A 109,537-nucleotide genomic window follows, 5' to 3' on the forward strand; every position below is an offset into this window, starting at 1 on the left:
TTCGTGCTGACCTGCCAGTGCCATCCGGTGAGCGAGCGCGTGGTTGTGAGCTTCGACGAGCGGTAAGCGACGTCCCGCCGGCATTCGATTCGCGTAAACTAGGATCGCTCACCCGAGCGGTCCTTTCGTCTTTCCGGCAGCCGACACCGATGAACACGATTCATGTCACGAATGGCGATAGCGCGGCCCAATCGCTCACCGAAGCCCTGCTGCGCGCGGAACGCGATGAGCGCGTCATTGCGCTGCGCGACGATCTCGCCGTCGGTCCGCTCAGGGACATCGACGAATCCGTGCTCGCGCGCGCCACGTTCTGGCGTCAGATCATAACGAGCGGCATCGACTTCGAAGACGAACTCGAACAGCAACAGGCGCTCTTCACCCGCCTCGCGCGCGGCGACGGACAGATCGTCGTGTGGCACGGTCAGAGCGCGGCGGATCAGCTCACGTTGCGACGCGTCGCCTATCATCTGCGCAATGCGCCGCAGCGCCTGAACGAAGCAAAACTCACGTACGACGATCTGTCGATCGGAACCGACGACAGCGAGCCGCAACGCGTCAGCCGCGAAGACCGCGCGACGGCCGTCGGCATGTTCTCGCCGAAGCAACTGGTCGCGAAGCTGCCGACCGCCGCGCCCATTTCCGTGCTGCGCATCAGCCGGCTCGCGCTCGAATGGCAGGAAGCGAAGTACGCCAACGCGGAAACGCGCCGGCTGCGCGACAACATGCTCGTATCGGGAACCTGGACCGACGTCGACGAAGCGCTGCTCGATCTCGCCAGTCCAGAATGGAAGCCGGCCGCCCGCATCGCCGGCGCGGCGATGGCACAGCGCTTCGATTTCCTGCTCTCCGATGCCGTCGCGTTCTGGCGTTGCCGCGAACTCGTGATGGCGGGACGGCTTAAAATCCGCGGCACGCCGTCCGAAATCAGTCAGGCCGAACTGCGCCGCTGAATCCATATTTATAAGAACGCATTCTTCGAACACATGGCCCGTACCAAAGCGCCCGATCACGAGACGCAACGCGAACAGATCCTCGAACTCGCCGCCGCGAAATTCGCGCAGACGAGCTATCCCAGTACCTCGATGGCCGATCTCGCCGCGGCGAGCGGCACGTCGAAAGCCCGCCTCTATCACTATTACGAGAGCAAGGAAGCGATCCTCTTCGATCTGCTCGATCGCTACACGAAGCGGCTGATGCTGATCATCGCGGAGGTCGAAGGCGCGAGCCAGCGGCGCGGACTGGGCGAGCGCGAGGCGTTCGCCGAGCTCGTGCGCGCGTTCCTCGCCGAATATGAGACGTCGCACAGCCGGCACGTTGCGCTGCTGAACGACGTGAAGTATCTCGAAGAGGCGCAGCGCGAAATCGTCCTCGATCGTCAGCGCGACATCGTGGCGGCGTTCGCGCGACAACTGGCGCGCGCGTATCCGAAACGCGCGACCAAGGACAATCAGACCGCCCTCACGATGATGGTGTTCGGCATGATCAACTGGACGTTCACCTGGCTCAAGCCGGGCGGAAAGCTCGGCTACAGCGAATTCGCCGAGCAGGTCGTCGACATGATCGAAAATGGGTTAAACGTCGACCGTTAGAAAATGCTGCGGCACAACAGACTCACCGGTCGGTGAACCGTTGCGTTCACGCCAATCTGTTAAGCGACTGATTTCATTGACCTAAATTGATTTCAGCGCTCGTTTAGAACGTCACGCCTAATCGGTTTTAAGGGTTTTCCCGTACTCGCTTCTCCCAGATCGGCTAGAATTCGTTTTGCTTTGCAGCACGCTGCATGACGAATCGAAGGAGAAACGACCGTGGAACTGACTATCAACCGCACTGCCGAGCAGATCGTCGCGCACGATCAGCCGCTCAAGGACGCGCGTATGCCGGTTCTCGTCCGCGAGTTGTCTTCGGCGGATCGCGAGCGTCTCCTCACGCACTTCCTCGCGCTCGATGAAGACGACCGTCTTCTGCGGTTCGGCCAGATCGTGCCGGACCACGTCATCGAGAACTACGTGCGCAACATCAATTTCGCGGACGACAAGGTGTTCGGTGTCTTCGGCAGCGCGCTGGAATTGATCGGCGTCGGCCATCTGGCCTATCTGCCCGCCGAAGGCGACAAGCGCACCGCCGAGTTCGGCGTGTCGGTGCTCGAAAGCGCCCGCGGCCGCGGCGTCGGCTCGAAGCTCTTCGAGCGCGCCGCCATGCGCAGCCGCAACACGCACGTGTCGGTGCTCTACATGCACTGCCTGTCGCGCAACTCGACCATGATGCACATCGCGAAGAAGTCGGGCATGAAGATCGAGTACGCGTACGGCGAAGCGGACGCCTATCTGTCGCTCGCGCCGGCCGATCAGACCAGCATCATGGCCGAAATGCTCCAGGAGCAAGCGGCCGTGTTCGACTACGCGATCAAGCGTCAGGCGCATCGTGCGTCGCAGGTTTTTCAGGCGTTCGTTCCGACGGCGGACGCAGCTTAACCATCATCGAGAACAGCGCGGGGTTTGCGCTGCGAGCGGGACCAGCAAGGGCGGCATCGACCGCCCTTTTTCATTTCAGCGCAACGGCAGAACCGTCGTCTCCTTGATGCGCTCCAGCGAGAAGCTCGAGCGTACGTCGATCACCGATGGATGATGCAGCAACTCGTCCTGCACGAAGCGCGAAAAGTCATCCATGTCGCGCACTTGCACGCGCAGCAGAAAGTCCATCTCGCCGGTCATCGCGTCGCACGCGACGACTTCCGGCCATGAACGCACGGCTTCGCGAAAGAGATCGCCGTGCGTCGGCGCCTTCGGCGTGCCCGCCGCGGCCTGCGTGCCGCCGCGCTTTTCCAGACGCACGTTGATATAGGCAAGCAAGCCGAGCCCGAGTTTTTTTGCGTCGAGCAACGCGACGTACCCGCGAATGACGCCGATCTCCTCCAGCCGACGGATGCGCCGCAAGCACGGACTCGGCGACAGATTCACGCGCTCGGCGATCTCCTGATTCGACAGCCGGCCATTTTCCTGAAGGATCGCAAGAATGCGGCGGTCTATCGTGTCCAATTCGGGTTCGGCCATTTCATAGCTCCGGAATGCACTCGATTAGCAGTATCGTGCGCAATCTTATGAATGCGCGATTTGTTTCGCAAGTTTTTGCCATCGCCATCTGACTAAACTGTCTTCACGTCGCGCACACGCGCCGCACGCCAATCAGGAGACATGCATGACCGCAACGACTTGGGACAATCCCGTCGGCACCGACGGCTTCGAGTTCATCGAATACACCGCGCCGGATCCCGTCGCGCTCGGGAAACTGTTCGAGCAGATGGGCTTCACGGCGATCGCGAAGCATCGTCACAAGGATGTGACGCTGTATCGGCAAGGGGAAATCAACTTCATCGTGAACGCGGAGCCGGATTCCTTCGCGCAGCGCTTTGCGCGTCTGCACGGGCCGTCGATCTGCGCGATCGCATTCCGCGTCGCCGATGCCGCCAAGGCGTATCAGCGCGCGCTCGAACTCGGCGCCTGGGGTTTCGACAACAAGACCGGTCCGATGGAGCTGAATATCCCGGCGATCAAGGGCATCGGCGATTCGCTGATCTATTTCGTGGATCGCTGGCGCGGCAAGAACGGCGCGCAGCCGGGCAGCATCGGCGATATCAGCATTTACGACGTCGATTTCGAGCCGATCCCGGGCGCGGAGCAGAATCCGGTCGGCCACGGCCTCACGTATATCGATCACCTGACGCACAACGTGCATCGCGGCCGCATGGTCGAATGGGCGGAGTTCTACGAGCGGCTCTTCAACTTCCGCGAAGTGCGTTACTTCGATATCGAAGGCAAGGTGACGGCGGTGAAGTCGAAAGCGATGACCTCGCCCTGCGGCAAGATCCGCATTCCGATCAACGAGGAAGGCTCGGAGAACGCCGGCCAGATTCAGGAATATCTCGACGCGTATCACGGCGAAGGCATTCAGCACATCGCGCTCGGCACGGGCGACATTTACGGCACCGTCGACGGACTGCGCGGCGCGAAGATCGCGCTGCTCGATACCATCGACACGTATTACGAACTCGTCGATCGTCGCGTGCCGGGGCATTGCGAATCCGTCGCGGAACTGAAAAAGCGCAAGATTCTGATCGACGGCACCAAGGACGAAATCCTGTTGCAGATCTTCACGGAGAACCAGATTGGGCCGATCTTCTTCGAGATCATTCAGCGCAAGGGCAATCAGGGCTTCGGCGAAGGCAACTTCAAGGCGCTGTTCGAATCGATCGAACTGGATCAAATGCGCCGTGGCGTGCTGAAGGACACCACCGCGAGTTAAGAAATACGAGCGGCACAAAAAAAGGGACATGAATTTCATGTCCCTTTTTCCATTCCGGCGGCCCGCTTTGTCGGCGCGGACCGCGACGATCGGGTCAGCCCGCCGTCTCGTCGTCGCTGCTTTCGGATTCGCGGCGCTGTTGGGCGCCAGCCTGAACCGACTGAACGCGCACTTGCGCGACCTGTGCAACCGACGACGCCCCGAACGGCGAGGCATTATTCGCCCGTGCGCCACCAACGGGCGCGCTGATGGCGAAAAAGGCTGCCGAAACCATCAAGAAATTCTGGATGTGGCGTTGTTTCATCGTTATCTCCTTCTAACTGCTTGCGTACAACTCGCTTTCGGAAGCCAAAACGTGCTTAAAAAGATGGCACGGGATTTCCGGAAGCGCCATTTTAGACAGGGATGAGTGGCAGGGTTCCGCAGATCGGTCGGTTTTACACGATGTAACAAAACCTTCCGCATCACGGTCAAATCGTCAAGGAATTGACGCAAAGCGCAACCAAGCGAGGAATTTTTAACGGGTTTGTCCCACTGTCTCGAAAACCCTTAGACCGGCAAACTGGAATCCCGGCCCGACCGTTCATAAGACGCGACGGCCCGAAACATGCTTTGGTGATCCCAAACCTCGGGTGGAGGAAGACACATAATGAACGCCCCGCTAGACGCAGAACAGAGAGCTTCGCTAGAAGCCGCGCTGAAGTCCGTCACGCTCGACGACAAATACACGCTCGAACGCGGCCGCGCCTACATGAGCGGCATCCAGGCGCTGGTGCGTCTGCCGATGCTCCAGCAAGAGCGCGACAAAGCCGCTGGTCTCAATACGGCCGGATTCATCTCCGGTTATCGCGGTTCTCCCCTCGGTGGTCTCGATCAGTCGCTCTGGAAGGCGAAGAAGCATCTCGCCGGGCATCAGATCGTGTTTCAGCCGGGCGTGAACGAAGATCTGGCCGCCACCGCCGTGTGGGGCTCGCAGCAAGTCAACCTGTACCCGAGCGCCAAATACGACGGCGTTTTCTCGATGTGGTACGGCAAAGGTCCGGGCGTCGATCGCTCGGGCGATGTCTTCAAGCACGGCAACTCCGCTGGCTCCGCGAAGCACGGCGGCGTTCTCGTGCTCGCCGGCGACGACCATGCCGCGAAATCGTCGACGCTCGCGCATCAGTCGGAGCATATTTTCAAGGCGTGCGGACTGCCGGTGCTGTTTCCGTCGAACGTGCAGGAATATCTCGATTTCGGCCTGCACGGCTGGGCGATGTCGCGCTACTCCGGCCTGTGGGTCGCGATGAAATGCGTGACAGATGTCGTCGAGTCGTCGGCTTCGGTCGATATCGATCCGCATCGCACGCAAATCGTGCTGCCCACCGATTTCGCGATGCCCGACGGCGGCCTGAACATCCGCTGGCCCGATCCGCCGCTCGTGCAGGAAGCGCGTCTGCTCGACTACAAGTGGTACGCGGCGCTGGCCTATGTGCGCGCGAACAAGCTCGACCGCGTGGAGATCGATTCGCCGCACGCGCGCTTCGGCATCATGACCGGCGGCAAGGCGTATCTCGACGTGCGTCAGGCGCTGACCGATCTCGGCCTCGATGACGCGACGTGTTCGCAAATCGGCATTCGTCTCTACAAGGTCGGCTGCGTGTGGCCGCTGGAAGCGCAAGGCGCGCAGGAATTCGCGCGCGGGCTGGAAGAGATTCTCGTCGTCGAAGAAAAGCGCCAGATTCTCGAATACGCGATCAAGGAAGAGCTGTACAACTGGCCGGATGCCCAACGTCCGCGCGTCTACGGCAAGTTCGACGAGAAAGACGGCGCCGGCGGCGAATGGTCCGTGCCGATGGGCAACTGGCTTCTACCCGCGCACTACGAGCTGTCGCCCGCGATCATCGCGAAGGCGATCGCCACGCGCCTCGAAAAGTTCGATCTCCCCGCCGACGTGCGTGCGCGCATCGCGACGCGCCTCGCCGTGATCGACGCGAAGGAGAAATCGCTCGCGCGGCCGCGCGTCGAGGCGGAGCGCAAGCCGTGGTTCTGCTCGGGCTGTCCGCACAATACGTCGACGAACGTGCCGGAAGGATCGCGCGCGATGGCCGGAATCGGCTGTCACTACATGACGGTCTGGATGGACCGCAACACGAGCACGTTCAGCCAGATGGGCGGCGAAGGCGTCGCGTGGGTCGGCCAGGCGCCGTTCTCGAACGACAAGCACGTCTTCGCGAATCTCGGCGACGGCACGTACTTCCATTCGGGCCTGCTCGCGATCCGCGCGGCGATCGCGGCGAAGGTGAACATCACCTACAAGATTCTTTACAACGATGCCGTCGCGATGACGGGCGGCCAGCCCGTCGACGGCGTGCTGACCGTGCCGCAGATCACGCATCAGCTCGCGGCGGAGGGCGCGGCGAAGATCGTCATCGTCACGGATGAGCCGGAGAAGTACACGGCGAATGTCGGACTCGCGCCGGGCATCGACGTGCATCATCGCGATGAACTCGACGATATCCAGCGCCAGTTGCGCGACATTCCGGGCACGTCGATCCTGATCTACGACCAGACCTGCGCCACCGAGAAACGGCGTCGCCGCAAACGCGGCGCGTTTCCCGATCCGGCGAAGCGCGTCGTCATCAACGAGGCCGTGTGCGAAGGTTGCGGCGATTGCTCGGTGAAGTCGAATTGCCTGTCGGTGGAACCGCTCGAAACCGAGTACGGCACGAAGCGGCAGATCAACCAGTCGACGTGCAACAAGGACTATTCGTGTCTGAACGGCTTCTGCCCGAGCTTCGTCACGGTGGAAGGCGGGCAGTTGAAGAAACCGAAGGCGACGAGCGTCGCGAGCGATGCGATGCCCGCCGTGCCCACGCCCGAGCTGCCGGAAATCGGGCGGCCGTATGGCGTGCTGGTTACGGGCGTCGGCGGAACGGGCGTCGTGACGATCGGCGCGCTGCTCGGCATGGCGGCGCATCTGGAGCAGAAAGGCGTCACCGTGCTCGACGTCACCGGTCTTGCGCAGAAAGGCGGCGCCGTGATGAGCCACGTGCAGATCGCGAATCGTCCTGCCGATATCCACGCGACGCGCATCGCGATGGGCGAGGCGGATCTCGTCATCGGCTGCGACGCGATCGTGACCGCGAGCAACGAATGCGGCTCGCGGATGCAGCCGGACCACACGCGTGTCGTCGTGAACAGCGCGCAAACGCCGACCGCCGAGTTCATCAAGAATCCGAACTGGAGCTTTCCGGGCGCGAGCGCCGAGGCGGATATCCGCGCGGCGGCGGGCGAGCACGTCGCGCTCGTCGATGCCAACCGCTTCGCCGTCGCGCTGATGGGCGACGCGATTTATACGAATCCGTTCGTGCTCGGGTTTGCGTGGCAGAAGGGCTGGGTGCCGCTGCGGCATGAATCGCTGGTGCGCGCGATCGAATTGAACGCGGTGCAGGTCGAGAAGAATCTCGCGGCGTTCGAATGGGGACGACGCGCGGCGCACGATCTTTCGTCGGTTACGCGGCTCGCTCACGGGACGCAAACGCAAGACGCGCCGGGCAAGATCATTGCGCTGCATACGCCGAAGGCGCTCGATACGCTCATCGACAAGCGGCTCGACTATCTCGCGAAGTATCAGAACACGGCTTATGCGGCGCGGTATGGGCGCCTGGTCGCGTCGGTGCGCGCGAAGGAAGCGGAACTCGGAACCGGTGATTATTCGTTGACGGAAGCTGTCGCGAAGAATCTTCACAAGCTCATGGCTTATAAGGACGAGTACGAAGTCGCGCGCCTGTATGCCGATCCGGTTTTCCTCGACAAGATTCGCGGGAGCTTCGAAGGCGACTGGAAGATCAAGGTGCATCTCGCGCCGCCTTCCTTGTCGAAGAAGGATTCGCATGGGCATCTGGTGAAGAAGCAGTACGGCCCGTGGATGATGTCCGCGATGCGTGTTCTCGCTCGTTTCAAGTTCCTGCGCGGAACGGCGCTCGACCCGTTCGGACGCACGGAGGAGCGGAAGATGGAGCGCGCGTTGATCGGCGAATACGAAGCGCTGGTGAAGGAGCTGATCGGCGGATTGACGGCAGAGAAGCTGCCGCTCGCGATCGAACTGGCGAATCTGCCGGATTCGATGCGCGGGTATGGGCACATCAAGGAAAACAACGTGAAGGCCGCGAAGCTGAAGTGGGAGAAGTTGCTGGGACGGTGGCGCGATCCGCAGGGTGACGAAAAGCGACAAGTAGCCTGACGCGCTGGCTCAAAAAAAACGGCGATCCTTTCCGGATCGCCGTTTTTCGTTCAGCGCAGCAAATAAACCTTACTTCGCCACGCGCGCATTCGCGCTCGCCACCGCCGTCATATTGATGATCCGACGCACGGTCGCCGCCGGCGTGAGGATATGAACCGGCTTCGCGGCACCCAACAAGAACGGCCCGACCGTCACGCCTTCGCCGCTCACCATCTTGAGCAGGTTATACGTGATGTTCGCCGCCTCGACGTTCGGCATGATGAGCAGATTCGCCTCGCCATGCAGCGTCGTGCCGGGGAACGAAGCCTTGCGCACGGCTTCCGACAAAGCCGCGTCGCCGTGCATTTCACCGTCGATTTCGAGATCCGGCGCGCGCTCGGCGATCAGCTTGCGCGCTTCGGCCATCCGGCTCGCCGATGCGCTCGGCACGCTGCCGAAGTTCGAATTCGACAGCAGCGCGACCTTCGGCTGCACGCCGAAACGCTCGATCTCGCGCGCGGCGAGAATCGTCATGTCGGCGAGTTGTTCGGCCGTCGGCGTCTCATTGACGTACGTGTCGCTGATGAACAGATTGCGCCCTTGCAGCATCAGCAAGTTCATCGCCGCGAAGTTGTTGGCGCCTTCGGCCTTGCCGAGCACCTGATCGATGAACTTCAGATGATCCTGATACGTGTCGATGAGACCGCAGATCATCCCGTCCGCGTCGCCGGTATGAACCAGAATCGCGCCGATCAGCGTGTTGAACTTGCGCAGCGCGGCCTTCGCGCTTTCGGGCGTCACGCCCTGACGCGCGGCGATCTCGTGATACGCCTGCCAGCTCTTCTGATAACGCGGATCGTCTTCCGGATTCACGATCTCGAAATCGACGCCTGGCTTCAGCTTCGAGCCCATCTTCTGCAGACGCATCTCGACAACCGCCGGACGCCCGATGATGATCGGCTTCGCGATCTTCTCCAGCAGCACGAACTGCGCGGCGCGCAGCACGCGCTCGTCCTCGCCTTCCGCGAACGCGATGCGCGCCGGCGCCGCCTTCGCCGCCGCGAACACCGGGCGCATCACCATGCCCGTGCGATACACCGTCGCGCCGAGCGTCTCGCGATACGCGTCCATGTCCTTGATCGGACGCGTCGCCACGCCCGAATCCATCGCGGCTTGCGCGACAGCCGGCGCGATCTTGATGATGAGGCGCGGATCGAACGGCTTCGGAATCAGATATTCCGGACCGAATTCCAGCGAATGACCTTCGTATGCCTTCGCGACTTCATCGCCCTGATCGGTCTCTTCGGCGAGTTCCGCGATCGCGCGCACGCACGCGAGCTTCATCTCTTCGGTGATCGTCGTCGCGCCGACATCCAGCGCGCCGCGGAAGATAAACGGAAAGCACAGCACGTTGTTTACCTGGTTCGGATAGTCCGAACGGCCCGTCGCGACGATACAGTCCGGACGCACGCGCTTCGCTTCTTCCGGGCGGATTTCCGGCTCGGGATTCGCGAGCGCGAGAATCAGCGGCTTGTCGGCCATCGTCTGGACCATCTCGGCCTTCAGCACGCCCGCGCTGGAACAGCCGAGGAACACGTCGCAGCCGTGCATCGCATCGGCGAGGGTGCGCGCGTCGGTCGACGCCTGATAGCGCTCCTTCGACGCATCCAGATTGCCGCGGCCTTCGTAGATCACGCCCTTCGAATCGATCACGAGCGTGTTCGACTTCTTCAAACCCAGATGCACGAGCAGATCCAGACACGCGATCGCCGCCGCGCCCGCGCCCGAGCAGACGAGCTTCACTTCCTCGAGCTTCTTGCCGACCACTTTCAGGCCATTGAGAATCGCCGCCGAAGCGATGATCGCCGTGCCGTGCTGATCGTCATGGAAAACGGGAATCTTCATGCGCTCGCGCAGCTTCTTCTCGATATAGAAGCATTCCGGCGCCTTGATGTCTTCGAGATTGATGCCGCCGAGCGTCGGTTCGAGCATCGCGATCGCATCGACGAGTTTGTCCGGATCGGTTTCAGCCAACTCGATGTCGAACACGTCGATGCCCGCGAACTTCTTGAACAGGCACCCTTTGCCTTCCATCACCGGCTTGGCCGCGAGCGGGCCGATGTTGCCGAGTCCCAGCACGGCCGTGCCGTTCGTCACGACGCCGACGAGATTCGCGCGCGACGTGTACTTCTGCGCGTCGAGCGGTTCGTCGTAGATCGCCATGCAAGCGGCCGCGACGCCCGGCGAATACGCGAGCGAGAGATCGAGCTGGTTGGATAGCGGCTTGGTCGGAGTAACCGAAATCTTGCCGGGGCGGGGATTCTGGTGATACGCGAGGGCGCTTTGCTTGAGTTGTTCGTCCATGATTGACCTGAGACGTTTGGGAATTATTTGAACAGGGTTCACACTGCCGTCGACCGTGCTGCAATGAATGCGGAAATGTGAATCGATGGACCAAGTATCACGGCTCGGCACGTCGGATAGACGCAACGTGCCGCTCGGAAGGATGTGACGAGCGGACGGAGCCTTGGTTTTTTTGGGACGTCCAGTGTACACCGCGCACTTGAAATGACGCGATGCAACGTTTCAGCGCAATTTCGTCCGATGAAGCACGCTCAGACGAGCTCGGCGCCGCGCTTTTCGGGGATCAGAAAGAGCGTCGCGATGACATCGAGCAGATAGATCGACGCGAGGAACGCGAGCGCGACCGCGAACGAATAGCGCGCCGCCAGCGCGCCGACCGCGACCGGTCCCAGACCGCCCACCGCGCGCCCGATGTTGAACAGCACGTTCTGCGCTGTCGCGCGCGCTTCGGTCGGATAGATTTCGGAGATCAGCGCGCCGTAGCCGCCGAGCATGCCGTTCACGAACACGCCCATCACCGCGCCGCCGATCAGCAACGCGGACGGGCTCGTCAGATTGGAGTAGACGAAGACCATCGCGACCGCGCCGATCTGATAGACGAGAAACGCGGGCTTGCGCCCGAAGCGATCCGCCGCGAGACCGAACAGCCAAATGCCGAGCGCCATGCCGAGCACGGTGGCCGCGGTCCAGAGACCGGATTTCGTAAGCGAGTAGCCGAACGTCTTCGACAGATAGCTCGGCAGCCAGATCATCAGCCCGTAATAGCCGAAGTTCTGCACCGAGCACAGAATGATGACGCCGATGCTCGCGCGCGCGGTGCGGGCGTCGTCGAAGAGACGTTTGAGCGGCAGCTTGCGGGCGCGGTTCGCTTTCGCGGCCGCGCGGCGTTCGGTGAAGAGCGCGGGTTCCTCCACATGCCGCCGCACGAAAAACGACGCCACCGCCGGCAGCAGCCCCACCGCGAACATGCCGCGCCAGCCGATCAGGGGGAGGAGCAACGGCGTGACGAGCGCGGCGGCGAGCACGCCCAGTTGCCAGCCGATTCCGACATACGACGACACGCGCGCCCGCAAACGCGCGGGCCACGCCTCGGCGACGAGCGCCATGCCGATGCCGAATTCCCCGCCCAGCCCGATCCCGGCGATGGTGCGGTAAATCAGCAGATCGCCATAGCCCTGCGCGAGCGCGCATAAACCGGTGAAGACGGCGAACACGAGAATCGTCCAGGTCAACATGCGGACGCGGCCGAAATAGTCGGACAGCATGCCGAACACGATGCCGCCCGCGACCGCGCCGGCGAGCGTCCACGTGACGAGCGCGCCGGATTGCGCGGGCGTGAGATGCAGGTCGGCGGCGATCGCGGGCAGCATGTAGCCGAGAATCAGCAGATCGAAGCCGTCCATCGCGTAGCCGAGAACCGACGCGATGAGCGCCTGCAGCGCGTGGCGCGTGGGCGCGACGCTGGAATCTTGTGTAGAGGGAACGGATGTCATCGGCGATGTGAAGTTGCGCAACGGCGCCGCGAGTTTACGCGCGAGCGGCGCGGCTTCACAACCTGCAAACAATTCGCCCGGCCTCGCCGCCTCGGGTAAAATGGCGGGCTAGCTGTGCATGGGACGGCCTTAAGGCGCCGAACTAACGCGCCGAACTAAGGCGCCGAAGCGCCAAGTCCCGTCGACACGCGCGCAGGAAACGCCAAAAGCCATCCGAAAGGAATGCTCTTTCCGCGTCGATCCATGCGCCAGGGCCCGCGCGGCCGCCTCCCGCTTTCCAAGCGCCACACAAGTCCAAGGATTCGCCCATGACAGGCTTCGATCGCCAGACGATCTCCGACACCACCGCCAAGATGTTGCTCGAAGTGCAGGCGGTGCACTTCAACGCGGAAAAACCGTACATCTTCACGTCCGGTTGGGCGAGCCCCGTGTATATCGATTGCCGCAAGCTGATCTCCTACCCGCGCGTTCGCCGCGGCCTGATGGAGATGGCCGAAGCGACCATTCTGCGCGACGTCGGCTACGAGCAGATCGACGCGGTCGCCGGCGGCGAGACCGCTGGCATCCCGTTCGCGGCGTGGATCGCCGATCGCCTGATGGTGCCGATGCAATATGTGCGCAAGAAGCCGAAGGGCTTCGGCCGCAACGCGCAGATCGAAGGTTTGCTGACCGAAGGCCAGCGCGTGCTGCTGGTCGAGGACCTGACCACCGACAGCCGCAGCAAGATCAACTTCATCAACGCGCTGCGCACCGCGGGCGCGACGGTGAATCACTGCTTCGTGCTCTTCCACTACAACATCTTCAAGGAAAGCGTGTCCGTGCTGAAGGACATCGACGTCGATCTGCACGCGCTCGCCACATGGTGGGACGTGCTGCGCGTCGCGAAGGAACAGGGCTATTTCGAGACGAAGACGCTCGATGAAGTCGAGAAATTCCTGCATGCGCCGGCGGAATGGTCGGCCGCGCACGGCGGTGCAACTGCGGCTCCGCAATAAATATTGACAGTCGCAAGGCAATGAAAATGCAAAAAACCGCTGATTAAACTCAGCGGTTTTTTTAATTCTGCAAGCGGACGAACTAAAGCGAGTTCGGATTGGAAAGCGAGGAATCGTCGAGCGAGCCGTCGCCGGAATACGCCGACAGGTTCATTAATCCGTTGCTTTGCGCGTACTGAAACAATTCCGAATCGCGCTCGATGCCGAGTTTGCGCATCGCCGTATTCTTTTGCGTGCTGATCGTCTTGATACTGCGCCGCAATTGAGCCGCAATTTCGGTGATCGTCATGCCCGAGACGAACAGGCGCACCACTTCGAGCTCGCGCTTGGACAGGATGACGCTGCGCTGCTGCCCGCTCGCGCCGAGGCCCATGCTGTCGAGCGCGACCTTCACCGACGGCCCGAGGTATTCCTGGCCGCGCATCACGTGCTGGATCGCCCAGCCGATGTGATTCATGTCGTCGGCCTTATTGATGATCGACATCACGCCGACCTCGCGCAAACGTTTGAGCAACGCCGGATTCTCGAGCATCGTCAGCACGACGAGTTTGACCCGCGGGAACTGCCGTCCGATGTAGCCGAGCAAGGGCATGCCGTCGCCGTACGAACCGCCGGGCATGGCGAGATCGGTGACAAGAACGTCGCAGGGAGACTTCTGAAGCAACTGGATGAGTTCGGTCGACTGACGCGCCTGCCCGACGACGTCAACCTCCGGAAACTTGTTGAGCGCCTGCGTCGCGCCGAAAAGGATCACCGGATGGTCGTCTGCGATAATGACTTTTATTCGCTGGCTCATTTAACTCTCCTGTATTTCAGTCGATTTGTTGCCGCGCGAATCTGCATCGAATTACTCATTTCTACATTCAATAGAGTCGGAAGTCGTCGCCGTCAAGGCGCTGCTTTCACTACGTCCAAACCTGCGAGCGCACAATGCGCCATCGGTTAAGTCCCAAGGAATCCAAGCTTTAATGCTTTGTTGCAATGTTAAACTGCAAGCTGGTTCGAAGCGCATCACTGAGACAAAAAACATCGTTGCGGCCAGCGAAACGCTGCTATAACGCGCGGCGATACTGACAGGAGTTCAGCCCATGCGCCTCACCGGCCGACGCGTGAGTTCGAGTGGCCATGTCGTATCAGTACTGTTCATCGCCTTGGCGGCGGCGGTTTTTCCCATTTCGCGCGACGCTGCGGCCGATCCCGTCTTCACCGTGACCAGTACGGATCTCGCGCCGGGCAAGACTATCGGGCGCGATCTGCTTTTCGATCAATCCGAGTGCAAGGGCGGCAACCGCTCGCCGCAAATTTCCTGGCATGGCGCGCCTTCGAACGCGCGCAGCTTCGCCGTGACGATCTTCGACCCCGACGCGCCGGGGCGCGGATGGTGGCACTGGGCCGTCGCCGGCATTCCCGCCGGCACGGATCGGCTGCCGAACAACGCGAGCGCTTCGGGCGCGCTGCGCAAGTTGGGCGCCATCGAAGCGCGCAACGACTGGGACACGGACGGCTACGGCGGCCCCTGCCCGCCGCCCGGCAAGCCGCATCGCTACATCGTGACCGTGTACGCGCTCAACAGCGCCGATCTGCGCTTGCGCCAGGGCACGCCCGCACTCATGTTCGAACACGAAATCCGCACAATGGCGATCGCCAGCGCGCGACTCACCTTCACATACGGGCGATAGTCGGACGTCGAGAACCGTGCGGTCGCGCCGGTCGGTCAGAAATTGTCTTTGCTAGACTGGCCCGAACCGTCCGCACGGCGCGCCTTCGGCGTGTGCCGCCGCGCACGGACCGACCTCGGGGACACCATGCCGAACATCGTCATCGTTTATCACAGCGGCTACGGCCACACGAAGAAGGTCGCGGACGCCGTGCTCGGCGGCGCAACGGACGCCGGCGCGAACGTGAAGCTGATCGCCGTCGGCGAGCTCGACGACGCCGGCTGGGCCGAACTCGACGCCGCCGACGCCATCGTTTTCGGCGCGCCGACCTACATGGGCGGGCCGTCCGCCGATTTCAAGAAATTCGCCGATGCAAGCTCGAAACCGTGGTTCGCGCAGAAATGGAAGGACAAGATCGCGGCCGGCTTCACGAATTCGGCGCACATGAACGGCGATAAATTCCTGACGATCTCGTATTTCGTGACGCTCGCCATGCAGCACGGGATGGTCTGGGTCGGCACGGGCATGATGCCGTCGAACACGAAGGCGGCCACGCGCAACGACCTGAATTTCGTCGGCGGATTCACCGGGCTGCTCACGCAATCGCCCGCGGATGCCTCGCCGGAGGAAGCGCCGCCGATCGGCGATCTGGAGACGGCGAAGGTTTTCGGCGCGCGCGTCGCGGCTGTGACGGCGCGTTGGATCGGCGATCGCGCCGCCGTCGACAACGACGGACATCAGCCCGCCTCGAATTCGCACTAAAATGTCCGTTTTGCGGCGAGCGCCCGCACGAACCAGCGAGATCGAGATGACCACGAAAGTATTTGTCGACGGACAGGAAGGCACCACCGGCCTGAAGATTTTCGAATATCTGTCGCAGCGCCGTGACATCGAAGTGTTGCGCATCGAGGATGCGAAGCGCAAGGACGTGGAGGAGCGCCGCCGCCTCATCAACGCATCGGACGTGACGTTCCTGTGCCTGCCGGATGTCGCGTCGCGCGAGTCGGTTTCGCTCGTCGCGCCGGACAACACGCGCACCGTGATGATCGACGCCAGCACGGCGTTCCGCACGCAGGACGACTGGGCGTACGGTCTGCCGGAGTTGTCGCGCGCGCAGCGTGAGCGCCTGCGCACGGCGAAGCGCATCGCGGTGCCGGGTTGCCACGCGTCGGCGTTCGTGCTGTCGGTGCAGCCGCTCGTCGCGGGCAGCCTCGTGCCCGCCGATTTCCACGCTCACGCCTATTCGATCACCGGCTACAGCGGCGGCGGCAAGAAGATGATCGCGGAGTACGAAGCAGGCGGCGACGACAAGCTGATGAGCCCGCGCCCGTATGCGCTCGGCCTGACGCACAAGCATCTGCCGGAAATGTCGGTGCGCACGGGTCTGAAACGCGCGCCGGTCTTCACGCCGATCGTCGGACCGTTCCTGAAAGGTCTCGCCGTGACGACGTATTTCTCGCCGGACCAGCTCGCGCGCCCGGCGAAGCCGCAGGACGTGCGCGACATGCTCGCCGAGTATTACAACAACGAGCCCTTCGTGCGCGTCATGCCGTTCGACGCTGAGAGTAACCTCGACGCCGGCTTCTTCGACGTTCAGGCGTGCAACGAAACGAATCGCGTCGATATTTTCGTGTTCGGCAACGACGAGCGCTTCGTGACCGTGGCGCGCCTCGACAATCTGGGCAAGGGCGCGTCGGGCGCGGCGATCCAGTGTATGAATCTCGCGATCGGCGCCGACGAAGAGACGGGGCTCGCCCGCTGATCGAGCTTCAGCCGAATCAAAAAAGGCCGATTCGCTACGGGGCGAATCGGCCTTTTTCGTATCAGTAGGTGCGGCGCAGCATCGGAAGGTACCGACGAAAAAAAGCCCGCCAAGGTTGACGGGCTGAATCCATATCAGTGGAGACATGGAGGAGACAGGAGTAAATATACCAAGAATATTGGTGCATCGCAACATGGCCGTTGCGGCGCGCTGACGCCCGACACGCCGACGAAACTCAGGGCTGCATCATCGAAAGGATGAACTGGAGCTGATCCGCGGAAATCGGCTTGACGAGATGCATGTCGAAACCTGCGTCGAGCGTCATTTCTCGATGCTGGGGCTGCCCCCAGCCGGTGAGCGCGACGAGCATCAACGCGTGGCCGTTCGGCAGCTTGCGCAACTGGCGCGCCGCCGCAAGTCCGTCGACGAGCGGCATGCCGAGATCGAGGATCACGACTTCGGGGTCGAACTGCGCGGCGACTTCCACAGCCTGCGCGCCGTTCGCCGCGAGCGCGACCTCGTGGCCCATGCCGGTCAGCAAGTTCGCGAGACCGGCGAGCGCATCGTCGTCGTCGTCGGCTATCAGGATGCGCTTGCTCATGATGGCCTCAGCGGGAACCGTAAATTTCGAGTGTCAGCTTGTTCGACCCGGCCTGCGCCGCCGTAATCTCGGTGCGCGCACCGCGTGCGCCCAGATAGAAGTGCTGGCGCGCGGGCGAATTCTGATCGTGCGTCGCGTCGGGCACGCACGAGGCGATGTCCGCCGCGACGCCCTGCAGCGAATCCGCGCTCGATCCGCCGCGCGGCGTCCATGTGCATCGATAGTTGGTTTGCGAAGCGGCGCACTTCGCGTCGTCGCCGTAGGGAAGCGCGATCGCGCGGCCGTCGAAAGCGGAAAGCGACGAGAAATTCGGCGCGGCGGACAGCACGCGTTTGAGCGCATCGCACGGATTCGGCGTGTCGTCGGCGCGCGCGCACGTCGTCGAAAGCATGCCGAAGCAGAGCGGCAAGAGCGCGGCGAAAACGGCGCGTCGGCCTGTCTCATCCATGAGCGCCTCCTTTTAGCTGTTCTTTTCGTTTCGCCGCGAACCGGCGAGCGCGACTATGCGCTGCCGATTCGCGTATGTCTGTTCGAAAGCGAATGAAGCACTGAAAACGGCAGCAAGTCACGCACCCGTTTTTGCAGACGTTTGGAAGCGCGTTAGTGACGCACGAGCGCCATCATCGCGCCGAAGCCGACGAACACGCCGCCCGTCAGCCGGTTGAACGCCTGCGCGACGCTCGCGCTTTTCAGTTTGTCGCCGATGCGCGCGCCGAGCCCCGCGTACACGGCGTACCAGCTCACCTCGATGACGGCGAACGTCGACACGAGCACCGCGAATTGCGGCAAGACCGGCCGGCTTGCATCGATGAACTGCGGCAGCAGCGCCGCCGCAAAGAGAATCGCCTTCGGATTGCTGCTCGCGACGAGAAAGCCGTTGCGAAAAAGCGTGAAGGGTCTGAAAGCATGCGCGCCGCCGGTTCCGTCGCGCACGTCGATCGCGCCCGCCTTGGCGCGCCCGCTTTTTACGCCGAGCCAGACGAGATACGCCGCGCCGATCAGACGCAGCGTGTCGAAGAGGCGCGGCCACGCTTCGAGAAACACGCCCAACCCCGCCGCCGACACCGACAACATGATGACGAGCGCCGTCAGACAGCCGGCCATGGTGGCGGTCGAGCGCTCGAGACCATGCCGTGCGCCGTGCGTCATGACGAGCAGCATGTTGGGGCCGGGAATCGCGGATACGACGAAGACGGTGGCGACGAACAGCCACCAGAGATGCAGGCTCATTGCGGCGTGGCAAGGACGGAAACGGGATTCGAATTATGCCGTTTGACCGCCTTCGCCACGACATCGATTTACGACTCGCGCCCCGCGCGGCGCGCGGCCACCTGACCGAGCACGGCGAAATCCTTCTCGCCGTCGCCGTGGGCGAGCGCATCGACGAGGTTGTCGCGCACGACGCTCGCCACCGGCAGCGGCACGTTGACGGCATCGCCCGCGGCGATCGCGAGACGCACGTCCTTTAGTCCGAGACGCGCCTTGAAGAGCGCGGGCTCGTAGCGCCGCTCGGCGATCATCTTCCCGTATCCCTGATAGACCGGACCCGGAAACAGCGAATTCGTGATGACGTCGAGCAGCGTCTGCGATTCGATGCCGTGGCCGCTCACGAGCGCCGCCGCCTCGCCGAAGCTCTCGATCGCCGACGCCAGCATGAAATTCGCGGCGAGCTTGAGCACGTTCGCGTGCTGCGGCTCGCTGCCGACGCGCCACGTTTTCTGGCCGAGCGCATCGAGGACGGGCTGCACACGGTCGATCGCTTCGCTCGCGCCCGCCGCGAGAATGTTGAGCTTGCCCGCCGCCGCGACGTCCGGCCGGCCGAGCACCGGCGCGGCGACATACGCGACGCCGTGCTGCGCGTGCAATTCGGCGAGCTCGGTGGCGAGCGCCGCCGAGATCGTCGCCATGTTGACGTGCACCAGGCCTTTCGGCGCGTGCTTGAGCAGGCCGCCATCGACGAGCACGGAGCGCAGCGCGGTATCGTCGGCGAGCATGGAGAACGCGGCGTCGCCGGCGAAAGCCTGCTCGGGCGTATCGACGACCGACGCGCCCTGATCCGCGAGCGCGCGCGTTTTGTCGCGCGAGCGATTCCAGACGCGCACGCTGTGCCCCGCCTTGAGCGCGCGCTCCGCCATCGCGCCGCCCATTTCCCCCAATCCGATGAATCCGATATCCATGCTCGTGTGCTCCTTTGCCTTGTCCGCTTGCCGCGCGCGCAATGCCGCGCGGACCGAGCGCCAGTAAAGCACATCGCCGGAAAGCGCGCAGAAGCGCGCAATGCCATACTGCTGCATGGTCAAGGCGCGCTTTCACTTCCATCGCGAACTGAACGATTTCCTCGCTCGATCCCTGCGCGGGCACACGTTCGCGTGCGCGTGCGCTAAGTCTTCGTCGATCAAGCACATGATCGAGGCGCTCGGCGTGCCGCATACCGAAGTCGATCTGATCGTGAAGGCCGGCCGCGCGGTTGGATTCGACGCCCCGATCGGGCCGGACGATCTCATCGAGGTTTATCCCGCGCGTCACGCGCCCGCCGGAATGGAGAACGGCGCGCTGCTGCTGCGCCCGCCGCTCGACGCCGCGGACCTGCGTTTCATCGCCGACGCACATCTCGGCGGACTCGCGCAATTGCTGCGACTGGCGGGCTTCGACACGCGCTACGACAACAACTTCCCCGACGATGAAATCGAGCAGCTCGCGCAGGACGAAGCGCGCATCGTGCTCACGCGCGATCGCGAATTGCTCAAGCGCCGCACCGTCTTGCGCGGATGCTACGTGCGGACGCTGCAAGCCGATGACCAGTTCCGCGAAGTCTCTGAGCGCTTCGATCTCGCGCCGCACGTCCGCGCGTTCCGTCTCTGCCTGATGTGCAACGCGCCATTGCGTCCGGCCGCGCCCGGCGAGATCGACGGCCGCGTGCCCGAGGGCGTACGTGAGCGGCATGCGCGCTTCGTGACCTGCGATGTGTGCCATCGCGTGTTCTGGGAAGGCTCGCACTGGCGGCGCATGCGGGCGCGCATCGATGCGCTGGCGGAGGCGGGTCGCTAGTTCCGTACAATGTCGGACTTGCAATCAATCGTCGCATCGGAGCATCGCGTGAACAAATTCGAACTGGAACAGAACAAGGCATTCAAACTCGCCAACGACCTCAAGCAGGGCGGCCGGGCACGCGTGGGCGCAGCGGATGCGCAGAAGCTCGATCGGCGTGAACAGCGCAAGCTCGATCAGGCGAAGGGGCTCGTGCCGTTCGCGTGCAAGCTCGATGAAAAGCTCGTCAAGCAGTTGAAGGAACGCGCCGAAGCGCATGAAGGCGGGATGACGGAAGTGCTGGCCGAGTTGCTGGCGAAGGCGGGCCTGGAGCGGTAAGCGCTGGTTGTCGCCGTGGTGGCCGCGGCAGCGAACGATGCGCGGCGACTACGCTTTGTCGTGCCTGAGCGGTTCCGGCTTGCCCGTTCCCTTGAACGGGCTGCGGCAGCACTCATCGATCAGGCTCGTCAGCTTCTCGAAGGTCTTCGCATCCGAACTGCGCCACTGGTGATAATCACACCAGCCCGGCATCAAGAACTTCACGCCGCGCCCCATCGTCCGGCCTGCTTCGTTCGTTTCGCGAACACGTTGCGAAACATATTGAGAAACGACGATTTCGGCGCCCGCGTCCTACGTATGCGCCGCGCTCGCAGAGGCTTCCCACCTTGCGACGCTTCCTCCTCCTCGAGATCTGCCGGCGTAAGAAAACTGACACCCTGCGCCTCCATCAACTCGAACGTCTCGTCGACTGTCCGCCGGCAAAGCTCGTTTTCGACCTCTTGAAGCCGCGCAATGTACAGCGCCAGCCTGTCCTTCGGAACCACGACGAGCTTCTCCGAATCCAGCAACGGCATCTCGCCCCATTCGCTCGACAACCGCCCCGCTGCCCGCGCCGCTTCATACTTACGCTCGATTAATTCAACGGTCCTAACCATTTTCCGCCCTCCCATTTGCACGACGATGGGCAGATTATGACCGCCAACGTTCGCCCCATGCCACCTGTCCGAACGGGTTAGGAAGAATCGCCTGCGCGCGCCCGGCCGTGTAGTCGGCTTGCGCCTAACGCGTGAGGTCGCGCGCTTCGTCGACATCCGCATGGCGCGTCGCCGGGATGCACGCCACCGCGATCAGCGAGAGCACGAGCCCGCCCATCACATAGAACGTGGGTGCGAGTTGCGATTCGGTCACGCGGATGAGCCACGTCACGATGAACTGTCCGAAGCCGCCGAAGATCATCACCGCGATGTTGTACGCGAGGGAAAGCCCTGTCGAGCGCACGTGCGCCGGAAATAGCTCCGCGATCAGCGCGCCGAACGGCCCGTAGTATCCCGACAGCGCGATCGACAGCAGCGCCTGCACGACAACGAGCCGCATCACGCTCGGTTCCGCCGCGAGCCACGCGAAAAGCGGATAGATGATGACGAGCGTGATCGCGAGCGACCACAGCGACAGCCCTTTGCGCCCGATGCGATCCGACCACGCGCCCGTGACCGGCGACAGCACCGTCAGCAGAAGATTGCCGACGATCAACGCCGTGAACGACTGACCGAACGGCAGCTTCAATTGCTTGACGGCGAACGTCGGCAGATAGGCGATCAGCACGTACACGCTCACCGTCAACGCGATCACCGAGCCGAGCCCGCACAGCACCTCGCGGCCATGCGTGCTGAACACTTCGCCGAGCGTCGCGCGGCGCGCGGTTTTCTTCGCGTGCAGGAACGCTTCGGTGTCGGCCATGTTGCGGCGAATGTACAGCCCGACCGGCCCGATCACGAGACCGAAGATGAACGGCACGCGCCATCCCCATGAATCGAGCGCTTCGGGCGACAGTCCGCGCGAAATCGCCGAGCCGACCATCGCGCCGAGCAGGAGCGACGCCGCCTGGCTCGCCATCTGGAAACTGCCGTAGAAGCCGCGCTTCGAAAACGGCGCCGCTTCGATCAGCAGCGCGGTCGAACTGCCGAACTCGCCGCCAGCGGAAAATCCCTGCAGCAGCCGCGCGAACACGATGACGAGCGGCGCGCCGATGCCGATCGCCGAGTAAGGCGGGGCTATCGCGAGCAGGAGAATGCCGAGCGTCATCAGTCCGATGACGAGCGTCAGCGCCGCCTTGCGCCCCGCGCGATCCGCATACAGGCCGAGAACGATGCCGCCCACGGGACGCATCACGAACGCGACGCCGAAGGTCGCGGTGGTCAGAAGAATCGACGAATAATCGCTGCTGCTCGGAAAGAACAAGCGGGCGATGACGACCGTCATGAAGCCGAACACGGTGAAGTCGTACCACTCCAGCGCGTTGCCGATGACCGCCGCCATCACGGCGCGCGCGTTCAATGCTCTTCCTGGCATGCGATCCCCCAAGGTCAGTGGGTGTCCGCGCTTTAAAGATGCGAACGCGCGGCTCTTTTTTCCTTGGCGAGTGTAAAGACGGTTTTTCTCCCGATCAAGCTAATTGCGAACGAAGAAAAGCGCGCCGTGCCTTTCGGCCGGGCGCGCTTCGGCTCGGGCGCGAGCCGCGCTTATGCCTTTTTCACATAGGCGCTGCACCAGCCCTTCGCCGCGACCTGCTTGTTGCTGAACATCGGGCACGGCGCGTAGGCGTCCGTCGGCTTGCCCTGATAGAACTGACAGTTGCCGCAGTCCTGCCCGGCGGCGTACTTCCCGAACTTGGCCTTGTCGACCTTGCTCGCGTCTTCCTTGTAGCCGAGTGCCTGCGCGGTGGGATCGCTTTCAGCGACTTTCGGGGCGTCGGCGGCGAAGGCCGCTTTCGAGCCGAGCGCGAACGTCGATGCGACGCCCACGCTGGTAATGAGAAACGTGCGACGTGATGTCTTCATGGTGACTCACTCCATGTTGTATTGGGGGATAGCGCCGTTCTTGGCGACGGCGATACCCGAGCATAGCAACCTGAAAGCGAGTCGACGACGCCAAATGTTAGAGATAAGGCATGGCGGAAAGTCGCATGACAGTCAGCGCGCCATGTCGGCGACGCGTTCGGCGATCGCGAGCGATGCCGTCAATCCCGGCGATTCGATGCCGAAGAGGTTCACGAGTCCCGGCACGCCGTGCGCCGATTTGCCCTGGATCACGAAATCCGCCGCCGCCTGGCCCGGACCGGACAGCTTCGGACGGATGCCCGCGTACGCGGGTTGAAGCGCGTCGTCGGGCAGACCCGGCCAATACGCGCGGATCGCGGCGTAGAAGGAATCGGCGCGACGCGGATCGACGTCGTAATTGAGCGCCTGCACCCATTCGACGTCCGGACCGAACTTCGCCTGCCCGCCGAGATCGATCGTCAGATGCACGCCGAGGCCGGCTTCGTTCGGCATCGGATAAATGAGCCGCTCGAACGGCGCGCGTCCGCTCACGCTGAAGTAGTTGCCCTTCGCGAAGTAGAGCGGCGGCACGTGACGATCGTCCAGTCCGCGAATGCGCCGCGCTATCTCGTTCGCATGCAAGCCCGCACTGTTGATGAGAAACGACGCCCGAAAGCGCGCCGGCGACTCGCCACCCGTCTCGACGATGAAGCAGCCTTCGCGCGCATCGATCGACGTGACCGGCGTATGGAACACGATATTCGCGCCGTGATTCTCCGCCTCGCCCTGCAGCGCGAGCATGTACTGATGACTGTCGACGATGCCCGTCAGCGGCGACCACACCGCCTCGACGCATTGAAGTTGCGGCTCCATCTCGGCCGCCTGTGCGCCGCTGATGCGCACGAGTCCCTTCACGCGATTCTCGATGCCCTTCTGTTCCAGCGCCGCGAGTTGCGGCACCTGATTGCGCGCCGTCGCGACGAGCAGCTTGCCGCATTGCCGATGCGGCACGCCGTGCTCCTGACAGAACGCGTAGAGCATGTCGCGCCCGCGCACGCACAGTTCGGCCTTCAGCGATCCGCGCGGATAGTAGATGCCTGCGTGAACGACTTCGCTGTTGCGCGAGCTCGTGCCGATGCCGATGCCCTCGCCCGCCTCCAGCACGATGACTTCGCGGCCACGCTTGGCCAGCGCGCGGGCGATCGCCAGTCCGACGACGCCCGCCCCGATTACTACGCAATCGATCCGATCCATGTCTTCTTCCGCGGCAGATTTGTCCCAACTATTTTACGTTCGGGACTATTGCGCGTTACACAACAAATGCACGCCGATTAGATCGTTTTCCGGTGCAATTCAGAAAAAGGCAAGAATCTGGCCGCCAGATGTCAAAAACGACAGGTTTTGGCGGCCTTTTCGGCAATTTCGCGAACGGCGCGCTTTCAGAAGCCGATCGCTTTTTTGCGCAAGTTGCGGTCGATCTGAATGTCGCGCGCTTCGACGTGATGCCGTCCGTCGATACGCGCGTTGCCGAACGCGTTCAGCATCGCGCGCCGCATGCCGCGCGGCGACGCCTGCGTGAGCGCGTCGAGCGGCGCGTCGCCGAGTGTTTCCGGAAAACGCGCGCCCCACGAATGAGCATTGCGGATTTCGGCGTAAATCGACTGCGCGATGCGCCGCGCGCCGTCGCGATCGGGCGGCGGAATTTCGTAGACGTTCATGCGATTCATCAGGGGCTCGGGAATCGCGCGCGCGTCGTTGGCCGTCGCGATCCACACGACGTTGCCCGCGTTGATCGGCACTTCGGCGAATTCGTCGACGAAAGTCTGCGCCGTGTCATGCTCCAGCAGCGCATAGAGCGCGCCGAGCGGATCGTATTGCGCGTCGCCGGTGGCCTTGTCGATTTCGTCGACGGTCATGACGGGATTCGCGTAGCTGCCGTTCACGAGCGCATCGAACACCTTGCCGGGCTTCGCATTGCGCCATTGCGACGACGCCCCCGACAGGATCCAGCCCGCCGTCAGCGAGCTCATCGCGACATAGTGATTCGACGTGCCGAGCAGCCGCGCGAGCTGCTTCGCGAAGTGCGTCTTGCCGATGCCCGGCTCGCCGAGCAGCAGCATCGGCATGAGTTCGAGGCGATCGTCGGTTTCGAGGCACAGCGCGATCTGCTTGCGGATATCGGCGAGCGGCTCCTCGAAATTCGGCAGGTCGGCGGCGAGATCGTCCACCGACGGCATGCGGTTCGGCTTCACGCAGAAACGCAGATTACCCACTTTGAGCATTTTTTCGTAAGTGGCGCGCAAGGCGTCGTTCGCGCCTTCGGAGAGATCGTTGAGCGCGGACTCCACATCGTCGAGACTGTAGACCTTGCTGAACGATGCCACTGCGAGTTCCTGTTTGACCACGGCCGTCGTCATGTCACACCCCGTCAATTTTTATGGTCGACGAGTCCAGTGTATCGACGCCAAAACCGCACGCAAGCGAGCAGTCGAACGCGTGTGCTGCTAATCGCGATGCGCGCAAAGCGTGCGAGTATCATCGTCGGACGACGCGGCGAGCGGGTTCGAAATCTGCTTCGCGTCAGGCCAGGTTGAGATTCGTTTCGTTCGTCCACAATTGTGTGTTGCGCGGTCTGGCTGAACCGTACCTGCGCCGCCGTGTCACAACGAATTCGCCGGAGAACCCGATCCAGCGACGCGCCAGCCGCGCCGCCAACCGAACAGTCCGCGCGCAGGAGTCGCTTTCAATGCATAAAACGATACGCACCGTCTTTCTGAATGCCGCGCTCATGACAGGCGCCGGTCTTGCCGCGCTTAACGCGCAGGCGCAGACCGCGCCATCGCAACCGGTGACCTGGGAGTTGCAGGTCGTGCGCGACGGACAACAGATCGACTCGTTTTCCGGCACGACGAACGTCGGACAGGCGCGCACCGACACGCATCACAACAAGGTGCAGAATCGCGTCGGCTGCGCGGATCAGCCTGCCGGCGACATCGATCTGCAACGCACCATCACCATTTCGCCGACGCGCGCGAACGCCGACGACATCACGCTCGCCATCGACGCGCAGGAAACCTTGCAGGACGACAGCTCGCGCGCATCGCCCTCGGGCTGCAAGCTGCCGCCGGTGCCGCGTCAGGTGAGCGGATCGCATCCGGGCTTGGCGCTCAAGCCAGGCGAATGGGCGCAGTGGCAGCTCATCGACAGCAATCCGTCGCTCGCCTACCGGGTACGCGCGAGCCTGGGGTCGCCGGCGGCGGCGCAATGACAACCGCGGTGACATAGACTCAAGAGGCCGCCGCTCGAGACAAAGAACGCATGCGAAACCCAGAACATCTTCCGCCAGGCCCGTCCGCTCATTCGGCCACGCCGGATTTCACGGCGGTCAGCTGGAATCTGCACAAGGGCCGCTCGCCCCTCGGCCTGCGCGCGTGGACCGCGATGCAACGGTGGGTTCAGACCACCAACGCCGACGTCTATTTTCTTCAGGAAGCGATGGCGCGGCGCATGCCGCAGCCCGTGCTCGCAAGCGGCTTCGGCAAGCCGTTCGACGCGCCGCTCGACGATGTCTGGCATTGCCAGGCGACCGAGATCGCCACCGCGCTCGAATTGCAGATCGCGCTCGGACCGAACGTGTTCAAGCCGTCGTGGCGGCATGGCAATGCGATTCTCTCGCCGCATCCGCTCGATCTTTCCGGGCGCTGGGACATCTCCGCGCATCGTTTCGAAAAGCGCGGATTGCTGGTCGCGCGCGCGACCTTCGCCGGTCAGGCCATCACATTGCTGTGCGCGCATCTCGCGTTGACGCGGCAGGCGCGGCTGCGTCAGATGAACTGGATCGCGCACTGGATCGCGAAGGAAGCGCCGGAAGGTCCGCTCATGCTGGCGGGCGATTTCAACGACTGGCGCAACGACTCCGTGCCGCTTTTCGGCGAACTCGGCATGAGCGAAGTCGCGACGATGCTCGGCGAATCGGGCCGCACGTTTCCGGCTTTCTCACCGGCGCTCGCGCTCGACAAGATGTTCGTGCGCGGCCTGAAGCCGGTCGAATGGCTCGTGCCGACGCAGGACACCGCGTGGCTGTCCGATCACCTTCCGTACATGGCGCGGCTGCGTGTGGAGTGAGCGCGCTCAGGGCTTCGTGAGCAGCGCTTCCAGATCGGCGATGGTGACGGGCTTCGTCAGATGATGATCGAAGCCCGCGTCGAGCGCGCTGCGACGATCGGCATCGCTGCCCCAGCCGGTCAATGCAAGCAGCAGCGCGCTTCGGGTCGCGTCGCGCTTTCTCATTTCGCGCGCGACGTCGAAGCCGCTCATGCCCGGCAATCCGATATCGAGCACGACAACATCCGGTTTGAAATCGTCGAGCGATGCGAGCGCGCGCGGGCCGTCATGCTCGGTGCGGACTTCATGGCCGAGCGCTTCGAGCAGCATCGACATGGCAAGCGCCGCATCGACGCTGTCGTCGACGAGCAGGATGCGGCGGCCCGGCACCGTGCCGCCGCTTGCTTGGGCGGTGGTGTTCATGCAGTTCCCCGTTGCCGTCGTCGCACGAAAAGGCCAAAGCGGATGTTCCGACCCTCGCACGACGTTATTGAGATGATTGGGGCAATGTAGCACAGCGGGTTGCCCAACATGCCGGCGCATCCGTTGGATACCCCTGCAAGAAAGCACTCTGAGTTCAGAAAAACCGTATTTCCCGGTCGGCCCGTCTTACTCCATTGTGTGGGTTCCACAAAATGACAAGCGTGCTGCCATGCCACTCCAAGGCAAATTTGTCGCCGACAATACGTCGCGGGCGACGTTAACGGTGCTCGGAGTCGGCGTTTTCCAGGCATTCTCGGGGGACGGCATATACAAGAACCGGGGCGGCTGCACGGCGGTGCCCGATGCAGGGCCGATACCCGAAGGAAAGTATTGGATCGTCGCACGGCCTACCGGAGGCGTGGCCTCGCAAGCGCAGGCCTGGATGAAAGACCTATGGAATGATTGGGTGCGAAACAGTCCAAGCAATCACGGTGAGTGGTTCGCGCTGTACCGGGATGACGGCTCCGTCGATGACTGGACGTGGATCAATGGCGTTCGCCGCGGCAACTTCCGGTTGCACCCTCGCGGCGGCGCAGGTATTTCGCTTGGCTGCATCACACTCGAGAGTTGGGCGGACTTTCAGAGGCTGCGGCATGCGCTGCTGCACACGCCGAAGATCTCCGTCAGAGCGGGCCGCATCGAGGCTTACGGTTGGATCGAGGTAACGACAATTGGGAAAACGTGTCCTTAGCGTAGTGCTCGTAATGCTTCTGTTCCTCGGTCTGTTTCGGCTTGCGGTGCGGTACGTCCACACCTATCCGCTGCCAATACCCGCAGATCAGCAGCAAATCCTGATCGGCGTTGCCAGGATGCTGAAGGTGCAGGACTACGAGTTTCTCTACATCGCGTCGATGCTCGCCATCGATGCGATCGTGGCCGGACTGGTCTCTTGGGGGGTGGTCCGGTTATGGCGGCGATGTACGGCTGCGGGCAGATAAGAGGCCGAACTGACCCTTCCAGGCTGAAAACGACTCCGCAATCACGCCGCCCGGCGGCTCTGCTATCGTGAACGTTCCTTCCGCCGCCGTCTCGCACCACAGTCATGTTCGATCTCTTCGACGACATTCCCAAGCCCGACATCGCGTGGCATCCGGACTGGATCGACGCCGACGCGGCTTCCGATCTGATGGGCGCCCTGATCGCGGAAGTCGCCTGGCAGCAGGACACGATGACCACGCCGGGCGGCCGCGTGCCGCTGCCGCGCCTGACCGCGTGGCAAGGCGAACCGGACGCGGTCTATGTCTATTCCGGCATCCGCAATGTGCCGCAGCCGTGGACGCCCGCCGTCGCGCAACTTCGCGAGCGCGCCGAGGCCGCCTGCGATGCGCGCTTCAACAGCGTGCTGCTCAACCGCTATCGCAGCGGCCTCGACAGCATGGGATGGCATGCCGACAAGGAACGCGAACTCGGGCCCGAGCCGGTGATCGCATCGGTGAGTCTCGGCGCGACGCGCACCTTCGAGTTTCGTCACGCGCGCACGCACGCGACGCACACGCTCGCGCTCACACACGGCAGCCTGCTCGTGATGCGCGGGCGCACGCAGCGCGAATGGGTGCATCGCGTGCCGAAAGAGCCGGGGGCGCGCGGCGAGCGCATCAATCTCACTTTCCGCTGGGTCGATGCGTCGAAACGGAAGTAATCGCGCTCAAGGACGTTTCGCGACGAAATCGATCTCCACGAGCGCATCGCGCGCAAGCCCCGTCACGCCGATGCACGTTCGCGCCGGCAGCGGCTTCGGCAGAAAGTACGAGCGATACACCGCGTTCATCGCGTCGTAGTCGCGCTTGAACTCGGTCAGAAAGATACGCACGCTGACCACATTGTCGAGCGTCAGCCCGACGCCGTTCAGCACGAGAATCAGGTTGTCCATCACGCGGCGCGTCTGCGCGGCGACGCCTTCGGGCAACGGCGCGCCGTCGTCGTTCGGATCGGTCGGCATCTGACCGGTGAGGAACACCCAGCCGTCGGCTTCGGCTGCGTGCGAGAAAGGGCCGACGGGCGTCGGCGCGGCATCGACCATCGTGAATTTCGGCATCTGAGTCACTTCGTCTCCCCGTTTTGCGTTCGATATAAAGCAGAACCGGCACGTTAGCGCGCCAAAATTGCGCGCGCGCCGGCGCCGCATGCGAAGATGGCCCGGCTTACGATTACCTTTTCACACGCGATGCTTCCCTATCCCATTCTCGCCGACGCCGTGTTGCGCATGCTGGCCGCGATGCTGATCGGCTGCATCATCGGCATCGATCGCGATCTGCACGGCAAGCCGACCGGCATGAAGACGCTCGGGCTCGTGTCGCTCGGCGCGTGCATCGCGACGATGTGCGCGCAAGGTTTCTCGATGACGCTCTCCAACGACGCTGACGTGTCGCGCGCCGTGCAGGGCATCGTGACGGGCGTCGGCTTTCTCGGCGCGGGCGTGATCCTGCAGAATCCGCGCGAGAATCGCGTGCGCGGGCTCACGACGGCGGCGTCGATCTGGGTGACGGCGGCGGTGGGCATCGTCTGCGGACTGGGCGTCTGGAGCCTCGCGTTCATCGCGATGATCCTGATGATCGCGCTGCTCACGATCGGGCGCGTCGTCGAGAAGCGTCTGTTGCGTCGCTGGATGAGCAAGCCGGAAGACGAACGCCAGAAATACGCGGACGTCGAAGAGGCTTAGGCGAACGCGTCGGCGGCGGGCGCTTTCACGCGATTGCGGCCCGCGACCTTCGCGGCATAGAGCAGGCCGTCGGCGCGCGCCATCAGCGATGCGAGCGGCTCGCGCCCGTCCCACATCGCGATGCCCGCGCTGAAGGTGTAATGCAGCAGGCCGCCGGGCGCGGCGCACGGCGTCGCCTCGACGGTCTTGCGCAGCCGCTCGACGAGCGCGGTGACATCGTCGATGCGCGCCGCCGTGCAGAAAAGACAAAACTCCTCGCCGCCGATACGCCCGAACGCATCGTCTTCGCGAATGCGCGCACGCACGATCGACGCGAAATGGCGCAAGACTTCGTCGCCCGCCGCGTGACCGTAGCGGTCGTTCACGCTCTTGAAGTGATCGATGTCGATGACCGCGACGAACTCGCGCTCGCCTTCCTGCCGCGCCCGCGCGAGACGCTCGCCCGCGCCGGCCAGCAATGCCTTGCGCGAAAGCGCGCCGGTGAGATCGTCGAAGCGCGCAAGCCGTTCGAGCCGCTGCGCGAGACGGTCGTGCGCCATCATCACGAGGCCGATGCACAGCGACGGCAGCACGAGAATGCCGAGCGCGAGAAACGTGATCTGCATCACGCCGGGCTGCAGCAGCGATGTCTGCGCGGGCGGCTCCACGACGTAGATCGCGCCGCGCACCGTATGGCCGAGCGCGCCGAGCGCCGCCGCGCCGGCGACGAACAAGTAGTTATAGCGCGGCCGTTCCCTCGGACGCTCGATCAGCACGCGTCCGGCGATCGCGAAATCGCACGCGGCATGAAACGCCGACACGATCACCACGCGCGCATTCACATCCGGCGTCACATACGTGAAGTAGACGATGCCCGCCATCACGCCGAGCCACATGATCCAGCCGGCCCAGCGCTGCGCGGGACGCATGCGAACGTCGAAGAAATCGTTGCAGCCTTCGTAGATGAGCAGGACCGTCGCGGCGAGCAACTGATTCGCGACGACGATGCCGAGCCACGCCGGCGCCACGTTCTGCACGGCGAAAAGCAAGAGCGAAACGATTGCGATGACGTTCGCCCCAAGCCAGCGCGGCACGCCCGCAATCGCGTGCGAGAGCAGCGAAATCAGCACCAGTATCGAGAGGATGCTCGACAGCGCCGTGACGACGAGAATGCTGACGGGACTGAACATCGCTGAAAGTGGACGGGATATCGCTCGTGCTTTGAGCAAACGACGCCGCACGCGCGGTGCGACGAAAAGATTCGCTAAAAGGGATTCGCGGCGAAAGAGCACGAGTATCCGACAACACCGACGTGTTTACGGCTCGAATCGGCGTGCCTTGAACAGGTCGACCCGCGTCATGGCGTCGCATGACGCATGTAAAAACGCGGCGCAGCCTTTCGGCGCGCCGCGTTCGAACGCGGATTCCCGCGCGCTTTTACCATTCATGACGCTCGCGCCAGCGTTGCTCGCGGCGCATCTCGTGATGCCAGCGGCGCTCGCGCCATTCGTGACGACGCCATTCGCGCTCGCGCCAGCGTTCGTCGCGATCGCCGTATCCATATCCGTAATAGCCGACCGGCACCGCGGGCTGCGCGTACACGGGCTGCGTGTAGACCGGCACGCCCACGCCCACCGCCACATCGACGTGCGCGTTCGCCGATGCCGATATCGCAAGTGCCGCGAGCCCCGCCAGCCCGATCGCCGTACCAAGAAGTTTCTTCTTCATGCCGCTTTCTCCTTGCACCGAGTGCCGTGTGAGTCAGTGCAGTCTAGAAAGCGATGACGGATACAGGTGCAACGGGTTTGCCAGAAAGGTAACGTCAGGTAACGGTCAGCGAAAACGAAGGTGTCCTAGCGCACACGCTTGCCGGAACCGTCGATGACGACTTCGCCGTCTTCCTTCGTGAACGGCCCCTTCTGCGCTTCGGGCAGGATATCGAGCACGAGCTCCGATGGCCGGCACAGCCGCGCGCCCTTCGGCGTATCGACGAACGGACGGTTGATGAGAATCGGATGCGCGAGCATCGCGTCGATGAGTTGTTCGTCGCTGAGGCTCGGATCGTCGAGGCCGAGTTCGGCGTATGGCGTGCCCTTCTCGCGCAGCGCTTCGCGCACCGACAGTCCCGCGCGCGCGATCAGCGCAACGAGCGTCTCGCGGCTCGGAGGATGCGTCAGATACTCGATCACCGCCGGCTCGATGCCCGCGTTGCGGATCAGTGCGAGCGTGTTGCGCGAAGTCCCGCACTTCGGGTTGTGATAGATGGTGACGGTCATGGCGGCGATGTCCCTGCGTTCGTGGATTAGCCATCGCATTCTAGGCGATGGCGCGATCGACAGCTTCGCGTCACGCACGCGACCGCGAGCGCCATGCGCGTTCAATTGCCCTGTTCAATCGCGGAGCGACGGCCTATAACGAAGAGTGCAGCGCGGCATGCGTCTTCTGCGGACCCGCGGGTCCCATTCGCCGGCAAGCGCACCGGCGCTCCGTCTGCATCACATTCGAACAAGTCCGGGAAACCCGCCGCGGCAGCCTCGCCGGGAACCGGCGCCAATATCCGCTCGCCAGCGCCATGCATGGCACATGCAGCACTCGTGGCACGTTCCGTGCGGATCAACGATTCGAATCAGCGAACAGCGTTGCGCGGCGTACACGCGAACGCGCCTTTCGATCAAGGAGTCGACATGAAATCACGTATCGCCATGGCGGCGCTCGCCGCCTCGTTACTCGCCACTGCCGGTCTCGCATCGGCTCAGCAGTCCTACTACCGCACCGCGCAGGTTCCGGGACAGGCCACCGCCGACACCTGGACCGATCCCGGCGCGCCCGCGCAAAGCGCCATGCAGGGCCAGTCGACCGACACGTCCTACGGCGGCTCGCCGATGACACGCGGCGCGGCCGGCGCAACCACGATGGGCACGATGGACAGTCCGGCCTCCAAGCCCTGCACGCGCGGGCCGCAATGCAATATCTTCTTCGGCCAGTGAATTTTTTAGACTGCGCCAGCATAGGTGCATGACCCGGCGCGTCCGTTCGGTGAGAACGGACCCGCTTCCCTTATCCACGGAATGGCCAGCATGCACTGCGACGAATCTCCCGCACCTCTCTTCGACGAAGGCTTCAACCAAGTCGTGACCGAGACGCGCGAGCCGGACGGTTCGCTCGATGCCGGCCGGAAGTAAGCGCGCGATGGCCACCTCGAAAAGCAAGACCGCGCGCATTCGCGTCGGCGTCGGCGGATGGACGTTCGAGCCGTGGCGCGGCACGTTCTATCCGGACGATCTGCCGCAAAAGCGCGAACTCGAATACGCGAGCCGTGCGCTGACGTCCATCGAAGTGAACGGCACGTTCTACGGCGCGCAAAAGCCCGCGACGTTCATCAAGTGGCGCGACGAAACGCCCGACGACTTCGTGTTCTCGCTGAAGGCGCCGCGCTACGCGACGAATCGCCGGGTGCTCGCCGAAGCGGGCGATACCATCGAGCGATTCTTCGGCAGCGGCGTGCTCGAACTGAAGGACAAGCTCGGCCCGATCAACTGGCAATTCGCGCCGACCAAGACGTTCGATCCGGAGGACTTCGAACGCTTTCTCGAACTGCTGCCCGCGAAAGTGGAAGGCCGCGCGATTCGTCACGCGGTCGAAGTTCGGCACGAGAGCTTTTGCGATGCGGCCTTCGTTGCGCTCGCGCGGAAGTATCGCGTCGCGGTGGTCATCGCGGGGGATTCGAAGTATCCGCAAATCGCGGATATCACCGCGCCGTTCGTCTATGCGCGCATCATGGGCACGACCGACAAGCAGGCGAAGGGCTATGCGAAAGCGGCGCTCGATCGCTGGGCCGAGCGCGCGAAGACGTGGTCGTCGGGCGGCTCGCCGGACGACTTGCAGACCTTCGGCAAGGCTGCGCCGAAAGCCGCATCGCGCGATGTGTTTCTCTACGTCATCAGCGGATTCAAGGAGCGCAATCCCGCGGCGGCGATCGCGCTCATCGAACGTCTGAAAGGCTAAAGAACCTCTAGCGGACGAGACACGGCTTCTTGTTGTCGAACTTCCAGTTCGGAATCAGATATTGCATCGCGACGCCGTCGTCGCGCGCGCCGAGTCCATGCTGCTTGTACAGTTCGTGCGCCCTCTCGACTTCGTCCATATCCAGTTCGACGCCCAGGCCCGGCGCTTCCGGCACCTTCACTTTCCCGCCGACGATCTGGAGCGGATCGCGCGTCAAACGCTGGCCGTCCTGCCAGATCCAGTGCGTGTCGATAGCGGTGATCTTGCCCGGCGCGGCAGCGGCGACGTGCGTGAACATCGCGAGCGACACGTCGAAGTGATTATTCGAATGCGAGCCCCACGTCAGGCCCCAGTCGTTGCACATCTGCGCGACGCGCACCGAGCCTTGCATCGTCCAGAAATGCGGATCGGCGAGCGGAATGTCGACCGATTGCAACTGGATCGCATGACCCATCTGACGCCAGTCCGTCGCGATCATGTTCGTCGCCGTCGGCAGGCCGGTCGCGCGGCGGAATTCCGCCATCACTTCGCGGCCGGAATAGCCGTTTTCCGCGCCGCACGGATCTTCCGCGTAGGCGAGCACGTCGTGCTTGTCGCGGCACAGGCGGATCGCTTCGGCCAATGACCACGCGCCGTTCGGATCGAGCGTCACGCGCGCATCCGGAAAACGCTCGGCGAGCGCCGTGACGGCTTCGATTTCCGCATCGCCCGCGAGCACGCCGCCCTTCAGCTTGAAATCGTTGAAGCCATAGCGCGCTTGTGCCGCTTCGGCCAGCCGCACGACCGCCTCAGGCGTCAGCGCGACTTCGGTACGCACGCGGTCCCAATCGTCCTTGCCGTCCGCGCCGGACGCATACGGCAGATCCGTCTTGTGGCGATCGCCGATGTAGAACAGATAGCCGAGCATTTCCACTTCATCGCGCTGCTGGCCTTCGCCGAGCAAGGCCGCGACGGGCACGCCGAGATGCTTGCCGAGCAGGTCGAGCAGCGCGGCTTCGAGCGCGGTGACGGCGTGGATCGTCGTGCGCAGATCGAAGGTTTGCAGGCCGCGGCCGCCCGCGTCGCGATCGGCGAACTTCGTGCGGACCTGATTCAGCACCGCATGCAGATTGCCGACCGATTGCCCGACGACGAGCGAGCGCGCATCGTCGATCGTCTGGCGGATGTTCTCGCCGCCCGGCACTTCGCCGACGCCCGTGTTGCCCGCGCTGTCCGTCAGGATCACGAGATTGCGCGTGAAGAACGGACCGTGCGCGCCGGACAGGTTCATGAGCATGCTGTCGCGGCCCGCGACCGGCACGACGCGCAATTCGGTGACTTTCGGAGTGTTCGTGGACATGAGCGTGATCCTTCCCAGAGAGGTTGAAGCGGGTTTCAGTGCGCGCCTTGATGCGCGACGTGGCCGTCCGGCGTGCGATCCGAGCGGCGGTTGCGCGTGAAGAAGACCGCGACCGCCGCGATCAGCGATGCGACGCCGAGGCCGTACAAGCCGCCCGACACCGAGCCCGTATGTTGTTGAAGATAGCCGAAGGTCGCAGGCGCGAAGAAACCGCCGAGATTGCCGACCGAGTTGATGAGCGCGAGCACGCCAGCCGCGACGCGCGCATCGAGATAGCCTTGCGGAATCGGCCAGAACAGCGACGACGCCGCCTTGAAGCCGATCGCGGAGAAGCAGATGGCGACGAACGACAGCACCGCGTTGCCGGTCGTCGATGCGAACAGGCCACATGCCGCGATCACGAGCGCCACGGCGACCCACGCCTGCTGGAAGCGCCAGCGCGCGGAGAGCAGCGCGAAGCAGTACATCGCGACGATCGCGATCATCCACGGAATCGTGTTGTAGAGGCCGACCTGGAAATCGGTGAGGCCGCCCATCTTGCGGATGATCGTCGGCAGCCAGAAGGTCGCGGCGTAAATCGTGAGCTGAATCGCGAAATACATGAAGCAGAACAGCACGATCTGCGGATCTTTCAGCAGCTTGATCGCGGGAATGTGGCCGCCGGTGGCCGCTTCGCGTTCCGCCTGTTCGGATGCGATCGCGTTTTGCAGCGCGCGTTGCTCGTCGACGGAAAGCCAGTGAGCATCGCTGATGCGCGATTTCAGCAGCATCCAGCTCACGCCGCACAGGATGACGGAGAACCCGCCTTCGATCAGAAACATCCACTGCCAGCCGTGCAGGCCGAGACCGCGAATCGACAGCAGACCGCCCGTGATCGGGCCGGACAGAATCGATGCGAACGCCGAGCCGCCGAGGAAAATCGCGATCGCCTTGCCGCGTTCCTTCTGCGGCAGCCATTGCGTGAAGTAATAGATGACGCCCGGAAAGAATCCCGCTTCCGCGACGCCCAGGAGAAAGCGCAGCACGTAGAACGACGTTTCGTTCTGCACGAAGGCCATCATCGCCGCGACGACGCCCCACGTACCCATGATGCGCGTGAGCCACGCGCGCGCGCCGTACTTCTGCATCAGCACGTTGGACGGCACTTCGAACAGCGCATAGCCGATGAAAAACAGACCGCTGCCGAGACCGTACGCCGCCGCGCCGATGCCGAGATCGGTCTGCAAATGCGAGCTCACGAAACCGACGTTCACGCGATCGATGTAGTTCGCGATGAACATGATGAGGAACAAGGGCAGGACATGGCGCTTGACCTTGGCGCTGGCCGATTCGAGCAGATCGGCGGCTGGCGTGGCGGGAATCGTGTTCAAGGGATGTCTCCGGATCGCGTCTCGTGGTACGTTGTCTGATGACATTGTATGGCGAGATGCTTTCGGGGCCAATCACGTGTTTACCCTTTCTCGGCTCTAGGCTTGTCGTGTATGGCTTACGCGCCGATGGACACGGAGCGCATCTTCGGACGCTGGCCCTTTAAACTAGGACGTCTGACAACTGCAGAAGCACGAAACCGGTTGCGAAAACGACACTGCCGGCGCGAGGCCGGCAGTGTTCAACGAAGACGGGAAAGGCTGACGCTTACTTCTTGTCCTGCCCGATCTCGTGATTCGCCATGATCTCGAGCGCGCGGACCATGCCCGAGTGATCCCACGCCTTGCCGCCGTGCGCGGCGCACGCATTGAACAACTGCATGCACGTCGACGTGTTCGGCAGCGCGACGCCGAGCGATTGCGCCGTCGCGAGCGCCAGATTCAAATCCTTCTGATGCAGCTCGATACGGAAGCCCGGATTGAACGTGCGCTTCGTCATGCGCTCGCCGTGCACTTCGAGAATGCGCGACGACGCGAAGCCGCCCATCAGCGCGGTGCGAACCTTTTCGGCATCGACGCCGGCCTTCGATGCGAGCAGCAGCGCTTCGCCGACCGCCTCGATGGTCGCCGCGACGATCACCTGATTCGCGACCTTGCAGACCTGTCCCGCGCCGACTTCGCCGATCAGCGAGATGTTCTTGCCCATCAGGTCGAAAAGCGGCTTGACCTTGTCGAACGTGGCTTGCGCGCCGCCGACCATGATCGTCAGCGACGCGGCCTTCGCGCCGACTTCGCCGCCGGAGACGGGCGCGTCGAGATAATCCGCGCCCTTCTCGCGCACTTTCGCCGCGAATTCGCGCGTGGCGATCGGCGAAATCGAGCTCATGTCGACGACGATCTGACCGCTCTTCAGCTTGCTCGCGACGCCGTTCTCGCCGAACAGCACGCGTTCGACGTCCGGCGTGTCCGGCACCATGATGAAGATGACGTCGGCCTGCTCCGCGACGGCCGCGGGCGAATCACAGGCCGTGGCGCCCGCGCCGGTCAGATCGGCGGGCACGCCGCTGCGCGTGAATGCCGCGAGCTGGACGCCGCCCTTGAGAAGATTGGCCGCCATGGGATTGCCCATGATGCCCAGTCCGATGAAGCCTGCCTTTTGCATGTATCGCTCCTTGATGTCGATTTTCGATGCCGGTTTGTCGAGCGCGACGCTCAGTCCGGGATGAAATGTTTGCGCACGCCCTGCGCCGCGTTTCTGAGCATCCCCAGATCCGCGCACACGGCGACGAATGTGCTGCCCATTGCCAGATAGCGCTCGGCGTCTTCCTGCACGGGCGCGAGAATGCCGCTCGGCTTGCCGGCCGCGTGCGCGCGCTCGAACACATGTGCGATGACCGCCTGCACGTCCGGATGGTTCGCTTGGCCGATGTGACCGTACGATGCCGCGAGATCCGACGGTCCGACGAACAGCGCGTCGACGCCTTCGACCGCGATGATCTCGTCGATCGCTTCGACCGCCGCGCGGCTCTCGATCTGCACCGCGACGCTGATATTGTCGTTCGCGACCTGGAAGTAGTTCGGAACCGTGCCGTAGCGATTGCCGCGATGCCCGACCGACACGCCGCGGATGCCCTGAGGAGGATAACGCGTCGCGGCGACGGCGCGCTCGGCATCGGCGGCGCTGTCGACGAACGGAATCAGGAAATTGACGACACCGCCGTCGAGCAGCTTCTTGATCGCGACGGGATCGTTGGCCTGCGGGCGCACGACAGGCGCGCTCGGGCTGTCTTTCAGCGCCATCAATTGCGGGATGAGCGTGAGCGCGTCGTTCGGCGCGTGCTCGGCGTCGAGCAGCATCCAGTCGAATCCGACCACGCCGACGAGTTCGGTGACGATCGGACTCGCCAGCGACATCCAGCATCCGATCAGCCGCTTGCGCTCGCGCAGCGACGTTCGGAATGTATTGGGCAGCGGTTGATATGGTGACGAAGACGGCATGATGCCTCCCTGTGACGACGGCGATCTGATTGGAAAGCGGCAAGTCCGAACTCACATAGTTATCGGACGTCTTAACACAGGGTACTGTGGAAACGCGGGAAAACGACAGCGGCGTAAACCCTGCATTCCTTTAATTTAAGAGATTTCTGCTAAGAATCGTCTAATTCTACTTATACGATGTCTTATATCAATTTGCAGGACATGCGGGCCGCGTCGAATTGACGAAGCGTTCCCCACGCAGGAAGATGCGTCGTCGGACGTCCCCACGCGCGAGGCTTATCGCGCCATGCGCGTCGACCGATCCTAAGCGAAGCCAAGACGTCCGACAACGGGCGTAAACGCCGCGCTTCCCAGAACAATATCCATCAGCAGCGAATCACCATGGCCAGTCTCACCGATAAAGTCGTCGCAACCCTGATCGAGGATATCGAACGCGGCGTTCTCCGTCCCGGCGACAAGATCCCGACCGAAGCCGCGCTGATGAAGCAACTGTCGGTGAGCCGGTCCGTGGTGCGCGAGGCGGTGTCGCGCTTGCAGGCGGCGAACGTCGTGGAAACGCGGCACGGCGTCGGCACGTTCATCCGCTCGCCCGAGGAACGCGAATCCGTGCGTCTCGCGGATGCCGACCTGTCGAACCTGCTCGACATCATGGCGATCATCGAATTTCGCATCGATCTCGAAGGCGCCGCCGCCGCGCTCGCCGCCGGCAGGCGCACCGACGCGCATCTGAAGCAGATCGCCGCCGCGCTCAAGCGCTTCGAGGAGCAACTCTCGAACGGAAGTACGGACGTGCTGCAACACGACGTCGAGTTTCACTTGCAGATCGCGCGGGCGAGCGGGAATCGCTATTTCCACGACGTGCTTAGTCAGATGGGACGCGGCGTCAGTCCGCGCACGCGGCTGGGCAAGGCCGAAATCGCGGAGCTGGATCAGATCGAACGTCTGCGCTGTGTGCTGAGCGAGCACAAGGCGATCTATCAGGCGATCGTGCGTCAGGACCCGGACGATGCCCGCGCCGCGATGCGCATGCATCTGAGCAACAGCCGCGAACGGTTGAGACACGCGCATGGCGTTGCCGCCTGAATGAGCGCCGATGTTTTGGGCAGTGCCGCCACGTTGTCTGAGTAAACGAAAGAGTTCGTATGTATACGTGGTAGTAGTTAACAAGCTCCCCGCAAATCGGTGGATAACTGGCAATGCGCTTTTTACGTCAGAGGTTTACCGCGCCGACAACTCCGGTATGGCGGGCGTGGTTTCGGCCTGAACTCGGGACAACTTTCGCGTCGTTTCGACGGACGTCGAGTTGTTCAGAAAGCGCCAACAGTTAACGCGACGATGTGCCAACAAGGTTGTCCACAGGACGATGGCTTTGCATGAACCGAAGTCCGCGCGCGGAACGCCGTTCGAAGTGTTCGCGACGTTTCTCAAACTCGGCCTGACATCGTTCGGCGGACCGGTCGCGCACATCGGCTACTTTCGCGCTGAATTCGTCGAACGCCGGAAATGGCTCGACGACACGAGCTTCACCGATCTCGTCGCGCTATGTCAGTTCCTTCCCGGGCCGGCGAGCAGCCAGGTCGGAATCGCGATCGGCTTCGCGCGCGCAGGATGGATCGGCGCGCTGGCGGCATGGACCGGCTTCACGTTGCCGTCCGCGATTGCGCTGATTCTCTTCGGCCTCGGCCTGGCGCACTCGGCGCAGCTGATTCACTCCGGGATCGTGCACGGTCTCAAGCTCGCGGCGGTCGCCATCGTCGCGCAAGCGGTGTGGGGCATGAAGACGTCGCTGTGTCCGGACCGGTTGCGGGCCGGCATCGCCGTGGCCGCCGCGTTGATCGCGCTGACCGTGCCGTCGGCCGCCGGGCAATTGGGCGCCATCGCGTTCGGCGGAATCATCGGCTGGCGGATGTTGACGCTGACGCATCTGGCGTCGGCGAAGCATCGGCGATATGGCATCGGCAGAACGCAGGGCGCGATGCTGCTCGCGGTTTTTTTCGTGCTGCTCGCTTTGCTGCCGGGCGTCGCCGGTTGGACCGGCGCGAACTGGCTCGCGATGGCGTCGGTGTTTTACCGGTCGGGCTCGCTCGTTTTCGGCGGCGGGCACGTCGTGTTGCCGCTGCTTCAGGCGAGCGTCGTGCCGAACGGATGGGTGCCCGACGATGTTTTTCTCGCCGGATATGGCGCGGCCCAAGCCGTGCCGGGGCCGCTCTTTACCTTCGCCGCGTTTCTGGGCGCGGTGATGCCCGCGCCGCTCGGCGGATGGATCGGCGGTTTCGCGATGCTCGTCGCCATGTTCCTGCCCGCGTTTCTGCTCGTGCTCGGCGCACTGCCGTTCTGGGAGACGTTGCGTCAGCGGGACGCGATACAGCGCGCGATGGGCGGCGTGAACGCGGCGGTCGTCGGCATTCTCGGCGCGGCGCTGTACGACCCGGTCTGGACGAGCGCCGTGCATTCGCGTGCGGATGTCGCGCTGGCGTTGGCCGCGTTCGGTTTGCTCGTCGTGGGGCGCGTGTCTCCGGTGATCGTCGTGGCGCTGACCGCGATCGGCGGATGGGTGATCGGCGCGTGAAAATGAAAAAGGTCCGCGACATGCGCGGACCTCTTTATTCTTTTTCAGCCGATCAACCGACCTTATTCCACCGTCACCGACTTAGCCAGATTGCGCGGCTTGTCGACATCCGTCCCGCGCGCACACGCCGTGTGATACGCGAGCAACTGCAGCGGCACGACGTGCAGGATCGGCGACAACGCGCCGTAATGCTCCGGCATGCGGATCACATGGATGCCGTCCTCGCTGACGATGCGCGTATCCGCATCCGCGAACACGTACAGTTCGCCGCCGCGCGCGCGCACTTCCTGCATGTTCGACTTCAGCTTTTCGAGCAGCGCGTCGTTCGGCGCGACGGTCACGACCGGCATCGCCTCGGTGACGAGCGCGAGCGGCCCGTGCTTCAGCTCGCCCGCCGGATACGCTTCAGCGTGGATGTACGAAATTTCCTTGAGCTTCAACGCGCCTTCGAGTGCGATCGGATAATGCAGGCCGCGGCCGAGGAACAGCGCATTCTCCTTGCGCGCGAACTCTTCCGACCACGCGATGATCTGCGGCTCCAGCGCGAGCACGCTGTTCAGCGCAGCCGGCAAGTGGCGCAGTTGCGTGAAGTACGCCGCTTCGCGCTTCGCGTCGACGTGACCGCGCATCTTCGCGAGCGTCACCGCGAGCACGAAGAGACCGACGAGCTGCGTCGTGAACGCCTTCGTCGATGCCACGCCGATTTCGGTGCCCGCGTGCGTCAGGAATGCGAGTTCGGTCTGGCGCACCATCGCGCTCGTCGCGACGTTGCACACGGCGAGCGTGTGCTTGTGGCCGAGCGACTGCGCGTGCTTGAGCGCGGCGAGCGTGTCGGCGGTTTCGCCCGATTGCGAAATCACGACGACCAGCGCCTTTGGATTCGGCACCGATTCGCGATAACGATATTCGCTCGCGATCTCGACCTGCGTCGGAATCTTCGCGATCGATTCGAGCCAGTATTTCGCCGTCACGCCCGAGTAGTAGCTCGTGCCGCACGCGAGAATGAGAATGCTGTCGACCTGCGAGAACGCGTCGCGCGCCGCTTCACCGAAGAGGCTCGGGCTGAACTCGTCGGCTTGCGGAATCGTGTCGGTGATCGCGCGCGGCTGCTCGAAGATTTCCTTTTGCATGAAATGGCGATACGGCCCGAGCTCGACCGCGCCGCCGTACGCCGTCACCACGCGCACTTCGCGCTCGGCGGGTACACCTTCGCGATCGACGATCTTCACGCCTTCGAGACCGATCTCGACAACATCGCCTTCTTCGAGGAACGCGAAGCGGTCCGTGCTGCCGGCGAGCGCGAGCGCATCGGAAGCCAGGAAGTTTTCGCCCTCGCCCACGCCGACGACGAGCGGCGAACCCTGACGCGCGCCGACGACCGTATGCGGCTGATTCCGGTGCATCACCGCGATCGCATACGCGCCGTGCAGTTGCTTCACGGCCTCGCGCACGGTTTGAAAGAGATCGCCGCGATACATGCTGTGAATCAGATGCGCGATGACTTCCGTGTCGGTCTGCGACACGAACTCGTAGCCCTTGCCCTTCAGCATTTCGCGCAGCGACTCGTAGTTCTCGATGATGCCGTTGTGCACGAGCGCGACGGTATCGCGCGAGAAGATCGGATGCGCGTTGTCGGTGACGGGCGCGCCGTGCGTGGCCCAGCGCGTGTGCGCGATGCCGGTCATGCCGCCGAGGTTCGTCTCGCGCACTTGCGCGTCGAGATCGGATACGCGCGCGACGCTGCGCGCGCGGCGCGGCTCGCCGTTGCTCAGAACGGCCACGCCGCACGAGTCGTAGCCGCGATATTCGAGCCGGCGCAGACCTTCGACCAGCACCGAGACGATGTTACGTTGCGCTACCGCGCCGACAATTCCGCACATGGACGTTCTTCCTCTGAGACTTGCATTCGAAAGCGCGATGCACGATGCGTCGCGCGCGTTGGGCTGAATCTGACGTACAGCCTTACGACTTCTTCTTGACCGGGCGCACGTAGCCCGTCTTGCTCACTTGCGACTTCTCATTGAGCACCAGCTCGCCTTCGCCAACGTCCTTCCATACTGTCGTGCCGGCCGCGATCGTCACGCCGCGGCCCACGCGCACCGGCGCGACCAGTTGCGTATCCGAGCCGACGAACACGTCGTCCTCGATCACCGTGCGATGCTTGTTCGCGCCGTCGTAATTACAGGTGATGGTGCCCGCGCCGATGTTCACGCGCGCGCCGACATCCGAATCGCCGATATAGCTGAGATGGTTCGCCTTCGAGCCGCGCCCGAACACCGCGTTCTTCACTTCGACGAAGTTGCCGACATGCGCTTCATCGCCGAGCGTCGCGCCCGGACGCAGCCGCGCGTACGGACCGAGCACGACGTTCGCGCCCGTCTTGCCGCCTTCGATGTGCGTGTACGCATCGATTCGCGTGCCCGCGCCGATGGTCGCGTCGCGGATCACGCAGTTCGGGCCGATCGTCACGTTGTCGGCGAGCGTCACGCGTCCTTCGAAGACGCAGTTCACGTCGATCGACACATCCGCGCCGCATTCGAGCGTGCCGCGCACGTCGATGCGCGCCGGGTCCATCAGCGTCACGCCCGCATCGAGCAGCGCGTTCGCGACGTTGCGCTGATGGATGCGCTCCAGCTCCGCGAGCTGGATCTTGCTGTTCACGCCGAGCGTTTCCCATTCGGCGTCCGGCTGCGCGGTGACGACTTCGACGCCCGCTTCGATCGCGCGCTCGACGACGTCCGTCAGATAGAACTCGCCCTGCGCGTTGTTGTTCTTCAGCGACGCGAGCCACGATTCGAGCGTGCGCGTCGGCGTGATGACGATGCCCGTATTGATTTCCGCGATGCGCCGTTCTTCCTCGCTCGCATCCTTTTGCTCGACGATCTTCTTCACCTTGCCCGCGGCGTCGCGCACGATGCGCCCGTAGCCCGTCGGATCGTCCACGTTCACGGTCAGGACGCCGTAGCGCTCCGCGCCCGCGGCGGCGATCAGACGTTCGAGCGTGCTCGCACGCGTGAGCGGCACGTCGCCGTACAGCACGAGCGTCGGAACCGATGGATCGAGCAGCGGCAGCGCCTGCTGCACGGCGTGTCCCGTGCCGAGTTGTTTGTCCTGCAGAGCGAACTGGACGTCCGGCGCGCCGACGGCCTCGCGAACCTTGTCCGCGCCATGTCCGACGACGACGACGAGCCGCGTCGGCGACAGCGTGCGCGCCGTATCGATGACGTGCGCGAGCAGCGGTTTGCCCGCCAATGGATGAAGCACTTTCGGCAGGGCGGAGCGCATGCGCTTGCCCATGCCGGCAGCCAGAATCACGATGTTCATCGCTGAAAGCCTTGCTGGTATGACGAGCCGCCAATTTATCACGCGGCTCTTTGGCGCAATGCGGCGAAACCCACGCTGCGCCTTATTGGATAAAGGTCACAGGTCGTCGAACTGCACAATTGAAACCGTGCCGGACGTTCCTGACGGTTCGGTCGCACACGGTTCCTCGTCGAACGCGATATCGCCTTGCGGATCGGCCTCGCCCGTCGCGCGCAATCCGGCGAACGGGAAAAGTTTGCTGTCCATCAGATGCGACGGCACCACGTTCGACAGCGCGTTGAACATGTTTTCCACGCGCCCCGGAAAACGCTTGTCCCATTCTCGGACCAGCGCCTTCATTTCCGCGCGCTTCAGATTCGGCTGGCTGCCGCACAGATTGCACGGAATGATCGGGAATTCGCGCAGTTCGGCGTATTTTTCGAGATCGACTTCCTTCACGTACGCGAGCGGACGAATGACGATGTTTTTGCCGTCATCGGATTGCAGCTTGGGCGGCATGCCCTTCAGCTTGCCGCCGTAGAACAGGTTGAGCAGCAGCGTCTGCAGGATGTCGTCGCGATGATGTCCGAGCGCGATCTTCGTCGCGCCGAGCTCGCCCGCGACTCGATACAAAATGCCCCGGCGCAGTCGCGAGCAGAGCGAACATGTCGTCTTGCCTTCCGGCACGAGCCGCTTGACGATGCTGTACGTGTCCTGATTCTCGATATGGAACGGAATGTCGAGCTTGCTCAGATATTCCGGCAGCACGTGTTCCGGAAAGCCCGGCTGCTTCTGATCGAGATTGACGGCGACGATCTCGAAGTTGATCGGCGCGCGCTCGCGCAGGCGCATGAGGATGTCGAGCATCGCGTAGCTGTCCTTGCCGCCGGACAGGCACACCATGACCTTGTCGCCTTCCTCGATCATGTTGAAGTCGCCGATCGCCTCGCCGACCTGGCGCGCGATGCGCTTGAACAGCTTGTTGTTCTCGTACGCTTCCTTTTGCTGGCGCTTCGTCAGCGCCTCGCGCACCGGCTTTTGCGCTTCTGCGGTTTCGGCTGCGGCTTCGATCGTGTCGCGCGCGTTCATGCTCGTTCCTCTTTGATGCGGAAGACTTCGACGCCGACCGCGTCGCAATCGGGATAGACGTCGGGCTTTTCCGTCGACACGGCCACGGCGCGCACGTTCGGATGCGCGAGCAGCGCGGCCGCGACGTCGTCGCACAGCGTTTCCTGCAAATGGATGTGTCCGCGCTTCACGCGCTCGGCGATGGTCGAGCGCATGAAATCGTAGTCGACGACTTCGGCGAGCTTGTCGGCGACGGGCGTCGACAGCGCGAGCGGCACGTACAGCTCGACGTTGATGACGACACGTTGCTCGCCGCGCTTTTCGAAGTCATGCACACCGATGTTGATGCGAACTTCGTAGTTACGCAGAAAAAGCCGCCGGCAATCGGTCAGCCGGGGATGCGAAAGTGCGGCAAGCATGTTGGTTCCAATATTCAGTGGCGCGTTTCAGGACTTTTGCGCGCCGATCATGTACATGACGTCGCGCGGACTCGGCACGAGATGCTGGCCGCCGTCGACGACGAGCGTCGTGCCGGTCACGCCGTGCGCGTTCGCGAGATAACACGCGGCCTGCGCGACGTCGTCGACCGTCGATGCGCGGTTGAGCGGCGTCACGCGATGCGCCGTCTCGAACGACGCGGGCGTCTGGCCGGCGGAAATCAGCGTCAGACCGGGCGCGAGGCCGACGACGCGCAGTTTCGGACCCAGCGCCTGCGCGAGCGCGATGGTGGCGTTTTCGAGCGCCGCCTTCGTCAGCGTGTACGACAGGTAGTCCGGGTTCATGTTGTACAGTTTCTGATCCAGCACGTTGATGACGACGCCGCGTTGCGCGTCATCGACGGTTGCGGCCTCGGGCGTGATCTCGTGCAGCATGCGCGCGAGCGTGAGCGGCGCCGCGACGTTGACGGCGGTCATCTCGAGCAGCTTCGCGTAGCCGAAGTCGATGGCCGTATCTTCGTCGAAACGCGACGCGCAGTTCACCACGCAGTTCAGACCGCCGAACGCTTCGGCGCACGCCGGCACGAGCCGTTCTACCTCGGCCTCGACGGCGAGATCCGCTTTCAGTGCAACCGCGCGGCGCCCGAGCGACTCGATATCCGCGACGGTTTCGCGCGCTTCATGCGCCGAGTGGCCGTAATGCACGGCCACATCCCAGCCTTGCCGCGCGAATTCGAGCGCGACGCCGCGCCCGATGCGTTTCGCCGCGCCGGTCACGAGCACGGCGCGCGCACGCGAAACGGAACCGGATGACGACGTGTTGACGGAAGAAAACGGCGTGGAAGCGCTCATTTACAATACTGGGATGAATCCGAATGCCAGACAATCCGATAGTTTACCTGCTCCGGGCGCCGACGCGCTCGCGCAGTCCGAAGCGCTCACCGACCTGATCCGCAGGCGCATTGCCGCGGCGGGCGGCTGGTTGCCGTTCGACCGCTATATGGGCCTCGCGCTGTACGCGCCCGGCCTCGGCTATTACGGCGGCGGAGCAATGAAATTCGGCCGCCGCGCGGAAGACGGCAGCGATTTCGTCACCGCGCCGGAACTGTCCCCGCTTTTCGCGACGACGCTCGCGCGGCCCGTCGCGCAGGCGTTGCAACAAAGCGACACGAAGCAATTGATGGAATTCGGCGCGGGCACCGGCAGGCTCGCGGCGGGCTTGCTGAACGCGCTCGCCGAACTCGATGTCGCCTTCGACAGCTACACGATCGTCGATCTTTCGGGCGAGTTGCGCGAACGTCAGCGCGAGACCATCGAGAAGGACGCGCCGGCGCTCGCCGCGAAGGTGAAATGGCTCGACGCGCTGCCCGATGCGTTCGAGGGCGTCGTGATCGGCAACGAAGTGCTCGACGCGATGCCTGTGCGTTTGGTCGTGCGCAAGCTCGGCGCGTGGCACGAGCGTGGCGTCGTGGCGCTGAACGACCGCTTTGCCTTCGATGACCGGCCGATCGCGCCGGACGCGCAGGTCGAACTGATCGATGCCGCCATCGATGAAGCCAACGACGAGCCTTTTGCCGAATATGTGACGGAGACGCACGAGGCCGCGCTCGCGTTCACGAAGACCGTCTGCACGATGCTTGTGCGCGGTGCGGCATTTTTCATCGACTATGGTTTTCCGCGACGCGAGTTCTATCACGCGCAGCGCGCGGCGGGCACGCTGATGTGTCACTACCGGCATCGCGCGCATTCGGATCCGTTTCTGTATCCGGGATTGCAGGACATCACGGCGCATGTCGAGTTTACGGGCATCGCGGAAGCAGGCGTCGAAGCGGGTGCGGATTTGCTCGGATTTACGTCGCAGGCGCGGTTTCTGATGAATGCCGGCATCACCGATGTGCTCAGCGATCTCGATCCCGCTGATGTGAAGCGCTTTTTGCCTGCTGCGAATGCCGTGCAGAAGCTGCTTTCGGAGGCGGAAATGGGCGAGTTGTTCAAGGTGATCGCGTTTTCGCGCGGCATTCCCGGAATGCTGGATGCGTTTTCGGCCGGCGATCGGTCTCATACGCTATGAGTAAGCGATCATGATCCGCTGGCTGCTCACTACGTTTATCGCGCTCGCGATTCTTTCGGGGTCGCTGCCGTGGCTCAAGAAGATCGGCATCGGGAGGCTTCCCGGAGATATCACGCTGCGGATATTTGGGCGGGAATATTCGTTTCCCTTTATGTCGACGCTGCTGTTGTCGGTTTTGTTGTCGTTGATTGCGCGGGCGCTTTGAGGGTTTTTTGCTTTTGCTTTTGCTTTCGCTTTCGTTTTCGCCGGATCCCGCTTTCGTGCCGGCTTATTAGCACTGCCCCTGTGCGGGGCGGCAGTCACTTTCTTTGCTGCTGCAAAGAAAGCAACCAAAGAAAGCAGCTACTGACACGCCCGCGGTCACACGCAATTTGGGTAGTCCTCTCGTCCTTCGTGGGCTGCCTAAAGAGTGCCCTCATAGGCCCCATCGGGCTTGGCTCGCGCACGGTCTGCCACATCGCACCACACACCAAACTGGTTCAGCACCAAACAGCTCCAGCCCGCTTCGCGGCCGACCGGTCAATCGGGTCCGCGCGTGCTTCGCTACTAACATCTTTATCGCACTGCGCGCGCAAACCGATGGCTTCCTTTGCAGACCCGGCGGCAGCGCGTAGCGCTGTGCCGAAGCTCTTTCGTGCTGAACCAGCGTTCTCAACGTTTTCGGGCGGCGGACCGTGCGCGATCCAAGCCCGATTAGTGTTTGAGGGCACTCTTTAGGCGAGTGCCGCATGTGACGAGAGGACTACCCAAATTGCGTGTGACCGCGGGCCTGAAAAGCTGCTTTCTTTGCTTACTTTCTTTGCAGCAGCAAAGAAAGTGAGTGCCGCCCCGCACAGGGGCAACGCTAATAGACCGACGCGAATACGGGATCCGGCGACCAACGCAAAACAAAAAACCAAAAACCAAAAACCAAATCAAACCGCAACGCCAACAGTCTCCGTCAACACATCTTCAAGAATACCGAGCGCCTCATCAAAAACCGCATCCTGAATGGTGAGCGGAAACAGGAACCGAACCACGTTCGAATAAACGCCACAAACCAACAGCAGCAACCCGCGCTCCAGCGCCCGCGTCTGCACGAGCTTTGCAAAAGCAGCATCCGCATCATGCGAACCGGGCTTGCAGAACTCGACCGCGATCATCCCCCCCGGCCCGCGCACGTCGGCGATCTGCGGCACATCGCCCTTCAGCGCTTCGAGTTTCGCCTTCAGCTTGTCGCCGAGCACAACCGCGCGCTCGCAGAGCTCTTCATCGTCGATGATGTCGAGCACCGCATGCGCCGCCGCCACCGCCAGCGGATTGCCCGCATACGTGCCGCCGAGCCCGCCCGGCGCCGCCGCATCCATGATCTCCGCGCGCCCGACGACGCCCGACAGCGGCATCCCGCCCGCCAGCGACTTCGCGATCGTCATCAGATCCGGCACGACGCCGTGATGCTCCATCGCGAACAGCTTGCCGGTGCGCGCAAAGCCCGTCTGCACTTCATCGGCGATCAGCAGAATGCCGTGGTCATCGCAAATCTTGCGCAGGCCGCGCACGAATTCCGTCGGCGCCGGAACGAAACCGCCTTCGCCCTGCACCGGCTCGAAGATGATCGCGGCAACACGCGTCGCTTCGATATCCGCCTTGAAAAGATGCTCGATCGCGCGCAGCGAATCCTCGACGGACACGCCATGCAGCGAATTCGGGAACGGCGCATGGAACACGTCCGACGGGAACGGCCCGAAGCCGATCTTGTACGGCGCGACTTTGCCCGTGAGCGCCATGCCCATCAGCGTGCGGCCGTGAAAGCCGCCCGTGAACGCGATCACGCCCGGCCTGCCCGTCGCGGCGCGCGCGATCTTCACCGCGTTCTCGACAGCCTCCGCGCCCGTCGTGAAAAACGCCGTCTTCTTCGCGTGCGAGCCCGGCGCGCGGGCGCTGATCTTCTCGGCGAGCGACACATACGACTCGTACGGCACGATCTGATACGCCGTGTGCGTGAAGCAGTCGAGCTGCGCGCGAATCGCCTCGACGATCTTCGGATGGCGATGCCCCGTATTGCACACCGCGATGCCCGCCGCGAAGTCGATGAAGCGGCGGCCCTCGACATCCCACAGTTCCGCGTTCTCGGCGCGCGCCGCGTAGAAATCGCACATCACGCCGACACCGCGCGGCGTCGCAGCGTTCTTGCGGGCGTGCAGATCGGCGTTCTTGAGGTTGGTGCTCACGGAAATCTCCTGGATCGTTGGTGGCCGCATCGGCCGACTGAATATAGAGACGACTATAGTAAGATTTGGCCCTCAAGTTCAGAGCCATTTCAATAAATCTATAGGAGCCAATTCGATGTCGACGCGCGCAAGCGTGCTGTCCGACTGGCTGGCGCAGCGCATCGATCGCACGAACGGCCAGCCGATCTACCGGCAATTGCATCGGCTGCTACAGCAGGCCATCCTCACGCGCGAGCTCGCGGCGGGCGCGAAAGTGCCGTCGTCGCGCTTGCTTGCCGCCGAGCTCGGCGTCGGGCGCAACACGGTGACGCAGGTCTACGAGCAACTCGCGCTCGAGGGCTACGTGTCGTCGGCGACGGGGCGCGGCACCTTCGTCGCGGACAGCACGCCCGACGACATCGTGTTCGACGACGCGCCGCCCGCGGCGATCGCGCCATCCGATGCACAATCGACGCTCTCCACGCGCGGCGCGCGGCTGATTTCGGGCGCGGGCGTGTCGAAGCGTCAGGGCGGCGCGTTCATGCCGGGCGTGCCGGACGTATCGCGGTTTCCGTCGCGCGTGTGGAACCGGCTGCACGCGAAATACTGGCGCAAGCCGCTGCCCGATCTGCTTACCTACGCGCCGGGCGGCGGCCACGCGGGACTGCGCCACGCGCTCGCGCACTATCTGCGCACGTCGCGCTCGGTGCGTTGCACGCCGGAGCAGATCGTCGTGACGACGGGCATCCATCAATCCATCGATCTCGCCGCGCGCCTGCTCGCCGATCCGGGCGACACGATCTGGACGGAGGATCCGTGCTACTGGGGCGTGCGCAGCGTTCTGCAGGTTTCGGGGCTCGATCTGAAGGCGATTCCCGTCGACGCGGAAGGCATCGCGCCGACATCCGCCGATCTCGCGTCGCCGCCGAAGCTGATGCTCGTCACGCCGTCGCATCAATATCCGCTCGGCATGGTGATGAGCCTCGCGCGCCGCCGCATGCTGCTCGAATATGCGCGCCAGCACCGCTGCTGGATCATCGAGGACGATTACGACAGCGAATTCCGCTACGGCAGCCGGCCGCTCGCGTCGCTGCAGGGCATGGACACGGCGGGGCAGGTGATTTACGTCGGCAGTTTCGGCAAGACGCTGTTTCCGGGGCTGCGCATCGGTTATGTGGTCGTGCCGGAAGCGCTCGCGGAGAGCTTCGCGATGGCGAGCGCCGAGCTGTATCGCGAAGGGCAGTTGCTGCAGCAGGCCGTGCTCGCGGAATTCATCGAGCAGGGGCATTTCACGTCTCATATCCGGCGGATGCGCGCGCTCTACGGCCAGCGCCGCGACGCGATGCTCGCGACCATCGCCGCGCGCTACGGCGACACGCTTTCGATCGCCGGGGGCGATGCCGGGCTGCATCTCGTGCTGAAACTGCCGCGCCACGTCGATGATCGCGCGCTCGCCGCCGCCGCGCTCGCGCAGAACATCGTCGTGCGGCCGCTGTCGGGGTATTACGCGCATCGGCCGGACGCGGAATCCGGCTTGCTGATCGGATATGCATGCGTGCCGGACGACGACATCGCGCCGGCTTTCGCCACGCTCGCCGACGTGATCGACCGGTTTCTGCGCTAAAAGCGGTCGAAATTTCACGATTCGCTTACGGTCAGCGAAAAAAACGCGCGCGGAACTGGCAAGCGCGGCGCATGTGGAGGATCATGTGCGCCGTTTTCCGATCAACCGCAAGGGCTTCTCCATGACGATCTCGTCCGACCACCACTTCACCGTCATCGCCGATCTCTCCGACGACGCGCCTTCGCTGCGCGAAATTCGCCACGATATCCATCGTCATCCGGAGTTGTCGTATGAGGAGACGCGCACTGCGGCGCTCGTCGCGGAGCGGCTCGAAGAGTGGGGCTGGACGGTGACGCGCGGCGTCGGCGGGACGGGCGTCGTCGGCACGTTGAAGGCGGGCGACGGCACGAAGAGCATCGGACTGCGCGCGGACATGGACGCGCTGCCGATCATCGAGCAGAGCGGCAAGCCCTGGGCGAGCGAGACGCACGGCAAGATGCACGCGTGCGGCCACGACGGCCACACGACGATGCTTCTCGGCGCGGCGCGCCATCTCGCGCGCACGCGCAATTTCAACGGCACGGTGCATCTGTATTTTCAGCCGGCGGAAGAGCACGGCGTGCCGAGCGGCGCGCAGAAGATGATCGAGGAAGGTCTTTTCGAGCGCTTTCATTGCGACGCCGTGTTCGGCGTGCACAACCATCCCGGCGCGCAGCCCGGCACGTTCCTGTTCCGCAAGGGGCCGTTCATGGCGGCGGGCGATCAGGTGTCGATCGTGGTCGAAGGCGTCGGCGGGCACGCGGCGCGGCCGCATCTGTCGGTCGATCCGGTCGTCGTGACGGCGAGCATCGTCATGGCGCTGCAGACGATCGTCGCGCGCAACGTCGATCCGGCGCAGCCGGCCGTCGTCACTGTCGGCTCGATGCACGCCGGGACGGTCAACAACGTCATCCCGAATCGCGCGACGCTCGAACTGTCCGTGCGCTCCTTCGACCCGCAAGTGCGCGAACTGCTCAGGCGCCGCATCAAGGAACTGGTGGAATCGCAGGCGGCGAGCTACGGCGCGAGCGCGACGGTGAAGTATCTGGAAGGCTATCCGGTCGTCGTGAATTCGGACGCGGAAACGGAGTTCGCTATGGAGGTCGCGCGCGAACTGGTCGGCGCAGAGAACGTTGTCGCGCACGCCGATCTGCTGATGGGCAGCGAGGACTTCGCGTTCATGCTGCAGCAGCGGCCGGGCTCGTTCCTGCGCCTCGGCAACGGTGCGGGCGAGGACGGCTGCATGGTCCACAACCCGCACTACGATTTCAACGACAAGAATCTGCCGGTCGGCGCGGCTTACTGGGCGCGCCTCGTCGAACGATTCCTGGCGTGACCGAAATCACGCCGGCAGCCTGAAACTTCCGATCGCCTCGCGCAGCACATCGACCTGATCCTTCAGCGAATGCGCGGCGGCGGCGGCTTCCTCGACGAGCGCGGCGTTCTGCTGCGTCACCTGATCCATCTCGACGACCGCGCGGTTCACCTGCTCGATGCCCGCGCTCTGCTCGCGCGACGCGTGGCTGATCTCGTCGAGAATCTCGTTCACGCGGCGCACCGATTGCACGATTTCCGTCATCGTCGCGCCCGCGTTCGTCACGAGCGACGCGCCTTGCTCGACCGTCTGCGTCGACGTTTCGATGAGCGCCTTGATTTCCTTCGCCGCCGTCGCCGAGCGCTGCGCGAGACTGCGCACTTCCGCCGCCACGACCGCGAAGCCGCGTCCCTGTTCGCCCGCGCGCGCCGCTTCGACCGCCGCATTCAGCGCGAGGATGTTCGTCTGGAACGCGATGCCGTCGATCACGCCGATGATGTCGCCGATCTGCTGCGAGCTCGCGGTGATGCGCGTCATCGTGTCGATGACGTCGTCGACCACGCCGCTGCCGCGCGTCGCCACGTCCGCCGCCTGCTCCGCGAGACGCGCCGCCTGCGCGGCGCTCTCCGCGTTGTTCTTCACGTTCGCGGTCATCTGGTCCATGCTCGACGCGGTCTGCACGAGCGCCGCGGCCTGTTCCTCGGTGCGCTGCGACAGATCGGTGTTGCCCGCCGCGATCTCCGACGCGCCCACGTTGATGTTGTCCGTGCCGCTGCGCACGCGCGACACGGTATCGACGAGACCGCTCTGCATCACGCTGAGCGCGTGCAACAGACTTGACGTGTCGTTCGGACGGACGTCGACGCTGCTCGTCAGATCGCCACGCGCGATGCGATGCGCCGCGTCGACCGCCAGTTCGAGCTCGCCGCCGAGATTGCGTTTGATGCTGCGCAGAACGATGAGCATCGCGGCCGTCGCGAAGCCGCCGAGCACGGCCGTGATCGCGAGCCAGCGCAGCGCGCTTGCCCAGAACGCGCTCTGCACGTCGTCCATGTACATGCCGGTGACGATGTACCAGTCCCACTGCCCGAAGCGCTGCGAGTAGGAGAGCTTGCCGACTGGCTTGTCGCTGCCGGGCTTCGGCCACAGATAGCTGATGAAGCCGCCGCCGGGCTGATCGCCCGCCTTGACGATATCGACGAACAGGCGAGTGCCCGCCGGATCGGCATAACTCGACAGATCCTGCCCGTTCATCGCGGACTTGATCGGGTGCATCACCATCCTCGGATGCGAGTCGTTGATCGAGAGATAGCCGTCCGTGCCGTAGCGGATCGCGCCGACCACTTCCAGCGCCCGCTTTTTCGCTTCGTCTTCGGTGAGCGTCTTGTTCGCGGCGAGCGCCGCGTAGTGCGCGGTGATCGAGTGCGCCTCGTTGACGAGCGTCTTCAACTGCTCCTTGCGGTCGTCGATCATCGACGTCCGGTTTTGCCATGCCCCGATGATCCCGATCGCGATCAAGCCGATCCACAGCACGGCGATCAACGAGCCGAGCTTCTTGTTCAACGTCATTCTGTTCATGTTGCGCCCGTCGCCTGTTTGCGTTGTATTCGCGTTGTCGTTTGCGATGGCGCACGCCGCCGCATGCCCGCTTTACGGCAGGCATGGGCGGCGAGTGTAGGGCGGGAATTCCCGTAGGGAAGCGTCGGATCAGAGACGCCGGATCGGATCCTTGTCGGGCGGCGCGTCGGGATGCTGCGGCTCCTCCGGCCGATGACCGGGCGAAGGCGGCGTGAGCGGATCGGCTTCCGGATCGCGGTTCGGGTCCGCGACGGGATCCGGAACGGGATTGGTCTGCATGTCGAATTTCATGATGTCCCCCGAAAGGTGGCTCTTCGTCTATGCCGATTCGTGCGCCGCCGGCATGTGCAGCGTGAACGGCTCGCCCGGATGCGCGCCGCCGGTGTGCGAGAGCGCGTCGCGGGCGTGTGCGGCGATCGCGTCGCTGCCGGTGTCGCGCGGATGTTCGTCGAGCACGATATGCGGCGTGCCGAGCGCGCGGGCGGCGGCGACGGGCGAGGACGCTTCGGCGTCGTCGGACAGGAGCAGCCGCGCATTGGCGATCAGGCGCGGCAGCGTCGCCGGCGCGACGGCGCCCGCGAGAAAGAGCGCGGCCGTCTGCATCGCGCCGAGCACGCCGGCGGTGCGCTCGGGATCGGGCGAATCGCCGACGATCGCGATCTGCCAGCCATCGGCGGCGAGCTGGTCGGCGACATCGGCATATCGTTCGGCGGGCCAGGCGGGCGCGGCGTGATGGCTGCCCGGATGGATCAGCACCAGGCGCTCGCGCTCGATGCCGTGGAACGCGGCGAGCGTGTCGTAATCGTCGCTCCCGTCACGCGCGGCGGCGGGCGGGGCGCTCGGCGCGTCGGGGACGAGCGTTGTCGTGAGGTCGTCGCTCAACGTGGAAAGGGGATTGGCTCGCATCTTGGCTCCTGCAAGTGGCGTGGCCTCGCTCGATTCGGCGCAACTCGCGGGGCCGCGCGCTTGGCAAGCACCCGCCATGCCCGGCGCGTTTGCGGCACGTTCCGCCTGAAAATGCCCGCGTTGGACACAGATTGCGTTCCGAAGCGTGACAGTTTGAGCGTCGATTGCGGCATCTGTCACGTATTGAAGGAGGCGCGGCGGCGCTCGTCAAGGCGCGAAGTTTTCAGCGTCGATGTAAAAAAGCCGCCACCTCGCGATGGCGAGGCGGCGGCTTGGATGCGGCGTCGAGCGGCGCTCAGGTTTCCGTGTTGCCGTCGGCGGCGGGCAGCGTCTTCGGCGTGAACGCTTCGGCGCGGCGGCGGATGCCGTCGACTTCGCCAGTCACGAACGTGCGCTTGTCCGCGGCGAGCGCTTCCTGATACGACACGCCTTCCGGCACGCGATGCAGCAGCGCGCGCAATTCGCCTTGCGTCGTCTGCTCGACGGGCTCGTAGTCGTAAAGACCGAGCTCCAGTTCGGCGCGCTCGTGCAGGATGAACAGGCACGACGCGAACACCGCGACGCCGAGCACTTCCTGCACGCCGAAGCGGAATGCGTGCGGCACAGGCGAGAACGGCAGCCACGCGATGAGCGCGACGCCCGCGAGCGCCACCGCGATGGTCACGTTGAGCAGCAATTGCAGACGCGCGACGATGCGCTCGCGTTCGGTCTTCAGTTGCCCGGCCGATTTTGGCACGAGCGCGCGTGTGTGCAAGCCCTGCGATTGTTGACGGCGGAGTTCTTCGAGCGGGAGAGCGGCCATTTGGGTGTGATGTGGACCATCGGTGAGCGCCAGTCGGCGCGACACCGGTATAACGCGCGGCTTACAGGAACGTTGACGACGCTTTCGTCTTGTTGCGTCCTGTTTCGTCCTGTTTCGTCCTGTTGCATCTGCGGCTCGTTCAGCGCGTCGGGTCCTTCACCGGCGTGCGGATGGTCGCGGTGCCGTCGGCGATCTGCTGCGCGAAAACGAGCGCCTCGACGATCGTCCCGAAGACTTCCGCGCGCACTTTGTCGTCGGCGAGGCGCATCAGATACGACGGGTGATACGTCGGCACGATGATGTGCCCCTTATGCTCGATGGTCTTGCCGAGATACTCGGACAACGCCGTGCGATGCCCCGTGAGCGCCTTGAGCGCCGTCGCCCCGAGCGCGACGACGACTTTCGGCCCGATGCGCTTCAGTTCTTCGTCGAGCCAGTAGCGGCAGGCTTCGCGTTCGCGCTGCGCGGGCGCGAGATGCGCGCGCTCCTCGCCTTGCGCTTCCCATTTGAAATGCTTCACCGCGTTGGTCAGATAGAGCGATTCGCGCGCGATCTGCGCCTCGGCGAGCGCTTCGTCGAGCAGCTTGCCCGCCTGACCGACGAACGGCTTGCCCTCGCGGTCTTCTTGATCGCCCGGCTGCTCGCCGACCAGCATCACGCGGGCGTCGCCGGGACCGACGCCCGGCACCGCCTGCGTCGCGTTGCGCCACAGCGCGCAGCGCCTGCATGCATCGAGCGACGGCGGCTCGATCAGCATCGTGCCCTTGATCGGCTCCAGATCCGTGTTGATGGCGACTTCCATGTCGGGCGGCACATTACGCGGATGACGGTCGCGCCGCGAATAGGGATCGGCGCGGGAGATCAGCGCGGGATCGGTGCGCGCGTTCTCCGGGCTTTTCCAGTAGCGCACCGGCATATGCGACGCCATTTCGGCGGCGTTTTCCTGCGCCGGCGCGAACGTGCTCTCGTAATACGCGAGCCAGAGCGCCTCGATGGCGTCGCCGCTGATGGCTTCGCCGCTCATCGCGGTGTCGCCGAAATCCATCGGCTTTTCTTCCGGCTCGCTCGTGCGGTCCACGCGCAGGAGCGCGCCGTCCCAGAACGCGGCGCCGTGCGGCGTGGCGATCATCCACGTGGCGCTGCCCATGCGCGTGGCGAAGTGCATCGCGGCGTGCTCCAGCACATCGTGCACCGGCTCGAACCAGCTGATGAACTCGGGCGGCCCGAGCGACGAATCGCGATGCCGGAAACGCAGCACTCTGCGCATTTCGCTTTCTTCGGCCTCGACCGATTCGATCATGCGCCGCAGCCGATGCCCGTCCGGATCTTCCGGCGAGGCGATCGCGCGGTCGCCCTGCGTCCAGCGCCACAGCGCCTTGTAGAGAAACCGCCAGCGGTCGGGCGCGCGAAAGCACGCCGCCGTTTCGAGCATGGCGAGGAATTCGCGCGCGATCTTGACCGGCTTCTTCGCATTCGGATCCGACGGGCCGCGCGACGCAACGATGGAGCCGAACACCGTTGCCGATGCATCGGTTTCGAGCCATTCCACGTCTTCCGGGCGCGCGTCTTCCATGAGGAGATTGCGCGCCTCGGTACGCCAGGCAGCGAACGACGGATCGATGGTGACGCTTTTCATCGGCGAACGGAATCATAAAAGCACTGTATATCCATACAGTAATTCTAGCGATTCCCGCCGCTTTTCAGCAACTATTTAGAGACGATCGCGCCCTTATACGGCGGAGCGGCCCGCCATTCACGGGAACGGCCATTGCTGAAATTCATCCATCGCGCCGTCCGATTGCCAACGGAAAAAAACTCACACACGGAGCCGCCAATGCTTGCCATCGTCATTCCTGCTCACAACGAAGCCGCGCATATCGGCGCGTGCGTCGCGGCTGCACGTCGCGCGGCGGATCATCATCAACTGCTTGGCGAGGCGGCGCGCGTGATCGTCGTCGCCGACAGTTGCAGCGATGACACCGCCGCCATCGCGCGGGCGCTGGGCGCGGAAGTGACGTGCACCGAAGCGTGCAATGTCGGCGTCGCGCGCGCGCATGGCGCACAGCGGGCGCTGGCGCTGGGCGCGCGCTGGCTCGCGTTCACCGATGCCGATACGACCGTCGCCGCAGACTGGCTCGTGCGCCAGCTCGACTGCTGCGCGGACGCGGTGTGCGGCGTGATCGGCGTGCACGACTGGTCGCCGCATATCGGCGCGGTGCGCGAGCACTTCGGGCGCACTTATACCGATGCGGACGGGCATCGGCATATTCACGGCGCGAACATGGGCGTGTCGGCGAGCGCGTACGTGAAGGCGGGCGGATTTGCGCCGCTGGAGACGAGCGAGGACGTGGCGCTCGTCGAAGCGCTGATGGCGACCGGCGCACGGATCGAGTGGAGTGCGTCGCCGCGCGTGGTGACGAGCGCGCGGACGGATTTCCGGGCGAAGAAGGGATTCGGCGCGACGCTGCTCGACGTCAGCCGGCGCTATCTGCCGATCGGCGCCGACGCCGAAGATTCCGCGGAAACGGCGGCGATCGCGGCTTAAGTCGCGCTCAAGTCTGCCCGAGGTCGCTCGGCAAATCCACGTCGCGCAGCACGTTCGCATCGTCCACTTCGACGATGAACGGCTTGTGCGTCGTGAAGATGGCGCGTGCGCCCGCGTCGCCGTCGAGCGTGGCGAGCATCTCGCGATGCGCGATGCCGAAGCCCACCGGATGCCCGCGCTTGCCACGATGGAACGGCGCGACGAGCGCTTCGCCGCCGTCGAGCGCACGCGCGACCGCTTCATACGACGACGCTTCGATCCACGGCATGTCGCCGAGCGCGACGAGCCAGCCATCGGCTTCGGACGTCGCGCGCACGGCCGCGGCGAGCGTCGCGCCCATGCCGCGCTCGGCGTCGACGCTGAAGATGACGTTGCAGCCTGCTTCGTTGAGCACGTCGGCGAGCTTTTCGGCGCCGGGACGCACGACCGCGATCACTTCGGCGCACACGGCGAGCAGCCTGCGCGCCGACTGGAACACGATGGGCGTTCCGTCGGGCAGGGTGGCGAGCAGCTTGTTGTGGAGTCCGGACGGGTCGAAACGGGTGCCGAGACCCGCCGCCAGCAGAATGCCGGTCGCGTTCGACGAATAGGTCATCGCGGGTGCTCGTGTGGGGATGAATCGCGATTGTGCGGCGCATCGAACGGCGTCGCAAGCATAAAAAAACACACGGCGGCCGGGCGGACCGCCGTGTGCGTCGTTTCACTTCACGCCATCGTCGGCGGCAGGATTTTGTCGAGCGTAATCGGCAGATCGCGCACACGCACCCCCGTCGCGTGATACACCGCGTTGCCCAGCGCGCCTGCCACGCCCGTAATGCCGATCTCGCCGATGCCCCGCGCGCCGTGCGGATTGATATGCGGGTCCGGCTCGCCGACGAACGCGATATCCAGCATGCCGATATCCGCGTTCACCGGGACGTGATATTCCGCGAGATTCGCGTTCGTATAGCGCCCGTAGCGCGAATCCATCTCGCTCTTTTCCAGCAGCGCCGAGCCGACGCCCCACACGATGCCGCCCATCAACTGGCTATGCGCGGTCTTTTCGTTGAAGAGCGTGCCGACGTCGTACACGCCGACGATGCGCGGCACGCGGATGATCCCGAGGTCCGCATCGACATGGACTTCCGCGAACACCGCGCCGAACGAGTGAAACGAATACTGCTTTTTCTCGTCGCCGGGCCGGGTCGTGGCGATCGCCTCGATCGGCTTGCCGCCGTTGCGCGCGATGATCGCCGCCGCGGGATCGCGCTTGTCAGGATTCGACAGGCTCACGACCCAGCCGTTGGACACGGTCACGTCCTCGCGCGCGAGACCGGCGACGGGCGATCCGCGATCCGCGAGCGCCATCGCGATGAGTTGATCGCGCGCCTCCATCGACGCCGCCCGCACCGCCGGCGACACGCTCGCCGCCGATTGCGAGCCGCCCGAGACCGGCGCCTTCGGCAAGGACGAATCGCCGAGCGCGAAGCGCACGTAATCGAGCGGAAAGCCGAGCGCGTCGGCGGCGACCTGCGTCATGATCGTGTACGTGCCGGTGCCGAGATCCTGCGTGCCGGACGCGACCATCGCTGTGCCGTCGGGCAGGATGCGCGCCACTGCCGACGCCTCGCTGCGATTCGCCGGATACGTCGCCGTCGCCACGCCCCAGCCGATGAGCGTATTGCCTTCGCGCATCGACTTCGGCGCGTGGTTGCGCTTGGACCAGCCGAAGGTATCCGCGCCGCGCCGATAGCATTCGAGCAGCGCCTTCTCCGACCACGGCTTCTTCTCCTGCGGCTCCATGTTCGCGTGATTCTTGATGCGAAACGCGAGCGGATCCATGTTCAGTCGATACGCCATTTCGTCCATCGCCGATTCGAGCGCGAACGAGCCGCTCGTCTCGCCGGGCGCGCGCATGAAGGTCGGCGTGCCGATGTCGAGCTTGACCAGCTTGTGCGACGTCGACTGGTTCGGCACCGCGTACAGCATGCGCGTGACGATCGCGGAGCTTTCGGTCCAGTCCTCGAACGTCGATGTCGTCGAAACGACGTCGTGACGCATGCCGGTCATGATGCCGTCGTCGCGCGCGCTCACCTGAAAGCGCTGCTCGGTGAATGGCCGGTTGCCGACCATGCCGAACATCTGCGGCCGTTCGAGCACGAGCTTGACGGGGCGGCCGGTCTGCTTCGACGCCATCGCCGCCAGCACGACGTGCGACCACACCGACCCCTTGCAGCCGAAGCCGCCGCCGACGAACGGGCAGATCACGCGCACGTTCTCATCGGAGATGCCGAAGAACTTCGCGACCGCGCTTTTCGCGCCGGACACGCCTTGCGTCGCGTCGTAGAGCGTGAGATTCGGGCCGTCCCAGCGCGCGACGGTCGCGTGCGGCTCCATCGGATTGTGATGTTCGTACGGCGTCGTGTAGACGGCGTCGAGGCGCGTCGGGCCTTGTTTCAAACCGGCGTCGACGTCGCCGCGTTTCGTCGTGATCGCGCGGCCCATCATCTTTTCCGGCTGATACGCCGAGGCCTTCGCGCGCGTGAAATCCGCGTTGGGCATCGCGGCTTCGTAGCGCACGTCGACGTAACGCGCCGCGCCTTGCGCGTGCTCCAGCGAGTCCGCGACGACGACCGCGACCGGCTCGTTGCTGTAGCGCACCTCGTTGGTCTGCAAGAGCGTCAGCTTGCGCACGGCGGGCGGCTGCGCGTCAGGGACGCCGTTGTTCGGCAGGCGCATCGCGTTCCGATACGTCATCACAAGAAGCACGCCAGGCATCGATTGCGCGCGGCTCGTGTCGATCGACGCGATACGGCCGTGCGCGACCGTGCTCGTGACGATGACCGCGTGCGCGAGCTTGGCGTCGGTGTTGTCGGCGGAATAGCGTGCCTGGCCGGTGACTTTCAGCACGCCGTCGGTGCGATCGAGCGGTTTTCCGATGACAGTCATGCGACACCTCCGGCCTGTTGAACCGCGCGCACGATCGCGCGCTGCGCGAGCACGATCTTGAACGCGTTGTCGCGCTGCGGCTGGGCGCCCTGTACGGCGAGCGCGGCGGCGTTCTGCAGCGTGGCTTTATCGAGCGATTGGCCGACGAGCGCGCGTTCGGTCGCGTTCGCGCGCCACGGCTTGTGGGCGACGCCGCCGAGCGCGATGCGCGCGCTCTTCACCGTGTTGCCGTCCATCTGCAACGCGGCCGCGACCGATACCAGCGCGAACGCATAACTCGCGCGGTCGCGCACTTTCAGATACTTCGAGTGCGCGGCGAAGAGCGGCGGCGGCAGATCGACCGACGTGATGAGCTCGCCTGGGTGCAAGGTCGTGTCGAGCTCGGGCCTGTCGCCCGGCAGCCGATGAAACTCCGCGAACGGAATCGTCCGCTCGCCGTTCGGGCCCGCGACGCGCACGACGGCATCGAGCGCCGCGAGCGCGACGCTCATGTCGGACGGATTCGTCGCGATGCACTGACGGCTCGCGCCGAGAATCGCGTGCATGCGATTGTTGCCGTCGATGGCCGCGCAGCCGCTGCCCGGCGAGCGCTTGTTGCATTGAGGAAAGCCGGTGTCGTAGAAGTACGCGCAACGCGTGCGCTGCATCAGATTGCCCCCGACGGTCGCCATGTTGCGCAGTTGCGCCGATGCGCCCGCGAGCAGCGCCTGCGACAGAAGCGGATAGCGTTCGCGCACCCACGCATGATTGGCGGCGTCGCTGTTGCGCACGAGCGCGCCCAGGCGCAGACCGCCATCGGGCAGGGCGATGATGCCATTCAGGCCGTCGATGTGCGTGATGTCGACGAGCCTCATCGGCCGCATGACGCCGCCTTTCATCAGGTCGAGCAGATTCGTGCCGCCGCCGATGAACATCGTGCCCGGCTGGCTCGCGGCCGCGAGCGCCGCGCCAATATCCGGCGCGCGCTGATAGGAGATCGCGTCCATGTGCGTCTCCTTATGCGTTGCCCGACGCGACGGCTTTTACCGCCGCGACGATGTTCGGATACGCGCCGCATCGACAGATGTTGCCGCTCATGCGCTCGCGAATTTCGTCGTCGGAGAGTTGCGCGGGGCGAAAGCGCACGTCGGCCGTGACCGCGCTCGCGTCGCCGTTGCGATATTCGGCGATGAGCGCCGTCGCCGAGCACAATTGCCCCGGCGTGCAGTAGCCGCACTGAAAGGCGTCCTTCTCGATGAACGCGCGCTGGATCGGCGCGAGCGTGTCGCCGTCGGGCGCGAGGCCTTCGACGGTCGTGACGGATTCGCCGTCGTGCATCACCGCGAGCGTCAGGCACGAGTTGATGCGCCGGCCCGACACGATCACCGTACACGCGCCGCACTGGCCGCGGTCGCAGCCTTTCTTCGTGCCGGTGAGGTTGGCGTATTCGCGCAGCGCGTCGAGGAGCGTCGTGCGCGCCTCGACCTGCAGTTCATACGGATGGCCGTTGATGGTGAGCTTCACGGGCAACATCGGCGTGGCGGCGGGCGGCGGCGCCAAGGCAGGCGTCGCAGCCGGTTGCTGCGCGTGCGCGTGCGGCGCGGCGGTCACTGCTGCGGCCGCGGCGGCGGATTGCAGGAAACGACGGCGCGACGGCTTTTGCGCCGCGTCGCTGGCGTCGTCGTGAGGATGGGTATCGGCTGGGGACATGGCGATCGGTTGCTCCTCGCTCGTTCGGAAGGGCGTCGACGGGCTCAAGTCTTCACGGGGATTCGCTCGCAGCCGATTGCGACGGATCGGGCGGAGCGCCGATGCTCGAGTCCTCGGGGCGGCGCAAGAGGCGCGGTTCGCGATCGTTCGGCAACTGTAAGGGAACCGAACGTTCGTCGAGCCGCAATCGCAGACTATAGCAAGTGGGGTGCCATGCGCTCGGGACGGACGCTGGCTGGCTTATGAGCGGGCCGTGCGGGTAAATGCTGCATGCGCGCGTAAAACTAACGGTCTGGTTCGAAACCCACGTCACTTGATAAGCGCAAGCACGTCCCGAAAGCGCGGATGCCGGCAACTGCCCATCCATCCGAAGATCGTCGTTTCGACCGTCGTGAGCCGCGCGCCGTCCTGCCGCGCCCGTTCGATCGCGACGGCGCGATCCGCGGCTCGCCGCGACGCGACCGCGTCCGCCACGAATTCCACGCGATAGCCGAGCCGCAACACTCCGAGCACCGTCAGCAGCACGCACACATGCGCCTCCGCGCCGGCGACCCACAGCGTCGCGGGCGCGGGCGGCAGCGCATCGACGAACGCGGGTTCGAGCGTCGCATCGAATGTGTGCTTTTCGACGACTTTCGCCGACCGGAGATCGACGGGCAGGCTTTCGACCGTCCCGCCGAGCCCGCGCGGATTCTGCTCCGTAAAAAGCACCGGCACGTCGAGCAGGTTCGCCGCGCGCAAGAGCGTGCCGGCGCGCTCCGTCAGACGTTGCGCGCCATCCAGATGCGGCAGGAGCCGCGCCTGCATGTCGACGATGACGAGCATCGCGTCAGGCCTCGCTCTCCATGATCCGGTCGATGAGCCGCGCGTTCTCGCCCGCGGAGCCGATGCCCGCATGCTTGGCCATCGGCACGAAGAAGTGCGTGGCGATCGGCAGCTTCGAGCGTTCGAGCCAGTTGGTCAGATGCGCGGCGAGGCGCTTCGCCGGCGTCTTCAGTTCCTCGCGCAGCACGCCGGGCAGCTTCTCGAAGTGCCGCATGTCGGTCTGATACGGCTCGGGCGCGACGCACAGCGCGTTCGGCCGGCCATCGACATCGACGGGAAGGCGTTCCAGCGCCTGATGCAGCAGCGCGACGCCGAGGCCCTCGCCGCGCCACGGCTTTCTCACTTCCCACAGGCTGATGTAAATCACGCGATGCGCGTTGTAGACCTCGCACAGCTTCTCCGGACCGAGCGCTTCCGTCGATGCGAGCGCGAGCGAGAGCATTTCGCCCGAGTAAGTGTCGAGCGTGTAGACGAGATCGGCGCTGCTCGTGAGCGGCGGCACCTTGACGAGTTTCAGCCGCACCGCCGCCGCGACGATATCGCTGCCCGCCTCGTGGAAGACGGCGAACGCGGTGCCGAGCCGCTCGTCGTCGACCTGCGGGTATTCGTGGCGATAGGTCATCGTGAAGAGAAACGGCCCGATCTTCTCGCGATACGCGAGCGGCCTGTCGACGTCGTAATCGTCGACGCCGTCGAGACCGTACGGATCGTAATCGCGCTTTTCTCGCCGCTCGCCGTTTTGCGCGGCGGCGAGCGCCGCGAGCGGACGGCGCGATTCCGGCACGAGATCCTCCGGCAAACCTTCCCAGCTCAGACGCAAAAACTCCCGTCCGCCGCGATAGTGCGTCTCGAAGAGCGAAAGAACCGGCTCGCCCGCGACCGGATCGAGAATGCGCTGGGCGCACTCGTAGGCGCGGTCGAGCAGCTGATCGGCTTCGGCGGGATCGGGCGCGAGATGCGGCTCGCTGCCTTGCGGCTCGGCGGGCAAGCCTTTTGCAACGCGTTCCTTGTGCGCGAGCTCGAGCCATTCGTCGGCCGCGCGTTCGGCGATGAAACCCGCCGCGATGCGATAGCCCGTCAGCACGATCGACTGGCCGGTGCGGCCGAGCGGGAACACGTACTCGTCGTTCATGACGTCGTCGACGGTGACGCCGCGGAACGTTTCGCGCGGCGCGTTCGCATTCGCGACCGCATCGAAGCGATCATGCGACAGCACGTGGGCGACGAGGTCGGATGCGGCCGGACCGAACTCCGATCCGGCGCCGGGAAGCAGCTTCAGCAGGGACAAGGTACTCGCGGTATACGTGGTGCCGGTCGTGCTTGGTGTGCTCATGAGTGCCATCTCCGATCGTGAAGGGTTATCGTAACAAACCATCGTATTTACGGGAGAGATCGATGAGCGTTGAAAAGGACGAAACGCGGGCGGCTACGGTTCATGAAGGCGGATGCGCGTGCGGCGCGTTCCGCTTTCGCGCGACGGGCAAGCCCATTCGCGTCTGCATCTGCCACTGCACGACGTGCCGGCAAGTGCATGGCTCCGCCTTCGGAGCTTATGCGATTTACGCGCGCGGCAACGTGATGATGAGCGGCAGCCTTTCGACGTGGAAGAGTTCCGACGATGGCCGGCGGCACTTCTGCCCGGCGTGCGGCTCGGTCGCGTACATGGAATTCACGACGCGCGACGAAGTCGATCTGCCCATCGGCGCATTCGACGAAACCGGCGTCTTCGAGCCGACTTACGAGCTCTGGTGCAAGCATCGCGAGCCGTGGCTGCCGCAGGGCGCGCGGGCGGAATACGACGAAGGCCGTCCGCACTAGGCGCGCGATGACCGGGCGCATCCGCATCGGCATTTCGGGCTGGCGCTATGCCGGCTGGCGCGGCGTGTTCTATCCGAAAAAGCTCGCGCAGGCCCGCGAGCTCGATTTCGCGTCGCGCGCGGTCCAGACGGTCGAGATCAACGGATCGCATTATTCGCTGCAAAGCGTGACGAGCTATCGCGCGTGGCGCGACGCGACGCCCGATGGCTTCGTCTTCAGCGTGAAGGGGCCGCGCTATCTGACGCACATGCTGCGTTTTCGCGACGAAACGGCGATTCCGGCGATCTCGAACTTCTTCGCGTCCGGCGTGCTCGCGCTCGGCGACAAGCTCGGTCCGTTCCTCTGGCAGTTTCCGCCGAACTTTTCCTTCCGTCCCGAAGCCTTCGAACGCTTTCTCGAATTGCTGCCGAAGGATACGGTCGCCGCCGCGCGGCTCGCACAGGACCACGACACGCGCGTGAAAGACCCGTGGTTCGAGCCCGGAAGAAAGCGCGCGCTGCGGCACGCGATCGAGATCCGTCATCCGAGTTTCTGCACCGATGAATTCGTGCGGCTGCTGCGCAAACACGGCGCGGCGCTGGTCGTGTCGGATTCGGTGGCCGGCTGGCCCTATGCCGAAGATCTCACGTCCGACTTCACTTATTTGCGGCTTCACGGCAGCGAAACGCTTTATGGCGGCAGCTATAAGGACGAGGCGCTCGACGAATGGGCGCGCCGCATCGAATGCTGGGCGTCGGGCGGACAGATCGCCGACGCGCGGCTGATTTCATCGGCGAAAGCGCGGCCGCGCGCGGGCCGCGACGTCTTCTGCTACTTCGACAACGATCAGAAAGTGCGCGCCCCGTTCGACGCGCGACGCCTGATGGAGCGCCTCGGCATCGCGCTCCCCGCCGAGCCGCACATCGAGACGAAACGTTGAAGACCGGGACAGCTTTTGTCTCGCTGGAACTGCATGCTCTCGTCAACGGTCCGAGCAATTGCATTCGCGCCCGGAAAATAAGACGATAAGCGCGGGCAGCGGCAGGATCGAGAAACTTTGATTTTCATGGCCAACGAGGAGCATCGATACCATGACGAAGCAACCGGTCAGCGGCAGCGACAAGATTCATCCCGAAGGCGCGCAATGCATCGGCGACTGCGATCCGTCCGAACAGATCGAAGTCATCGTGATGCTGCGGCGCAAGGACGAGGCGGGCTTCAAGCAGATGATGGCGCGCATCGATTCCGGCGAAGCGCCCGCGCAAGCCGTATCGCGCGAGGAATTCGACAAACGTTTCACCGCCTCGGACGACGACATCGCCAAAGTGAAGGCGTTCGCGCAGCAGTACGGCCTGACGGTCGTGCGCGCGGAAACCGAAACGCGCAGCGTCGTGCTGAAAGGGACCATCGAACAATTCCAGAAGGCTTTCGACGTCAAGCTCGAACGCTTTCAACATCACAACATCGGCGAATATCGCGGACGCTCGGGGCCGGTGAAGGTGCCCGACGAAGTGCACGACGCCGTCACCGCCGTTCTCGGCCTCGACAGCAAGCCGCAGGCGCGTCCGCACTTTCGTTTCCGTCCGCCGTTCAAGCCGGCGCGCGGCGCGGCGAGCGCGTCGTTCACGCCGGTCGATCTCGCGCGTCTCTACGATTTCCCCGATGGCGACGGCGCGGGCCAATGCATCGCCATCATCGAGCTGGGCGGCGGCTATCGCGATGCCGATCTTTCCGCGTACTTCTCGAAGCTCGGCGTGAAGTCGCCGCAAGTCGTGTCGGTCGGCGTCGATGGCGGCAAGAACGCGCCCACGGGCAATCCGAACGGCCCGGACGGCGAGGTGACGCTCGATATCGAGGTCGCGGGCGCGGTGGCACCGGGCGCGCGCATCGCCGTGTACTTCGCGCCGAACAGCGACGCCGGTTTCGTCGATGCCGTCAATCGCGCGCTGCACGATTCCACCAACAAGCCTTCGGTCATATCCATCAGTTGGGGCGGGCCGGAGGCGAACTGGTCGTCGCAATCGATCGGCGCGTTCAACGACGTGCTGCAAAGCGCGGCCGCGCTCGGCGTGACGGTGTGCGCGGCATCGGGCGACAGCGGCTCGTCCGACGGCGCGGGCGACGGCGCGGATCACGTCGACTTTCCGGCGTCGAGCCCGTATGTGCTCGGCTGCGGCGGCACGAGCCTGAAGGCGTCGGCGACGGGCATCGCGAAGGAAGTCGTCTGGAACGACGGCGATCAGGGCGGCTCGGGCGGCGGCGGCGTGTCCGGCGTGTTCGCGCTGCCGGCGTGGCAGAAGGGTTTGTCGGTGATGCGTAACGGCAAGCAGACGGTGCTCGCGAAGCGCGGCGTGCCGGACGTTGCGGGCGACGCATCGCCGCTGACCGGCTATGAGGTGCTGATCGACGGCGAGGATACGGTCGTCGGCGGCACGAGCGCGGTCGCGCCGTTGTGGGCGGCGCTGATCGCGCGCATCAACGCGATCAACGGTTCGCCATCGGGCTTCGTCAATCCGAAGCTCTACACGGCGAAGACGGCGTTTCGCGACATCACGGAAGGCAACAACGGAAGTTTTTCCGCGGCGGCCGGCTGGGACGCGTGCACCGGCATGGGCAGTCCCGACGGCGCGAAGATCGCGGCCGCGTTGAAACCCGCGAAGTCTTTGAGCAAGGCGTAAGACAGTGAACAACAACCACGACGACGATTCTGGAGCGATCACGATGAACTCCGATCCACTGGCAGCGAGCGACAAACCTGCGAACGCGGAAGAACCGGCCTTGACCGCCGCCGCGAAGAAAGCGCCGAAGAAGACCACGACGGCGAAGAAGGATCAGCCGTATTTCGATCCGGTCGCGTACGGCAACGGTCCCGACGACGCCATCGCGGCGACCGAGGCCGACGAGAACGCGGCGATCACGCATCACAGCGTGACGATCGGCGGCGCGAAGATCGCTTATACGGCGACGGTCGGCCATCTCGTCACGGTCGATCCGAGCAGTTCGAAGCCGAGCGCGAAGATGTTCTACGTCGCGTTCACGAAAGACGGCGCGAAGGAAGAGGCGCGTCCGCTGACGTTCTTCTATAACGGCGGGCCGGGGTCGTCGTCGGTGTTCGTGTTGCTCGGCTCGTTCGCGCCGCGCCGCATCAAGACGGCGATGCCGGGCTTCACGCCGCCCGCGCCGTATCAGATGGAAGACAACCCGGACAGCCTGCTCGACCGCAGCGATCTCATCTTCATCAATCCGGTCGGCACGGGCTATTCGGCGGCGATCGCGCCGAACAAGAATCGCGATTTCTGGGGCGTCGATCAGGATGCGGGGTCGATCGCGCAGTTCATCAAGCGTTATCTGACGAAGAACAATCGCTGGAATTCGCCGAAGTTTCTGTTCGGCGAGTCGTACGGCACGGCGCGCAGTTGCGTGCTCGCGTACAAGCTGCATGAGGACGGCATCGATTTGAACGGCGTCACGCTGCAATCGTCGATTCTCGATTACGCGCAGGCGGGCAATCCTGTCGGCGCGTTGCCGACCGCCGCCGCCGACGCGTGGTATCACAAGAAACTCGGCGTGCATCCGACGCCGACCAACTTGCTGACGTTCGTGGAGGAAGTCGCGGAGTTCTCGCGCACGGATTATCTGAACGCGCTGCGCAAATTTCCGCAGACGGACGATGAAGTGGTCGAGAAGCTCTCCGAATACACGGGCATCGACCGCGCGACGTTGCTGGCGTGGAGTCTCGATATCGCGGCTTACGACAGCCGGGGGAATTCGCTTTTTCTCACGACGCTCTTGAAGTCGAAGGGCGAATCGCTCGGCTCCTACGATGGCCGCGTGACGGCGATATCGACGGGCATCGCGGGCAAGATCGATCCGAATTCGGGCGGCAACGATCCGACGATGACCGCGGTGAGCGGCGTCTACACGACGATGTGGAACAGCTATCTGAACGAGCAGTTGAAGTTCACGTCGACGTCGTCGTTCACGGACCTGAACGATCAGGCGTTCCTCAACTGGGACTTCAAGCATACGGACCCGACGGGCGAACAGAAGGGCCTGGATTCGAAGGGCAACATCATTCTCTACACGGCGGGCGATCTCGCCGCGGTGATGGCGCTGAACGTCGATCTGAAGGTGCTGGCCGCCAACGGGATGTACGACTTCGTGACGCCGTTCTATCAGACGATCATCGACTTGCAGCAGATGCCGCTGATCGACAAGACGGTGCGGCAGAATCTTTCGGCGACGTTTTATCCTTCCGGACACATGGTCTATCTCGATGGCGGATCGAGGACGCAGCTCAAGGCGGATCTCGCGAAGATGTACGACGAAGCGACCACGAATCATGCGGCTATGAGCCGGATCATTACGTTGCAGAAGACTACGGCGGATAAGTTGGGGGCGTTGTCGCCGGTGGGGTGATGGTTTGCTTTTACCGCGAGGCGGTGGGGTTCGGGGGTTTTTTGTTTTGTTGTCGCCGGATCCCGTATTCGTGTCGGCTCCGGTTTTTCGCCGGATCCCGTATTCGTGTCGGCTCCGGTTTTTCGCCGGATCCCGTTTTCTTAGTGGTCTATTAGCACTGCCCCTGTGCGGGGCGGCACTTACTTTCTTTGCTGCTGCAAAGAAAGTAAGCAAAGAAAGCAGCTTCCGATACGCCCGCGGTCACACGCAATTTGGGTAGTCCTCTCGTCGTTCGTGGGCTGCCTAAAGAGTGCCCTCATAGGCCCCATCGGGCTTGGCTCGCGCACGGTCTGCCACATCGCACCACACAACAAACTGGTTCAGCACCAAATAGCTCCAGCCCGCTTCGCGGCGGACCGGTCAATCGGGAATGCGCGTGCTTCGCTACTAACATCTTTATCGCACTGCGCGCGCAAACCGATGGTTTCCCTTGCACACCCCGCGGCAGCGCGTAGCGCTGTGCCGATGCTGTTTCGTGCTGAACCAGCGCCCTCGAAGTTATTGGTTGGCAGACCGTGTGCGAGCCAAGCCCGATTAGGTGTTTGAGGGCACTCTTTAGGCGAGTGCCGCCTGGGACGAGAGGACTACCCAAATTGCGTGTGACCGCGGGCCTGAAAAGCTGCTTTCTTTGCTTACTTTCTTTGCAGCAGCAAAGAAAGTGAGTGCCGCCCCGCACAGGGGCAGTGCTAATAGACCGCTAAGAAAACGGGATCCGGCGACTACAGCAAGGAAAGTGACTGCCGCCCCGCACAGGGGCAATGCTAATAGACCACAAAGAAAACGGGATCCGGCGAAAACAACCACGGCGAAAAGCACCCCCGCCCGGGAACATCAATTGCGATAGAGGACCGCAAGTCCTCACCCAAACCCCGGAGTCCGCAAAAAAATGGCAATGGAGAAGCAACCGCCCGAAGGCGGCGTAGCCCGCACCCCCTCGCAGAGCAACACCAACAAAAAAGTCGAATCCCTCGAAACGTTCCGCTCCGACGCGACCAACCAGGCCCTGACGACAAACCAGGGCGTCAAGATCGCCGATAACCAGAACACCCTGCGCGCCGGCGAACGCGGCCCTTCGTTGCTCGAAGACTTCATCATGCGTGAAAAAATCACGCACTTCGACCACGAGCGCATTCCGGAACGCATCGTCCACGCCCGAGGCTCGGCCGCTCACGGCGTCTTCAAGGTGTACGAATCGCAGGCCGAACTGACGAAGGCCGCCTTCCTGCAAGACCCGTCGAAGGAAACGCCCGTCTACGTGCGCTTCTCGACCGTGCAAGGCTCGCGCGGCTCAGCCGATACCGTTCGCGACGTGCGCGGCTTCGCCGTCAAGTTCTACACCGAAGAAGGCAATTTCGATCTCGTCGGCAACAACATGCCGGTATTCTTCATTCAGGACGCGATCAAGTTCCCCGACTTCGTCCACGCGGTCAAACCCGAGCCGCACAACGAAATGCCGCAAGGCGCATCCGCGCACGACACCTTCTGGGACTTCGTCTCGCTCGTGCCCGAATCGGCGCACATGGTGCTCTGGACCATGTCCGATCGCGCGATTCCCCGCAGCCTGCGCACGATGGAAGGCTTCGGCATCCACACCTTCCGCTTCATCAACGCGCAAGGCAAAGGACGCTTCGTCAAGTTCCACTGGCGGCCGACGATCGGCTCCGCATCGTTGCTCTGGGACGAAGCGCAGAAACTCGCGGGCAAGGATTCGGACTTCCATCGGCGGGATCTGTGGGAAGCGATCGACAACGGCGACTATCCCGAATGGGAACTTGGCGTGCAGATCGTCGAAGAAGAGGATGAACACAAGTTCGACTTCGATCTGCTCGATCCGACCAAGATCATTCCCGAAGAGCTCGTGCCGCTCAAGATGATCGGCAAGCTCACGCTGAATCGCAATCCCGACAACTTCTTCGCCGAAACCGAGCAGGTCGCGTTCTGCCCCGGGCACATCGTGCCGGGCATCGATTTCACCAACGATCCGCTGCTGCAAGGGCGTCTGTTCTCCTACACCGACACGCAGATCAGCCGGCTCGGCGGCCCGAACTTCCACGAAATTCCGATCAACCGGCCACTCGCGCCACTCGCCAACGGTCAGCGCGACGCGATGCATCGCCAGACGATCGACAAGGGACAGGCGTCCTACGAGCCGAATTCCATCGACGGCGGATGGCCGAAGGAAACCCCGCCCGCCGCATCGGGCGGCGGCTTCGAAAGCTACACGGAGCGCGTCGAAGGCTCGAAGATCCGCGTGCGCAGCCCGTCGTTCAAGGACCATTATTCGCAAGCCACGCTCTTCTGGAACAGCATGACCGATCCGGAAAAGGATCACATCGTCGGCGCGTATTCGTTCGAGTTGTCGAAGGTCGAGCGCAAGCACATCCGCGAGCGCCAGCTCGGCATTCTCGCGAACATCGATGAGACGCTCGCCGCGCGCGTCGCCGAGAATCTCGGCTTGCCCGCGCCGAAGAAGAACGCGAATGCCGACGAGCTCGGCAAGTCTTCGGTGACGGAATCGCCGGCGCTGTCGATCGTCGCGAAAACGAAGCCGTCAATCAAGACGCGCAAAGTCGCCATTCTCGCCGCGCCTGGCGCCGATGCCGCGAGCATCAAGGCCGTCCAGGACGCGCTGAAAGCCGAGGGCGCGCACGCAAAGGTCATCTCGCCGACGCTCGGCTCGCCCGCGCAAGGCATCGAGGCCGATGCGACCATCCTCGGCATGCCGTCGATCATGTTCGACGGCGTGATCGTCGCGGGCGGCAAGGACAGCGCGAAGACGCTGTCGGAATCCGGCGACGCGCGTCACTTCGTGCTCGAAGCGTTCAAGCATCTGAAGGCCATCGGCGCGATCGGCGACGGCGAGGACCTGCTCGCGGCCGCGCATCTGCCGGGCGGCGAGGAAGGCGTCGCCGTGGGCAGCGACGCGAATGCCGTGCTGAAGAGCTTCATCGAAGCGATGAGCAAGCATCGCGTGTGGTCGCGCGCGCAAAAGGCGGAGTCGGTGCCCGCCTGACGCGCGTTTCGCGCCGCGCAACGAAGCGCGGCTTCATGCGTCACGCCGTCGATATACGCGCCCGGGTGTTTTTGAGACACTAGCCGCACTCGGGTCCATCGGGGCGTGACGTGTTCAATCTAGCGCAGCATCGCGCCGGCGCCGGGCAGGGCGCGTGCGCTGTTCTCGCGTGTGTGCTCTGCATCGCGTGCGGGTTTGCGCATGCGAAGGAGTCCATCGTGATCGGCGCGGTGCCGGGCATGGCGCCGCCGCTCGACATGGCCGATTCGGTGAATCATTGTTCGGCGCGGCCGGGCTTGCCGCGCGGCATCTCGGCCGATTTTGCGAACGCCGTCGCGAGTGCGCTCGGAATCGATCCGGACTGGCGCTTCTTTCCCGACAGGCCGGCGATGATCGCGGCGCTCAGGCTCGGCGACATCGACATGGCGACGGGCGCGACAGGCGAAGACGCCGGCGAACCGCTCGCGTTCAGCCGCCCGTATCTGCCGACGAAGCTGATCTACGTCGAGCCGCTCCATTCCCATCCGCCGACGCATCGGCTTGCTTACGTGGCCGCGCAGACGTCGCCGGCGCGTCTGCGCGCGGCGTATCCATCGCTCGAACCCGTGGCTTATCCCGATCTGACCGGCGCGCTGCTCGCGGTGTCGCTCGGCGACGCGGACGCCTTCGTCGGCGACATGACCGTGGCCTCGTACACGATCGATCATTTCGATTTGCCGAACCTGACGATCACCGGTTTCGCGACCTTCGACGAAGGCGGCTACAGTTTCGCGTTCGCGCCCGGACGCGCCGACGCCGATGCGCTGCGCAAGCGCGTCGACGATGCGCTCGCCGCATTGCCGCCGAGCTTCGCGCTCGTGACGCACGAGCGCTGGCAGCCGGCGGCGTCCGCGATCACGCGCAACACGCCGATCCCGCTCACGCGCGAGGAAGCAGCGTGGATCGCGGCGCATCCCGTCGTGCATTATTCGATGCTCGCGCAGGCCGCGCCGCTGATGTTCCGCGATCAGCGCGGCAACGCGGCGGGCATCGCCGTCGATATCCTCGACGCGATCGCGCGCGTGACCGGCTTGCGCTTCGAGCCGCGCATACGCACGTCGATGGCGCAGTTGCGCGCCGATCTGAAGAGCGGCGCGTCCGCGATCGTGCCGTTCAGTCTCGGCGCGTTGTCGCCGTTGCCCGGCGGCGAGGCGACCACGCCGACGGGCGAAAGCATTTTTGCGATCGTGACCGCCGTGGGCCGTCCGCCCTTGCGCGACGCCGCCGCGCTCGCCGGCAAGCGCATCGCGATTCCGCACGATTGGCCGATCCTGAGCTTCGTGCGCGAGGATGCGCCGCAAGCGCGCATCGTCGATTCGAAACCGTTCGACGGTCCGTTTCGCGCCGTGGCCAACGGCGACGCCGATGCGGCCGTCGCCGATCTGCCTTTCGCCAATTACGCCGTGGGCAATCCGTTTCGCGGCACGCTCACGATCAGCGGCGTGCTGTCGACGAAGCCGATTCCGCACGGACTCATCGTCAGTGCGGGCGAGCCGGTGCTGCTCGGCATCCTGAATCGCGCGATCGCGAGCCTGCCGCCGCCGGAACTCGAATCGATCCGCACGCGCTGGAAGCTCGCCGAGCATCCCGAAATGATGTGGGAGCGCCGCCGTCCGCAAGTCGAGCTGGGCGCGCTGCTCGGCATTGCGCTTTTGCTCGCGCTCGCGGGCTGGGCGTTGACGCTGCGCGTGCAGATCGCGCGACGGATCGCCGCCGAACGCGCCATGCGCGCCGCGAAGGAAGAGGCGGAAACGGCGAATCGCGCGAAATCGACGTTCCTCGCGACGATGAGCCACGAAATCCGCACGCCGATGAACGCCGTGCTCGGCCTGCTGGAAATGGAGCTGCGTGCGCCCGGCGAGCGCGCCGCGACCAAGCGCGCGCTGTCGACCGCGCATCACGCCGCGCGCGATCTGCTCGGCATGATCGACGATCTGCTCGACGTCGCGAAGATCGAGGCCGAGCGCCTCGTGCTCGCGCCCGCGCCGCTCGAGCTCGAATCGTGGATCGCGGGCGTCGCGGCGATCTACGAGCCGGCCGCCCGCGCTAAGGGCATCGCGCTCGTCGTGAAGCGGCTTTCCGGCGACGGTCCCGTCTGGATTCTTGCCGATGGTCAGCGTTTACGGCAGATCGTCGGCAATCTGCTCTCGAATGCGATCAAGTTCACCGATACCGGCGCGGTCACGCTCGAACACGACGTCGCGCCGGCGCTGGACGGCAGGCGCGCGGTGACGCTCGCGGTGTCCGATACGGGCATCGGCATCGCGCCCGGGAAGCAGGCGCTGCTGTTCACGCCGTTCGTGCAGACGCACGATGGCCGTGCGCGCAGCGTCGGTGGCACCGGCCTCGGCCTCACGATCAGCAAGCGGCTCGTCGAGATGATGGGCGGCGCGATCGAGCTGGCGAGCGAGCCGGGGCGCGGCACGCGCTTCACCGTGCGGCTCGATTTGCCCGAGGCGGATGCCGTCGCGTGCGCCGCCGATGCGCCGGCCGTGGAGACGGGCGTATCGGCGGTATCGCTTGCGGGCTTGCGCGTGCTCGTCGTCGACGATCATCCGGCGAACCGCATCGTGCTCGACGGACAAATCCGGCTGCTCGGCGGCGTCGCGCAACTGGCCGTAGACGGCAAGAGCGCGCTCGCACGCTGGCGCGCCGCGCCGCACGCCGTCGACGTGATTCTGACCGACTGCTCGATGCCCGAAATGAGCGGCGAGGAACTGGCCCGCACGATTCGCGAGGACGAAGCGAAGCATCCGGCGACGCGCGCCGTGCCGATCATCGGCCTGACAGCGAACGCGCAGCCCGAGGCGGCATTGCGCGCGGTCGCATCGGGCATGAACGCGTGCCTCGTGAAGCCGCTCGGCCTCGACGCGCTGCGCGAGGCCTTGCTCGCCGCGACGCGCGACGGCCGCGTGCCGGTTGCAGCGCCGGTCGCATCGGCGACGCGCGAATCCGGCGAGCCGGTTCTGAATGCGGCGTTGCTCGCCGGTTTCGGCGAGCAGGCCGGGACGCTCGTCGATACGCTGAAATCCGCGAACGCGAGCGATCTCGCCGGTGCGCACGCCGCGTTCGCCGACAACGACCACGCCTTGCTGCGCGACATCGCCCATCGCATGAAGGGCGCGGCGGCGGTGATCGGCGCGGCGTCGTTCATGCGCGCGTGCGTCACGTTGCAGCGCGACTGCGAACTGGCGGTCGACGACGATCGCAACGGCGAGGACGATGCGCGCATCGCGGCATCGTTCGCGGCGTTCGTCGCGGCGGCCGAGGCGCTCGATGCGGCGCTCGACGCGGCGTCGGCATCGGTTTGTCCGGCGTCCGGCGCGTCGACGTGACGCGGCTTCGCGGATCGCGAGCAACTCTTCGCGTGCGGCGCGCGTTTCGTGTGCTTTAATTGAACCTCCGATCATCTTGAAAACAAGCGGCGGACCGAGGCCGCGATCGATGGCGCACGAAACGCATGAGTCGAAGGGATACCGGGTTCACCGAGGAACCGAAACCGGGCGCGCGCCGCGCCCGCCGGGCCGCGCGCGCGGCGCTCGCGTGCTGCTGCGCGATGCTCGCATGCGTGCCCGGCACGCCGCGCGCCCAGCGCGCCGAATGGCTCGATGCGCGCGTCACGCAGGCGACCATCGTCGATACGATCTGCATTCCGGGTTACGTCGACCGCGTGCTGCCGTCGTTTGAAATCCAGATGCGTCAGAAGGAGCGGCTGCTCAAGCAGCGCAGCATCGATCCGTCGTTCGCGTCGGAATACGCGCTCGATCATCGTATGCCGGTGCTGCTCGGCGGCTCGCCCAACTCGCCCGCGAATCTCGATCTGCGCCGCTGGGAAGGGCGCGAGGGCCAGCGCCGAAAGGAACGGCTCGCGGTGTACCTGAAGCGCTGCGTCTGCACCGGCGACATGACGCTGAAAGAAGCGCAAACCGCAATGGCGGGCGACTGGCCGAATCGGTATCCGAATCTTTCCAGCATGACCTGTACGGGCCTGTAACGATGCGTTCGGCTTATCCGTCCGATTTAGAACATTTATTGAAATAGGCGGAATGTCGCATCACACGCGCCATTAACGGGATTAGTATGGAGCTATCTCGAAATTAGTCCTGGAGTCGCCATGATGCTCGCGTATGTGTCCCTCTTCGTTGTCGGTACGCTCGCGGCGCGGATGATCGCGAGGCAGAGCCGGCGGCCTGTTTTCGCACGCGCAAGAAGGTGACGGCGATGAACCTGCTCGTCTGGAATCTTCCTCAACGCTGCGCCGCGCGCGACGTGCGGCGATTTCTCGAGCACGAACTCGGGCAGTATGCGAGCGACATCGAAGTTCACGGCGCGGGCACCGCTCACGCCTACGCGACCGCCAGGCTCGCGACCGATGTGCCTTACATCGGCGAGGCGATCGCCCAGAAGCTGTGCCATCAGCGCTTTCACGACGAACCTTTGCGTGCCCGGGCTTCCGCGTCCGGCGACGCCTCCATCCGTCTGCATTGATGTTTCCGCTGCGCCGCGCATCGTCGCGCGTGCGGTCGGAACGAACTTTGCTGCGCTTCCGTTGACGAACCTCAAGTAGCGGCGAAGCCGGCGCGTCGTGCGCGCCGGCTTTTTTGTCGATGCGCGCAGTCTCGCGCATGGGCCGCTCGAACCGGGCGATCCGGTGGATCGTCCGTTGGCGAATGGCAGAGCGGATCAATCAAATCAATGCATCAGGCAGGAAAGAGCAGGACGAACAAGACGCCGATCGGCGCAAGGTTTCTCGTGTGCGCGGCGGCGGGCGCGCTTCTTTCGATCTCGACGGCGGCTCGCGCGCAGCCTCAGGCGGCCTCGGGCGCATCGGGAGCGGTCGCGCAGGGACGCGTGACGGCGTTGCCCGTCGCGCCCGTGGCCCGCTCTATCCCGGTGCCGCCGATGCCGCAGGGCGCAAGCATTCCGCAAGCCGCGAGCGCGCCCGAGCGCGCGCTTCCCGCCATGCCCGTGCCGATGCCCGCGCAACCGGCTCCGGAGGCGTCGGCTGCATCGGCTGCATCGGCGGCGAGCGCAGCCAGCGCGGCATCGGCGGCGAGCGCGGCATCGGAAGCGGCCGTGCCCGAAGTGCCCTTGCCGCCGGAAACACCCGAGCCGAATCTCGCCCAGCGCAGCGGCATGCAGCCGGCCGGCGCGTATGCGATGCGGCAGACCTTCGCGAAGGAAGTCGATCGGCGGCTCAATGTGCCCGTCGCGGATCAGCAGGGCTACGGCCGTCTGCTGCAACGTACGCTGGAAGAAGACGGTCACGGCGGCCTCGTCAACGAATTCGTCGTGATGGTCGATCGCAGCGCGAACGTGCAGGCGATCTTCGTCTATTTCCGCGCGAAGGCCGACGATGCGTGGTCGATGATCGGCGCATCGCCGGTATCGACGGGGCGTCCCGGCAGTTACGATCACTTCCTCACGCCGCTCGGCGTCTTCCAGCATGTGCCGGGCAACATGGACTTTCGCGCCGAGGGCACGCTCAACGAGTTCAAGATTCGCGGCTACGGCGCGCGCGACATGCGTATCTACGATTTCGGCTGGGCCGAAGGCGAGCGCGGCTGGGGCCACGGCGGCAAGTCGCCGATGCGCTTCCAGATGCACGCCACCGATCCCGAGAAACTGGAGCCGCTGCTCGGCATGCGGCATTCGAAGGGCTGCGTGCGGATTCCGTCGACGCTCAACACGTTCTTCGATCATCACGGCATTCTCGATGCGCAATACGAGGCGCGCGTATCCGAAGGCCAGTCGATGTGGGTGCTGAAGGCCACGCGCAAGACGACGCCCTGGGCGGGGCATTATCTCGTCGTCGTCGATACCGGAAGGAAGACGCGGCCCGCGTGGGCGCCGGGTCCGGGCAAGGCGGTGCGCGAGCACATCCCGGCGGGCGCGGACACGGTCGATTGAGGCGTGCCGGGCGTGCTATTTCGAGCGCGCGAGCAGCACGCCCGCGAGCGCGACGCCGAAGCCCGCGAGCTGCATCGCGTCGAGCGTCTCGCCGAATGCGAGATAGCTTTCGAGCGCGGCGAGCGGCGGCGCGAGAAAGAGCAGGGCGGTCGCGCGCGATGCGTCGCCGCGACGGACCATCCATACGAGCAGCGTCGTCGCGACGCCCGAGAGCATCACGATGCCCCACGCGAGCGCGAGCCACGTCGTCGTGGAGACGATGAAGCGATGCTCGCCTAGCGCGATCACGAGCACGAGCGCGACGATCGTCGCGCCCGCGTTCTGCAACGCGCTGGCGCTGCGGATATCGGCGCGCGCGAGCGAAGTCTTCTGATACAGCGTGCCCGCGGTGATCGCGACGACGGCGAGCACGGCGATCGTCGCGACGAGCCATTGCGGCGCGTGTCCGGACGATGCGTGCGTGACGGGCGCGCCGCTCGCCGCGATCTTCGGCGCGAGCACGAGCGCGACGCCGAAGAGGCCGAGCACGAGCCCGCTCCATGCGCGCGGCGAGAGCCGTTCAGCGAAGAGCCGCGCGGCGACGGCGGCGGTCAGAAGCGGTTGCAGCGCGCCGAGCAGCGCCATGATGCCCGCACCCATGCCTTGCGCGACGGCCCAGTAGCCCGCGCCGAGATAGACGCCTTGCAGCAGCGCGCCGGCGAACAGATGCCGGCCGATGTCCCCGCCTTTCGGCCATGGCGCGCGCGTGACGACGGCGATTGCGAGAAACAGCAGCGTCGTGCCGCCGAAGCGCGCGAGCAAATAGAGATTCGGATCGACGTAGGGCGTGATCGCCCTTGCGACGATGAAACCCGTCGACCAGAGAAACACGAAGACGGGCGCGGCGAGAATCGAGACCATGTGAGGCAAGCGGCGAAACGAAATGCCGCAGTATCGGCCGGAACGCTTGCGCGCGTCTTGTCTAACCGTGCACTTCGGCGCGGCGCGTCATTCGATGGTGAACGTATCGAGCGGCTGATTGGCGCGCGCTTCGCCCTCGAAACGCCGCGATAGTTGCGCATGCAAGCGCTTTGCCTCGTCGAGTGTGAGGTCGATCCAGTAGGGATCGCCAGCCGCGTCGTTCAGACGTTCGGGAGGGAACTGGATTTCGATCACCACGCCTTTCTTGTACATCGTGTTGCCTCGTTCAAAGCTCGTGCATAAGGCACTAAGTCTAGCGGAGGCGTGCTTGTCGATTGCGTACCCGGGGGAAAGAATTCATTGCGCGTCGTGGCTTGACGAATCGCGCTTGCCAGAGAAATGCCACATAGGGCCGCTAAGCTCCACACGCCGCCTTGCCTTTCTTCATCGAACGATGCTCGCCGAACAACGTCACCAGTACATCCTCTCCGAATTGGACAAGCATGGCGCGCTCGCGGTGGCGGATCTCGTGCGTGCGTTGTCGGTGTCGCGCGAGACGGTGCGGCGCGATCTTAACGCGCTCGCCGGACGCGGGCTCGTGACGACGACGCATGGCGGCGCGTTATCGGTCGACCGGCGCGAGCCGCACGTCGATGTGCGCGAAGCCGAGAACGCGGCGGCGAAACATGCGATCGGCGTGCGCGCGGCGGCGTTCGTGCCGGACGGGGCGTCGCTCGTCATCGATTCGGGAAGCACGACGCAGGCGGTGGCGCGTGCGTTGGGGCAGCGGCATCGGCTGACGGTGTATACGAACGACTGGCGTATCGCGATGTTGCTGGCGCGGCGCAATGGCAATCGCGTGACTTTGCTGGGTGGCGAGATCGCCGATCTCGAAGATGCGACGTTCGGGCTCGATACCATTCAGCAGCTTGCGCAGTATCACGCGGATTTTGCTTTCGTCGGGGCGGGGGGGATTACGAATGACGCGCATCTGACGGATTATTCGCGGCTCGCCGCTGAGGTGCGCGGGAGCATGATCGCGTCTGCTGCGTGTCCGGTCGTGGTTGCTGATTGCTCGAAGTTCGGCCTGGTTTTGCCAGTTAGGATCGCCGGGTTCGAGGCGGTTCGGTTTCTGGTGTGTGAAGCTCTGCCTGAGCGGGGGGTCCGAAGGGCGCTGGCCGCGCGGGGGCTTGAGGTCGTTGTTGCTTGATTTTTGTTGTTCGCTTTCGCTGGGTCTCGTTTTCGTGTCGGCTCCGGTTTTTCGCCGGATCCCGTTTTCTTAGTGGTCTATTAGCGTTGCCCCTGTGCGGGGCGGCACTTACTTTCTTTGCTGCTGCAAAGAAAGTAAGCAAAGAAAGCAGCTTCTGATACGCCCGCGGTCACACGCAATTTGGGTAGTCCTCTCGTCGATCGTGGGCTGCCTAAAGAGTGCCCTCAAACACCTAATCGGGCTTGGCTCGCGCACGGTCTGTGTCATCGCACCACACAACAAACGGGTTCAGCACCAAATAGCTCCGGCCCGCTTCGCGGCCGACCGGTCAAGCGGGGATGCATGTGCTTCTCTACTAACGTCTCCATCTCACGGCACTCGCCGCTCGCCGGTTTCCCTTGCGGACCCGGCGGCAGCGCGTAGCGCTGTGCCGAAGCTATTTCGTGCTGAACCAGCGCGCTTAACGTTTTCGGGCGGCAGACCGTGCGCGAGCCAAGCCCGACTGGGTGTTTGAGGGCACTCGTTAGGCGAGTGCCGCCTGTGACGAGAGAACTACCCAAATTGCGTGTGACCGCGGGCCGTGACGAGCTGCTTTCTTTGCTTACTTTCTTTGCAGCAGCAAAGAAAGTGAGTGCCGCCCCGCACAGGGGCAGTGCTAATAGACCGACACCATAACGGGATCCGGCAAAAAGCACAGAGCTAAAAGCAGAGAGCTAAAAGCAGAGAGCTAAAAGCAGAGAGCTAAAAACAAACCACAAGCCCCTTGGCGAAATATGCAAATACGTGGCAACCCGTGGCGCCTTCACGTCGATGTCACACATCTCTGCAATATTCCGGGTCGAAGGTCGCCCCCGACCTTCATCGATCCCCGACACGAGAGACCACCATGACCCGCGATTCCCGCTTCGCGCGCACTGTGCTGCCGGCGTTCGCCGCCGCGTTTGCTCTGCTTGCCGCGATGCCCGCTCACGCCGCCGACGCCGTCGTCCTCTACACCGCCGATGGCCTCGAGAATCTCTACAAGGACGTGCTTCCCGCATTCGAAAAGAAGGAAGGCGTGAAGGTCAACATCGTCACGGCGGGCAGCGGCGAAGTGGTGAACCGCGCGACCGTCGAAAAGGATTCGCCGAAAGCAGACGTCCTCGTCACGCTGCCGCCGTTCATCCAGCAAGCGCAACAAGGCGGCCTGCTGCAGCCGTATCAGAGCGTGAACTACAAGAACGTGCCCGCCATCGCGAAGGAAAAAGACGGCGCATGGGCCACCTTCGTGAACAACTATTTCTCGTTCGCGATCAATCCCGAAGTCACGAAAACCGCGCCCAAGACCTTCGCCGATCTCCTGCATCCGAACTACTCCGGCAAGATCGCATACTCGAATCCAGCCACGGCAGGCGACGGCATGGCCGTCATCATCCTGACGTCCGCGCTGATGGGCGAAGACCAGGCTTTCAATTACCTGAAGGATCTCGAACAACACGCGAAGTTCCATACGAAGGGCACGGGCTATCTCGACGTGCTGCTCTCGCGTAACGAGATCGCATTCGCGAACGGCGATCTGCAAATGGACCTCGACGATGCCGCGAACGGCGGTCTCTCCATCAAGCCGCTCTTCCTGTCGCACAAGGCAGGCGAAGCGCCGAGCACATTCCAGCTTCCGTATGCAATCGGCCTCATCAAGAGCGGACCGAATCAGGCGGCGGGCAAGAAGCTCATCGACTATCTGATGTCGTCGGATGTGCAGTCGAAAGTGCCCGATATCTACGGCATCCCCGGCCGCACCGACGTGCCGCTCGCCGGCAAGAACGGCGAAGCCGTCAAGCAGGCGATCTCCGGCGTGAAGCTCATTCCCGTCGACTGGAACGAAGTCATGCAGAAGAAGGCGGGCTGGACCGAGCGCTGGAAGACCGAAGTGATCGGCAACACCGGCAAGCAGACCGACGTCGTCAAGCCGAAGTCCTGATGCGCGCCGTCCCCAAGGAAGCGTTCGGCGTCGATCAAACGCCGGGCGTGCACATCGATCGTCTGACGGTGCGCTTCGGCACGCGTACCGTGCTCGACGATCTCTCGCTTCGGATCGAACGCGGCGAATTCCTCACCGTGCTCGGCCGAAGCGGATGCGGCAAGACCACGCTGCTGCGCTTCATCGCCGGCTTCGTGAAGGCCGATGCGCTCGCGGGCACGCTCGCCGTCGCGGGCCGCGATCTCACGCACGTGCCGCCGCATCAGCGCAATCTCGGGCTGCTGTTCCAAAGCTATGCGCTGTTCCCGCATTTCTCGGTGTTCGACAACGTCGCGTTCGGCTTGCGCGCACGCAAGCTGAAGACGGGCGAGATCGCGCGACGCGTCGCCGATGCGCTCAAGCTCGTGCAGCTTTCCGATGCCGGTCACGTCATGCCCGCGCAGCTTTCCGGCGGCATGCAGCAGCGCGTGGCGCTGGCGCGCGCGCTCGTCATCGAGCCGGACGTGCTGCTGCTCGACGAGCCGCTCTCGGCGCTCGATGCGAATCTGCGCGCTTCGGTGCGCAGCGAGCTGAAGGCGTTGCATGAGCGCTTGCCGAATCTGACGATCGTCTGCGTGACGCACGATCAGGACGATGCGCTCGTGCTCTCCGACCGCACGCTGCTGATGCGCGATGGCCGCATCGCGCAACTCGGTGCGCCGCGCGAGCTGTACGACGCGCCCAACGATGCGTTCGTCGCGCGCTATCTCGGTGCCGCGAATTTGCTGCCGCCGCGCGTGGTGTATCCCGTCGGCGATGCGCGGCACGACGAGCGCGAACGTCTCGCGTGCATTCGTCCCGAACGATTCGCGATCGCGCCGTTGGGAGAAGGCCATCTGCATGGCACGATCGCGTCCGTCGAATGGTATGGCGCGGCGCTTTCCATTTCCGTCGCGCTCGATGCGTTGCCCGGCGAGCCCGTGCTCGTGACGACGCAGCGCGGCCATTCGCGCATGCCGGACAAAGGCGCGCGCGTTTCCCTTCGCTTCGAGGCTGACGATGTCGTCCTTGTTCGTCCCTGACAGCGTCGCGCGCGACGAACGCGGCATCTGCGACGCCTATCTCTCCGCGCAATTCGCAGCGCACGCCAAAGAAGCGCAACGCCGCGAGCGCAAGGCGCAGTGGCATCTGCTCTTCATTCTCGTCGTCGTGCTCGGGCCGCTCGTGGTGTATCCGCTCGCGCGCCTCGTCATGTCGAGTGTGACCGGGCCGCACGGTTTCTCGCTGCACGCGTACAGCGCGTTCTTCAGCAACCCCGAAACGCGCGGGATGATCGGCACGACGCTCGGTATTCTCTTCGCGAGCGCGAGCATCGCTTCGTTGCTCGGCGTCGCGCTCGCATCGATGCTGTTCTTCAGGCCGTTCGCGCTCGCGCGCCTGCTCACGCGTTTTCTGGAATTGTTCGTCGCGTTTCCGTCGTTTCTGGTCGCGTTCACGCTGATCTTTCTATACGGCTCGCAAGGTTCGGTGAGCATCGGTCTGCAGCGGATCTTTTCGCTCGATGCGCCGCCGCTCGATTTCCTTTTCGGCATCGGCGGCGTGATTCTCGCGGAGGTCGTGTTCTATGCGCCGTTCGTCGTGCGTCCGACGCTCGCATCGTATGCGACGCTCGACATGCGGCTCGTCGAAGCCGCAAAGAGCCTCGGCGCCGATGGCTGGATGGTCGCGACGAAAGTCGTCTTGCCGCTCGCGTGGCCGGGCATCGCGGCAGGCACGATCCTCTGCTTTCTGCTGACGTTGAACGAGTTCGGCATTCTGCTCGTGCTCGGCAGCGCACATCTGATCACCTTGCCGATCGCGATCTACAGCGCCGCGACCGTCGACCTCGATCTGGCCACCGCGGCCGCGGGTTCGGTCGTGATGCTGTTGATGTCGCTATCGCTCTATGCGTTGTATCGACGCGTGAATCGGCAAACGAGTCGCCGTTCGGGAGAGCGCTGACATGCAACTCATCGCTGCTGCGTTCAGACCTCGCGCGCTCCTGCGTCATGCGTTCACGGGCCTCTTCGCGTTGCTGTGCTTCTGGCTCTTCGTGCTGCCGGTGATCGTCGTCGCGTTGTCGAGCGTCGCGTCGCACTGGTCCGGCACGATCCTGCCCGATGGTTTTTCCACGCGCTGGTTCGCGCGTCTTTCATCGAGCGATCTCGATGCGGTCGCGACGAGTCTCGAAGTCGGCCTGGGCGTCGCGTTTCTCGGCACCGCGCTGGGACTCTGGCTCGCGCTCGCGCTGGAAGGACGCGACCGGCGCGGTCTCGGCGCACTCGTCGATGCCGTCGCGATGATGGGCAGCGGCGTGCCGAGCGTCGTCCTCGGGCTCGCCGTGTTGATCGCGTATCACAAGCGTCCGCTCGATCTGTCGGGATCGGCCGCAATCGTCGTGCTCGTGCAACTCGCGCTCGTGTTGCCGTTCTGTTATCGATGCGCCGCCGCGGCGCTGCGCCCCGAGCTCACGACGCTGCGCGAAGCCGCCGCGAGTCTCGGCGCGCCGCCGCGCATGGTGCTCGCGCGCGTGGTATTGCCGCAACTCGTGCCCGCGATCCGCGCGAGCCTCGCGCTCGGTTTCGCGCTCTCGCTCGGCGAACTTGGCGCGACGCTCACCGTGTATCCGCCCGGATTCGCGACGGTGCCGATCGTCGTCGTCGGGCAGGTGAATCGCGGTTACTATCTGCCTGCGTCCGCGCTCTCGCTGATTCTGCTGGGCGTATCGCTCGCGGCGCTTCTGCTGATCGCCGCACGCGCGCCACGCCGCTCCATCGCATGACAAACATACGGAATCCGAACTAAATATCGATGCCATCATCTGTCCGCAAGCTCTTCGTTAGCAATTTGCGGGCCGCTCTCCGTTTCCGCCTTGTCATACCAAAAAAAATAAAACTGGCGTAACCTGCACGTTCAGGCACGTCCGCACCCGCCAGACCGGGGCAGGGCGCCAATTCGGTGCGTCCGGATTGAACTCCCGTCAGGCTTTCGCGGTCGTTGCATATGTTGCAAACACCGGAGGTTTCGATGACATCCGTCGATCTGGAATTCGACCAGCTCAACAGTACCGTCGATGCGCTCAGGCGCTCCATCTCGAACCGCCTGATGTACGGCGTCGGCAAGGATGCAGTCACCGCGCAGCCGCGGGACTGGCTTCACGCCGCTGAACTGGCCGTGCGGGATCGTCTCGTCGCGCGCTGGATGCGCACCACGCGGCTCCAATACGAACAGGACGTGAAACGCGTCTACTATCTGTCGATGGAATTTCTCATCGGCAGAACTTTCAGCAATGCGCTGCTCGCGCTAGGCATCTACGACGAAGTGCGCGATGCGCTCGCCGGCTTGGGCGTCGATCTCGCGGCGCTCGAGGAACTCGAGCCGGACGCCGCGCTCGGCAATGGCGGCCTCGGACGCCTTGCGGCCTGTTTCCTCGATTCGATGGCGACGGTCGGCGTGCCGGGCTTCGGCTATGGCATCCGTTACGAATACGGGATGTTCCGTCAGACGATCGTCGACGGCAATCAGGTCGAGATGCCCGATTACTGGCTGCGCGCGGGCAATCCGTGGGAGTTTCCGCGGCCCGAAGTCGTGTACACCGTGCATTTCGGCGGGCGCACGGTGCAACATGACGATCGCACCGACTGGATCGACACCGAGCACGTCAACGCGATGGCCTACGACACGGTCATTCCCGGCTTCGCGACAACGGCCACCAACACGCTGCGCCTGTGGTCCGCGCGCGCAACCGACGAGTTCGATCTCTCCGCGTTCAATCAGGGCGACTATCGGCGCGCGGTGGAGGCGAAGAACACATCGGAACATGTGTCGCGTCTCTTGTATCCCGACGACTCGACTCAGGCCGGACGCGAGTTGCGTCTGCGTCAGGAATACTTCTTCGTCTCCGCGACGATGCAGGATCTGATACGCCGCTATCAGCGCACGCATACGCACTTCGGTCGGCTCGCGGAAAAGGTCGCCGTGCATCTGAACGACACGCATCCGGTGCTCGCGATTCCGGAGCTGATGCGCCTGCTCGTCGATCGGCATCATCTGCCGTGGGACAAGGCGTGGAAGCTCGTGCAGCAGATGTTCTCCTACACGAATCACACGCTGATGCCCGAAGCGCTCGAAACATGGGACGTCGAGATGCTCGCACGCTTGCTGCCGCGGCATCTGGAGATCATCTTCGAGATCAACGCGCAGTTCCTGAAGCAAGTCACCGAGAAGTTCGGGCGCGATGTCGAACTGATTCGGCGCATCTCGCTCGTCGATGAATTCGGCCAGCGGCGCGTGCGCATGGCGCATCTCGCGATCGTCGCGAGTCACAAGGTGAACGGCGTATCGAAGCTGCACTCGCAACTGATGGTGCAGAACATCTTCTCCGACTTCGCGCGCATGTATCCGGAGCGCTTCACGAACGTGACGAACGGCATCACGCCGCGCCGATGGCTCGCGCAGGCGAGTCCGTCGCTGTCATCGCTGATCGACAAGCGGCTCGGGCCGCGCTGGCGCACCGATCTCTTCGAGCTTGGCAGGCTGCGCGAATGGCGTGACGATCCGGAGTTCTGCAAGGCCTTTCACGATGCGAAGTTCGCCAACAAGCTGCGGCTCGTGGAACGCGCGAAACGGGACGCCAACGCGATCATCAATCCGGAAGCGCTGTTCGATCTGCAGGTGAAGCGCATCCACGAATACAAGCGGCAATTGCTCAACATCCTGTATGTGATCGTGCGCTATAACCGCATCCGCGAAAATCCGGAGCAGGACTGGACGCCGCGCGTCGTGATGTTCGCGGGCAAGGCGGCGTCCGCGTACAAGATGGCGAAGAACATCATCAAGCTCATCAACGATGTGTCCCGCAAGATCAACACGGACCCGCTCATCGGCGATCGGCTGAAGGTCGGCTTTATTCCGAACTACGGCGTTTCCGTGGCCGAGCTCATCATTCCGGCGGCGGATCTGTCGGAGCAGATTTCGATGGCGGGCACCGAAGCATCGGGCACCGGCAACATGAAGCTTGCGTTGAACGGCGCACTGACAATCGGCACGCTCGATGGCGCGAACATCGAGATCTGCGATGCCGTGGGGCGCGAGAATATTTTCATCTTCGGCAACACGACCGACGAGATCGAATCGTTGCGCGCGGCGGGTTATCGGCCACGGCAGATTTACGAGGAAAACGCGGAGCTGAAAGTCGCGCTCGACCAGATTCGACTCGGGCACTTCTCGCCGGAAGAGCCGCACCGTTTCTACGACATCTTCCATACGCTCGTGGACTGGGGCGATCACTACATGGTGCTCGCCGATTTCGACAGCTTCGACAAGACGCAGACCGAAGTCGATCTCAAGTACCGCGACAAGGATGCGTGGACGCGGAGCGCGATCGAGAACGTCGCGGGCATGGGCATTTTTTCGTCGGACCGCACGATCGCGGAGTATGCGCGCGACATCTGGCACGTCGAGCCGTTGCAGATCACCTGACGACGCGTTCAGCGCCGTGTGATGCGCGTAATGCGCGTCACGCGGCCGAGCGTTGCGTTGGGAAAATGCGCGGTGAGCGTGCCGATGACATCGTCGATGTCATCGCGATCGGTCTCGACATGGAGCGTGGTGCAATCGCGGAGGCGGCTCGTCTCCACGATATAAGCCTGCGTGCCCGCGCCGAACGCATACGCGAGCATGTCGCGTGCGGCCGACGAATCCAGTCCCGGAACGGTGAGATCGAACGCGACGCAGTGGCGTGCTTCGCGGCGGCGCGGCGAGCCGCCGTTGACCACGCGCGAAAGAGCGATCGAGTCGAATGTGCGGATATCCATCGATGGAAGCCGTCCGGCGACGGCTCGTTGTGGCGATGCCCGCACTCTAGCGCCGCGCGCCTAAAGGCCGGGCTAAAGAAGCGCGCCGCCGTGTAAACGGCGCATCAAGATCAGGCTTGCGATGACTTCGCGCCTGCGCTCGCCGCATGTTTCGCGACCGCCTCGCCGACGAGCGCCGCGACCTTGTCCGCGAATTCCTGATCCTTCGTGATGAGCACTTCGCGCTCGCCGTCGGGCGTCGCGACCATCAACTGATAGATCACGTCCTGCGTGATCCAGGTGAGATAACCCACGACGACGATCATCACGCCGAGCACGAGCGCCGCGCCCGAGCCGGTGAAGATGCCCGCGCCGAGCACGATCAGCCCGATCAGCGCGATGATGATCGGCAAAGGCTTCTGGCGCGGGATCATCACGACGCGCGCCGCGCGCAGATCGCGCAGCGGAATCATCTGACCGGACGCCGAGAGTCCGGCGCGCGAAAGCGTCACGCCACGTTCATTGAAAGGAGTATCCATAAGGGTTGTGCAGTCTTCTTGCAGCCGATGAAACCGGGGAGCGTACCAGACGGCGCGGCGCGGCGGCATGTCGCACATCGACGCATTCGGCGGGGTTTGCATATCGTAAATTTACGATATATACTTCGCAGCAAGACGATTCGGAACAGGCTGCACGTTCCGTCCGTCAGACGCACGAGCAACGAAATGGACATCGACGCAATTCACAAGGCCCTCGCCAACCCCCTTCGCCGCGAGATTCTGGAATGGCTGAAGGAACCCGAGCTGCATTTCCCTGATCAGGAATTGCCGCACGTGCACGGCGTTTGCGCGGGTCAGATCGATGGGCGCTGCGGCATGTCGCAGTCCACCGTTTCGGCGCATCTCGCGACCTTGCACAAAGCCGGACTCGTCACCACGAAGCGCGTTGGACAGTGGGTGTTCTTCAAGCGCGACGAAGCGGTCATTCAAGCGTTTCGCGATTCCATCGGGAATCTCTGAGCTTGCTTGCCATTCGGTGAAAGTCTGCTTTCAATTTCATTAGGAATCCAATTCATGTCGACTCTTTTCGATCCGCTTAAAGTTGGCGCACTCACGTTGAAGAACCGCATCATCATGGCGCCGCTCACGCGTCAGCGCGCGGGCGTCGAACGCGTGCCGAACGCGTTGATGGCGCAGTACTACGCAGACCGCGCATCGGCGGGGCTGATTCTGAGCGAAGCGACGTCGGTGACGCCGCAAGGCGTCGGCTATGCCGACACGCCGGGCATCTGGTCCGACGAGCAAGTGGAAGGCTGGAAGCTCGTCACGAAGGCCGTGCACGAAGCGGGCGGCAAGATCTTCCTGCAACTGTGGCACGTCGGCCGCATTTCCGATCCGATCTTTTTGAATGGCGAACTGCCGGTCGCGCCGAGCGCGATCGCGGCGGGAGGACACGTGAGCCTCGTGCGTCCGCAGCGTCCGTACGTGACGCCGCGCGCGCTCGAACTGGATGAAATCGCCGGTGTCGTCGCGGCGTACCGCAAGGGCGCGGAAAACGCGAAGCGCGCGGGCTTCGACGGCGTCGAAGTGCACGGCGCGAACGGCTATCTGCTCGACCAGTTCCTGCAGGACAGCACGAACAAGCGTACCGACGCCTACGGCGGCCCGATCGAAAATCGTGCGCGCCTGCTGCTCGAAGTCGTCGATCAGGCTATCGAAGTTTGGGGCGCGGATCGCGTCGGCGTGCATCTTGCACCGCGCGCGGATTCGCACACGATGGGCGACAGCGATCGCGCCGCGACCTTCGGTTACGTCGCGCGTGAACTGGGCCGCCGCAAGATCGCGTTCATCGCGGCACGCGAGCATGAAGCCGCCGACAGCCTCGGGCCGCAATTGAAGAAGGCGTTCGGCGGCGTGTATATCGCCAACGAAGGCTTCACGAAGGCCAGCGCCGAAGCGATCATCGCCCGCGGCGACGCCGATGCCGTCGCGTGGGGCAAGCCCTTCATCGCGAATGCGGATCTGGTGCGCCGCTTCGAAGTCGATGCCGATCTCAACAACTGGGACACGTCGACGTTCTATGCGCCGGGCGCGAAGGGCTATACGGATTACCCGTTGCTCGAAACGGCGGAATAAGACGCGTCGAAGTTAGCGTCTCGATGAAAACAGCGGCTCCGGCCGCTGTTTTCATTGATGGTTTCAAAGCTGCACCAAATAGTGTATTGCTGGCGTTCGGATCATTCATTCCCTTCATCGCTGATGTGCGAGCGGCTCATACCGCAAAGGAGTGCCTATGTCCTGGCTTACGGCAACACTGCGCAGTTATCCTGAAATCGCCATCTTTCTGTCGCTCGGCGTCGGCTATTGGGTCGGCGGAAAAAGCTTTCGCGGCTTCAGCCTCGGCGCCGTGACGGCGACCTTGCTCGCGGCCATCGCCATCGGGCAACTAGGCATCACCATTTCGTCGAACGTCAAATCGGTCTTCTTTCTGATGTTCCTGTTCGCCGTCGGTTACGGCGTCGGTCCGCAGTTCGTGCGCGGCATCGCGAAAGACGGCTTGCCGCAGGCGATCTTCTCCGTCATCCAGTGCGTGCTGTGCCTCGCGGCGCCTTACGCGGCGGCGAAGATCGCGGGTTATGACGTCGGCTCGGCGGCGGGCCTGTTCGCGGGCTCGCAGACGATTTCCGCTTCGATGGGCCTTGCCACCGACGCCATCAACCGGCTCGGCCTGCCGCCGGATCAGGCGAAGGCGCTGCTCGACGCGATGCCGACCGCCTACGCCGTGACCTATATCTTCGGGACGATCGGCTCCGCGCTGATTCTCGCGATGCTCGGGCCGAAGCTGCTCAACATCGACCTCGTCGCGGCCTGCAAGGAATACGAGGCGACGCTCGGCGGCGGCGGCGATCTCGGCGGCGCGGGGCAGGCGTGGCACAAGTTCGAACTGCGCGCGTATCGCGTGGCCGAGCACGGGCGCGCGGCGGGCATGTCGGTCGCGCAGGCCGAAGCGCTGGAGCCGGAAGGCGCGCGGCTCTTCATCGAGCGGATACGGCGGGGCGGAACCATTCAGGAAGCGAAGATCGACGACGTGCTGCAACCGGGCGATGTCGTCGCGGTCTCCGGGCGGCGCGAGCTGCTCGTCGATCTGCTCGGCGGCGTCGCGACCGAAGTGGACGACGCCGAACTGCTCGCCGTGCCGATCGAAGGCGTCGATATCTACGTGACGAGCAAGGCCGTCGACGGCAAGACGCTGCAGGAGCTCGCGCATATGCCCGCGTCGCGCGGCGTGTTTCTGCGCAAGATCAAGCGCGGCGCGACCGAAACGCAGATACCGATTCTGCCGAGCACGAAGCTGCATCGGGGCGACACGATCACGCTCGTCGGCCGCACGCAGGACACGTCGGCGGCGGCGAAGGCGATCGGCGTGCTCGACCGTCCGACCGACGCCGCCGACATGGCGTTCGTCGGCCTCGCGATCACGCTCGGCGCGTTGATCGGCGCGCTCGTGCTGCATGTCGGCGCGATTCCGCTCACGCTGTCGACGGCGGGCGGCGCGCTCATCGCGGGCATCGTGTTCGGCTGGCTGCGCGCGATCCATCCGACGTTCGGCCGCATTCCGTCGCCGACGATCTGGTTCATGAACTCAGTCGGCCTGAACGTCTTTATCGCGGTCGTGGGGATTTCGGCGGGGCCGGGCTTCGTCGCGGGCTTGCAGAAGCTCGGCGTGAGTCTCTTTCTGTGGGGCATTTTTGCGTCGGCGGTGCCGCTCATCATCGGTATGTACATCGCGAAGTACGTGCGATCTCCCGCCAACCCTTGTCGCGCCTACGCCTGTTCAACGAGTGTTCAAAACTTGTTCAGAACTCTTTTGTGCGATCGTTACCTTGATCGGTGCAATGCCGCGGCTGTCGGCGTACATCTCAGCCATCTGATCGGTCATATGGCCAAGCAACGCCTTGGTGTCCACGCCTCCCTGCGCCTCGTATAAGCGCTTGGCCAAACTTCGGATCTCGTGAAAGGTTGGCGCTTTGTCGTCGTCCGGGATGCCAGCCAAAGTGCGAGCGCTGGCGAAAGCGTTGGAGATGGTGCCGAGCTTGACTGGCGATCCAACTTCGACTCGGCTGCGCTTCCGAATATGGTGGATGAGGTACTTGCTGACGACGTGCGTGGACTTGCATCTCGCAATTACGTCGGCAAGCGACATGTCGATCGCATCCAGCCGAAGCGCCAGTGGAATCTCGATCTTGACCGACGTCTTCGAGCGCTGCAGCAGCACGACATCGCCTTTGCTAAACGAGCGCTCCCAGCGCGCGACCGTCGATCGATCCTGCCCCGACACCAATGCAAGCAGCATCGCGTTCTGAAGCCAGTCCGCGACTTCGGGCGCCTTCGCGTAGATCGCTTGGAAAGTCTCAAGCGTCAGTCGCTGCCGCTTTGTCTTGGGCCGTGGCCGTTCGGTTTCCGCCGCGACGTTCGACGACATCCACCCGAGCGCCAATCCTCTCCTGCAAACACTCACCAGCCGATTCCGAACGACCTGCGCCCACCGGCGCTTATCCGATTCGATCAGCGGCTCGATCAAGTCCGCAACGTGCTTCGTAGTCAACTCGGCGCACGGCACGTCGCCTAGAGCCTTAACGATAGCCGCGTCGATATAGCTGCGTGTCTTTATCGTCTCTGGCTTCTGACCGGCCGTCGGCATGCGTTTCACGAGGTCGGATACGGTCATGGTCGTTTCGGTGAGACGGTCGGCAAGCGTACGAGTGCGCTTCGCGTCTTCGACGATCATGTTCGCTTCCTGCGATTCGTGGATGGCCTGCGCGAGAGGCATGCGGCCAAGCACATGCGTCTTGCCGTCGCGCGGGTCGCGCCAGGTGTAATACCCGGGGCGCGGTTCGTGCATGTTGTCCGGCCAGTTGGCGCGGCGTCGGATTCTAGGGCGTGCGGCCATGTTTAGCGTGCAATGCGTTGAGCGAGACTCGGGCGGATGCTTCTGTCCTGGTACGTCGCGTTGTCTTCGACATAGTACGAACGACCTACCTTGATGGGCGGCGGGTATATTTTCCCGTCTCGGATCCAGAGGCGCGCGGTTCGTATAGCCGGCGCTGGCTCGAAGTGACGCTTGATCCATTCATCCAGTCTGACTTTCATTAGATCCCCCATGCTTCGCGCGTGACGCGCAACAATTCTTCAGTTCTGTTCCAGATCACAGCTAGGCCCGCTCGTTGCTCAAGTGTTGTCACCGTCGAAGGAGGCATCCATGTGCTACGGAAACCCTCACGATCTGCTCGAGCTCGTTGCGAGCGCGCTACCGCTGCGTAACGAACTAGGGCACACAGGGCAAGAGGATTTCGAATACTTCTGTGCATACACCGGGCTTCGAGAGGAGAACGTCGGCGCCGACGCGTTTGCATGGGCGAAACTTGCCTTCCTGTCTGCGTGGAGACGCCGAACCGATGCCCGTGCCGAACATTCGATCGAGTGGCTACCGCCGCCGAGAGGCGCTCGGATGGCTCTAGAGCTAGGCGCGTTACGCGCATGGATTGATCAGTTCGCTGCTTCATTTCAATGCCTAAAGTTTTGTCTGTTGCTGCCGATAACGCGGGCATGAACAAAATCCAAGCCCAAACCCTTCTCGAGTCCGCCGACGCTGTTGCGATGGCAGACGTTCTCAAACAATTTGGCCACTACGATGACGACAGCAAAGAGCACGGCGACGTGTACTGGCGTGCCTTCGTTCACAAGCTGGCTGAAAAGGCGCCGAACTGGAAGCTGCCCGATCTGATGGCGCTGGCGCATTCCTGATCAACCTTCGGTGACGGGCACACGTGCGGCAATCTCCAAGCGTTTGCGTTTGAGGATTGCCGCAACGCCTTGGCGATCGATCTCGAGCGCGCCCGCGGCAACTGCGAGCGCACGCTTCGACAGCGCAATGTCGAAGTGCTCGTGATACGTGCCCGCTTTCTGAATCCACTTCCGCGCGACGCCGATTCTGTCGGCCATTGCCATAAGCTCGGCGCTGGAATCCGCCAGCATGTGGCACATCACCATGCGGCCGTACGCGGCTTTCATGTCGTCGACGTAGACCGCCATCAGGCGCCTCCCTCTTTGCTCGCCACGCTCGACGCGCGCTTAGCCATGTCCTCGTGCATCGCTTTCCATGCGGCGAGTACGACGTCCTCGGTGAATGTTCCGTCGAGTTCCATGCGGATGCCGCGCGCGGTTCGAATCGAGAACACGACGCGCGTATCGCCGGCTTTCGGCACGTCGCGGCCGATGCTTGCTTTGAACTGGCTCATCCCTGTTTCTCCTTCCCGTCTGCGCATCTCTGCGCGGCGATGGCGCGATCAATGGCGGTGTTGAGCGTGTCCGCGCTTTCGCCAACGAGTCCAAACGCCTTTACCTGAACAAGCGATTCGCCATCGGCATCACAGGCATAGACATCCTCGAAGTGATCGCGAAGCCACCGATAGCGCTCGGCGTCGCGCGCATCTTTCATCGCCCGCTGCGCCCAACTATGGCGGCTCTTCGACAGGCAAGGAATGCACTCTTTCGGGCATCCGACTTCGAGATAGTGCGGCGGCTTTCCCGCTTCAGGATGCGGATTCACGCTTATTGGGAGGCCGCACTTGTGGCACGCCTGCCGTTCCGCATCCCGGCTGTCAGCGCTCGGGGCGACATAACCGCTGTGCTTGTCCGCGTCGTAGTCGAGAATCCATGGCTCCTTGTCCAACTCGCCAATCATCCAGCGCATACGGTCGGCTTCGTATCGAACGCGGTCGGGATACTCGGACCTGTCGATCGTGATGCCTTCGCTGATGTCACCACGATGCAGAATGGCCGTCCAATTCGTCTTGCCGTTGCTCTCCGGCATCGAGCCATACCAGACGGTAAGCGCCTCGCTCGATGTGTCAGCGCTCGGGGCGATGGGAGCGGCGTTTAGCACTTCCTCTGCAAAGTCCAGATAGAAGAATGTCGAACGTGATCCCTTGTGCTTTTCCCATGCGGCCTCAACGATTGCGCAGAGGGCTGGGTTGCTGTCGTCAACTCGCCACGCCACCGGCTTCGCCTGCCCTTCACTCGCGCCTGCTGCAAGTCGGTAGTCGTGCGTGAGTCGCTCTTTCAGCGCGTCGATGACTTCAGGCATTCCGCGCACGACCATGTGCTCGTTGCTGCCTACCGGCATGAATTCCATCGTGGCACTCGCCCCCGCCGCATCGGCTACCGAAGGCGCGGGAGGGGCGGCGTATCGATTGACGATATGCCGGATGCTCAATTCGACGGCGCTCTTGTAGCTGTCGAGCGACTCGTAAAGCGTGCCGCTATCGCGATATGCCGCTTCCCACTGGCGCGCTTCTTGGACAAGGCTCCACAGGTCTTTCTGCATGTCGGTCGCCTTCGCCCCCGCTGTGTCGGCGATGCTCGCGGAGGGTGGGATGTCGCATTGCGTGAACAGTGCGTCGTGCCATGCAATCTGCCAAGTGAACCAGTCGACGTTCATCCCGGCTTTGCGCTGCTGCTCGAAGCCTTCGCGCATCGGATTTTGATTGGTCATGATGTGTCTCAATATGGCGGGTGGGCGGCGTCGAACGCTTCAGCCTGTCGAAGCTGCGCGGCGATGCGCAGCATCTCGTCGTGGTCGCGCTTCGCTTCGCGGCAGTCGTCCCAGCGTCCGAACGTGCCGTGCGCGGCGCGGATCCCTTCAGCTTCGCGCTCAAGGATCGCTGCGGCGCGGTCGAGCAGGGCGCGCGGCTTCATTTGATCTGGTGGCGACGAATGCCGGTGATGCCGCTCGGGAGTTGCGGCTGCTTTTCCTCATCGTCGGGCAGCATGAAATCCGAGCCGGTTGCGCCGGACGCCTTGATGAAATCGACCTCGACCTTCGCGCTGTCGACCAGGACGCGCGCGACATCGGCGACTGCGCGGGCGCGCTCGACTTCCATGGGGTTTTCGCGATTTCGCAGATCCGCGAGGGTGTCCAGCAGGTGCTGACGGACTGTGCTGATGTTGTTGCTCATGACTGTTTCTCCTTCGCCTCGCGGGCGATGCGGTTGATCTGACGAGTGATTGCGCCTTTCAGTTGAACCAGCTTGGCCAGCTCGGGATCTCGCGTTACAGGATGGTTGCGCCGCGCGAGCTCGGCGCGGCTGACGAGTTCGAGTGCGTCGAGCGTGATGTACTCCGCATCGGCGGTGCGACGACCGGGCAGAAAGCAGACGACGTGGCCTGGAGGAATTGGGCCGTGCGCGGCTTCCCAGACAAGACAGTGCACGCCGACCCAGCGCCGCGCCGGCACCGGATGATCGTCGGTCACCTTTCGTTCGAGGTAGCCGTCCTTGCTGAGGCGCTCGGATCCGATCGGTACATAGTTGTGCTGCGCTGCGCCGCTCATCGAGCCTTTCTTGAACTGCGTGCGGCGGCAGTTCTCATGCGTGCCGCAGATGCCCTTGACTCCCTTGTTCCATGACTGCCGCCCCTTTTTGAACTGCGTCGCAACCATTCGCGCATCCGTGCGGCCGCGCGCGATACGCCCGCTCAGATCTGAAGCCATGTAGGCGGGCGACTTCTTCAGGCCCAGCTCGGCAGCTTTGCGATACACAGATTCGAGTGGCCGGCCGATCTCGCGCGCGAGTGCCGAGGTTTCCCTGTCGGGATAGCCATTCGTCAACTGCGCGATTTGTTCACCTGTCCAAAAGCGTCGCTGCATGGCGACCTCCAAATAACTGCGTTGCCAATCCTGATCTCGACGCGCATACCGACGATCTCCGCGACCATCTCCACGAATCGCTCGCAGAGCCTTTGGATTTGCTGTGTCGTCGGCTTCCGAGCGAGCCCGATCGATTCGAGTGCGTCCAGCAGCGCGCGGAAGGTGGGGAGTAGGCGGGTCATTAGGGCGTCCAAGCGATTTAACGACGGGAATCTCATATAGCGCGTATAGTGGTCTGGCATGCCGCTCCTGGTGTGTAGGAGCAAGCATGGAAAACCTATCGTGTGTGCCATATCGCGGGTACACCATCGACGTTCGCGTCGTCACAAGCAAATCACCGTCACTGGATGGCCAACAGGTTCGATACGCTGTCTCGTGGTCGATCCTTTCCTCGAACCCTCTCGCAACGCCTGTCATAAGCCTGCCCGAGCAACTTAATTTCCTTACGCCCGAAGCGGGATTCAAATATGCCGAACGGCAAGCGAAGAGGTACATCGATGGTTGCGTCAACGATGGAAGTGCCGATGCAGCACCAGATGAATCATCTTTCCGGAGTTGAGCATGTCGCGACTGTTGAGAATCGGAACACTGGACTTTCACGTGTTGGTTGAACCGCTGGTGGGCGGAGGATTCAGCTACGCTTGCGTTGAAATCGATCGAACGAGGCCTCAGGTTGATCGGATCCACTTCGAAAGCTCCCTTCGATATGAAAGTGAAGATGCTGCATACGCTGGCGGCTCGGCCTACGCTCGGAAGCAGGGGCGACGAGTGCTGAAATAGAGAGCCGCTTATTACGGCTTTCCCGTTTCCGCCGCAAATTTCAGGTACTCCGCATAGTCCGGCCAGTAGCGCTTCCTATTCGACGCGTGCTGCTTCGGCGTGCTGTCCCATTCGACGACGGCCGCGGTGACGGTCGGCCAGTGGTCGGGATTCTTGCCTTCGGCGACGGACTGCGCGCGTTGCTTCGTCAGATAGTCGCCCCAGAACTTATTGAACGCCGCCGCCACTTTGTCGGCTTCCTCTTTGGACGGTGCCGCGATGATGTCGTCTGGGCCTTGGATGCGGAGCATCCACAAGTTTTTTTCGCTCACGCTTGCCTCATTTTCGGTTTTCGACTCCTAAATGCCACTCGGCTCTGCAATCTCTCGGCTTCCGCCTCTTAAGAAGCGCACAATCAGTTTTCCGTTGTCATACCTACTGCTGGAATCGCCATGACACGCTTGATCAAGGTCGGAAATCATGAGTACCACGTCGTGGTACATCCGCTGCTGGCGGGCGGCTTCGCCTTTACAGTCGTTGACATCGACCTGACCGGTCCTAAAGTCACCGAGGCTCGTCATGACAGTGAGATCAGATTTCCTACCGAACAGGATGCCTATGAACGGGGCTCCGTCTACGCTCGTCGGCGCGCTAGATTGTTCAGACGGTAACCGGCACAAGGCGATTTTCTGTTCTGCGCTCTCGAATCCGTCGGTCTCTCCGCATAGCAGGGCTTGATGACTGCTCGAACGTTTTGCGTAAGTTTCGTGCACAGTCTGCATAACTAACCTAGGACGTTCCTTTCATGAACGGAAAACCTCAGCTACCCGTGTTGCGCTTGGACGGCGATCTCTTCTTCAATCAACGACTTGCCAACAAGACATATCGAATCCAAGTGACAAGCGAATGCCTCGCTGATATTTTCGGTTCTGACGGTTCGTTAGAAGCCGACGTCCGAGCTTTGCAAGGCAACATTCAATTGATCGTTACAATCGCGACCCACAAAATAATGGCCGGCACGAATTCGACAATTAGAATTCGGTGCGCCGACTTTAGGCGCTTCGCCTCGCTAGGCGCCGATGCCGATGGTCGCTCTCGGTGAAGATCACTTAGTCGTCCGCCCCGCCAATAAGCCGGCAGCCGGATTACGCGCCGGCACGCGGTTCGTGGAAAATCAGTCTTCGTCGTCGGACGGATTCCAGCCCTTGACGTCGCATGCGAACGCACGCCACTTCGCCTTCTGCTCGTCGGTCATGTCGCGCCACGACGGTGCGATGTCCGAGCTGATGACGGATCCAGCCTTCAAGGTGAACGTGCCGCAGTTGCTGCCGATGTCCTCGTCGGCGAAAGTGACCTCGATCTGGTCGTCAGGGAATTGGCTCGAAAGCTTCGTCAGAACAGGTTCAGGGCAGCTCCACGCGGTGTCGAACTGCGCCGTGCCCGCCGCGACGTCGACAACGCATTCGTAGGCATTCCACTTCGTGCCCCATTGCTGGCGGGCGAAGGCCATGCCGTGGAAGACGCCGCACTTGCGGAAATTGCGAAGCATCTGCACGAACTGCTCGAACGACTCGTCACTCAGGTTTTGAACCTTCGTCTCGGCTCGATTTGCGGCTTCCAGTGAAGCGAGCAACGGGTGATCGCTGAGCGGCTTTCCCGTGACGACTTCGGCGAGATTTTCAGCGGCCATGTTCACGCCGTCCCACGGAAACTCTCCGGTGAAGGCGATGACGCGCCCGAAGTCGACGTTTCCCTTCTCATTGACGAGCGCAGCGATGACATGGCTCGGAGCTTTGATCTTGTTCGTTACGTGGTTCGGCATGGTGTCTTCTCTTTTCACTTTTGGCCCTAAGGCCTTCAGAATGCCCGTTCAACCGCTGGGCGAGGTATTCAGTGCGTGGACGGCCAGTTGATGCGCTTCTTTTGCTGCTCAAGCTCTGCGAGTCGGCGTTTTGCGCTGGCATCGGCACCGCTCACAAGCGCGATCGCCGCAACCATCGTCACGACAAACAGAAGGACTACTATCTGATACGTGTTCATGGTGAGCCTTTACGGGATCGCGTTATGCGCAGTGGACGACTGTGCAGCGTTCGATGCGAGCGGCGCGGTCGTCGATCTCCGCACAGATCGCGAGATAAGCCGCTGCGACCAGAAACGTGATGCCCCAGATCTGCCAGAGCTTCACGCCAACACCCCGGCGCGGAAGGCGACGCACAGGAACCACACTGCGCCGATCGCGACACCGTACAGACCGGCAACGCCGACCGCTTTGTAGATCTTCTCGACGTCCTGCAGCCGCGTGATGTCGCGGAGCATCGCGTTGTCGTTGAGAACGCGTTCCATCTTCCTGTCCTTATCCGCCGGCCCGAACGTCGGCGACGCCCGGGGCGATGATGTTGAGTGCGTATTCACGCAGGAGATGTTCGATGAGCGCGCCGGCGCCACCTTGCGCAAGACGCTTCAGTTCGAGTAGATCGCTTGCCAGCCAGCTCACGTGCTATCTCCTGTCCACTTGCCGGACAGGAAGCCCTGAGTACAAGACACTGATCGCTTCCCAGTGCCCTGAGATCAGGGCTCCCGGTTTATCCCCGGAGCGCTTCGTTGAGCGCATGGGATGAAGCATAAACATACGTTTAGCCAATGTCAAAACAAATGTTTATGCGGAGCCAAAGAAATTTGTAACAACGCGGTTCAGCGCTTTCTGAGTGTCGCGGGCGTCCCGATACAATCAGACGAAACACGGGAGGGGGATATGTGGACAGCTATCTGGATCGCCGTCGGCGTCGGGCTATTCGCTGTGCTGCTCTTGGCGCTTCGGGAGTTCTTGCTCTGGGTGCGCGAGGGCGTTCTGTGGTATTGGAGGATCCCGGATCGAATCGAACTCATGGAAGAGATCCGAGACGAGCAGCGTGCACTGAATGCTAAACGCGTGGCGGCCGACGAGCCGGCGGTGTTTTCTTGGCGGCGCGATAGCTGAAAAGGAAAGACCCGCCGAAGCGGGTCAGCGGATGCCGCATTTCGATTGCTTAATGCACAGTCGGACGTCCCGCTGCCTGAACCAGACTCGTAAAGAGCATGGCGCTCGCCATGGAGCCAATGATCTGCTTCTCAGTCTCGGCTCGTTCAAAGTCGTGACGATCATCGATGACCACGCGAATCTTTGGAGGTTCGCCCGGCGCGCTCAATACATCGCCTAACTTACGCATCAGACTTCCTGTTGCCTGATGACTCGGTGTAACAACGTCGACAAGTTCGTCTCCCCACAGGAACGCGAAAGTGTAGTCGTGTGCGGAAATACCCTTGACCTTAGGATGCCGGACGATCGTTGCCGCTGGCCGCCATGCACGCAGGTATTGCTCGACGTCATCAGCAAAATTGTTGACAGTTTCCGGCACCCCCCGCCAAGCCAGTTCCTGCGCTGCAATCGCGAGAAGTCCTGCGATGTACGATGCGATCTTGTGTTGTGCCTCACCAGCCCCGGCCAACGCTCGGATTTCGCCATTTGCCTCGAGCGACATCCCGTACGGGGCAATGGTGTTCCTGATAAGGGACGCTCGCCTCCAGTTGAACGGGTCAAGCCCGACGGTACTCAGGTGATATAGGGTGTCACCGTTGTCGCTCAGCACCGAGTGGGCACCATGTTCAACGACGTAGAAGACAATTGCCGAGCCGTCCGAGAAGCTGAACGGTGTGCCGATCTCAAGCGCGGCGTCGCCATTCACCGTTTTCACGGGGCGGCAGTCGTACGAGAAGGTTTGGCGTAGCCAGCTGCAATCGATAGTCATGGCAGAATAATGCGTCCGCTGAAACAGATATTCGAACGCTCACAGAGTATCGCAAAAAGGTCACTTAGGCTTGTGTCGCATGACACGTTGTACCCTTGCAAACCCTGTGCCTTGTCGCCCCGATGTTCGTGGGGGCCGTAGATGGTGTTCCCGGGTTCATTGTGCGTTCGTTTGCCGACCGGTTGAATTTCAATCTGGTGAACGCGCCACTTAACCGCTTTTCGCAAGACGAAAACAGAGACAGTGTTCCGACACGCGTCTATAAGCAGCGGAGCTTTGGCTTCAAGTTCCACGGTCATCCCGGGAATCGTTGCGCCAAATTCGTCTTCGACACGTGCAGAGGCTATGAGATAGCCGACGTGGTTTTTCCTCGGAGTCAACTCGAGGTTGCCATTTAACACTTTTGCGATGGCGATCAACTTCTCAGCTTCCGCAGCGGCTAGGTCTGGCATCTCTTTTAGTTTTTCTACTGCTGACGGAAGCGACGCGTCAGCAATCGATTCGATCCGGGCAGCGCTCACGATGTTGATTTGACGGCTGAAGCGGTCGCGAACGTCGTCATTCCCCCTCAACGACCTGCCGCTCGGTACGGCAGCCCACGAAGAGGCTGTCAGTCGGGGCGCCACATTGCACGTTTCGCGATGCCGGCCACGTAATGCATCTTCTCGATTTCTTCGTCCGTGAAGGCCACTGGAGGGTGGGCGTCATTTGTGGAGATGAGGTGCGTCCGCCCTGAGCGGCGATACAGGAACTCCTTGACCATCACTCGACCGTCGATGGACTTTACGAGCACCTCGTCGCCAGGCTCGATCTCATGGTTAGGCTCAACGACGACGAACTCCCCAGCCTTGATGCGAGGGCGCATCGAGTCGCCTTCACAGCGAAGCGCGTAGGCGTCGGGGTCGTTCGTCGGGAAATTAACGTAACCTTCCCCGTGACCGACCGGATATTCCAGGTCGGCCCAGTAGCCGTTATCTCCAAGTTGTGCCATGCCAACCACAGGTATTGCCTTCCAATTCGTTATGGGGATCGGCTGATACTCGTCCGCGAACCGAACAGTAACACCCGGATCTCCCTTTCCCTTCGTCAGCCAGACAGCGTTGATTCCGAACTTGTTCTGGAGGGCAACCGCCTGCTCCAAGGTTGGCGGATCACCTTCGCCTCGCAGCCACCTCTCGGCGACCGCTAGATCGACGTTCGCGGCCTTGGCTATCTCCGTCGCGGAAAGTCTGAGGGAATTGCCCGCAGCCTGCACGCGTTGAAGAGCTTCTGTCCGCCCAAGTTCTGTTCGGGAATGATCCGCCCGGGCTTGTGTCGGCGATTGCTCGATCTGGGCTGGATTCTGCCCGTTATTCGGCGGATTGGAATGATGATATGCGCTGCGGATCGCCAGCCACTCGTCGCGCGTTAGGTGGGTCAGGTCTTCCGAGAGGAGGCGCTCGACTGGGAGGCCGAAGAATCTGGCGAGGTCGGAGGCAATGTCCGACTTGCGGCTCTCGCGTTTTTCGAGCGCATAAATTTTTTGGCGGCCGGCAGCGCGCTCCAAGCCCAGGGCTTCCGCCAAGGGCTCCAGTGCGATGTCAGCTAAGGCCCTAAGGTGCTTGACGTTCTTTCCCAGACTCATGGGGCACATCGTATAAACAATTGTGTTCATGCGCCATAAACAAGAGTTTGCAAATCTTTAAACAAAGGTTTATGATGGCGGCTATGGATACCGCCGCCCAAAACCTCGCCCTCGACACCCTGAAGCTCGCCGTTTCTCTGTGCGACAGCCAGGCTGATTTTGCGCGCCGTATCGGCAGCAGCACGCAGGCCGTCTGGCAGTGGATAAACCGGGACAAGCGTGCTCCGGTCGAGGCCTGTCCGTTCATAGAGGACGCGCTGAAAGACGAACGCATCACATGCGAGAAGCTTCGCCCGGACTATCGAGGGTTCGAGATATTGCGTGTTTCTCGGACAGCCGAAATCTAGGTTGTGGAAAAGGAGGTTGGTCTCACCCGCGGTAAAGATGGTCATCGTTCAACTTTTTCTTTTTGTTAGGGAGGTTCTATGTCGCGTCGCGCCGAGTTTCGAAATGAAGTAAAGACCCGCCTCGAAGACCCCGTCTACGAGGGATTGCAGGCCTACAAGGCTCTGCATGGGATCGATCACGATTCCGCTGCGCTTGCTCGAATTGCCAAGCTTTTTCTGTTCGGCACGATTGGCACTTTGCCAGCGAATCTTTTGGGCGTCAGTGTCGCGGCGTCCCAGGTTGGGAGTGCTGTAACGGCATGAATGAAGCAAAAACCGGCCTTCTCGTTGAACTTCCGATTCCTGAAGCTGGGGAGTTGGCTGCTTTGGCGGCGAGTCTGGGCGTTTCAACTCAGAAATACCTCGGGTATCACGTCCTGCGCTCTGCATATGGACCGATGCACCCGGAAGTAGCCGCGTTTGAAGTGGCCCACGTTGGGCGGCGCGGGGAATAAAACGTCAGACAACTGACGGAGTTCGTCGGCTACGAGGCCGACACCTGCATGGATGAGTCGATACACAAGCAGCTTGGGCGCCAGGCTTCTTCTGTTCCGATTTAGTACTACTGACCGGCATGCCGGCGGGAGATCCCATGCAAAACAACTCGAATCCGGTTCTCTTTGCGCCGGAGCTGCCGCCGGAACTGCCGGCTGCGCAGCAGAAGCAGATCCGCGACGCCATGTGTGCGGTTGCGGCGCGCGGCGAGCGCTTTCCCGGCGAACTCGCTGCCGTTCGCGTCGGTCTTTCGCGCGAATTCGCAACCTTCAACGCTGACTGTTCCCGGGCGGCCAAGGCTTCGAAGGTGAAGCCATGAGCGCGCGCGATCTTCAGCCGTCGCTCGGCGGCGTGGATCTGCTTCATACCGGCCGCTTCTTCATCGGCCCGATGACGACCGATCAATCGACCACGTTGAATGCCGCGCCGAAGATCTGCATCGGCTGCGGTGCTCGCCAATTGGCTGACGGCAGCTTGCCGTGTGGCCACGACAACGACCTGTGAGTCATCCATGAACGATCTGACGACGCCCGGCGCTCCGACGATGTCGAGCCGCGAAATTGCCGAGTTGGTCGAGTCACGCCACGACAAGGTCAAGCAGTCGATCGAGCGGCTTGCCGCGCGCGGCGTGATCGCTCTTCCCCCGTTGGGGGAATACCTCGACAGCCTCGGTCGGCGCGCGGCAGAGTACCGAGTCGGCAAGCGCGATAGCTATGTGATCGTCGCCCAGCTCTCGCCGGAGTTCACCGCGCGCCTCGTCGATCGTTGGCAAGAGCTCGAATCGCGCGCGGCGCAACCGGCCGTCAATCTGGATGACCCGGCATTCCTGCGCGGCGCGCTGCTTCAGTACACGGAGCGCGTCATCGCGCTCGAGCAGAAGGTTGCGGAACAAGCGCCGGCTGTCGAATTCGCGCATGCCATCCGCGACACGAACGACGCGATCTCGATTGCGCATATGTCGGCGGTTCTCGGCATCGGCCGGAATCGCTTCTTCGCGCGCCTTCGCGCCGACCACATCCTGATGGCGGACAACCTGCCGTATCAGATCTACAAAGATCGCGGCTATTTCCGCGTCATCGAAAGCGTGTGGATCGATGAGGCAAAGGAGCCGCACCCGACGTTCAAGACGCTCGTGACGGGCCGCGGTCAAGTGTTCCTGCAGCGTAAATACGGCGCCGAGGCTGCGTGAAATGGCACTCGCTGACGTCATCCACATGCCGGAGTACCGCTCGCCGCAGCTCGAGCAAGGCTACACGCGCATCGCAAACGAACTGCTCGAGGCAATCACGCTCGCGCCGTTCAGCCAGAACCAGTACAAGGTCATCCTGACCGTCTGGCGCATGACGTACGGTTTCAACAAGCAGTCCGATCAGCTCGCGCTCAGCCAAATCATGGCGCGCACGGGTATGAAGAAGCCGCAGGCCTCCCTGGCCGTCTCGCAGCTCGTCGAGATGCGCGTGCTGCTTGCGGATGAGGGACGGCACGCTCGCGTGCTCTCGCTGAACAAGGTCTATTCGAAGTGGGCGCAGGATGTCCGGGTCATTCTTCCGTCGTGGGGTTCTGAAAACCAGAACCCTAAGGTTATGGAATCCGTAACGGAAGGTTCTGAAAGTCAGAACTCTACGGTTATGGAATCCAGAACCACAAAAGACAACTCCAAAAGAAAAGACCAAAAGACAACTCCAAAAGAAACCCTTTCGCGCTCGCTTCGCGAACGCTTTGAGATTTTCTGGGCGGCATACCCGCGTAAGCGATCGAAGAAAGCAGCAGAGAAGGCCTTTGCCAAGGTCAATCCGGACGAGCAGCTCTTCAACGACCTGATGAAAGGTCTGGAGCGGGCCAAGACTTCGGAGCAGTGGCGAACCCCGCAGTACCAGCCGCACGCGGCCACGTGGCTGAACGACGGCGGATGGATGGACGAGATCCAGAGCGCTTACAGCGATGCCGAACTTGCCGTGATCCGAGCCTTCAACGAGGCGCTCGGGGAGCGAGTCGGCACAGTGGACGAGGCTGCATTCGTCGAGGCGCGGGCCGGCGCAATCCGCGCGTTCCTTGGAAAGCTCGCCGCGGATCCGGAGGCGTGGAAGCGCTACTTCCCGGCCGTGCGCGACAAGGTCGAACTGCCGCCGCACGCGGGCTTCGACTACCTCATCAGCCCGAAAGGCTACGGCGACGTGCGCGGCCGCATGGCGATCAAGCGCAATCCGGACGGAACGCGCGTGCATGTGGGCGACTGGGATAAGTCCGCGAGCGGTATCAAGGCCAAGGCGAAGGAAATGGGCATCGCATTCGACGACGAAGAGCCGGTGCCTGCGATCGCCGTGCGCGTGCGTGCCGCAATTGCGAAGCAGGAGGAACAGTGAAGCGCTCCGCAGCCCTCCATTACCCGGAAGGAACGACGCATGTCGGCACGGCGCGCGTGCGCGAGGACCGCACGGTCGGGCCGGACTTCGCACGGCGCGAGCTGATGCGACGCACAGGCCAGCAGCCGACGAGTGAGTTCGACGACATTGCTTCCGGCTATGACCCGTTCGCGATGGCGCCGAAGGTTCCGGCCTCGAAGAAGAAGCCAGCGAAGTACCGCAACGAGAAGTGTGAGAGCGGCGGCATCAAGTTCGACAGCAAACGCGAGATGAAGCGCTGGCACGAGTTGATGCAGATGCAGGTGCGAGGCGAGATCAGCGAGTTGGAGCTACAGGTGCCGTTCGTCCTGGCTGAGCCTGTGGTGATCGCTGGACGAAAGCGGCCGGCGCTGCGGTACGTGGCGGATTTTGTGTACGAGAAGGGCGGCGAGACGGTCATTGAAGACGTGAAAGGCCGCGTAACCGAGGGATACCGCATCAAGCGCCATCTGATGGCGGCGCGCGGGCTGACGATCGTGGAGGTTAAGTGATGCGATGCAACGAGAACTACGCGAGGCAGGACCTGAGCGTGCGCGCGCCGATGAAAAAGACGCACAAGGTCATGCCGCTGAATCAGCGCCTGGTGCTTGAGGCACTGAAGCGGCGGCGGCATTCGACGCTGCGCGCCGTCGTGGAGGATCTGCAAATCTCGCGCGACATCCTGAAGAACGTCTTCGTGACGCTCGAAGCGCAGGGGTACATCGAGCGGGTCGGCAAGGGCTACCACGTTCATGGCGGACATCCGCCGGTCATGTACCGCTGGACTGGGAAAGCCTTCCCGTCTTCGTCTGAGTTTGAGCAATGCCGTACCGAGCGCGCGGCACCAGCTTCGCCGCACGTCGCCGCGTTAGTCGCCGGCATCCACGCCATGTGCAGCTTGGGAGGCGTCGCAGCATGAAAATCGGCGAATGGATTATCTCGCGCATCACGCGCCGCGCGCCGGATGTCGTTATCGGCGGGCACGACGACCCGTATCTGCTGCGCTGGTGGGTCATCCCGCGCAACCGATTCTTCAACGTCTATCTGCATCGCTTCATGCGAAGCGACGACGACCGGGCGCTGCACGATCACCCTTGGTCGAATCTGTCGATCCTACTGCGCGGCACGTACACCGAGCACACGATCGCGCCGGGCGGCATCAACGTGCGCACCGAGCGCACCGCGGGCCAGTGGAAGCTGCGCCTGTTTGGCACTTTCGCACACCGCATCGAGCTCACACACGGCGAGTGCTGGACGATCTTCGTCACCGGCCCACGCTATCGGCATTGGGGCTTTCACTGCCCGGAGCAGGGCTGG

General features: G+C 63.5%; 117 protein-coding genes and 1 pseudogene (1 of these 118 cut by a window edge). 56 read left to right on the forward strand and 62 right to left on the reverse strand.

Features of this window, described 5'->3' with window-relative positions:
* Positions 1–149 precede the first annotated feature (149 nt).
* The 3 genes from NCT05_RS16990 to NCT05_RS17000 all read left to right on the forward strand — a co-directional run bounded on the left by NCT05_RS16990 (position 150) and on the right by NCT05_RS17000 (position 2,474).
* The gene (locus tag NCT05_RS16990; protein WP_034473234.1) at positions 150–950 is read left to right on the forward strand and encodes a DUF1835 domain-containing protein; all 801 of its coding nucleotides are present in this window, start codon (positions 150–152) and stop codon (positions 948–950) included.
* A 33-nt stretch (positions 951–983) separates the two neighbouring features.
* Positions 984–1,589, forward strand: a complete 606-nt coding sequence (locus NCT05_RS16995; RefSeq protein ID WP_008352714.1) for a TetR/AcrR family transcriptional regulator — start codon at positions 984–986, stop codon at positions 1,587–1,589.
* A gap of 288 nt (positions 1,590–1,877) precedes the next feature.
* Complete coding sequence (locus NCT05_RS17000) at positions 1,878–2,474, forward strand: GNAT family N-acetyltransferase (protein ID WP_235366314.1); 597 nt, start codon at positions 1,878–1,880, stop codon at positions 2,472–2,474.
* A gap of 75 nt (positions 2,475–2,549) precedes the next feature.
* On the opposite strand, the gene NCT05_RS17005 is transcribed toward NCT05_RS17000, so the two are convergent.
* On the reverse strand, positions 2,550–3,053 hold the full coding sequence (locus NCT05_RS17005) for an Lrp/AsnC family transcriptional regulator (protein WP_250502765.1): 504 nt from the start codon (positions 3,051–3,053) through the stop codon (positions 2,550–2,552).
* 145 nt (positions 3,054–3,198) lie between these two features.
* On the opposite strand from NCT05_RS17005, the gene hppD reads away from it, so the two are divergent.
* Positions 3,199–4,302: a 4-hydroxyphenylpyruvate dioxygenase gene (gene hppD, locus NCT05_RS17010; RefSeq protein ID WP_008352709.1), complete on the forward strand. Its 1,104-nt coding sequence runs from the start codon at positions 3,199–3,201 to the stop codon at positions 4,300–4,302.
* A gap of 94 nt (positions 4,303–4,396) precedes the next feature.
* On the opposite strand, the gene NCT05_RS17015 is transcribed toward hppD, so the two are convergent.
* A complete protein-coding gene (locus NCT05_RS17015; RefSeq protein ID WP_008352707.1) occupies positions 4,397–4,606 on the reverse strand; it encodes a hypothetical protein in 210 nt (69 codons plus the stop codon).
* Positions 4,607–4,951: 345 nt separating this feature from the next.
* Here NCT05_RS17015 and NCT05_RS17020 point away from each other — a divergent pair, with 345 nt between their 5' ends.
* Complete coding sequence (locus NCT05_RS17020; RefSeq protein ID WP_175979592.1) at positions 4,952–8,527, forward strand: indolepyruvate ferredoxin oxidoreductase family protein; 3,576 nt, start codon at positions 4,952–4,954, stop codon at positions 8,525–8,527.
* A 69-nt stretch (positions 8,528–8,596) separates the two neighbouring features.
* Here the strand turns inward: NCT05_RS17020 and NCT05_RS17025 are convergent, their stop codons facing one another.
* On the reverse strand, positions 8,597–10,870 hold the full coding sequence (locus NCT05_RS17025) for an NADP-dependent malic enzyme (protein ID WP_034473239.1): 2,274 nt from the start codon (positions 10,868–10,870) through the stop codon (positions 8,597–8,599).
* A 251-nt stretch (positions 10,871–11,121) separates the two neighbouring features.
* Positions 11,122–12,363 (reverse strand): MFS transporter, encoded by a 1,242-nt coding sequence (locus NCT05_RS17030; protein ID WP_250502766.1) that lies wholly within the window; start codon positions 12,361–12,363, stop codon positions 11,122–11,124.
* A gap of 308 nt (positions 12,364–12,671) precedes the next feature.
* Between NCT05_RS17030 and NCT05_RS17035 the strand changes: the two genes are divergently transcribed.
* A complete protein-coding gene (locus NCT05_RS17035; RefSeq protein ID WP_008352701.1) occupies positions 12,672–13,358 on the forward strand; it encodes an orotate phosphoribosyltransferase in 687 nt (228 codons plus the stop codon).
* Positions 13,359–13,440: 82 nt separating this feature from the next.
* On the opposite strand, the gene NCT05_RS17040 is transcribed toward NCT05_RS17035, so the two are convergent.
* Positions 13,441–14,154 carry a response regulator gene (locus NCT05_RS17040; protein WP_008352699.1) on the reverse strand — a complete coding sequence of 238 codons (714 nt, stop codon included), beginning with the start codon at positions 14,152–14,154 and terminating at the stop codon, positions 13,441–13,443.
* Between the two features lie 292 nt (positions 14,155–14,446).
* Here NCT05_RS17040 and NCT05_RS17045 point away from each other — a divergent pair, with 292 nt between their 5' ends.
* From NCT05_RS17045 to argC, 3 genes are all read left to right on the forward strand, one after another.
* Positions 14,447–15,037 carry a YbhB/YbcL family Raf kinase inhibitor-like protein gene (locus NCT05_RS17045; protein WP_008352697.1) on the forward strand — a complete coding sequence of 197 codons (591 nt, stop codon included), beginning with the start codon at positions 14,447–14,449 and terminating at the stop codon, positions 15,035–15,037.
* A 126-nt stretch (positions 15,038–15,163) separates the two neighbouring features.
* Complete coding sequence (locus NCT05_RS17050; protein WP_008352694.1) at positions 15,164–15,778, forward strand: flavodoxin family protein; 615 nt, start codon at positions 15,164–15,166, stop codon at positions 15,776–15,778.
* 46 nt (positions 15,779–15,824) lie between these two features.
* The gene (gene argC / locus NCT05_RS17055) at positions 15,825–16,778 is read left to right on the forward strand and encodes an N-acetyl-gamma-glutamyl-phosphate reductase (RefSeq protein ID WP_250502767.1); all 954 of its coding nucleotides are present in this window, start codon (positions 15,825–15,827) and stop codon (positions 16,776–16,778) included.
* 235 nt (positions 16,779–17,013) lie between these two features.
* On the opposite strand, the gene NCT05_RS17060 is transcribed toward argC, so the two are convergent.
* The 4 genes from NCT05_RS17060 to NCT05_RS17075 form a co-directional block, all read right to left on the reverse strand.
* Positions 17,014–17,379, reverse strand: a complete 366-nt coding sequence (locus NCT05_RS17060) for a response regulator (RefSeq protein WP_008352689.1) — start codon at positions 17,377–17,379, stop codon at positions 17,014–17,016.
* 7 nt (positions 17,380–17,386) lie between these two features.
* On the reverse strand, positions 17,387–17,827 hold the full coding sequence (locus tag NCT05_RS17065; RefSeq protein WP_034473244.1) for a hypothetical protein: 441 nt from the start codon (positions 17,825–17,827) through the stop codon (positions 17,387–17,389).
* A gap of 152 nt (positions 17,828–17,979) precedes the next feature.
* Positions 17,980–18,609 (reverse strand): LysE family translocator, encoded by a 630-nt coding sequence (locus NCT05_RS17070; RefSeq protein ID WP_250502768.1) that lies wholly within the window; start codon positions 18,607–18,609, stop codon positions 17,980–17,982.
* Positions 18,610–18,677: 68 nt separating this feature from the next.
* Positions 18,678–19,673: an NAD(P)-dependent oxidoreductase gene (locus tag NCT05_RS17075; RefSeq protein ID WP_279613006.1), complete on the reverse strand. Its 996-nt coding sequence runs from the start codon at positions 19,671–19,673 to the stop codon at positions 18,678–18,680.
* On the opposite strand from NCT05_RS17075, the gene NCT05_RS17080 reads away from it, so the two are divergent.
* Positions 19,672–20,427, forward strand: a complete 756-nt coding sequence (locus NCT05_RS17080) for a Mut7-C RNAse domain-containing protein (protein ID WP_250502876.1) — start codon at positions 19,672–19,674, stop codon at positions 20,425–20,427. The two genes, NCT05_RS17075 and NCT05_RS17080, sit on opposite strands and share 2 nt — an antisense overlap.
* A gap of 9 nt (positions 20,428–20,436) precedes the next feature.
* Positions 20,437–20,745 carry a hypothetical protein gene (locus NCT05_RS17085; protein ID WP_175979598.1) on the forward strand — a complete coding sequence of 103 codons (309 nt, stop codon included), beginning with the start codon at positions 20,437–20,439 and terminating at the stop codon, positions 20,743–20,745.
* A 48-nt stretch (positions 20,746–20,793) separates the two neighbouring features.
* Here NCT05_RS17085 and NCT05_RS17090 read toward each other — a convergent pair whose 3' ends face one another.
* The 6 genes from NCT05_RS17090 to NCT05_RS17115 all read right to left on the reverse strand — a co-directional run bounded on the left by NCT05_RS17090 (position 20,794) and on the right by NCT05_RS17115 (position 25,639).
* Entirely contained in the window at positions 20,794–20,949 is a 156-nt protein-coding gene (locus NCT05_RS17090) for a type II toxin-antitoxin system YoeB family toxin (protein WP_250502769.1), read from the reverse strand.
* Positions 20,946–21,341, reverse strand: coding sequence for a hypothetical protein (locus tag NCT05_RS17095; protein ID WP_250502770.1), 396 nt, complete (start codon positions 21,339–21,341; stop codon positions 20,946–20,948). The genes NCT05_RS17090 and NCT05_RS17095 overlap by 4 nt, the downstream gene beginning before the upstream one ends.
* Positions 21,342–21,465: 124 nt before the next feature.
* Positions 21,466–22,755 carry an MFS transporter gene (locus NCT05_RS17100; protein ID WP_175979600.1) on the reverse strand — a complete coding sequence of 430 codons (1,290 nt, stop codon included), beginning with the start codon at positions 22,753–22,755 and terminating at the stop codon, positions 21,466–21,468.
* A 170-nt stretch (positions 22,756–22,925) separates the two neighbouring features.
* Entirely contained in the window at positions 22,926–23,243 is a 318-nt protein-coding gene (locus NCT05_RS17105) for a high-potential iron-sulfur protein (RefSeq protein WP_250502771.1), read from the reverse strand.
* Positions 23,244–23,375: 132 nt separating this feature from the next.
* A complete protein-coding gene (locus NCT05_RS17110; RefSeq protein ID WP_250478900.1) occupies positions 23,376–24,476 on the reverse strand; it encodes an NAD(P)/FAD-dependent oxidoreductase in 1,101 nt (366 codons plus the stop codon).
* Between the two features lie 185 nt (positions 24,477–24,661).
* A complete protein-coding gene (locus NCT05_RS17115; protein ID WP_008352674.1) occupies positions 24,662–25,639 on the reverse strand; it encodes an AAA family ATPase in 978 nt (325 codons plus the stop codon).
* A gap of 329 nt (positions 25,640–25,968) precedes the next feature.
* On the opposite strand from NCT05_RS17115, the gene NCT05_RS17120 reads away from it, so the two are divergent.
* Both NCT05_RS17120 and NCT05_RS17125 read left to right on the forward strand, forming a co-directional pair.
* Complete coding sequence (locus NCT05_RS17120) at positions 25,969–26,490, forward strand: hypothetical protein (protein WP_008352673.1); 522 nt, start codon at positions 25,969–25,971, stop codon at positions 26,488–26,490.
* 50 nt (positions 26,491–26,540) lie between these two features.
* On the forward strand, positions 26,541–27,347 hold the full coding sequence (locus NCT05_RS17125; protein WP_008352672.1) for an endonuclease/exonuclease/phosphatase family protein: 807 nt from the start codon (positions 26,541–26,543) through the stop codon (positions 27,345–27,347).
* A 6-nt stretch (positions 27,348–27,353) separates the two neighbouring features.
* On the opposite strand, the gene NCT05_RS17130 is transcribed toward NCT05_RS17125, so the two are convergent.
* Complete coding sequence (locus NCT05_RS17130; protein WP_008352671.1) at positions 27,354–27,749, reverse strand: response regulator; 396 nt, start codon at positions 27,747–27,749, stop codon at positions 27,354–27,356.
* Between the two features lie 229 nt (positions 27,750–27,978).
* On the opposite strand from NCT05_RS17130, the gene NCT05_RS17135 reads away from it, so the two are divergent.
* The 3 genes from NCT05_RS17135 (at position 27,979) to NCT05_RS17145 (ending at position 29,448) form a co-directional block, all read left to right on the forward strand.
* On the forward strand, positions 27,979–28,500 hold the full coding sequence (locus tag NCT05_RS17135) for a DUF2778 domain-containing protein (RefSeq protein WP_175979602.1): 522 nt from the start codon (positions 27,979–27,981) through the stop codon (positions 28,498–28,500).
* A 13-nt stretch (positions 28,501–28,513) separates the two neighbouring features.
* A complete protein-coding gene (locus NCT05_RS17140; RefSeq protein ID WP_175979603.1) occupies positions 28,514–28,747 on the forward strand; it encodes a hypothetical protein in 234 nt (77 codons plus the stop codon).
* A 104-nt stretch (positions 28,748–28,851) separates the two neighbouring features.
* Complete coding sequence (locus tag NCT05_RS17145; RefSeq protein WP_175979604.1) at positions 28,852–29,448, forward strand: alpha-ketoglutarate-dependent dioxygenase AlkB family protein; 597 nt, start codon at positions 28,852–28,854, stop codon at positions 29,446–29,448.
* Between the two features lie 6 nt (positions 29,449–29,454).
* On the opposite strand, the gene NCT05_RS17150 is transcribed toward NCT05_RS17145, so the two are convergent.
* Positions 29,455–29,844, reverse strand: coding sequence for a RidA family protein (locus tag NCT05_RS17150; RefSeq protein WP_008352667.1), 390 nt, complete (start codon positions 29,842–29,844; stop codon positions 29,455–29,457).
* 129 nt (positions 29,845–29,973) lie between these two features.
* Here NCT05_RS17150 and NCT05_RS17155 point away from each other — a divergent pair, with 129 nt between their 5' ends.
* Positions 29,974–30,468: an MgtC/SapB family protein gene (locus NCT05_RS17155; protein WP_051996639.1), complete on the forward strand. Its 495-nt coding sequence runs from the start codon at positions 29,974–29,976 to the stop codon at positions 30,466–30,468.
* Here NCT05_RS17155 and NCT05_RS17160 read toward each other — a convergent pair.
* The 3 genes from NCT05_RS17160 to arsC all read right to left on the reverse strand — a co-directional run bounded on the left by NCT05_RS17160 (position 30,465) and on the right by arsC (position 32,723).
* Entirely contained in the window at positions 30,465–31,637 is a 1,173-nt protein-coding gene (locus tag NCT05_RS17160) for a GGDEF domain-containing protein (protein ID WP_250435294.1), read from the reverse strand. The two genes, NCT05_RS17155 and NCT05_RS17160, sit on opposite strands and share 4 nt — an antisense overlap.
* 247 nt (positions 31,638–31,884) lie before the next feature.
* Positions 31,885–32,175 carry a hypothetical protein gene (locus NCT05_RS17165; RefSeq protein ID WP_008352663.1) on the reverse strand — a complete coding sequence of 97 codons (291 nt, stop codon included), beginning with the start codon at positions 32,173–32,175 and terminating at the stop codon, positions 31,885–31,887.
* A gap of 125 nt (positions 32,176–32,300) precedes the next feature.
* Positions 32,301–32,723 (reverse strand): arsenate reductase (glutaredoxin), encoded by a 423-nt coding sequence (gene arsC / locus NCT05_RS17170; RefSeq protein ID WP_008352660.1) that lies wholly within the window; start codon positions 32,721–32,723, stop codon positions 32,301–32,303.
* Between the two features lie 408 nt (positions 32,724–33,131).
* Here arsC and NCT05_RS17175 point away from each other — a divergent pair, with 408 nt between their 5' ends.
* Positions 33,132–33,434, forward strand: coding sequence for a hypothetical protein (locus NCT05_RS17175; RefSeq protein WP_144403794.1), 303 nt, complete (start codon positions 33,132–33,134; stop codon positions 33,432–33,434).
* A 202-nt stretch (positions 33,435–33,636) separates the two neighbouring features.
* Complete coding sequence (locus NCT05_RS17180; RefSeq protein ID WP_250435298.1) at positions 33,637–34,452, forward strand: DUF72 domain-containing protein; 816 nt, start codon at positions 33,637–33,639, stop codon at positions 34,450–34,452.
* Positions 34,453–34,459: 7 nt separating this feature from the next.
* Here NCT05_RS17180 and gudD read toward each other — a convergent pair whose 3' ends face one another.
* The 4 genes from gudD to garL all read right to left on the reverse strand — a co-directional run bounded on the left by gudD (position 34,460) and on the right by garL (position 39,156).
* Positions 34,460–35,791: a glucarate dehydratase gene (gene gudD, locus NCT05_RS17185; RefSeq protein WP_008352656.1), complete on the reverse strand. Its 1,332-nt coding sequence runs from the start codon at positions 35,789–35,791 to the stop codon at positions 34,460–34,462.
* 35 nt (positions 35,792–35,826) lie between these two features.
* On the reverse strand, positions 35,827–37,161 hold the full coding sequence (locus NCT05_RS17190; protein ID WP_008352655.1) for an MFS transporter: 1,335 nt from the start codon (positions 37,159–37,161) through the stop codon (positions 35,827–35,829).
* A gap of 265 nt (positions 37,162–37,426) precedes the next feature.
* Entirely contained in the window at positions 37,427–38,437 is a 1,011-nt protein-coding gene (locus NCT05_RS17195; RefSeq protein ID WP_268811673.1) for a 2-hydroxy-3-oxopropionate reductase, read from the reverse strand.
* Positions 38,371–39,156: a 2-dehydro-3-deoxyglucarate aldolase gene (garL, locus tag NCT05_RS17200; RefSeq protein ID WP_175979608.1), complete on the reverse strand. Its 786-nt coding sequence runs from the start codon at positions 39,154–39,156 to the stop codon at positions 38,371–38,373. Before garL ends, NCT05_RS17195 begins: the two co-directional genes overlap by 67 nt.
* A 381-nt stretch (positions 39,157–39,537) precedes the next feature.
* On the opposite strand from garL, the gene NCT05_RS17205 reads away from it, so the two are divergent.
* Positions 39,538–40,239 (forward strand): FadR/GntR family transcriptional regulator, encoded by a 702-nt coding sequence (locus NCT05_RS17205; RefSeq protein WP_250460280.1) that lies wholly within the window; start codon positions 39,538–39,540, stop codon positions 40,237–40,239.
* Between the two features lie 280 nt (positions 40,240–40,519).
* The gene (gene chrA / locus NCT05_RS17210; protein WP_250502772.1) at positions 40,520–41,725 is read left to right on the forward strand and encodes a chromate efflux transporter; all 1,206 of its coding nucleotides are present in this window, start codon (positions 40,520–40,522) and stop codon (positions 41,723–41,725) included.
* Between the two features lie 62 nt (positions 41,726–41,787).
* On the opposite strand, the gene glmS is transcribed toward chrA, so the two are convergent.
* The 5 genes from glmS to NCT05_RS17235 form a co-directional block, all read right to left on the reverse strand.
* Positions 41,788–43,605 carry a glutamine--fructose-6-phosphate transaminase (isomerizing) gene (glmS, locus tag NCT05_RS17215; protein ID WP_034473249.1) on the reverse strand — a complete coding sequence of 606 codons (1,818 nt, stop codon included), beginning with the start codon at positions 43,603–43,605 and terminating at the stop codon, positions 41,788–41,790.
* An 82-nt stretch (positions 43,606–43,687) separates the two neighbouring features.
* Positions 43,688–45,049, reverse strand: a complete 1,362-nt coding sequence (glmU, locus tag NCT05_RS17220) for a bifunctional UDP-N-acetylglucosamine diphosphorylase/glucosamine-1-phosphate N-acetyltransferase GlmU (protein ID WP_250502773.1) — start codon at positions 45,047–45,049, stop codon at positions 43,688–43,690.
* A gap of 96 nt (positions 45,050–45,145) precedes the next feature.
* Complete coding sequence (gene ttcA, locus NCT05_RS17225; RefSeq protein ID WP_175979612.1) at positions 45,146–46,117, reverse strand: tRNA 2-thiocytidine(32) synthetase TtcA; 972 nt, start codon at positions 46,115–46,117, stop codon at positions 45,146–45,148.
* A complete protein-coding gene (locus tag NCT05_RS17230) occupies positions 46,114–46,515 on the reverse strand; it encodes a dihydroneopterin aldolase (RefSeq protein WP_008352641.1) in 402 nt (133 codons plus the stop codon). Before NCT05_RS17230 ends, ttcA begins: the two co-directional genes overlap by 4 nt.
* A gap of 27 nt (positions 46,516–46,542) precedes the next feature.
* Positions 46,543–47,385 (reverse strand): SDR family oxidoreductase, encoded by an 843-nt coding sequence (locus NCT05_RS17235; protein WP_250435300.1) that lies wholly within the window; start codon positions 47,383–47,385, stop codon positions 46,543–46,545.
* Positions 47,386–47,398: 13 nt separating this feature from the next.
* On the opposite strand from NCT05_RS17235, the gene NCT05_RS17240 reads away from it, so the two are divergent.
* Positions 47,399–48,604 carry a class I SAM-dependent methyltransferase gene (locus NCT05_RS17240; protein ID WP_250502774.1) on the forward strand — a complete coding sequence of 402 codons (1,206 nt, stop codon included), beginning with the start codon at positions 47,399–47,401 and terminating at the stop codon, positions 48,602–48,604.
* Positions 48,605–48,614: 10 nt separating this feature from the next.
* Positions 48,615–48,809, forward strand: coding sequence for a DUF2905 domain-containing protein (locus NCT05_RS17245; protein WP_250502775.1), 195 nt, complete (start codon positions 48,615–48,617; stop codon positions 48,807–48,809).
* A 709-nt stretch (positions 48,810–49,518) separates the two neighbouring features.
* Here NCT05_RS17245 and gabT read toward each other — a convergent pair.
* Positions 49,519–50,814 (reverse strand): 4-aminobutyrate--2-oxoglutarate transaminase, encoded by a 1,296-nt coding sequence (gene gabT / locus NCT05_RS17250; protein ID WP_008353829.1) that lies wholly within the window; start codon positions 50,812–50,814, stop codon positions 49,519–49,521.
* Positions 50,815–50,929: 115 nt separating this feature from the next.
* Here gabT and pdxR point away from each other — a divergent pair, with 115 nt between their 5' ends.
* A complete protein-coding gene (gene pdxR / locus NCT05_RS17255; RefSeq protein WP_175979121.1) occupies positions 50,930–52,417 on the forward strand; it encodes a MocR-like pyridoxine biosynthesis transcription factor PdxR in 1,488 nt (495 codons plus the stop codon).
* A gap of 121 nt (positions 52,418–52,538) precedes the next feature.
* Complete coding sequence (locus NCT05_RS17260) at positions 52,539–53,732, forward strand: M20 aminoacylase family protein (protein ID WP_175979559.1); 1,194 nt, start codon at positions 52,539–52,541, stop codon at positions 53,730–53,732.
* A 6-nt stretch (positions 53,733–53,738) separates the two neighbouring features.
* Here NCT05_RS17260 and NCT05_RS17265 read toward each other — a convergent pair whose 3' ends face one another.
* From NCT05_RS17265 to NCT05_RS17285, 5 genes are all read right to left on the reverse strand, one after another.
* On the reverse strand, positions 53,739–55,280 hold the full coding sequence (locus NCT05_RS17265) for a methyl-accepting chemotaxis protein (protein WP_250502877.1): 1,542 nt from the start codon (positions 55,278–55,280) through the stop codon (positions 53,739–53,741).
* Positions 55,281–55,418: 138 nt separating this feature from the next.
* Positions 55,419–55,580 carry a hypothetical protein gene (locus tag NCT05_RS17270; protein ID WP_008353824.1) on the reverse strand — a complete coding sequence of 54 codons (162 nt, stop codon included), beginning with the start codon at positions 55,578–55,580 and terminating at the stop codon, positions 55,419–55,421.
* Positions 55,581–55,607: 27 nt separating this feature from the next.
* Entirely contained in the window at positions 55,608–56,195 is a 588-nt protein-coding gene (locus NCT05_RS17275; RefSeq protein ID WP_008353823.1) for a glycosyltransferase family 9 protein, read from the reverse strand.
* Positions 56,196–56,490: 295 nt separating this feature from the next.
* Positions 56,491–56,931, reverse strand: a complete 441-nt coding sequence (locus tag NCT05_RS17280) for a hypothetical protein (protein WP_250502776.1) — start codon at positions 56,929–56,931, stop codon at positions 56,491–56,493.
* 205 nt (positions 56,932–57,136) lie between these two features.
* Positions 57,137–58,633, reverse strand: coding sequence for a UdgX family uracil-DNA binding protein (locus tag NCT05_RS17285; RefSeq protein WP_008353815.1), 1,497 nt, complete (start codon positions 58,631–58,633; stop codon positions 57,137–57,139).
* 198 nt (positions 58,634–58,831) lie between these two features.
* On the opposite strand from NCT05_RS17285, the gene NCT05_RS17290 reads away from it, so the two are divergent.
* Complete coding sequence (locus NCT05_RS17290; RefSeq protein WP_250502777.1) at positions 58,832–59,542, forward strand: glycosyltransferase family 2 protein; 711 nt, start codon at positions 58,832–58,834, stop codon at positions 59,540–59,542.
* Between the two features lie 7 nt (positions 59,543–59,549).
* On the opposite strand, the gene NCT05_RS17295 is transcribed toward NCT05_RS17290, so the two are convergent.
* The 6 genes from NCT05_RS17295 to NCT05_RS17320 all read right to left on the reverse strand — a co-directional run bounded on the left by NCT05_RS17295 (position 59,550) and on the right by NCT05_RS17320 (position 66,317).
* Positions 59,550–60,137 (reverse strand): nucleotidyltransferase family protein, encoded by a 588-nt coding sequence (locus NCT05_RS17295; protein ID WP_008353813.1) that lies wholly within the window; start codon positions 60,135–60,137, stop codon positions 59,550–59,552.
* 110 nt (positions 60,138–60,247) lie between these two features.
* On the reverse strand, positions 60,248–62,470 hold the full coding sequence (locus NCT05_RS17300; RefSeq protein WP_008353812.1) for a xanthine dehydrogenase family protein molybdopterin-binding subunit: 2,223 nt from the start codon (positions 62,468–62,470) through the stop codon (positions 60,248–60,250).
* Positions 62,467–63,456 carry an FAD binding domain-containing protein gene (locus tag NCT05_RS17305; protein WP_250502778.1) on the reverse strand — a complete coding sequence of 330 codons (990 nt, stop codon included), beginning with the start codon at positions 63,454–63,456 and terminating at the stop codon, positions 62,467–62,469. Before NCT05_RS17305 ends, NCT05_RS17300 begins: the two co-directional genes overlap by 4 nt.
* Positions 63,457–63,466: 10 nt before the next feature.
* Entirely contained in the window at positions 63,467–64,159 is a 693-nt protein-coding gene (locus NCT05_RS17310; protein WP_250435556.1) for a (2Fe-2S)-binding protein, read from the reverse strand.
* Positions 64,160–64,468: 309 nt separating this feature from the next.
* The gene (locus tag NCT05_RS17315) at positions 64,469–64,984 is read right to left on the reverse strand and encodes an isochorismatase family protein (protein ID WP_008353809.1); all 516 of its coding nucleotides are present in this window, start codon (positions 64,982–64,984) and stop codon (positions 64,469–64,471) included.
* Positions 64,985–64,988: 4 nt separating this feature from the next.
* The gene (locus tag NCT05_RS17320) at positions 64,989–66,317 is read right to left on the reverse strand and encodes a hypothetical protein (RefSeq protein ID WP_008353808.1); all 1,329 of its coding nucleotides are present in this window, start codon (positions 66,315–66,317) and stop codon (positions 64,989–64,991) included.
* Between the two features lie 62 nt (positions 66,318–66,379).
* Between NCT05_RS17320 and NCT05_RS17325 the strand changes: the two genes are divergently transcribed.
* From NCT05_RS17325 to NCT05_RS17365, 9 genes are all read left to right on the forward strand, one after another.
* Positions 66,380–66,802 (forward strand): GFA family protein, encoded by a 423-nt coding sequence (locus tag NCT05_RS17325; RefSeq protein WP_008353807.1) that lies wholly within the window; start codon positions 66,380–66,382, stop codon positions 66,800–66,802.
* 7 nt (positions 66,803–66,809) lie between these two features.
* The gene (locus NCT05_RS17330) at positions 66,810–67,721 is read left to right on the forward strand and encodes a DUF72 domain-containing protein (protein WP_250502779.1); all 912 of its coding nucleotides are present in this window, start codon (positions 66,810–66,812) and stop codon (positions 67,719–67,721) included.
* A gap of 151 nt (positions 67,722–67,872) precedes the next feature.
* Positions 67,873–69,459 (forward strand): S53 family peptidase, encoded by a 1,587-nt coding sequence (locus NCT05_RS17335; RefSeq protein WP_250435557.1) that lies wholly within the window; start codon positions 67,873–67,875, stop codon positions 69,457–69,459.
* A gap of 43 nt (positions 69,460–69,502) precedes the next feature.
* Complete coding sequence (locus NCT05_RS17340; protein ID WP_175979130.1) at positions 69,503–71,200, forward strand: S10 family peptidase; 1,698 nt, start codon at positions 69,503–69,505, stop codon at positions 71,198–71,200.
* A 931-nt stretch (positions 71,201–72,131) separates the two neighbouring features.
* Complete coding sequence (gene katE, locus NCT05_RS17345) at positions 72,132–74,252, forward strand: catalase HPII (RefSeq protein WP_250502780.1); 2,121 nt, start codon at positions 72,132–72,134, stop codon at positions 74,250–74,252.
* A 110-nt stretch (positions 74,253–74,362) separates the two neighbouring features.
* Complete coding sequence (locus NCT05_RS17350) at positions 74,363–77,626, forward strand: ATP-binding protein (RefSeq protein ID WP_250502781.1); 3,264 nt, start codon at positions 74,363–74,365, stop codon at positions 77,624–77,626.
* Between the two features lie 125 nt (positions 77,627–77,751).
* The gene (locus tag NCT05_RS17355; RefSeq protein WP_008353800.1) at positions 77,752–78,285 is read left to right on the forward strand and encodes a hypothetical protein; all 534 of its coding nucleotides are present in this window, start codon (positions 77,752–77,754) and stop codon (positions 78,283–78,285) included.
* Positions 78,286–78,512: 227 nt separating this feature from the next.
* The gene (locus NCT05_RS17360; RefSeq protein WP_008353799.1) at positions 78,513–78,779 is read left to right on the forward strand and encodes a hypothetical protein; all 267 of its coding nucleotides are present in this window, start codon (positions 78,513–78,515) and stop codon (positions 78,777–78,779) included.
* 207 nt (positions 78,780–78,986) lie between these two features.
* Positions 78,987–80,201 (forward strand): L,D-transpeptidase, encoded by a 1,215-nt coding sequence (locus NCT05_RS17365; protein WP_250502782.1) that lies wholly within the window; start codon positions 78,987–78,989, stop codon positions 80,199–80,201.
* A gap of 15 nt (positions 80,202–80,216) precedes the next feature.
* On the opposite strand, the gene NCT05_RS17370 is transcribed toward NCT05_RS17365, so the two are convergent.
* Positions 80,217–81,101, reverse strand: coding sequence for a DMT family transporter (locus NCT05_RS17370; protein WP_250502783.1), 885 nt, complete (start codon positions 81,099–81,101; stop codon positions 80,217–80,219).
* Between the two features lie 87 nt (positions 81,102–81,188).
* A complete protein-coding gene (locus NCT05_RS17375; RefSeq protein ID WP_008353795.1) occupies positions 81,189–81,374 on the reverse strand; it encodes a hypothetical protein in 186 nt (61 codons plus the stop codon).
* Positions 81,375–81,555: 181 nt separating this feature from the next.
* Between NCT05_RS17375 and NCT05_RS17380 the strand changes: the two genes are divergently transcribed.
* From NCT05_RS17380 to NCT05_RS17405, 6 genes are all read left to right on the forward strand, one after another.
* Positions 81,556–82,311: a DeoR/GlpR family DNA-binding transcription regulator gene (locus NCT05_RS17380; protein WP_250458928.1), complete on the forward strand. Its 756-nt coding sequence runs from the start codon at positions 81,556–81,558 to the stop codon at positions 82,309–82,311.
* Positions 82,312–83,197: 886 nt separating this feature from the next.
* A complete protein-coding gene (gene phnS / locus NCT05_RS17385; protein WP_250435564.1) occupies positions 83,198–84,271 on the forward strand; it encodes a 2-aminoethylphosphonate ABC transporter substrate-binding protein in 1,074 nt (357 codons plus the stop codon).
* Positions 84,271–85,332, forward strand: a complete 1,062-nt coding sequence (gene phnT, locus NCT05_RS17390) for a 2-aminoethylphosphonate ABC transport system ATP-binding subunit PhnT (RefSeq protein WP_250502784.1) — start codon at positions 84,271–84,273, stop codon at positions 85,330–85,332. Before phnS ends, phnT begins: the two co-directional genes overlap by 1 nt.
* Positions 85,310–86,251 carry a 2-aminoethylphosphonate ABC transporter permease subunit gene (locus NCT05_RS17395; RefSeq protein WP_175979136.1) on the forward strand — a complete coding sequence of 314 codons (942 nt, stop codon included), beginning with the start codon at positions 85,310–85,312 and terminating at the stop codon, positions 86,249–86,251. The genes phnT and NCT05_RS17395 overlap by 23 nt, the downstream gene beginning before the upstream one ends.
* Position 86,252: 1 nt before the next feature.
* Positions 86,253–87,071: a 2-aminoethylphosphonate ABC transport system, membrane component PhnV gene (phnV, locus tag NCT05_RS17400; RefSeq protein ID WP_175979137.1), complete on the forward strand. Its 819-nt coding sequence runs from the start codon at positions 86,253–86,255 to the stop codon at positions 87,069–87,071.
* 245 nt (positions 87,072–87,316) lie between these two features.
* A complete protein-coding gene (locus NCT05_RS17405) occupies positions 87,317–89,770 on the forward strand; it encodes a glycogen/starch/alpha-glucan phosphorylase (protein WP_008353789.1) in 2,454 nt (817 codons plus the stop codon).
* A gap of 8 nt (positions 89,771–89,778) precedes the next feature.
* Here NCT05_RS17405 and NCT05_RS17410 read toward each other — a convergent pair whose 3' ends face one another.
* Positions 89,779–90,105: a hypothetical protein gene (locus NCT05_RS17410; RefSeq protein WP_175979138.1), complete on the reverse strand. Its 327-nt coding sequence runs from the start codon at positions 90,103–90,105 to the stop codon at positions 89,779–89,781.
* A 110-nt stretch (positions 90,106–90,215) separates the two neighbouring features.
* Positions 90,216–90,623 (reverse strand): DUF6232 family protein, encoded by a 408-nt coding sequence (locus tag NCT05_RS17415; RefSeq protein ID WP_008353787.1) that lies wholly within the window; start codon positions 90,621–90,623, stop codon positions 90,216–90,218.
* Between the two features lie 186 nt (positions 90,624–90,809).
* Here NCT05_RS17415 and NCT05_RS17420 point away from each other — a divergent pair, with 186 nt between their 5' ends.
* The 3 genes from NCT05_RS17420 to aspT all read left to right on the forward strand — a co-directional run bounded on the left by NCT05_RS17420 (position 90,810) and on the right by aspT (position 94,071).
* Positions 90,810–91,103: an ArsR/SmtB family transcription factor gene (locus tag NCT05_RS17420; protein ID WP_008353786.1), complete on the forward strand. Its 294-nt coding sequence runs from the start codon at positions 90,810–90,812 to the stop codon at positions 91,101–91,103.
* A 54-nt stretch (positions 91,104–91,157) separates the two neighbouring features.
* Positions 91,158–92,219, forward strand: coding sequence for an alkene reductase (locus tag NCT05_RS17425; protein WP_008353785.1), 1,062 nt, complete (start codon positions 91,158–91,160; stop codon positions 92,217–92,219).
* A 157-nt stretch (positions 92,220–92,376) separates the two neighbouring features.
* The gene (aspT, locus tag NCT05_RS17430; protein ID WP_250502785.1) at positions 92,377–94,071 is read left to right on the forward strand and encodes an aspartate-alanine antiporter; all 1,695 of its coding nucleotides are present in this window, start codon (positions 92,377–92,379) and stop codon (positions 94,069–94,071) included.
* Here the strand turns inward: aspT and NCT05_RS37245 are convergent.
* Both NCT05_RS37245 and NCT05_RS17440 read right to left on the reverse strand, forming a co-directional pair.
* Positions 94,048–95,034 (reverse strand): annotated as a pseudogene (locus NCT05_RS37245) (phage integrase Arm DNA-binding domain-containing protein); the annotation flags it as partial. The gene aspT and the pseudogene NCT05_RS37245 overlap by 24 nt on opposite strands.
* A gap of 2 nt (positions 95,035–95,036) precedes the next feature.
* Positions 95,037–95,246, reverse strand: coding sequence for an excisionase (locus tag NCT05_RS17440; RefSeq protein ID WP_350030091.1), 210 nt, complete (start codon positions 95,244–95,246; stop codon positions 95,037–95,039).
* Positions 95,247–95,690: 444 nt separating this feature from the next.
* On the opposite strand from NCT05_RS17440, the gene NCT05_RS17445 reads away from it, so the two are divergent.
* The gene (locus NCT05_RS17445; protein ID WP_250502787.1) at positions 95,691–95,888 is read left to right on the forward strand and encodes a hypothetical protein; all 198 of its coding nucleotides are present in this window, start codon (positions 95,691–95,693) and stop codon (positions 95,886–95,888) included.
* On the opposite strand, the gene NCT05_RS17450 is transcribed toward NCT05_RS17445, so the two are convergent.
* The 7 genes from NCT05_RS17450 to NCT05_RS17480 all read right to left on the reverse strand — a co-directional run bounded on the left by NCT05_RS17450 (position 95,889) and on the right by NCT05_RS17480 (position 99,881).
* Positions 95,889–96,176, reverse strand: a complete 288-nt coding sequence (locus NCT05_RS17450; protein WP_250502788.1) for a DUF4031 domain-containing protein — start codon at positions 96,174–96,176, stop codon at positions 95,889–95,891.
* Positions 96,176–96,382, reverse strand: coding sequence for a hypothetical protein (locus tag NCT05_RS17455; RefSeq protein WP_250502789.1), 207 nt, complete (start codon positions 96,380–96,382; stop codon positions 96,176–96,178). Before NCT05_RS17455 ends, NCT05_RS17450 begins: the two co-directional genes overlap by 1 nt.
* A complete protein-coding gene (locus tag NCT05_RS17460) occupies positions 96,379–97,638 on the reverse strand; it encodes a hypothetical protein (protein ID WP_250502790.1) in 1,260 nt (419 codons plus the stop codon). The genes NCT05_RS17455 and NCT05_RS17460 overlap by 4 nt, the downstream gene beginning before the upstream one ends.
* 8 nt (positions 97,639–97,646) lie before the next feature.
* Entirely contained in the window at positions 97,647–97,841 is a 195-nt protein-coding gene (locus NCT05_RS17465) for a hypothetical protein (RefSeq protein ID WP_250502791.1), read from the reverse strand.
* Positions 97,838–98,101 carry a hypothetical protein gene (locus tag NCT05_RS17470; RefSeq protein ID WP_250459826.1) on the reverse strand — a complete coding sequence of 88 codons (264 nt, stop codon included), beginning with the start codon at positions 98,099–98,101 and terminating at the stop codon, positions 97,838–97,840. The genes NCT05_RS17465 and NCT05_RS17470 overlap by 4 nt, the downstream gene beginning before the upstream one ends.
* A complete protein-coding gene (locus tag NCT05_RS17475; RefSeq protein WP_250502792.1) occupies positions 98,098–98,790 on the reverse strand; it encodes an HNH endonuclease signature motif containing protein in 693 nt (230 codons plus the stop codon). Before NCT05_RS17475 ends, NCT05_RS17470 begins: the two co-directional genes overlap by 4 nt.
* A gap of 791 nt (positions 98,791–99,581) precedes the next feature.
* Positions 99,582–99,881 (reverse strand): hypothetical protein, encoded by a 300-nt coding sequence (locus NCT05_RS17480; protein WP_250502794.1) that lies wholly within the window; start codon positions 99,879–99,881, stop codon positions 99,582–99,584.
* A gap of 120 nt (positions 99,882–100,001) precedes the next feature.
* Here NCT05_RS17480 and NCT05_RS17485 point away from each other — a divergent pair, with 120 nt between their 5' ends.
* Positions 100,002–100,220 (forward strand): hypothetical protein, encoded by a 219-nt coding sequence (locus NCT05_RS17485; protein WP_250502795.1) that lies wholly within the window; start codon positions 100,002–100,004, stop codon positions 100,218–100,220.
* A 503-nt stretch (positions 100,221–100,723) separates the two neighbouring features.
* On the opposite strand, the gene NCT05_RS17490 is transcribed toward NCT05_RS17485, so the two are convergent.
* From NCT05_RS17490 to NCT05_RS17505, 5 genes are all read right to left on the reverse strand, one after another.
* The gene (locus NCT05_RS17490) at positions 100,724–101,371 is read right to left on the reverse strand and encodes a DUF1281 family ferredoxin-like fold protein (protein ID WP_250502796.1); all 648 of its coding nucleotides are present in this window, start codon (positions 101,369–101,371) and stop codon (positions 100,724–100,726) included.
* A gap of 68 nt (positions 101,372–101,439) precedes the next feature.
* A complete protein-coding gene (locus NCT05_RS17495) occupies positions 101,440–101,589 on the reverse strand; it encodes a hypothetical protein (RefSeq protein ID WP_250502797.1) in 150 nt (49 codons plus the stop codon).
* 22 nt (positions 101,590–101,611) lie between these two features.
* Complete coding sequence (locus NCT05_RS36795; RefSeq protein WP_284507550.1) at positions 101,612–101,734, reverse strand: hypothetical protein; 123 nt, start codon at positions 101,732–101,734, stop codon at positions 101,612–101,614.
* Positions 101,731–101,892, reverse strand: a complete 162-nt coding sequence (locus tag NCT05_RS17500; protein ID WP_250502798.1) for a hypothetical protein — start codon at positions 101,890–101,892, stop codon at positions 101,731–101,733. The genes NCT05_RS36795 and NCT05_RS17500 overlap by 4 nt, the downstream gene beginning before the upstream one ends.
* Positions 101,893–101,902: 10 nt before the next feature.
* Positions 101,903–102,043: a hypothetical protein gene (locus NCT05_RS17505; RefSeq protein ID WP_096031377.1), complete on the reverse strand. Its 141-nt coding sequence runs from the start codon at positions 102,041–102,043 to the stop codon at positions 101,903–101,905.
* 258 nt (positions 102,044–102,301) lie between these two features.
* Here NCT05_RS17505 and NCT05_RS17510 point away from each other — a divergent pair, with 258 nt between their 5' ends.
* On the forward strand, positions 102,302–102,526 hold the full coding sequence (locus NCT05_RS17510) for a hypothetical protein (RefSeq protein ID WP_250502799.1): 225 nt from the start codon (positions 102,302–102,304) through the stop codon (positions 102,524–102,526).
* 49 nt (positions 102,527–102,575) lie between these two features.
* On the opposite strand, the gene NCT05_RS17515 is transcribed toward NCT05_RS17510, so the two are convergent.
* The 3 genes from NCT05_RS17515 to NCT05_RS17525 are packed head-to-tail and all read right to left on the reverse strand — an operon-like array spanning position 102,576 to position 104,958.
* Positions 102,576–103,280, reverse strand: coding sequence for a DUF1828 domain-containing protein (locus NCT05_RS17515; protein ID WP_250502800.1), 705 nt, complete (start codon positions 103,278–103,280; stop codon positions 102,576–102,578).
* Between the two features lie 50 nt (positions 103,281–103,330).
* On the reverse strand, positions 103,331–103,906 hold the full coding sequence (locus tag NCT05_RS17520) for a hypothetical protein (protein ID WP_250502801.1): 576 nt from the start codon (positions 103,904–103,906) through the stop codon (positions 103,331–103,333).
* A gap of 38 nt (positions 103,907–103,944) precedes the next feature.
* The gene (locus NCT05_RS17525; RefSeq protein WP_250502802.1) at positions 103,945–104,958 is read right to left on the reverse strand and encodes a S24 family peptidase; all 1,014 of its coding nucleotides are present in this window, start codon (positions 104,956–104,958) and stop codon (positions 103,945–103,947) included.
* 83 nt (positions 104,959–105,041) lie between these two features.
* Here NCT05_RS17525 and NCT05_RS17530 point away from each other — a divergent pair, with 83 nt between their 5' ends.
* The 9 genes from NCT05_RS17530 to NCT05_RS17570 form a co-directional block, all read left to right on the forward strand.
* Positions 105,042–105,305 carry a transcriptional regulator gene (locus tag NCT05_RS17530; RefSeq protein WP_250497210.1) on the forward strand — a complete coding sequence of 88 codons (264 nt, stop codon included), beginning with the start codon at positions 105,042–105,044 and terminating at the stop codon, positions 105,303–105,305.
* Positions 105,306–105,383: 78 nt separating this feature from the next.
* Positions 105,384–105,608: a hypothetical protein gene (locus NCT05_RS17535; protein ID WP_061163914.1), complete on the forward strand. Its 225-nt coding sequence runs from the start codon at positions 105,384–105,386 to the stop codon at positions 105,606–105,608.
* A 328-nt stretch (positions 105,609–105,936) separates the two neighbouring features.
* Positions 105,937–106,158, forward strand: a complete 222-nt coding sequence (locus tag NCT05_RS17540; protein WP_250502803.1) for a hypothetical protein — start codon at positions 105,937–105,939, stop codon at positions 106,156–106,158.
* Positions 106,155–106,343 carry a hypothetical protein gene (locus NCT05_RS17545; protein WP_250502804.1) on the forward strand — a complete coding sequence of 63 codons (189 nt, stop codon included), beginning with the start codon at positions 106,155–106,157 and terminating at the stop codon, positions 106,341–106,343. Before NCT05_RS17540 ends, NCT05_RS17545 begins: the two co-directional genes overlap by 4 nt.
* A 7-nt stretch (positions 106,344–106,350) precedes the next feature.
* Positions 106,351–107,028, forward strand: a complete 678-nt coding sequence (locus NCT05_RS17550) for a phage antirepressor KilAC domain-containing protein (protein ID WP_250502805.1) — start codon at positions 106,351–106,353, stop codon at positions 107,026–107,028.
* Position 107,029: 1 nt separating this feature from the next.
* Positions 107,030–108,202: a replication protein gene (locus NCT05_RS17555; protein WP_250502807.1), complete on the forward strand. Its 1,173-nt coding sequence runs from the start codon at positions 107,030–107,032 to the stop codon at positions 108,200–108,202.
* The gene (locus NCT05_RS17560; RefSeq protein WP_250502808.1) at positions 108,199–108,732 is read left to right on the forward strand and encodes a DUF1064 domain-containing protein; all 534 of its coding nucleotides are present in this window, start codon (positions 108,199–108,201) and stop codon (positions 108,730–108,732) included. Before NCT05_RS17555 ends, NCT05_RS17560 begins: the two co-directional genes overlap by 4 nt.
* Positions 108,732–109,139, forward strand: a complete 408-nt coding sequence (locus NCT05_RS17565) for a hypothetical protein (protein WP_250502810.1) — start codon at positions 108,732–108,734, stop codon at positions 109,137–109,139. The genes NCT05_RS17560 and NCT05_RS17565 overlap by 1 nt, the downstream gene beginning before the upstream one ends.
* Positions 109,136–109,537 carry the 5' portion of a hypothetical protein gene (locus NCT05_RS17570; RefSeq protein ID WP_250497217.1) on the forward strand. 66 nt of this gene lie beyond the right edge of the window, so the window shows 402 of its 468 coding nt (coding positions 1–402); it begins with the start codon at positions 109,136–109,138; its stop codon lies off the right edge, out of view. Before NCT05_RS17565 ends, NCT05_RS17570 begins: the two co-directional genes overlap by 4 nt.

This window comes from Caballeronia sp. AZ7_KS35 (assembly GCF_023631045.1).
GTDB classification, from domain to species: domain Bacteria; phylum Pseudomonadota; class Gammaproteobacteria; order Burkholderiales; family Burkholderiaceae; genus Caballeronia; species Caballeronia zhejiangensis.

What these genes read in the sequence shown, in the direction of transcription:
- NCT05_RS16990 (WP_034473234.1), top strand. Translation starts at nt 150, where the DNA reads ATGAACACGATTCATGTCACGAATGGCGATAGCGCGGCCCAATCGCTC.
- NCT05_RS16995 (WP_008352714.1), top strand. Translation starts at nt 984, where the DNA reads ATGGCCCGTACCAAAGCGCCCGATCACGAGACGCAACGCGAACAGATC.
- NCT05_RS17000 (WP_235366314.1), top strand. Translation starts at nt 1,878, where the DNA reads ATGCCGGTTCTCGTCCGCGAGTTGTCTTCGGCGGATCGCGAGCGTCTC.
- NCT05_RS17005 (WP_250502765.1), bottom strand. Translation starts at nt 3,053, where the DNA reads ATGGCCGAACCCGAATTGGACACGATAGACCGCCGCATTCTTGCGATC.
- hppD (WP_008352709.1), top strand. Translation starts at nt 3,199, where the DNA reads ATGACCGCAACGACTTGGGACAATCCCGTCGGCACCGACGGCTTCGAG.
- NCT05_RS17015 (WP_008352707.1), bottom strand. Translation starts at nt 4,606, where the DNA reads ATGAAACAACGCCACATCCAGAATTTCTTGATGGTTTCGGCAGCCTTT.
- NCT05_RS17020 (WP_175979592.1), top strand. Translation starts at nt 4,952, where the DNA reads ATGAACGCCCCGCTAGACGCAGAACAGAGAGCTTCGCTAGAAGCCGCG.
- NCT05_RS17025 (WP_034473239.1), bottom strand. Translation starts at nt 10,870, where the DNA reads ATGGACGAACAACTCAAGCAAAGCGCCCTCGCGTATCACCAGAATCCC.
- NCT05_RS17030 (WP_250502766.1), bottom strand. Translation starts at nt 12,363, where the DNA reads ATGACATCCGTTCCCTCTACACAAGATTCCAGCGTCGCGCCCACGCGC.
- NCT05_RS17035 (WP_008352701.1), top strand. Translation starts at nt 12,672, where the DNA reads ATGACAGGCTTCGATCGCCAGACGATCTCCGACACCACCGCCAAGATG.
- NCT05_RS17040 (WP_008352699.1), bottom strand. Translation starts at nt 14,154, where the DNA reads ATGAGCCAGCGAATAAAAGTCATTATCGCAGACGACCATCCGGTGATC.
- NCT05_RS17045 (WP_008352697.1), top strand. Translation starts at nt 14,447, where the DNA reads ATGCGCCTCACCGGCCGACGCGTGAGTTCGAGTGGCCATGTCGTATCA.
- NCT05_RS17050 (WP_008352694.1), top strand. Translation starts at nt 15,164, where the DNA reads ATGCCGAACATCGTCATCGTTTATCACAGCGGCTACGGCCACACGAAG.
- argC (WP_250502767.1), top strand. Translation starts at nt 15,825, where the DNA reads ATGACCACGAAAGTATTTGTCGACGGACAGGAAGGCACCACCGGCCTG.
- NCT05_RS17060 (WP_008352689.1), bottom strand. Translation starts at nt 17,379, where the DNA reads ATGAGCAAGCGCATCCTGATAGCCGACGACGACGACGATGCGCTCGCC.
- NCT05_RS17065 (WP_034473244.1), bottom strand. Translation starts at nt 17,827, where the DNA reads ATGGATGAGACAGGCCGACGCGCCGTTTTCGCCGCGCTCTTGCCGCTC.
- NCT05_RS17070 (WP_250502768.1), bottom strand. Translation starts at nt 18,609, where the DNA reads ATGAGCCTGCATCTCTGGTGGCTGTTCGTCGCCACCGTCTTCGTCGTA.
- NCT05_RS17080 (WP_250502876.1), top strand. Translation starts at nt 19,672, where the DNA reads ATGGTCAAGGCGCGCTTTCACTTCCATCGCGAACTGAACGATTTCCTC.
- NCT05_RS17075 (WP_279613006.1), bottom strand. Translation starts at nt 19,673, where the DNA reads ATGCAGCAGTATGGCATTGCGCGCTTCTGCGCGCTTTCCGGCGATGTG.
- NCT05_RS17085 (WP_175979598.1), top strand. Translation starts at nt 20,437, where the DNA reads ATGTCGGACTTGCAATCAATCGTCGCATCGGAGCATCGCGTGAACAAA.
- NCT05_RS17095 (WP_250502770.1), bottom strand. Translation starts at nt 21,341, where the DNA reads ATGGTTAGGACCGTTGAATTAATCGAGCGTAAGTATGAAGCGGCGCGG.
- NCT05_RS17100 (WP_175979600.1), bottom strand. Translation starts at nt 22,755, where the DNA reads ATGCCAGGAAGAGCATTGAACGCGCGCGCCGTGATGGCGGCGGTCATC.
- NCT05_RS17105 (WP_250502771.1), bottom strand. Translation starts at nt 23,243, where the DNA reads ATGAAGACATCACGTCGCACGTTTCTCATTACCAGCGTGGGCGTCGCA.
- NCT05_RS17110 (WP_250478900.1), bottom strand. Translation starts at nt 24,476, where the DNA reads ATGGATCGGATCGATTGCGTAGTAATCGGGGCGGGCGTCGTCGGACTG.
- NCT05_RS17115 (WP_008352674.1), bottom strand. Translation starts at nt 25,639, where the DNA reads ATGACGACGGCCGTGGTCAAACAGGAACTCGCAGTGGCATCGTTCAGC.
- NCT05_RS17120 (WP_008352673.1), top strand. Translation starts at nt 25,969, where the DNA reads ATGCATAAAACGATACGCACCGTCTTTCTGAATGCCGCGCTCATGACA.
- NCT05_RS17125 (WP_008352672.1), top strand. Translation starts at nt 26,541, where the DNA reads ATGCGAAACCCAGAACATCTTCCGCCAGGCCCGTCCGCTCATTCGGCC.
- NCT05_RS17130 (WP_008352671.1), bottom strand. Translation starts at nt 27,749, where the DNA reads ATGAACACCACCGCCCAAGCAAGCGGCGGCACGGTGCCGGGCCGCCGC.
- NCT05_RS17135 (WP_175979602.1), top strand. Translation starts at nt 27,979, where the DNA reads ATGCCACTCCAAGGCAAATTTGTCGCCGACAATACGTCGCGGGCGACG.
- NCT05_RS17140 (WP_175979603.1), top strand. Translation starts at nt 28,514, where the DNA reads ATGCTTCTGTTCCTCGGTCTGTTTCGGCTTGCGGTGCGGTACGTCCAC.
- NCT05_RS17145 (WP_175979604.1), top strand. Translation starts at nt 28,852, where the DNA reads ATGTTCGATCTCTTCGACGACATTCCCAAGCCCGACATCGCGTGGCAT.
- NCT05_RS17150 (WP_008352667.1), bottom strand. Translation starts at nt 29,844, where the DNA reads ATGCCGAAATTCACGATGGTCGATGCCGCGCCGACGCCCGTCGGCCCT.
- NCT05_RS17155 (WP_051996639.1), top strand. Translation starts at nt 29,974, where the DNA reads ATGCTTCCCTATCCCATTCTCGCCGACGCCGTGTTGCGCATGCTGGCC.
- NCT05_RS17160 (WP_250435294.1), bottom strand. Translation starts at nt 31,637, where the DNA reads ATGTTCAGTCCCGTCAGCATTCTCGTCGTCACGGCGCTGTCGAGCATC.
- NCT05_RS17165 (WP_008352663.1), bottom strand. Translation starts at nt 32,175, where the DNA reads ATGAAGAAGAAACTTCTTGGTACGGCGATCGGGCTGGCGGGGCTCGCG.
- arsC (WP_008352660.1), bottom strand. Translation starts at nt 32,723, where the DNA reads ATGACCGTCACCATCTATCACAACCCGAAGTGCGGGACTTCGCGCAAC.
- NCT05_RS17175 (WP_144403794.1), top strand. Translation starts at nt 33,132, where the DNA reads ATGAAATCACGTATCGCCATGGCGGCGCTCGCCGCCTCGTTACTCGCC.
- NCT05_RS17180 (WP_250435298.1), top strand. Translation starts at nt 33,637, where the DNA reads ATGGCCACCTCGAAAAGCAAGACCGCGCGCATTCGCGTCGGCGTCGGC.
- gudD (WP_008352656.1), bottom strand. Translation starts at nt 35,791, where the DNA reads ATGTCCACGAACACTCCGAAAGTCACCGAATTGCGCGTCGTGCCGGTC.
- garL (WP_175979608.1), bottom strand. Translation starts at nt 39,156, where the DNA reads ATGCCGTCTTCGTCACCATATCAACCGCTGCCCAATACATTCCGAACG.
- NCT05_RS17205 (WP_250460280.1), top strand. Translation starts at nt 39,538, where the DNA reads ATGGCCAGTCTCACCGATAAAGTCGTCGCAACCCTGATCGAGGATATC.
- chrA (WP_250502772.1), top strand. Translation starts at nt 40,520, where the DNA reads ATGGCTTTGCATGAACCGAAGTCCGCGCGCGGAACGCCGTTCGAAGTG.
- glmS (WP_034473249.1), bottom strand. Translation starts at nt 43,605, where the DNA reads ATGTGCGGAATTGTCGGCGCGGTAGCGCAACGTAACATCGTCTCGGTG.
- glmU (WP_250502773.1), bottom strand. Translation starts at nt 45,049, where the DNA reads ATGAACATCGTGATTCTGGCTGCCGGCATGGGCAAGCGCATGCGCTCC.
- ttcA (WP_175979612.1), bottom strand. Translation starts at nt 46,117, where the DNA reads ATGAACGCGCGCGACACGATCGAAGCCGCAGCCGAAACCGCAGAAGCG.
- NCT05_RS17230 (WP_008352641.1), bottom strand. Translation starts at nt 46,515, where the DNA reads ATGCTTGCCGCACTTTCGCATCCCCGGCTGACCGATTGCCGGCGGCTT.
- NCT05_RS17235 (WP_250435300.1), bottom strand. Translation starts at nt 47,385, where the DNA reads ATGAGCGCTTCCACGCCGTTTTCTTCCGTCAACACGTCGTCATCCGGT.
- NCT05_RS17240 (WP_250502774.1), top strand. Translation starts at nt 47,399, where the DNA reads ATGAATCCGAATGCCAGACAATCCGATAGTTTACCTGCTCCGGGCGCC.
- NCT05_RS17245 (WP_250502775.1), top strand. Translation starts at nt 48,615, where the DNA reads ATGATCCGCTGGCTGCTCACTACGTTTATCGCGCTCGCGATTCTTTCG.
- pdxR (WP_175979121.1), top strand. Translation starts at nt 50,930, where the DNA reads ATGTCGACGCGCGCAAGCGTGCTGTCCGACTGGCTGGCGCAGCGCATC.
- NCT05_RS17260 (WP_175979559.1), top strand. Translation starts at nt 52,539, where the DNA reads ATGACGATCTCGTCCGACCACCACTTCACCGTCATCGCCGATCTCTCC.
- NCT05_RS17265 (WP_250502877.1), bottom strand. Translation starts at nt 55,280, where the DNA reads ATGACGTTGAACAAGAAGCTCGGCTCGTTGATCGCCGTGCTGTGGATC.
- NCT05_RS17270 (WP_008353824.1), bottom strand. Translation starts at nt 55,580, where the DNA reads ATGAAATTCGACATGCAGACCAATCCCGTTCCGGATCCCGTCGCGGAC.
- NCT05_RS17275 (WP_008353823.1), bottom strand. Translation starts at nt 56,195, where the DNA reads ATGCGAGCCAATCCCCTTTCCACGTTGAGCGACGACCTCACGACAACG.
- NCT05_RS17285 (WP_008353815.1), bottom strand. Translation starts at nt 58,633, where the DNA reads ATGAAAAGCGTCACCATCGATCCGTCGTTCGCTGCCTGGCGTACCGAG.
- NCT05_RS17290 (WP_250502777.1), top strand. Translation starts at nt 58,832, where the DNA reads ATGCTTGCCATCGTCATTCCTGCTCACAACGAAGCCGCGCATATCGGC.
- NCT05_RS17295 (WP_008353813.1), bottom strand. Translation starts at nt 60,137, where the DNA reads ATGACCTATTCGTCGAACGCGACCGGCATTCTGCTGGCGGCGGGTCTC.
- NCT05_RS17300 (WP_008353812.1), bottom strand. Translation starts at nt 62,470, where the DNA reads ATGACTGTCATCGGAAAACCGCTCGATCGCACCGACGGCGTGCTGAAA.
- NCT05_RS17305 (WP_250502778.1), bottom strand. Translation starts at nt 63,456, where the DNA reads ATGGACGCGATCTCCTATCAGCGCGCGCCGGATATTGGCGCGGCGCTC.
- NCT05_RS17310 (WP_250435556.1), bottom strand. Translation starts at nt 64,159, where the DNA reads ATGTCCCCAGCCGATACCCATCCTCACGACGACGCCAGCGACGCGGCG.
- NCT05_RS17315 (WP_008353809.1), bottom strand. Translation starts at nt 64,984, where the DNA reads ATGCTCGTCATCGTCGACATGCAGGCGCGGCTCCTGCCGCATCTGGAT.
- NCT05_RS17320 (WP_008353808.1), bottom strand. Translation starts at nt 66,317, where the DNA reads ATGAGCACACCAAGCACGACCGGCACCACGTATACCGCGAGTACCTTG.
- NCT05_RS17325 (WP_008353807.1), top strand. Translation starts at nt 66,380, where the DNA reads ATGAGCGTTGAAAAGGACGAAACGCGGGCGGCTACGGTTCATGAAGGC.
- NCT05_RS17330 (WP_250502779.1), top strand. Translation starts at nt 66,810, where the DNA reads ATGACCGGGCGCATCCGCATCGGCATTTCGGGCTGGCGCTATGCCGGC.
- NCT05_RS17335 (WP_250435557.1), top strand. Translation starts at nt 67,873, where the DNA reads ATGACGAAGCAACCGGTCAGCGGCAGCGACAAGATTCATCCCGAAGGC.
- NCT05_RS17340 (WP_175979130.1), top strand. Translation starts at nt 69,503, where the DNA reads ATGAACTCCGATCCACTGGCAGCGAGCGACAAACCTGCGAACGCGGAA.
- katE (WP_250502780.1), top strand. Translation starts at nt 72,132, where the DNA reads ATGGAGAAGCAACCGCCCGAAGGCGGCGTAGCCCGCACCCCCTCGCAG.
- NCT05_RS17355 (WP_008353800.1), top strand. Translation starts at nt 77,752, where the DNA reads ATGAGTCGAAGGGATACCGGGTTCACCGAGGAACCGAAACCGGGCGCG.
- NCT05_RS17360 (WP_008353799.1), top strand. Translation starts at nt 78,513, where the DNA reads ATGAACCTGCTCGTCTGGAATCTTCCTCAACGCTGCGCCGCGCGCGAC.
- NCT05_RS17365 (WP_250502782.1), top strand. Translation starts at nt 78,987, where the DNA reads ATGCATCAGGCAGGAAAGAGCAGGACGAACAAGACGCCGATCGGCGCA.
- NCT05_RS17370 (WP_250502783.1), bottom strand. Translation starts at nt 81,101, where the DNA reads ATGGTCTCGATTCTCGCCGCGCCCGTCTTCGTGTTTCTCTGGTCGACG.
- NCT05_RS17375 (WP_008353795.1), bottom strand. Translation starts at nt 81,374, where the DNA reads ATGTACAAGAAAGGCGTGGTGATCGAAATCCAGTTCCCTCCCGAACGT.
- NCT05_RS17380 (WP_250458928.1), top strand. Translation starts at nt 81,556, where the DNA reads ATGCTCGCCGAACAACGTCACCAGTACATCCTCTCCGAATTGGACAAG.
- phnS (WP_250435564.1), top strand. Translation starts at nt 83,198, where the DNA reads ATGACCCGCGATTCCCGCTTCGCGCGCACTGTGCTGCCGGCGTTCGCC.
- phnT (WP_250502784.1), top strand. Translation starts at nt 84,271, where the DNA reads ATGCGCGCCGTCCCCAAGGAAGCGTTCGGCGTCGATCAAACGCCGGGC.
- NCT05_RS17395 (WP_175979136.1), top strand. Translation starts at nt 85,310, where the DNA reads ATGTCGTCCTTGTTCGTCCCTGACAGCGTCGCGCGCGACGAACGCGGC.
- phnV (WP_175979137.1), top strand. Translation starts at nt 86,253, where the DNA reads ATGCAACTCATCGCTGCTGCGTTCAGACCTCGCGCGCTCCTGCGTCAT.
- NCT05_RS17405 (WP_008353789.1), top strand. Translation starts at nt 87,317, where the DNA reads ATGACATCCGTCGATCTGGAATTCGACCAGCTCAACAGTACCGTCGAT.
- NCT05_RS17410 (WP_175979138.1), bottom strand. Translation starts at nt 90,105, where the DNA reads ATGGATATCCGCACATTCGACTCGATCGCTCTTTCGCGCGTGGTCAAC.
- NCT05_RS17415 (WP_008353787.1), bottom strand. Translation starts at nt 90,623, where the DNA reads ATGGATACTCCTTTCAATGAACGTGGCGTGACGCTTTCGCGCGCCGGA.
- NCT05_RS17420 (WP_008353786.1), top strand. Translation starts at nt 90,810, where the DNA reads ATGGACATCGACGCAATTCACAAGGCCCTCGCCAACCCCCTTCGCCGC.
- NCT05_RS17425 (WP_008353785.1), top strand. Translation starts at nt 91,158, where the DNA reads ATGTCGACTCTTTTCGATCCGCTTAAAGTTGGCGCACTCACGTTGAAG.
- aspT (WP_250502785.1), top strand. Translation starts at nt 92,377, where the DNA reads ATGTCCTGGCTTACGGCAACACTGCGCAGTTATCCTGAAATCGCCATC.
- NCT05_RS17440 (WP_350030091.1), bottom strand. Translation starts at nt 95,246, where the DNA reads ATGGGGGATCTAATGAAAGTCAGACTGGATGAATGGATCAAGCGTCAC.
- NCT05_RS17445 (WP_250502787.1), top strand. Translation starts at nt 95,691, where the DNA reads ATGAACAAAATCCAAGCCCAAACCCTTCTCGAGTCCGCCGACGCTGTT.
- NCT05_RS17450 (WP_250502788.1), bottom strand. Translation starts at nt 96,176, where the DNA reads ATGGCGGTCTACGTCGACGACATGAAAGCCGCGTACGGCCGCATGGTG.
- NCT05_RS17455 (WP_250502789.1), bottom strand. Translation starts at nt 96,382, where the DNA reads ATGAGCCAGTTCAAAGCAAGCATCGGCCGCGACGTGCCGAAAGCCGGC.
- NCT05_RS17460 (WP_250502790.1), bottom strand. Translation starts at nt 97,638, where the DNA reads ATGACCAATCAAAATCCGATGCGCGAAGGCTTCGAGCAGCAGCGCAAA.
- NCT05_RS17465 (WP_250502791.1), bottom strand. Translation starts at nt 97,841, where the DNA reads ATGAAGCCGCGCGCCCTGCTCGACCGCGCCGCAGCGATCCTTGAGCGC.
- NCT05_RS17470 (WP_250459826.1), bottom strand. Translation starts at nt 98,101, where the DNA reads ATGAGCAACAACATCAGCACAGTCCGTCAGCACCTGCTGGACACCCTC.
- NCT05_RS17475 (WP_250502792.1), bottom strand. Translation starts at nt 98,790, where the DNA reads ATGCAGCGACGCTTTTGGACAGGTGAACAAATCGCGCAGTTGACGAAT.
- NCT05_RS17485 (WP_250502795.1), top strand. Translation starts at nt 100,002, where the DNA reads ATGACACGCTTGATCAAGGTCGGAAATCATGAGTACCACGTCGTGGTA.
- NCT05_RS17490 (WP_250502796.1), bottom strand. Translation starts at nt 101,371, where the DNA reads ATGCCGAACCACGTAACGAACAAGATCAAAGCTCCGAGCCATGTCATC.
- NCT05_RS17495 (WP_250502797.1), bottom strand. Translation starts at nt 101,589, where the DNA reads ATGAACACGTATCAGATAGTAGTCCTTCTGTTTGTCGTGACGATGGTT.
- NCT05_RS17500 (WP_250502798.1), bottom strand. Translation starts at nt 101,892, where the DNA reads ATGGAACGCGTTCTCAACGACAACGCGATGCTCCGCGACATCACGCGG.
- NCT05_RS17510 (WP_250502799.1), top strand. Translation starts at nt 102,302, where the DNA reads ATGTGGACAGCTATCTGGATCGCCGTCGGCGTCGGGCTATTCGCTGTG.
- NCT05_RS17525 (WP_250502802.1), bottom strand. Translation starts at nt 104,958, where the DNA reads ATGAGTCTGGGAAAGAACGTCAAGCACCTTAGGGCCTTAGCTGACATC.
- NCT05_RS17530 (WP_250497210.1), top strand. Translation starts at nt 105,042, where the DNA reads ATGGATACCGCCGCCCAAAACCTCGCCCTCGACACCCTGAAGCTCGCC.
- NCT05_RS17535 (WP_061163914.1), top strand. Translation starts at nt 105,384, where the DNA reads ATGTCGCGTCGCGCCGAGTTTCGAAATGAAGTAAAGACCCGCCTCGAA.
- NCT05_RS17540 (WP_250502803.1), top strand. Translation starts at nt 105,937, where the DNA reads ATGCAAAACAACTCGAATCCGGTTCTCTTTGCGCCGGAGCTGCCGCCG.
- NCT05_RS17545 (WP_250502804.1), top strand. Translation starts at nt 106,155, where the DNA reads ATGAGCGCGCGCGATCTTCAGCCGTCGCTCGGCGGCGTGGATCTGCTT.
- NCT05_RS17550 (WP_250502805.1), top strand. Translation starts at nt 106,351, where the DNA reads ATGAACGATCTGACGACGCCCGGCGCTCCGACGATGTCGAGCCGCGAA.
- NCT05_RS17555 (WP_250502807.1), top strand. Translation starts at nt 107,030, where the DNA reads ATGGCACTCGCTGACGTCATCCACATGCCGGAGTACCGCTCGCCGCAG.
- NCT05_RS17565 (WP_250502810.1), top strand. Translation starts at nt 108,732, where the DNA reads ATGCGATGCAACGAGAACTACGCGAGGCAGGACCTGAGCGTGCGCGCG.